This is a genomic window from Pseudoalteromonas sp. UCD-33C, assembly GCF_001306895.1.
Taxonomy (GTDB): Bacteria; Pseudomonadota; Gammaproteobacteria; order Enterobacterales; family Alteromonadaceae; genus Pseudoalteromonas.
The window spans coordinates 1-90668 of sequence record NZ_LJTB01000013.1 but is presented as its reverse complement, the minus strand read 5'-3'; the positions used below and the strand labels follow the sequence as shown (position 1 = coordinate 90668).

Below are 90668 nucleotides of genomic sequence, written 5' to 3'. Positions count from 1 at the left end.
TTCGGGTTGTCATGCCAATGGCACTGCCCGGTAGCTACGTTCGGAACTGATAAGCGCTGAAAGCATCTAAGCGCGAAGCAGGCCTCGAGATGAGTTCTCACTAGACTTTTAAAGTCTCTGAAGGGCCGTTGAAGACTACAACGTTGATAGGCAGGATGTGGAAGTGGTGYGAGCCATTAAGCTAACCTGTACTAATTACCCGTGAGGCTTAACCATACAACGCCAAACGCGTTTTATGACAGCGTAACAGACAGAAGTTAAGACACTAAAGTAGATTTTACTTGATATCAGAATTCCAGATTTATTAATTTGCTCAAAAGAGCGAATTAAACCAAATTTGCTTGGTGACAATAGCGTTTTGGACCCACCTGACCCCATGCCGAACTCAGTAGTGAAACGAAACAGCGCCGATGATAGTGTAGCAGCTGCTATGTGAAAGTAGGTCATCGCCAGGCTCCAAATTAAAGAAAGCCCGATTCGAAAGAGTCGGGCTTTTTTGCGTCTGGAGCTATCAGCTGTCAGCCGTCAGTTGAACTGTGGGGTTGTTTAGTACAGAGTCACCCTCAGCAACAACCCCCGTAGGAGGCACTTCAGTGCCGAATTAAGACCTTTACAAACACATTCATGGCTAAAGCCATTCCTACAGTACACTTTGTCTAGAGCCTAGAGCCTAGAGCCTAGAGCCTAGAGCCTAGAGCCTAGAGCCTAGAGCCTAGAGCCTAGAGCCTAGAACCTAGAACCTAGAACCTCCACCTATCGGCTGATCGCTGACGGCTGAAAGCTGATAGCTCTGTGATGTGTTTGGTTTCGCTTCGCTCTACCCAACCTAAGCCAGCCCTTTAAATCTTCCCCTTGCTAACTAGCAATTCACGACCCAATTTACCCTTTGTTGCAATTTTAATCTTGGTTTAGTACCTGAGCTATGTAAAACTATTTGCGTTTTTAAACCACAATCAGGTGACATGAATGTCTCAAATAAAAGCTTGGAAACTTATTAGCCTGTTTTGTTTGGTAAGCTTGCTTATGGGCTGTGAGTCGAAAGAAGAGCAGCTGAAACAAACAATACAACAATCCATAGAAAAAGCTGAAGTTGAATTAAATCAACTTGGTACAGCGCTTGATAATGGCTCTTTGCGTAATGCGACGATACTTAAACAATACGGCAAGGTGCTTGCTGAGCAGCAACCGCAACTTTCTGAGATCGCCCGTGTAATTAGTCTTGATGCGACTCGTGAAGGGGCTATTTATTCAGGTCTTACACAACGCTTAGCTGATGTTAAGTCTACTTATCTAATACCACCATATGAAGATACTCTTCATCAACTTGATCTTATTCGTGATGCTGCCAAGCCATCTTTATTTCAAGATGCGCTTACCGATCCTATCAATATGCTTGCTGATATGTCGCAGGGGTCATTGGCGCGCGTTGGCGCAGTTAGTGAAGCTGCTGAAGGCGAAAGTGTTGGTAACCAGTTAGTTGGCAACCCTAACTATGGGCAATGGCAAACAAATAGCAGCGGTACCAGCTTTTGGGTATGGTACGGGATGTATCGCATGTTGGGCGATGTATTCGACCGAGTTGAGTATGGTCGCTGGAGCCGTCACAGAAAGTACAGCTATTACAATGACTATGGCCGTTACCGTTATTCGAGCCCAAAGCAGATTAAAGCACAACAAACGGTAGAGACACGTACTCGTCAGTCTTATCAACGCCAAGGTAAACAATTCACTAGTCCGTATGCCAAGAAGCGTAGTGGCGCATCTGGATTAAGCCGAAGCAGCTATACGCCGCCACGCACACGTAGTAGCTATGCTTCTAGCAGTAGTTACAGTAGAAGCTCTGGGTCATTACGCAACAGCTCGAGCAGAACATCACGTGGCATTAGCCGCGGTAAGTAGTGAAAAGAATAACCACCGGAGTTACAACATATGTATGAATTTAATGGAATAACAACTTGGTCGTTGCAAGCTTTAGCAATCGACTTTGCAATCATTATCGCTTTATTTGTCAGCTTAAAATTTATCAAAGGCTGGGTATCTAACTTACACGCTAATGATGAAATAACTGAACGTGACAATTTTGCTTTTGGTATTAGTTTTGCGGCTGGGCTTGTGGCACTTGCTATTGTTCTTAGTGGCGTGAGCAGCGGCGCATTTGCACCGACTTTACAACAAGAAGCATTACAAATGCTAGGTTATGGTGTGATGGCGATTGTGCTTATCAAGCTAGGTCACTTCTTCCAAGACAAGGTAGCGCTTCGTAAAGTGAGCCTGCATGACGAAATCGTAAAAGGTAATGCTACTGCTGCACTCATTGATTTTGGCCATGTGGTGAGTGTGGCGATTGTCATTCGCTCAGCTTTATTTTGGGTGGCAACTGAAGGCTGGCATGGTATTCCAATTGTGATCGCAGCTTTTGCCATTGGCAGCATTGCGATGCTACTGATCAGTCAATATCGAGTGCAGTTATTCAAGCGTACTAATCGCAGTGGTGATTGCTTACAGCAAGCGGTTATTGACGGTAACTTAGCAGTAGGTATTCGTTATGCTGGCTTTTTAGTGGGTAGTGCATTGGCATTAACGGCAGCATCAGGTATTGCTCCTTATGCGGCTGACAACATTGTTGCTAGTTTAGGTTACTGGGCATTAAGTGCAGCAGTGAGTTTAGTTGCTTTCATTTTACTACACTTAGTGACTATCAAAATCATCCTATCTGGTTGTGATATTTCAGATGAAGTGAACCGCCAGAAGAACGTGGGTGTAGCAGCTATCTCTGCAGCAATCTCATTTGCGATTGGTTCGACCATGGCAACCTTGTTAGGTGCCTAATTAAGTGTCTACTAAAACAAGCGCCCCAAGTAGAGCCAATCTACTTGGGCATGATTTCCTATTAATAACTGTTATGGCCGTACTCGCTGGGTGCGGCCTTATTTATGAATACCTGCTATCTCATTATGCTGGTCGTGTCTTAGGCTCGGTCGAGAGTGCCATTTATGCCATGATCGGCACCATGATTGTCGCTATGGGTATCGGTGCATTTTTAGCACGTTGGTTTAAAGATGCATTTACTGCTTTCGCGTGGCTAGAGAGTATTATTGCCTTGGTCGGCATGGGCTGTATTTTAGCGATAGCGAGTGTTATCGCTGTCAGTTATTCATTGCCGCATATCTTCTCCGAAATTTTTAACTTGCCTGCAGATACCGTACTTAATGGCTATGTATTTGAAAAGCTACAAGAGTGGTCACGTTTCTTACCCTATGTGTTTGGTCTGTTACTCGGGCTATTGATCGGTATGGAGATCCCGCTAATTGCGCGTATTCGCCAGCAAGTTTATGGCCGCTTTTTAGAAAATAATGCGGGAACTATTTACGGGGCGGATTATATCGGTGCCGGTGTCGGTGCTGCGATTTGGGTGAGCATTATGCTTGCGATGCCAATTATGCAAGCAGCAGCTTGGACGGCGTTGTTTAATATTATTGCTGGTCTCGTGTTTTTATGGCGCTATCATCAACATGTTCGCTTCGCTAAGCTACTGCTAGTTTGCCATGTGCTGTTGTTGGTGTTTTTTGCGTTTGTGCTTGTGCTTGGCACTAGTTGGATGAAAAACCTAAGCAATGTTTTATACAAAGATAAAGTTATCTACTCGCAAGCAACTAAGTATCAGCACCTAGTTTTAACTGAGCGTTTGAGCCGCAATCAGCCTAATGCAATTACCGATCTTTACCTCAATGGCCGTTTACAATTCTCAAGTGTGGATGAGCAAATTTATCATTCTATGCTTGTCTATCCTGCTATGTTGGCTTCAAATCGCCACGACCGTGTGTTGATCATCGGGGGTGGTGATGGGCTTGCATTGCGTGATGTTTTGAAGTGGCCAGTAGAGCATGTCACCTTGGTTGACTTAGATGGTCAGTTGTTAAACTTATTTGGTAATGATGTCGGCGACTATGATGCGCCAGAGGAAATCAGAACACGTTTAACAGCGCTAAATAAGCACTCTATGAGTGATCCCCGCGCTGATATTCGCATTGCAGATGCCTTTTTAGAGGTCGAAGCTATGCTTGCTAAAGGCGAGCGCTTTGACACTATTTTAATTGACCTACCAGACCCTAATCACCCTGATCTTAATAAGATGTACAGTGATTATTTTTATAATCATGTGCGTCAGTTGTTGGCACCTGATGGGGCTGTGGCCGTGCAATCAACATCGCCTTATCATGCGAAGAAAGCATTTTTAAGTATTGCTAAAACAATGAAAGCTGCTGGCTTTGGTTATGTTGAGCAATACCAACAGAATATTCCTTCGTTTGGTCAATGGGGTTGGACTATCGCGACCACCGCTGGCAAATCAGCAAGTCAGCGAATTCGCGAAACGAACGAATTACCCGTGCCATCTCGTTGGGTAAGCAAAGAATATTTATTGGCTTCTTTTGTGTTTCCGAATCATTTTTTTGAACAAGTAAACACGATTGAAGTCAATAGATTAGGTTCAGGAACCTTATATGATTATTACCGCCAAGCGTGGCAAGTTGAAACCGAATTGTACAAAAATTGATATTTTATAGTTGACATAATATGTCGGCTATGCAAATCTTAACTCAGACATAATATGTCAAAACGTAAAAAGGTGAGACATGGAATTAAATGAACTATCAATCAAACTGGCTTCTTTTGAAACAGAAGGTGTGAGCTTTGAGTCTTTCTTGATTGCCAACGAAGGTGAGCAAGATGTGTTACAAGTTATCGTCGATGGGAATGATGAGTTACCTATCTTTGTTACCCAAACAGAAGAGCAACTACTGTGTATAAGCTACCTGTTTGCTGAAAACGAAGTACAAGCAGATATGCGTAATGAGTTAAACGAAACGTTACTACGTTTAAATGTACCAATTCCATTAAGTGCATTTGCAAAAATTGATGATAAATACGCTATTTTTGGCGCGTTATCGGTTAATTCATCGTTTGATGATATTACCCATGAGTTGGTAACACTGGCAGACAATGCGATTGATGCACTTGAAGCCGTGACCATTTATTTAAACGATTAATTAGCAATTTCTGGAGTTAAGATTATGAGTATTTTAAAGAAACTATTTACAGCTGTACGTGGTGGCGCTCGTGAAGCAGGACAAGCAATTGTTGATGCAAACGGTATCCGTATCTTTGAACAAGAAATTGCTGATGCACAAAATGCCCTACAACGCGCTAAAAAAAGCCTTACCGAAGTAATGGCAAAAGAGATGCAAACGAAGCGTAAAATTAGCGCACTAGATGCATCAATTGCAGAACATGAAGCGTATGCAGGTCAAGCACTTGAAAAAGGCAATGAAGCGCTAGCATTAGAAATCGCAGAAAAAATCGGTGATTTTGAAGCTGAGAAAGCAGAGCACGAAGAAGTGTTAGCTGGTTTTAGTAACCACATTGTGCAACTAAAGCAGCAAGTTAAAGATGCTGAAAAGTCGATTAAAGAAAACCAACGTCAATTAACGATGGTTAAAACGACAGAGAGTGTTCAGCAAGCAACAATGGCTGTTAATAGCACGCTAAATACTAACAGCTCATCAATGACATCAGCACGTGAGTCTCTTGAGCGTATTAAGCAGCGTCAGCAAGACCGCCAAGACCAGTTAGGTGCGGCTAAGCAATTAGAAGCTGATACTAATGGCGATGATTTAAAAGCGAAAATGGCTGAAGCGGGTATTGGTGATACCAATCCGAAAAGCGCGGATATTCTGGCGCGTATTAAAGCAAAACAAAATAGCTAATCAGTTAACGGAAAGACAAAAGGTAACTCACGCACTGGGTTACCTTTTTTGCTTCAACAAGGAGTCAGCCTATGTTTAACTTTTTCAAATCTAAAAAAGCCCCAGAGCGTCAGCTTACTGATCCAAGCCAATTACTTGTTGGTGATATGCTAACAGTGATTGATTCGTTCGCTTACCCAAGCTGGTTAAAAGGACAAACACTGCGTGTTATTGATGTGCAAACGTATCAGTACCAACGTAGTGCAGAGTATGAGTTGGTACTCGAGAGTGAATCTGGCCAAGTGGTGTTTTTGCAAATTGAATCAGATGACGGTGAGCAATGGGCAAACTTGGCGATCAAAATTCAACGCGACGATGTTGATGAGATTTTTACCCTTGATGAGTTCGCTCGTATTTTTGATGAAGACGAATTAACGGCAATTAACGTGCAAAATAGTCCGGAGCGTTTTAGTCACTTTTTAGCATCGAGCTACAAACAATCAGAAGCACCTTATGTGTGTTATTTCCATAATAAGGACTACCGCAATAAACCTTTACCTCGTTATGAAGACGAAGGTGGTGAGCCGTGTGAAATGATCTGTTTAAGCTCAGATGATGAATCGCATAGTTTAAATATTGAGATTTGGGAAGGCGGTGAAACAGAGGTATCACTGACGTTAACCAGACCAATTAGCGATATTGTTGACTTATTTCCTGGGGATGCCAAGTGAGTGATGCAAAAGCCAAATGGCAGCGTCAGGAGCAAGCCGTTAGAGCCACGCAAATGGCGTTTGATTTAAGCTCTGAAGTGCAAAAATCAATTAAGAAGCAAGCCATTGACCAAGAGCTTACGCCATCAGATATGATCCGTAAGATTTTGGAGCTCGACGTTAAGTCGAAAAAAACCAGGCAGCGTTTATCGTTTAACTTAAATGATGAAGAGATTGCTTTATTGGCTGAGCGCTTTGGTGTTGCAGCCGATGATAAGCGTGCTGTGAAGCAGCGCGTGGCTGAATTACTCATTGAACACAGTAAAAAAAGCTAAGGTTTTGCCTTTACTTCTTTAAGCCCTTACACTGAGGCTAGATGTTTTAAAGAAGTGGCATGACTGTGGATATTATTTTACTTGCGTATTTAGTTATTTTTGCATTATTTGGCACTGCAGCAAGTTACTTTGTTCGCTACATTTATGCTTACTGGGTGCATAATACAATGCAGGTTAAGTACATATATAAGGCCGGGATTTGTATCATCAGCGTGGTGATAGTATCCGGCCTTATTGCATTATTTACTTAATCTCGATTGCTTGGCACTGCTGTGAAATACACAGCGATTGTATAGGCAGAACTGGTGAGCAATCGTTAACAGTTAATGCTTGATCAGATGACTTTTCAGCGGCTGTAATTCGCTCTGCAAGTTGCTCTGCTTGCTCTTGTGTATTGTTTAACGTTGAATAAACCACATAGCGACTTGGCCCACCACATGCCCGCTCACCAACTTCTAACACCTTACATTGAAAGCTCGCGGTACAGCTATTATTGCTAACGATATCGTTCAGCTGATCGTTTAAATCACCTAAATCAACGCGCGCAGAACTACCCGACGTTGTTGTTTCGCAACCGCTTAAAGCAATGCTTGCTAACACAGTTGTGGTGATGAAAAGTTTCTTGAAAGTCGATGAACGAACCATTATTGCTTATTCCTTAGTATACACTTGCCGCTGAGCCTTCGATTCTAACACAAGTATTCTCAGAACACTGCGCACCTGGTGCGGTTAGATGCTGACAAATACTCATCATGTCGTTTGCTGCGTTAAATTGCTTTTCAAGGGCGGTGATATCTTTTGCAAGCTTTTCAACCTCAGCAGTGTCAGCTGTTTTGGTTGAATAAACAATAAAGCTACTTGGGCCGCCACAAGCACGACTACCAACAGGTAATACTTTACATTGGGTGCTGTTGTCACAGCTTGGATCATCGATTAATTGTTTAAGTTGCTCATGGGCAGAGCTAATAGTGGCTTTATCTGGGGCTGCTTTGGTCACTTCCTCAGTGTTTTTTATTTCAACGGCTTTTGGTGCCTCGACAAGTTTATTGCTGGTTGCCGTTGATTCGGCTTGCTCATTAGTTGCAGCGTCCGAGCACGCAGTTAATAACACAGGAAATAAAATTGCCAATAGTGGATAGCGCATAACATACCTAAAAATCGTTGAATAAGTACTCACTATCATACACATTGCTCAAAGTGGAGCAATAAAAACGTTAGCTTTCAGTAAGTAGCTCTGTATTCACAGAGCTACAATAAGATAAAAGTTTTACAGCTATCTGCAATAAATAGGTATTACAAACCACCTTGGGTTAGTTTGGCTGGGTTCAATAACTCGCTCAGTTCTTCGCGTGAAATATCCGTATGCTCAGCAGCAACATCAATAATAGGGCGACCTTCTTGATAAGCTAATTTGGCAATTTTTGCGGCTTTGCTATAGCCGATCACCGGATTAAGTGCAGTAACCAGAATTGGGTTTTTAGCGAGCGCTTTATCAACATTGCTTTGGTTTACTTTAAAGCTGGCAATCGCTTTATCTGCCAGTGCTTCACTGCTATTTGCTAAAAGTTCGATACTTTGCAAAATGTTTAGGGCAATCACAGGTAGCATTACATTGAGCTCAAAGTTACCGGCTTGACCAGCCACTGTAATGGTCGCGTCATTGCCAATTACTTGTGCGCTGACCATAGCCGCCGCTTCAGGGATCACAGGGTTTACTTTACCCGGCATAATTGATGAACCTGGCTGTAGAGCTTCAAGTTCAATTTCACCAAGACCTGCAAGTGGGCCAGAGTTCATCCAGCGCAAGTCATTGGCTATTTTCATTTGTGCTACAGCAAGTACCTTTAGCTGGCCTGAGAGCGCAACAATGGCGTCTTGTGAGCCTATGTTATAAAAGAAGTTTTTGCTTGGGCTAAAGCGAATACCTACATTCTCACTCAAGTGTTGGCAAAACTCACCGGCAAATGCTGGATCGGCATTTATGCCGGTACCAACTGCTGTGCCACCTTGTGCAAGTTCACAAACTCGCTCAAGAGCTTGGCGAATGCCTGCCATTGCATGATCCACTTGTAACTGCCATGCAGCCAGTGTTTGTGAAAAACTCACAGGCATTGCATCCATTAAATGTGTGCGACCGGTTTTCACAATATGGCCCACTTCGGCTTGTTTGCTTTGTAGGCTTTGACTGAGTTTATCGAGTTTAGGAAACAGCTCATAAATGATGTTAATAGCGCTACTTACAGCAATCGCAGTGGGGATCACATCATTTGAGCTTTGTCCCATGTTCACATCATCGTTGGGGTGAATGGTTTCCCCTGCAAATTGGCTCGCCAGCGTTGCAATGACTTCATTGGCATTCATATTTGAGCTAGTGCCAGAGCCTGTCTGAAATACATCAACAGGAAACTCTGAAAAATGTTTACCGTCGATGACCTCTTGGCATGCTTGCTCAATAGCTTTAGCTTTACCTTGACTCAAATGGCCTAAAGCAGCATTACTTTGCGCGGCAGCTTGCTTAATGTAGGCGAGGGCGGTGATAAATTGCTTAGGCATGGCTAAGCCACTAATTTGAAAATTGTTGATAGCGCGTTGCGTTTGAGCTTGATACAACGCATTGGCAGGGACTTGTAGTTCACCCATGCTATCTGATTCGGTTCTAAATTGGCTCATAAACACTCCTAAATCGGGTTAAATTCTTGGCTGAGAAGACACGCTTCTCGCTCCAAACTGAAATACTTTTCAATACAGTTATGAGTTTTGTAGTAACGCTTTAGCGCAAGTTGCGGTTTATAAAGCTGAGCCAAACATTGTTTACGAATTGCATTATGCACTAATGAATCACACATCTTTTCAAGTAGTTCATGAAAGGTGCGTCTTAGATACAGCTCTTGCAAAATAAAGTTGTGATGCTTTTCGTAATAGCGTGCGATGTTTAAACCCGCTTCAACATAGTTAGCAACAAGTGCAGGGGCATGTAGCCCAGGTCTTTGGCAAACACATTTCATTTGCCGCTGATAATGGAGCATAGCATTGTGAGAGTGCATAGAAAAACCGATTAACTGTAATGATAATTGTTATCATTACAGTTAATCGGTTTTAGTGCAAGTCTTATATATTGAAGCTAAGACTGAATGGATTAACTGTGTGTGATTAATTGTAGCCGAGAATAAAAATCTGGTCTGTTTCATGTTTTTTCGGCGCCTGTACATTTTCTTTGTTACATTGAGAAAGAAGATCGATCACGGTTGCTCTGTCATCACAACTTGTTAAGGCGGCTTTTTCGCTTTCAGCACGTTCGCTGGCTGCAAGTGCTGCATCTACAGCGGTGTAGGGTGAGATATACATAATATTGCTCCTATTGGTTAACTCACTTAAGAAATAGCATAAGCTGTACCAATATTGATTAATAAATTTAACTTGTTGAAAATAATGGGTTTATATTTTTAACTAATAAATTCACCGCGACTTTATTATTTATTTTTGCTTTACTGTTGTGCACTAATTACCAAACATGGTGCACTAATTTGTATGGATAAACCCTTCTCTCAAGCCTGTGAAAACAACAAATTACCTATTTTAAACGTATTAGAAGCGTTCTTTTCTGATGTGACGGATGTATTAGAAGTCGGCTCAGGTACTGGGCAACATAGTGTGCATTTTGCAACGCATTTAGCACATTTGCAGTGGCATTGCAGTGATCGCGAGGTTAATCACCCAGGGATTTTACAATGGCATCAAGAAGCTGCATTAACTAACTTGCATGCGCCACTGACACTCGACCTTAATGATCCTTGGCCGGTTGAAACTGTGAATGCCATTTTCACCGCGAACACAATACACATTATTAGCTGGCCACTGGTGGAGCGCTTTTTCCAAGGTGTAGCAAAGCACTTAGCGCCAAAAGGTAAGCTGTGTATTTATGGACCATTTAAGTACCAAGGTAAGTTTACCAGTGCTAGTAATGCCGAATTCGATGCTTTTTTAAAACAGCGAGATGCAAATAGTGCGATTCGTGATTTTGAAGCGATTTGCCAACTTGCAGAGCAAGCAGGCTTAACCTTGGTTGAAGATGTGCAAATGCCAGCGAATAACCAATTATTGCTGTTTAAAAGGCAGTAAGCTTTCGCAATGGGCTTTATAGAGCGCCATATGTTGGCGTTCTCTAGTAATAAAATCGCTAATGGCAGCTGCAAAATCACCGTGCTGAATATGATGCAGTGAATAGGTAGATACGGGCTTAAAACCACGACTTATTTTATGCTCACCTTGTGCGCCAGAATGGAACTGTTTAAGTTTGTTGGCAATGCAGTATTCAATGCCTTGGTAATAGCAAAGCTCAAAGTGCAAACTATCGAGCTCATAGTTCGTTCCCCAGTAACGACCATACAAACAGTTCTGATCTTTAAAACTGAGAGTGGCGGCAATCACCTCTCCTTGATATTTAGCGAACATTAGCACCAGTTTGTCGGCCATGCTTTGCTGCAATAACTCGAAAAAGGCGGTATTCAAATAACCATTGTGGCCTGAGCGCTTTAAATAGGTTTGGCGGTAAAAATGACTAAATTGCTGCATGTGCTGTTTGCTGATGTCAGCACCTTCGATCCATTCTACGGCTATCTGCTGTTCAGTTATTTTAGCGCGTTCTTTTTTGAGCGATTTACGCTTTCTTGCGGTGAGTGAAGCTAAAAAATCCTCAAAGCAATTATAGCCTTCATTAAACCACTGAAACTGCACGCCATGACGTTGCATTACGGTATCGCTAGTTAATGCAGTCGCTTGTTGCTGGTAGCAAAAATTTATATGCCAACCTGACCAGCCTAACTGCGCTGCTGTTGCTGTGAGTACATGCTGAGTGTAAGCATAGACTTCAGTGGGGTTATCGTGATTTATACTAATTCTTTGCCCAGCAATAGGTGTGAATGGTACGCCACACAGCCATTTAGGGTAATACTCTAGGCCATGTTGTTGATAGGCTTCAGCCCAAGCCCAGTCAAATACATATTCACCATAAGAGTGGTGTTTTAGATACCCGGGTAGTAAGGCTATGACCTGTTCTTGCTGGTAAATTGCTAGGTGCATAGGTTGCCAACCCGACTCTTCACTCACACAGCCCGTTTGTTCTAAAGCCGCTAAAAAAGCGTGATCAGTAAAGGGCGTATCATCAAAAAATGACTGCCAAAGAGTGGCATCAATCTCACTTATTTGATTAAACCAGCGGTGGCTAAACTCACTCATTGTGCAGCCGATTCAATATCTTTGATGAAACTGTTGATATGCATAGCAAGCTTATCGAAATAAGGGTTAAACGTGAGTCGTGCAAAGGGTTTGTGCGCTTGTAAATTTTCGGCTGTTCGTTCACCCATCACAACGTCTTTTTGGTATTTGCAGGCTGTATAAAGCGTGTCGTCATCTAAGTAGCTTCCGCAATTGCGATACAATGCTGTGCGACCGTAGTAAGGGTTGCTGGGTGTATTAACAATACCAATATGTGACATTCCTTTGATTTTTTTACAGTCATCGGTGTCGCAGTCATCACGAATTATTTGGTAATCAGCTGGAAAGCTGGCGGGAATATTATCGTCATCACCATAGTATACAAGGCGATCAAGCTGGTTATTTTTGCGCGTTTTTGGGTCGTGCAGCTTAGTTAAAATCTTAAAGGTTGCTTGGTTATCTATTGTGGTGTCAACATCACTAAAAGTGCTAAATATCGCTACATTAGGGAGTTGGCGATGACGTAGTTCATCAAGGCTAATACGGCTCATTGCTTCGTGACTAGCTGAGGCTGCACTAAATGGAAACGACTCATACTTGGCAAAATCAAGGTCCGCATCTTTATCAATCCAATTCACAAATGGAATCGCATCAACCCATTTCGCCAGCCAACCGTTTTTATTGTGTGGCTCGCTTGCGGGTGAAAACAACATAGCAGCAGTAATCTTATTATCGACCGGGCCTTGAGTTAAGTAATCAATAACCAGTGCAGCACCCGTTGAGTAGCCCCCTAATATCACCTGATCAAAATCTTTTAATGTGCGCTCAATGGCATACACGCTAGCCTTTTGCCAATCATCGGCATCGATGTCTCTAAGTGCTGCAGGAGCGGTACCATGCCCAGGTAGTAAAATTGTGCGTACCGTATACCCTTGTTGATAATACACTTGTGCAAGGTCGTGATAGGTAAAGGGTGAGTCGGTTAAACCGTGGATCAAGAGCACTGCTTTACGGCTATTGGCCTGTTTAAGTTCAAATGGGCTTATTAAATCGGCAACAGTCGCGTTAGCTGGTCGAGCGCCTTGTGCAACAAGCTGCTGATAGGTGTCTGTGTAAACAGGGCATGGCAAATTAGCGCGCGGGTTTTCGCTACTAATTTGCAGGTAAGCAGCGGTTAAATAGTCACTAAATGCTTGCTCGATATTATAGCTAAAGGTGCTATGGGTGCGTGGTAATGGCTCTCTAAACAGTCCTTCGCGCTTACTTTTCATCATCAGTTCTTGGTCTTCAAGCTGAGTAAGGCAGGTTTGTTGCTGTGCCATTAATGAGCTGCTAAATAGCCCACTGATGGCCGAAGAGATAGCAACTAAGTTGATGAATTTCATATTTTAAGCATCCTTTTAAAGCCTATTTTTAGCTTATCGAGTTATGTTTTATTTGCAAGCAAGGTGCGTCAAGCGAGCGGTAAATGACGCTTAGTGAACGCTTGTTTTAAGACCACTGTCGATTCGATGTTAGCAATACAATCAATACTACCTAATTTATGTTTCACAAAGCTTTCATAGCTTTCTAAATCAGCGGCAACGATCTTCAGCAGGTAATCATAACTGCCTGAAATAACAGAACACTCAAGTACATGGTCAAGCTTCTCAACCTGCTGTTCAAATTGCTCAGCAGCGGTAACAGAGTTCTGGTTTAAGCGAACAAAGGCATACACAGACACATTTAAATCAACGGCTTTAGGATTGATGGCAGCATGGTAACCACTGATCACATTTGCTGATTCGAGCTTTTTAATGCGGCGTAGGCAAGGGGTATCGGACAGGCTAACCGAGTGTGCCAGCTCTGAGACAGAAGTTCTCGCATTATCCTGTAAAGCATTAAGTAATTGTTGGTCTTTTTTATCTAATTTCATTTTTATTTGAGTGATTTTCACTAATCTAGATGGATTCTAGTCTATATTTTGGCGATTAGCACTCATTGAACTCTGTTAACATTATCGCAATATAATTATTTTGGAGTGAGCCTGTGACTGAGAACACTAAGGCATTTGATAGCTGGCTTCGCACCCGTTTTGTTGAGATCAACAGCGAATTAGAAAAACTATATTGGCAACAAGACGATAAAGCGAATGTAGAGGGTGTCGGTGAGCACCTTAAACGTCAATTAGAGCAAGAAGGTAATGAGCATATTCGTGCATTACTGGCAGAGGGCAATACCGATGAAGGCTTTGATAATGCCTTTGACTTATTAGGTAATGTTGGCTTGTATATGGCGGCATGCCGTCGCCATGAGATCACTGAGCCTTCTCGTGAAACAAGTTCACCGCTTGTTGAAGCTTCTGCGTTGGCAATGCACATTGGTGCATCTATTGGCGTAACCCCACGTTTTGCAACGGCACATTTAACCACCCACAATAAAGCGGTTGATGGTTTGTATAAGCGCTTTACTGACCTTGAAGATGAGAAAATCTTTATTGATTACAATACCAAGGGCATTTTAGCGTATAAGCGCGCGGCAGATGCTTTATTAAAAATTCAGCCATTAGGGATATCACACCCTATCGCAGCAGATTTACTCGCAGTGGCAAAACAAGCATTGCTTGATGTGATTGAGTCGAATAATACGTTATACAACAAGCTCGATACAGACCGCTTTTTCTATTGTGTACGCCCTTATTACAAGCCGTATCGAGTAGGTAAAGAGGTATATCGTGGCGCGAATGCCGGTGATTTTGCGGGCATTAATGTTATCGATTTATTGCTTGGTCTTTGTTTTGCTAATGAACCTAGTTACTCGCAAATGCTGGTGGATAAATTCTTGTATATGATGCCTGAAGATCAACAGATCCTGCGTGAAAGCATGCGTATGACAAGCATTATGGATGACTTTTTAGCGGCAGAAGCTGAGCGCGATAGCGAATGGTTACAAACTAACTTAAAGCTGTTCATTCAAGTGTGTAAACTGCATGGTGATACTGCCATTGGCCACCATAATCAGTTGGTCAGTAAATACATAGCGCAGCCTTCACAGCAAATGCAGCAACAACATATGGATAAAGTCACTGCCAGTGGGCCGCCTTTGCATGTGTTACTTAACTCACTAGAGCAGTTACGTGATCGCCGTGCGGCAGCAAAAAGGGACGATATTCGAACTCGGTTTGATGATTTAACTAAGTTAAAACAGTGGATTAAGTAATGAGTAAAGACGATTTTGTAATTCCACAAGGCAGCTATTTGCTTAACCACTCTGTTGGGCGCCCCTTAAAATCTGCTGAGCAGCATTTTCATCAGCAGTTTTTTGCTGCTTGGCAAAATGAAAATAAAGAACCATGGCAACAGTGGTTGCAAGGTGTTGAGGCATTTACGAGTAGTCTCGCTAAATTATTTAACTCGCACAGTGAGTTATTTTGTCCACAAGTTAACTTATCGAGTGGTTTAACCAAGCTGTTGATGTCGCACCCGCGACTTCAACAAGAAAATTGCAAAGTATTGATGGCCGAAAGTGACTTTCCAAGTATGGGTTTTGCGATGCAAAAGGCCCTACCGGAAAGTGCTGAAATCGTGTTTATAGGTAAGCATGAAGACCTAACCGATGCGCAGATTTGGCAGTCATATTTAGCGAAAAATGATATTGATTTAGTCTTTATTAGCCATGTTTATTCAAACACGGGTCAGCAAGCGCCTATTCATGAAATTATAAATATCGCGAAACAACACAACACATTGAGCTTACTAGATGTTGCGCAGTCTGCGGGTATTTTAGAGGTCGACTTAACTAAGCTTGATGCCGATTTTATGTTGGGCTCGAGTGTTAAATGGTTATGTGGTGGGCCTGGTGCTGCTTATTTATGGGTTAGCAGCAAGCAGCTTTCACTTTGTCAGCCACAAGATGTTGGTTGGTTTTCTCATCAAAATCCGTTTGAGTTTGATATTAAGCACTTTGCTTATCATCAAACCGCATTGCGCTTTTGGGGCGGTACCCCTTCAGTTGCACCTTATATTTTGGCTTCGCATAGTATTAATTACTTTGCTGATCTTGGTATTGAGAAAGTACGTGCTCATAACTTAGCAATGCTCGCGCAGTTTCATGATCAATTAGCTGATTATATGCGCTCACCAATACAGGCTGACAAATGCTCTGGTACGGCTATTATGCATTTTGGCGAGCAACAAGCGGCTGTTAAAGCTGCGCTTATTGCAGCGAATATTGCGGTTGATGAACGTCACTTAGGCTTAAGAGTCTCTGCTCATATTTATAATGATCAGCAGGATATAGATACTTTTATCACGACTGTGAAAAGCGCTTTAAATTAAGTGCTTGTCGAGCCTTTGCTTTGACTGAACGCCAATGCGTCATTGGTTTTTCTGGGACCAGCGCTAAAACTTGCTCAAAGTCGATGTCATCAATACTGACTTCGTTGCTGTGGGCAAACATAATCCGTTTTGGTTGTAGCGCTTTTAGCATCAACAAAGAGCTTAAATACAGCTTAGGGTAAAAAACAGGAAAGGGTGGCACAAGCTGCCCTTTTACTTTTACTAGTAAATCAGCAATGTAAATTCGCTCGCTAGGAATATGATAAAGGCTAATATCTCGGTCAGTGTGACCTGGGCTATGTAGTGCTTGCCAATCGTCAAAGCCGGGTAGGGTTGCATCAGTAGCAAGGTAATAATCTGCATCTAGATGGCGGCTGTACCAAAGGTTGTGGCGTTTTTTATTTAACCTACCTGCGACCCACCAAGCCAAAGCGATATCGGTTAAATGCATTAAGAAACCATCAATGCCTCTATACCATTGACCTGGAGCGTTCGACGTAGCTATTTTGCCGCCACTTAACTTTCTTAGTGCATGCGCTCCACCGGCATGATCTGGGTGCATATGGGTGACTACAATCAGTTTTAAGTCAGTGATGGGGCGCTTTAGTTGTTCGGTAATATAGTCAAATACAGTATCAACATCAGCACGGCAACACCCATCAAGCAGCATCAATTTATCTGGATATTCAACTAAATAGATATTTTGAATATAACCTTCGAGCGTGTGAATGTGCAAAACAATTGACCCTTAAACTAAATCAGCAAATGTTGTTATATCATGTCTGACCAGTTTTAGTAAGTTAAGCTAATTGGATTGCGTGCCTCGCTCTTTGAGCTGCTTTTTGTTTTCTTCTAACTGTGCTACCTGTTTTTCGAGGATGCTGATTTGGCTCTTATAGTAAGCGTTAATACGCTCACTTTGTTTGCTGATAGCATCATCAATAGACGCTGCGCCTAACCTATTTGCGGCATCTTGCGTCATATTATTGAGTTTATCGATGCGCTCACTTTGTTGTTTTTGTAGTTCTTTAATTTCTAGCTGAAGGCGCTCTATTTCACGATCGGCTTTTTGAATTTTTAAATAATCTTCAACACTTAAGTCGGCAGGCTTTTGTGGTTTTTGCGGCTGCTCTGTAGCTGGTGTTTGGCTAGTTGCTGGTGGCGGTGCAATTTTCACGATTACTGCATCTTTTCCACAAGGCTGTTCCGTAAAAGTGGCAACCCCGTCAATCATGCACTTATAAATAGTGGCTTGACTGTTGGTGCAGGTAAGTAGGGCAAGAGTAAAAAATGCAAAACGAAACATAGCATCACTTTGTGTAGCAAATAGATACTTAGCATGCATGAAATATAATGAAGTGTGCAAGTTTTCGGGCATAAAAAAACCGCTTAAAAGCGGTTTTTAATAATAAAATGGTGGAGAAGGAGGGATTCGAACCCTCGATAGAGCTACAAACCCTATACTCCCTTAGCAGGGGAGCGCCTTCGGCCACTCGGCCACCTCTCCAGCGCATAATTCTGATTGTAATTTGCTGAAATTAATCAACAAATAAAAATAAGTGGTGGAGAGATAGGGATTTGAACCCTAGAGGGGCTACAAACCCCTGCCGGTTTTCAAGACCGGTGCATTCGACCACTCTGCCATCTCTCCACATCGTGATGCGAGAATAATACTTAGCTGAATCGGCTGTGTAAATAGGAAAAAGTTTGTTTGCTTGTTTTTTGAGCGTAAAGAGGGAGTTTTTTGTAAAAAGGTTTAATTAATTGCTGTTTTTAACTTAAAAGAAAGGGATTGGAGCAGTAAACGGAGGAGCTAAAGAAGGATCTTCGTTAGTGGTTGGGTGTTTACTGCACCGATAAAGTAACCATGGTTGGGGATTACTTGTGTTGTACTGCGCCGCCAAGAGCTAACTTTTTGCCGTAGCGATTAAGTTTTGCCAACATTTTTGCTTTGCGGTTTGTTGGTTTTACGGCAACATGAGTTGCAGCGTTTTGGTTTAATGTATTAATTGGGTTCATTACTTTGCTCCGGGTTGTGTTTGGTTGAAAACGTGAGTATTTTGCAATCAAACTGAACAAAAATAAAACGATAAAAATTGAGTCTGTCGGATAACTTTTTCTAATCCAAAAGCCTTTTATTAACATGGGGTTAAGTTTTTACCTTACTGATATCTTGCATGCTTATGCAGTTTCTTTAACGCTGAAGTGTAGGTAAATAAAGGTTTTTAATTTTTATTATTTTTATTTATGCGTTTTTAGAGTGAGAAAGTGACTAATTATTCAGATTAATATAATTTGAACGAGTGTGGTGTTTTTGCCGTGCAAGAAAAGAAGTAACCGTTGATGTTGATAATAATAAAGCCAAGTGACAAAAAAAATCATAAAAACAGTGTTGATTGGCTACTAAAAGAATGTAAAAAAAGACAGATTGAGCCTGAATTGTATTTAACCACAGGCAAGTTTGAGAATGATTGCGCTGATATAGCGCTTTTGGCTAAAAACCAAACTCAAGTTGTGGTGATTGGTGGTGATGGGACGCTGCATTTAGCTGTTAATGCATTAATGTCGAGTCGCTGTTCTATCGCGTTAATTCCGGCAGGCACAGGAAATGATTTTGCTCGTGGCTTTGCGTGTAAACAACAAGCTTGGTATGACGCTGTTTTTAATAGCCGTACAGAGTTAATCGATGTTGGACAAATCAATCAGCGCTATTTTATTAATGTGGCGGGAATAGGTTTTGACGCTGAAGTCGTGACTCAACTAAATAAAGCCGGAAGTTTTAGCTCGTTTGGCTACACTTGGCAGGGCATCAAGCAGCTATTTTCATTTAAGGCACAGTCACTTCAGGGTGAGTTTAATGGTAAAGCACTCAGCTACAGTAATTTAGCGACGATTTTTGCTAATCATTATTACTTTGGTGGTGGCTTAAAGATTGCCCCTCGGGCAAAGTTAAATGATGGTCAGCTTGATTGCTACTGTATGCCAGCTGGCGGTTTATTGAAAAACCTGATCAGCTTTTTGTATTTACTGCTCGTAAAGCATCATGGTTTGCAAGCGCTAGAATATACCCAGTTAACAACTGCAGAGGTCACCACGAAAGGGTTGGCTATAGAAGCCGATGGTGAGCTTGTTGGTTTTACTCCGGCTAAAGTTAAGATTCACAAACAAGCACTTCGTTTTCATGTGCCATAAAAAAGCGCCGGCAAAATTTGCCAGCGCTTGGTGTTAGAGGCGACATAGTCACTTCTAACTGGGGACGGAGCTTTTTTGCTGCAAGTTACGCGCAGCAAAAAATGCTTTAATTTGTCGAGTAGGAGTCAGCACGATAGCATTACCGAATAACACTAGGCTAAAACCCATAAAGGTATTCGCTTGCCATTCAAATCCTTCAAATAAAGTACTTAACACCACTGCAACCAGTGGGAATAACACGATCACATAGCTTGCGCGCTCAGGGCCGATGTTTTTAAGTAGCGCGAAGTAACAAGCAAATGCGATTACGGTGCCAAACACTGCTAAGTAGAAAAGCGATACCCAATAGCTACTTGGGGCGTTCAACGTGAGCTCAACGTCGCTTACTAAAACATAAGCAGCTAGACCTAAAGCGCTGTATAACATACCCCAGGCATTGCCTTGAAGTACGCCAATATTACGCTGAGAGTTTCGAACGCTGACCATATTTCCCAATGAAGCCACAAAGGTTCCAGATAGCGCAAGTAGTAACCCGACCAACGCACCATTACTCAAGTCGAATTGCTGAATTTGTGGCCAAAATAAGCTGGCAATACCCATTACGCCGAGTAGAGCGCCAAAGTAAATTCGTTTCGCAATTGGCTTTGCGAAGAACAAGCGGGTGTTAATAATGTTCATCAATAGCAACATCGAAAACGCTATTGAGGCCATTGCTGAGGTGAGATAGTTCTGCGCCCAATACAGCACTAAATAATTTAAACCAAAGTTAAATAAGGCTAATAAAGCAAAAAATCCGTGATCACGCAGTGAATAATGCATAGGTAGCTTTTTCATGAGCACAAAGGCCCACATTAAAATGGCTGCAATGGCAAAGCGGTAAAATAAAGAGACCTCAACAGCGACATCACCTAGTTGAAACTCAATAGCTAGCCAAGTCGATCCCCAGATCAGTACTGTAGCAAGGTAGAGAGCGGCGCTTTTCATAGTTAGTACCCAAAAATTGAAAGTATGTTCATTTTAATCCTCTTCTGTATACTTAACATATACAGAAAACTAGAAATGCAACCTATACAGTTTGGTGGGCTATGTCACAAGTTATCAGTCGTAGTAACAGTGAGTTCTTATATCAACAAGTTATTCAGCTAGTTAGAGATCTTTGCTTGCAAGGCTCGTTATTACCGGGTGAAAAGTTACCTTCGCTCAGAAAAATGGCAGACAAGCTCAATATTAGTATTCCTACTGTAAAACAGGCGTATCAATTACTTGAAGGGCAAGGATTGATTGAAGCAAGAGAAAAGTCAGGGTACTTTTTAAAGTCTTCACAGTTAAATCAGTCACGACCAAAGCGAGTTAGGCTCAGTCGAGAGCCTACCACAGTCAATAAGCAAGGCTTGATTGAGCAAGTCTACAGCGCTATCCATAAAGCTAATGTGGTGCCATTTGGTATCGCCAACCCTGTAGCCGCAGCACCAACAGATAAAGCACTGGCACGAACAATGCGCCGAGTAATGACATTAGCGGGCGCATCGGCAATTAATTACGGCCCGATGGATGGCTTTGCACCACTTAAAAAACAACTCATTCATCGCTATCTGGATTTTGGCATTGGGGTTGATAGCGATGAACTAGTGATCACCAATGGTGCTCAAGAAGCGTTGGCGATTGCCCTTAAGTGTGTTGCTAAACCCGGTGATGTTATTGCTATCGAGTCGCCTTGTTATTTTGGCATTATCGAATTAATTGAAAGCTTAGGCTTAAAGGCGCTGGAAATACCGCTGTGCCCCGATGAAGGAATATGGCTAGATGATTTGGCTCAAGCACTCGATGAGCATGATATAAAAGCCTGTGTGTTTTCAACCTCATTAAATAATCCTGTTGGCAGTTTTATGCCTGATGCCAAGCGTGAGCAATTAGTGGCACTTTTAGAGCAGCGTGACGTGGTGCTTATTGAGGATGATGTTTATGGTGACTTACATTTTACAGCTAAGCGTGCCACTCCTGCACAAGCTTATTCAAAAAAGGGCTTAGTGATCACCTGCGCGTCGTTTTCAAAAACAGCTGCTCCCAGTTATCGCATAGGTTGGATCATTGCTGGTAAGTTTGCAGAGCAAGCAAGGCGACACAAACGCGCGCTTAGTTGCTCCGCGCCACTTATAAACCAGTGGACCTTGTATGAGTTTATAGCTAGCGGTGAGTACGACCGTAACATTCGTTTGCTTAGACAGCGCTTAAGTACCAACAAAGAGCGTATGATTTGGTGCCTGCAGCAATATATGCCAAGTTGTGCGCGTATTAGTAATCCGCAGGGTGGCTGTGTTATCTGGGTTGACCTTGGTAGCCAATATGATGCGGTAAAGTTATTCCATTTGGCACTTGAGGCGGGGATCAGTATTACTCCAGGGTTGATATTCTCAGCGGGTAAAAAGTACCGTAGCTGTTTTCGTTTAAGTTATGGCTTGCCTTGGTCTGAGAATTTAGAGCAGGCGATTAAAACGTTATCGCAGCTGACTGTGCTGGCCAAAAAATAAAAAAGCGCAGAGCAAGCTCTGCGCGAAAGGACCAAGTGTTTTGGTTCAGGGATGTTAATTAGTCAATTACTCTGCATTCTGTTTGAAAGTAAATAGTTGATACTCTTTTAGCTCTGGTACTAGAACTACTAGCTCTTGCTCTTTATGAGCGATATCAGCAAAGCTGCCGCATAATGCATCTGCACGCTCTTCAAGTTGAGCTGCCTGTGTTTCTACACGAGCTTCGATTTGTGCGCCCATGTTTTCCATACGTTGCTCAAACTCATCCATGTCGCCACCTGAACCTAAAAGTTCAGAGCCTAGCGCCACTAAAATACTGCCCATCGATTGCATCATGGCTGACTCGACAGCCGATTCGATTTGCTCATCGAATTGGTCTTCAAAGTTTTGGCCAAATTTTTCGAAATTTTGCTGACCCATGGTGAACGCACCTTGCTGATAGAAAGCGTTTTGTACTTCTACGCTGATATCGTCCATTAATTCTGAAATGTCGCTTAGGCCATCAATATTGAAAGCATTTGAGACTTCTTCGATGGCTACACCAGCTATTTTTACACCATCAAGTGCGATATTTGCTACTTCAGGAAGTTGGCTGCGTAAGCTGTCTGAGTAATCTGCAATTGCTTGCTGTTGTGAAGCATCAAGCGACACGCTTTGACCATCGATATATAAAGTGTGCTGATCGATGATTTTCATAGTGCGATTATCGGCTGTGTATACTTCTAACTCGCTTGGTGTGATGCGTACATCATTTATAAATTCAACATCACACTGCTCACCGCTGAATGAAATATTTGTATCATTATCGTTATGAGCCATTGCGCCGGTAGCGATAAATAAAGAACTTACTAACAATAACTTTTTCATTTTTTTCTTTCCTGTTTGAAATGACACAAATACATAATCAAATTGAATGCCAAAATTTATAAGTTCAATTAATTCAATGCCTTGCTGTGTTTCTATGGTTTTTTAAAAATTGCGGGGAATAACTTTTTAACCATTTTTTAGTCAAATTAACTAAAAAATACACATGCATAAATGACTTTTATCGAAACGATAAAAAACTCTCACTTTTCAGAAATCAAATTTAGCGCTATTTATTCACAATATTGACATATGACCTATTTAGCATGGGTGTATGGCTTTATTTTGGTGGTTTTTTAGATACTAAATTACTACTGAGCTTTTTAATCTTTGCCAATTCATCGAGCAAATTTTAATCTCAAGAATTGGTCTCAAACACTTTATGGAGTGGGTTGTGGGTAAGACATTTAGTTATGACGCGCTAGATGACGATTTTGTTGAAGACGAGTACGAAATGGTCGGGCGTAATCAACACGACAAGAAAAAGCAACGCGTAAAGAAGAAGTTGGAAGACTATCTTGAACAAAAACGCTTGCGCAGAAACTTAGGCGACGACGACTTTGACGAGTACTTGAACGACTAAGCATAAATTTAGATAAAGAGGCAATTTGCCTCTTTATTGCTTTTAGGCTTTGTTATTTGCCCAGTGCAGCTGCGATGTCTGACTCGAGCTGTTCAGGTTTTGTCAGTGGCGCATATCGCTTAATGGCCTTGCCATCTTTACCAATTAAAAATTTGGTGAAGTTCCATTTTATTTTGCGGGTGATAAACCCCGGTAATTCTGATTTTAGGTATCTAAAAACAGGGTGAGCATGTTCGCCATTCACATCGACTTTGCTCATCATTAAAAAGCTAACGCCATAGTTAATAAGGCAGCCTTCTTTAATTTCTTTTGCATCACCTGGTTCTTGTTTGCCAAACTGGTTACATGGAAAACCAATTATTACTAAGCCTTGCTCATGATACTTTTCGTGCAGTGCTTGTAAGCCTTCATATTGTGGAGTGAAACCGCATTTACTTGCGGTATTTACAACAAGCACAACCTTGTTTTCAAAATCAGAAAAGTCAACGGTTTGGCCTTGTAGGCTGGTGGCAGAAAGTTGGTGAAATTCGCTCATAATGATAACTTTTTATTATTGTTGCATTGATTCTAACTTGCTTGGCATCTTTCTAAAAGGGTAAATTTTAATCAGCGGTTCTTCTTACTTGGCGTTAAGTATCGTAGCTAACTTAAAATTATAAATAATCCCATACCTGCCAGTGTTGTGTAGTATATGTTATGTGTTTTATAGGCCACGATAACAGACAAAATAGCAGCACTTAGATAAGGATTTTGCCACTCTAGATTTATCCCTTCGTCATTAATAAACACAATGGGCACCCAAATTGCGGTGAGTACGGCTGGGGCGCTAAAACTTAAAAATTGCTGCATTTTCGGACCGACTTTGAATGGTAATGCGCGGTGCAAAAATAAGTAACGTGTGAAGAAGGTAATACACGCCATTAATAAAATGGTGATCATCATAGCGTATGCTCCTCTTTTGCTTGCCAGCGACTAATTAGATAACCAACCGTCATAGCGATAAGAGCCGCGGTGACAAGCCAAAGTTGAAAGCCCTGACTTTTTAATAGTGTTGCTACAACGCCTGCGGTGATCACTGTAGCCAGTGTTGCAAGGTTCTTTACACCCGGAATAACTAAAGCAATAAACGTGGCAGCGATGGCAAAATCAAGACCTAGGTGTGTTAAATCGGGAAGTAAGCTTCCTGCGACAATACCAAGGAGGGTCCAGATATTCCAGGCAATATAAAAACTAAAGCCGGCACTTAGCGCGTAAATAAGGCGCACTTTTGTGCGGTAGGCTTTGTGATGATGCGAAAAAGCAAATAATTCATCTGTTAGTACAAAACTCACTGGCAGTCGCCAACGAAAGGGTTGATCTATTACTTTGTGGCGAATAGCTAAACCATATAAAAAGTGCCGTGAGCTAATAATGAGTGTGGTAAATAAAATAGTTAAAAGCGGCGTGTTTCCTGCCATTAATTCAATCGCAACGAGCTGTGCTGAGCCTGCAAATACCAATAACGACATAGCTTGTGTTTCTAAAGCACTGAAGCCATTTTGAACTGCTAACGAGCCACATAAAATTCCCCAAGGTAACACCGCAAGGCATAAGGGGAGCATGTCGAAAAATCCTTTTAGCAAGGCTCTTATTGTTGATTTATGCATCTTATCGCTCATGTTTGATGTTATGGCTCAGATCAAAACAGCTGAAATAGAGGTGTGTCAAAATAACTGAAGTTTGCAATAATGTATAGCCGAGCCTGTTGCTGAAATCATTAGCGTCTTTTAAAGGGAAAGTTACAATGTCTAAAGTTAAAGTATGGGATGGCTTTATAAGAAGCTTCCATTGGTTATTAGTTGCGGCCATCGCAACCCTCTATTTTAGTGCTGAAGAAGGTATGTTGGAGCTGCACTTTGCTGCAGGCTACTTCACTCTAGCGCTTATTATTACACGTCTTGTTTGGGGCATTATTGGTAGTAAAACGGCAAAGCTGTCTGCGCTGATTCATTCACCAATCGCCGCAATTAAATCGTTTACAAGCAATGAACATAAGGCGGGTCATGGCGCGGCGGGTAGTTATATGGTGATAGCCTTTTTTGCGTTACTTATCGTACAGTTAACCTCTGGCTTAATGACCAGTGACGATATCTTAACGGATGGTCCACTCGTTGAGCATGTATCCTCAGATACCGTAGAGTTTGCCGGTTGGTTACATCATTTAAACTTTGATATTTTGTTGTATGCCATTGTGTTGCATGTAATAGCGATTGTGATTTACCGCATTAAAGGAAAAAACTTAGTGAAACCTATGCTAACGGGCAGTAGCGACCAAGTTGCGGTTACTGAGCCTGTTACAAAATCGCCGTTGATAGCTTTTGTTATTTTTGCAGTGTGCTTAGTGGTGCTATTTACGACTTGGGGTGCAGAGCCACTCAGCTATTTGCTTGGGTAGGTAATTCAAGACATTAAAAAAGGCGCTAATAAGCGCCTTTTTAGTTCAAATTTTTAACTAGTCTTTGAAAGACTTATGGCAATCTTTACAGCCTTTAGCCCATGCGCCAAATGCTTTGCCAATTACTTTTTTATCGCCGCTTTGTGCTGCAACTGCTAGCTCATCTGCATATTGTTGGAAAGCAACTGCTTTTTTCATAAAGGTTTCGTTGTCGCTCCATACAGCTGCAAGTGCAGATGTATCACCCTTGTCAGAACCCGCTACGAAAGCTTCCCAAGGCATTTTAGATAATGCCGCTGCATTGTCGGCACGCTTTTGAAAACGTTCTGCATCAAAAGGTACTTTTCCTTTTAGCATATCGCCCATGTCGCCAATTTGTACGCGGATCATTGAAAATGCTGCCTGACGGTACTCGATTGCATCGCTTGGCTCTTCAAATACAGAATTTGCTGATGCGCCAAATGCCATTGTTGAAAGCATTGCACCCACTACTAATTGTTTTAATTTCATTCCTTTTGCCCCTTAAGATGTCATAAAAGTAAACTAACTGAGTTGTATCTTAGCTCAATATAATATTCAAGTGTATTGCGGTTAATCTTAACTTAAGTTTAATTTAATCATTAATATCAATATCGGCGAAGATCATGCCACGGCGCATGCTTCTGGTGGCTAAGAAAACCTCGCATAACAAAGATAAAAATCCACATATCAAAAGCGCCATAGCAGCCACAAAGCAGCTAGCAATTGTCACGCTCAAGTTGATAGATTGAATATGTGATAAGAATAGACACATAACCACAGCACATACTAATAAGGCACTGAGTACACTTAAACTAAAGGCGATATGAATGCAGCGAGAGCGTTTCAACAGTGCCCTTAGCTCTGTTGTTAATGACTTATTGAAGTCTTCATCAGTACTGACTTTAAGTTTACGTTCTAACTGCCGAGCTCGATCGGTAATACGTGCCAAGCGGTTTGAAAGCACGCCTAACGTTGCTGCAATACCGGTAATTAAAAAGACGGGTGCAACAGCAGTTTGAATTACTTTTGCCATGGTAAGAATGTTGATTACTTCTGAATTCATTTGAAAGTACTCTATTTATTAAAACTCAACACCTAATTTTCATTTACAAACATTTACAACTGCTCTTCACCATGTAAAGTTATTTATAAACAGTGGGTTGTGATTATTTGTGTGTTTCGATCTTAAATATTTGTAATTGTTTTGTAACTGAAATGTTGTTCTTGTTTGTGTTTCCGTTTTATATTAGTTCTGAAACTTTGTTTCAATCACTATTTAGACGATAACATAACATATCCCAGGGGAACCCATGTCTAATAATCTAATAAAAAGAACAGCAGTTGCTTTGGCTGTGACAAGTGCAATGTGCGCTAGTGCACAAGCTAATGACTTTTCTAAATATAATCTTGCCGGTAAAAAATTAATCAAAGCGAGCGCGGTAACTAAGAAAGAACAAAAAGTTCGCAGTGAAGCAACAAGTTGGTTAATTAAGTTAAATGCTCCTGCAAGTATCAATGCAAAAACAATGGGCGCGGATGTAGCGTCAATTCAAGCGCAAGCTAAAATAGCACAAGCAAGCGTAGAGCAAGCAATTAACAGTATGGACTTGCCTCTTCAAGTTGTTGCTAAAACTTCAACGCTAGTAAGTTCTGTTGTGGTAAATGGTAATAAGCAAGACGTCGCTAAGTTACTATCAAATTCTCAAGTAGAAGGCATTTACCCAGTATACGACTATGAGTTGCATGTTGCTGACAGCGCTGACTATATTGAAGCAACTCCGCTAGTATCTAACGGTTTAGCAACAGGTGAAGGTGTTCGCGTTGCTGTTCTTGATACAGGTATTGACTACACTCATACAGCCTTTGGTGGTGCGGGTACTGACGAAGCGTATGCTGCAGCAATTGCTGATCCTGCTTCAGTTGATTGGCCACAAGGTAAAGTATTAGGCGGTTATGACTACATCAATTATGACGATGATCCAATTGATGTGACAACTAACCACGGTACACACGTTTCTCACTCTGTTAATGGCATCGCGCCAAACGTAGATTTATTTGTTTACTCTGTATGTAATAGCGGTTGTCCTGGCCTTGCACAACTACTAGCGCTTGAGAGTGCAATGGACCCTGATGGCAATGGCGACATTAGTGACCGTGTTGATGTTATCAACATGTCTCTCGGTGGTGATTACGGTGATATTGCAAACGATGCAGTTGGCCTGTTCATCAACCAAGCGGTTAAACTTGGCACAAACGTTGTTATCTCTGCAGGTAATGATGGCGCTTACCCATTCATCGTTGGTGGTCCAAGTACAACTGAAAACGCTCTTTCAGTAGGTGCGATGACTCACCCTACCGGTGAAGAATCAATTGGTAGCGGTACAGTTGATGGTGAAGAAGCGATTGTACAGCCGGCCAGCTTTGGTCCACAGATGGCATTTAACTACACTAATGAAAACTTGGAACTTGTGTACCCTGATGCGAATCAAACGGCTTGTGAAGCGTTTGCTGACGACGTAGATTTTACAGGCAAAGGCGTTATCATCGACCGTGGTGCATGTGCATTCACAGTTAAAGTATTAGCAGCACAAGCTAAAGGCGCAGAGTTTGTTATAATTGCAAACAATAATGATGATGGCACGCCAGCACCTATGGGCGGTTCAGATCCGACTGTAACTATCCCTTCTGTAGGTGTAACATTTGCTGCAGGTACAGCACTTAAAGCGGGCGGTACATTTAACCTAACAGTTGAACGTCTAGTTCTTTCTGGTGCTATTGCTGACTTCACATCACGTGGCCCTTCAATGGGCGGTCTGTTAAAACCTGAAATTACAGCACCAGGTGTTAATATCATGACTGCTCACCCTGGTCTTGGTGATGGTCTTACTGGTGCAACAGGTACTTCATTCTCGGGTCCTATTACTGCAGGTGCGGTGAGCTTATTAAAAGAAGCGCTGCCAGAGCGAAACGCGTTTGAAATTAAAGCGACGTTAATGAACACGGCAAACCTAAATGTGACTATGGAGCCGTTAGCGCTTAACCCTGACGCTGAGCTTGCACCAATTAGTTATATCGGTGCGGGTCTTGTTGATGTAAATAAAGCGGCTAACTTACCAGTTGCTGCTTGGGCTGCAGATACTAAACAAGCAGCGCTTTCGTTTGGTTTAGTAAACGCATCTGAAACAGTTGAGCTTACTAAAACAGTTCAAGTTAAGAACTTCTCTAACGAAGACCAAGTGTACACACTTTCTCTTGAACAGCGTTATGCAGATGATGTTGAACGTGGTTCATTCTCTCTTGACTACCCAGAGTCAATTACAGTGCCAGCAGGCCAAACTATGTCATTTGATGTGACAGCGACGATTGATCCTGCAACATTACCTGAGTGGACATTAACGGATGACAATATCGGCTCACAAGATGCTACGGCTGATTTAACTAACCTAGAGCTTGATGGTGCGTTAATCTTCTCTGATGGTAGTGATGAAGCATTCCACCTTGTATACCACGTATTACCAAAAGCAAATGCAGCAATGAGCTTCATGCCAGTAATGACGACAGATAATGGTGTTGCTCATGAGTTAACGAATACAGGTGCTGTAGCACTTGAGCCAATATTTGCTCCTACAGTAATGACTGATGATGTAGATGAAGACCAACGCTTTGATTTAGTTGGTGCATCAATCGAAACATTTGCAGTGTCTACTGATATCTGTGATAGCGGTTATGTAACTTTGACTACCCTTGTGATGAATGAAGGTATTACTCACTCTTACGTGGGTGGCTTCATGGCTGACTTCGACGTAGACCAAGATGGTACATACGATGTAACGGTACAAAATGGTAAGTTAGAATGGTTCTATGATGTTGAGCCAGGTACAGCAATTACCTTTACGCATGGCTACGGTAGCTCTTCAGGTAACCTTGATAATATTTACCAAATCATAGGTAATAACCACCTCACAATGCAAAGCTGTCTAGGTGCATTTGGCCTTACTGCTGATGATATTGGCCGCGCAACTGCAAATGTACGTTTCCGTACAGAAGAAGCAACGTGGACACCAATTGCATCAGGCGAAGGCGATGTTGCAATGGGCACATATACATTCACTGACGCATCAAGTGACGTATATGCAGCTCTAGTTGATGAATCAGGCGAAGTAGTTAGCTCATTAGAGCCAGGCGCTTCTGCAACACTATTGAACGCTGGTGCAGACTTCATGATCTTATCTGACTCAGGCTCAAAAGCATACGCAGCAACACCAAGCGAAGATGCTGATGTTGCCCCAGTTCTTGATGATGCATCATTCTCTGTAGATGAAAATACTGCGGTAGATACAGTGATTGGCACATTAGAAGCAACATATGGTGCTGAGCTTGCTAACCCTATCGCTGAATACATTGTAGTTAATTCTACTTCTTCAGCTGTTTCAGTGACTGCTTCAGGTGATGTTGTTGTTATAAACAGCGACATGCTTGACTACGATGCTGGCATGATGAGCATTGAGCTTGAAGTTGTGGCGGTAGATTCTGCAGGTAATATCTCTGAATCAGCGATGGTGACTGTTGAAGTTATGAACGTTGCTGACGAGCCAGAAGAAGTTAACCCAGTAATCGATGCTGAGCTTGGTGAGTTCTCTGTTCAAGAAAATGCCGCAGAAGGTACTGTAATTGGTACTGTGACTGCAACTGACCCAGATGCTGATCTGACTCCTATCGCAACATATGAAGTGACAGGTAGTGATAGCATTAGCATCAGTGATGCAGGTGAGTTAATGGTTGCGGGTGCTATCGATTATGAGCAAACAACCTCTATCGAAGTATCAGTAACTGCAGTTGACTCTGCAGGCAATATGTCTGAAGCGGTGACGATTACTATTGCAGTAACACAAGACCCGGCAGAAGATGTTGTAGCTGAAGAACCAGAGAAGAAAAAATCTTCTTCAGGCTCACTAGCATGGTTAACATTACTTGCTGCACCGTTCGCATTTATGCGTCGTCGTAAGCAAAAGTAATTACTTGATAAATAAGTGATAAAAGGGAGCTTCGGCTCCCTTTTTACATTGCTTCACAAAGGCTACTTATATATTGCAGTTTTTTTACTTATATTGGAGACAGAATAATAAAACGAAAACAGGAATCCCATGAAAGTTGGCCATTCACTTTGCCTTGCGGCACTCTCTTTAGCTGTTCTATCAGCGTGTAATAAAGTCCCCGATAATAAAGAACAAGCCGTTATTACAGAGCAAATTCAGATTGCAGCACCCGTCGCCAAAAAAATACCTCATGAAATGACCATTCATGGTGACACTCGTATCGATAACTACTATTGGATGCGTGATGATAAGCGCAAAGATGCCGCTGTTATTGCGCATTTGAATGCTGAAAATGCGTATGTTGAAAGCAAGTTAGCGCATACACAAACACTACAAAACACCCTGTTCGAAGAACTTAAAGGGCGTATTGAGAAGGATGACGATACGGTACCGACAAAAAAAGGGGAATATTACTATTTCTCACAAACGCGCGGTGATGACGAATACCCAGTGTATGTGCGCAGCAAAGATAGCCAAGGGGAAGGTAAGCAGGTTATCTTGAATGTGAATGAGCTTGCTAAAAATCATGACTATTTTGCCGTAACAGGTTTAGCTGTCAGCCCAAATGGCAACTTGCTGGCTTATGGTGAAGACACTGTGAGTCGTCGTATTTACACAATTAAAGTAAAAGATTTAACCACAGGTAAAATGCTCACAGAGAGTCTTGAAGGTACAGAAGGTGATGTCGTGTGGGCTAATGACAACAAAACCTTTTACTACATCAAAAAAGACCTACAAACGCTGTTAGGCTACCAAGTATATCGCCATACACTAGGCACCCCTCAAGCCGACGACGAACTCGTTTACGAAGAGAAAAATACCAGTTACTACACCGGTATTTATAAGAGTAAAGACCAACAAGAAATCTATATTAGCCATGGCAGTACCAGTGCATCGGGTGTGTCGGTTATTGATGCCAATGATGTCAAAGCAATGCCAAAGCGTTTTATTGAACGCGAAGCTGGGCTTGAATATGACATCAGTAAATTAGGCGATTGGTACTACATCGTTACTAATTTAAATGCAGTTAACTTTCAACTGATGAAAGTTCACCGCGATAAGGCTCATGATAAAGCTAACTGGCAAACGCTAATTGCTGGTCGTGATAACGTGAAACTTGAAGGCATTGAGTTATTTAATAATCACTTGGTGTATGAAGAGCGAGAAATGGGGCAAACCCGAATTACTATTCGTGACCTTCGTAACCAACAAGAGCAAGTCGTTGCATTTAATGACCCAACTTACATGGTCTTCAGTTATGGCAATCGTGAGTTAGATAACTCTAACTTACGTGTTTACTATTCAAGTATGACGACGCCAAGCAGCAGCTACGATATCAACCTAGAAAGTGGCGAAAAAACACTGCTTAAGCAACGTAAAGTATTAGGTGATTTCAATCCTGACAACTATGCCTCTGAGCGAGTTTATGTGACGGCTAGGGATGGTGTCGATGTTCCTGTGAGCCTTGTTTATCGTAAAGACAAGTTCAAAAAAGACGGCTCGAATCCGCTTATGCAATATGGTTATGGTTCGTATGGTGCGACCATGGATCCGAGCTTTTCTAGCTCTCGATTAAGCTTACTTGATCGTGGTTTTGTGTTTGCGATTGCGCATATCCGTGGCTCACAAATGCTGGGTCGTCCTTGGTACGAAGACGGCAAGTTGCTGAAAAAACAAAACACCTTTAATGACTTTGTTGATGTGACTAAATCATTAGCAGCTCAAAAGTATGGTGATAAGGATAATATTTTTGCCATGGGTGGCAGTGCAGGAGGCTTGCTAATGGGGGCTGTTGTGAATCAAGCACCTGAACTTTATAAAGGGGTGATTGCTGCTGTGCCTTTTGTTGATGTAGTTACGACCATGCTAGATGCCAGCTTGCCACTGACAACGAATGAGTATGACGAGTGGGGTAACCCGAACGATAAAGTCTATTACGATTACATGCTGTCATATTCCCCGTACGACCAAGTTAAGAAGCAGGCTTACCCAAATATGCTAGTCACCACCGGCTTACACGACTCTCAAGTTCAGTATTTTGAGCCTGCAAAATGGGTTGCTAAGCTACGTGAATATAAAACCGATGATAACCTGTTGCTGTTCAAAACCGACATGGAAGCAGGGCACGGCGGTGCTTCTGGGCGCTTTAAAAGCTTGCAAGATACCGCTTTATATTACGCCTTTATGCTCGATTTGGCGGGTATCGAAAAATAATAACAACGCAGGCATCCGTGATTAAGCGGGTGCCTGCATAGCTAAATTAAAGCGAAATTCACTGCCTTTTCCTAAGGTACTTTTTACGTTTATTTCACTATCCATTAGGGTGAGCAGTTGCTTGCAAATAGCAAGTCCCAAGCCAGTTGAGCCTCGTTTTATACTATTACGAGCCTGATAGTGAGGTTCGAAAATCGCATTGAGTTCATCCTCATGAATACCAACCCCGGTATCAGACACTGCTACGTATAACTGATCACTTTGCTGGCTAACCTTAACGGCAATTTCACCGCCATGTGGGGTGTGCCGAATGGCATTTTCGATTAAGTTTGTAAGTACCCGCTCTAATTTTGCAATGTCTGCTGTCACGGTAAAATCGCAGATTTCAGGAATAACTTTGAGTGAAATTCCCGCTGATTGCGCTGTTAGAGCAAGCTTTGCCACACAATCATAAATTAACTCGCCCAAATTAAAGGTCTCGGATTGTATTTTCACTTGGCCGCACTCTAAATTAGCCAGCTCAAAAATTTGTTCAATCAGCTGTTTTAGTTGCTGGCAGTTATCCATTGCAAGGTTGAGATAATGACGTTGCTCAGGCTCGTTTAAGTGGCTATCCGGTTTATTGATCACCTCCAAAAAGCCGTGCAGTGAAGATAGCGGCGTACGTAAATCATGTGATAAGTGAGTGAGTAACTCTCTGCGTTGCTTATCGGCTTGCTGTAATGACTGAAACTGCTCATCAATACGCGCCAGCATGGCATTGACGCCTTTGCTTAAATTGCCAATTTCATCATCAGCACTGTAGCTAGAATCCAATGACATTCTGGTTAGGCTGTAGTTCGCTGCTTCTATTTTATTAAGCTCTTTATTGAGTTTTTTTAACGGTAAAGTGAAAAACCGAAACAACAGCAACATCGCAATAAAGAGCGCAACTAAGGCGGCTACAAACCACATTGCGGCTAGCCAAAGGTTATCATTGGCTTTAATGTTTTTAAGGGTTGTATCGTAAGCTTGCCCGCCAATTATCACGTACAAATAGCCTTGCAGTTGTTGCTGATTATAAACTGGTGCGGTCGAAAAAATTTTTACGCCATCGTTGCTACGTGGATCGTCACCATAAATTGGCGTGGCAGTGGGGTTGTCGAGCAGCTGCTGTATCGGGCTTAAGTTTATTTGTTGCCGCACGACTTGCCCCGGTTTGGCGGAATAAGTCAGTAAATGACCTTCTGGATCTACAAAATAAAATTCAAATGCCGGACCAAGTATCATCAGCGTGTGAAATAAGTTTTCTAGTGCCTTATAGTCATACACACCTTGCTGGATCAGTGGGTTATCATGCACTAAATGTTCGGCTAATTGGAGGTGCAAATTTTGCTGAGCATGGTGTACCGAGCTTTGCTCTAGCTGCTTACTCCAATTTAAAACCAGTGCGCACAACAGGCTAAAAATAAGCACTAATGACCAAGCGAGTTTTTGATAAAGCGTCATTGATTTCATTAGTTTGCACTCAATTGACCGGGGTTTAATTTATAGCCTACACCCCAAACTGTTTCGATAAAATTGGCTGAGTGATGTTGCTCAAACTTACTGCGTAAACGGTTTATATGGGAATTAACCGTATGCTCGTAGCCGCTGTGTTGATAACCCCATACTTGGTCAAGTAACTGTTGGCGGCTAAAAACATGGTTTGGGTGTTTGGCAAAGTAGACCAGTAAATCAAATTCGGTGGCGGTTAAGTTAATTGCTTGGTCAGCTAAAAATGCTTGGTGGCTGGCAAATTCAATGTGCAGTTCACCCAACTGGATTGCCGCTTGAGCGTTATCTTCATGGTGTGATTGAGCTGCTATAAGCTGTGACCTATGCCGTAATTGTGTTTTTATTCGTGCTTGTAATTCTCTGGCGAAGAACGGCTTGCAAATGTAATCATCAGCGCCCATCTCCAGACCAATCACTCTGTCCATATCGCTACTGAGTGCGGTCAGTAAAATAACGGCAATACTTGGGTAGTGCTCTTTAATTTTGCGACATAAGCTCAAGCCATCCATTTGTGGCAGGTTAATATCAAGCAGTACTAAGCCATAACTTGAGCTGGCAAGCTTCTTTATTGCAGCTTCTGCGCTCGAGGCTTCATCAATATGTAAGTTTAGGCAGTGCAATTGTGTGCTGATAAGTTGGCGGATTGCTCTATCATCTTCGACGATTAATAATTTTTCTTGGCGCATGGCTCACTCCAAATCACAGAGGCACATCCTTATGACCTTCTGTGTAAGGAGTGCGATTATTATTGCGTCCGCGTTATCGTGATCCGAGCAACCGGGTTATCAAACTTATGCTGGCTGGTGAGCACTGAGTTTGTCAGGCCATCATCTTGACTAACCACACCTGGGTGCATTGCAACACGGTTAATATCGTCACGCATTTCGTTGTAGCCTTCGCCTGAGTCGGCAGGGCCTGGGATCGTGCCTTGTGCTTCAGAGTTAGCCTCTGTGCCTGCATCATAGGCAAAACTAGTGCGAGACAGTGACTCATTAACCGCTAACGAAGACACGTCTATTGCATTAAGACCGGTAAACGCGTCATTTGTATTCACCAACATGGTCGCTAAGCTGATTTTTAATGAATCAAGCTGCTCAGTACTCAGCATTAAAGTGACTTGCTCACCTGGAGGGAGTGGACTCTCAGCTGAGCTTGAGGCCATAGCAAAATCAGTTGCTAATAATTCACTGTTATCTCCTCCTTCAGCCATTAATTCGAGCGCAGCTGAAGCTGGTTCACCTATTTGCCAAAGCATACCCTCAGAGTGAGCAATGGCTGCAATCGGTGACAATGGTTGGGCATTGGTTAAATTCGTAACTTGTACTGTAAATTCATAGCTCATAACGGGCATTACAGGATCTGTTACTTCCACCTCGTTATTATCTGAATCCCCACAGGCCGCAAGGCTGGCACTCAGTGCGAGGATAATTAAGCTTTTTGAAAAGCGCATAATAACCTCCTATTTAACCGTAACTGTTAGCATCGCAACTGGGTTTAACCATCTGTGTACGGTGTTGTCGAGGTCACTCATACCTGCTTCTAAATCGTCGTCACCTAAATTACCCGGATGAATATGCACCATCATATTGGTTTCGCTACTGGTGACGCCGCTACCATTCATACCTGCATTACCACCCGGTGCGGCAGGAATGCCTGGCGTACCCGGCATACCTGAACCCTCAACAACAAGCTCATCATTGGCTTCGGTGCCCGCATCATAGGCATTAAGATAAATAGTGTAGGTACCAGCTTCTGTTGGGATCATCCAACTATCTAAACCTACAAAGCCATCATTGGTAGGCAGTAGCATGGCTGTTAGAGATAAGTAGTTATTGCCATCCTTGGTGGATAAGCTCGCCACCGTTGAGCTTGCTGGGGCTAATAAACCTTCAGCTGGGTTGGCAACCATGTCGCTGTTTGCGGCTGTGGCTTCAGTCATTAATGGCTCGAGATTGCCACCTTCAGCCATAGTCTGTAGGGCTGTTGAAGCAGGCATAGCAACGCTGAAAAGTTTGCTGTCACTGTTATGGGCAGTAATGAGAATAGGGGTAAAGTGTAAACCTTGCGTGAGGTTAGTTAGTTTTATATCAAGCTCAGCAGCTTGGCTTGCAAGGCTAGTTACTGCGCATGCAGCGAATAAAGTTAAAGGTAAAGCTTTCATGTGAGATTCCTGTTTTTGATGATTCAAAACCAGTATCGAATAGCAATATCCAGAAACCCTCACGAAGTTATCACATTTTTATCACAACGTTGATTACAGCCTTTTTTGCTGGTTGAGAGTTTTAAATTTAACCAATTTAACTAGGGTAAAAAGTCATTACGGTTTATAGTAGAGAAACAAACAGACCCATAACAAGGAATTTAAAATGGATGATAATCAAAAAGTTGAAATAATTGTGGCAGACAAAGAGCAGCGCACATGGGCGATGTTTTGTCACTTAAGTGCCTTAGCAGGCTTGCTTTTCCCGTTTGGTTCGGTGATTGGGCCTTTGATTGTTTGGCTTGTAAAAAAAGAAGAAATGCCACTTGTTGCTGAGCATGGTCGCAAATCATTAAACTTTCAATTAACCATGATGATTGCTTACATTGTGTGCTTTATGCTGATGTTTGTTGTCGTTGGAGTCATCCTGCTGCCATTAGTAGCGCTATTCTCATTGATTATGGTGGTAGTATCGGCGATTAAAGCCAATGATGGTAAAGAAGTTAAATACCCTATGGCGATAGAATTTATAAAGTAAACTAATTGCCATATACTAAAAGCTCAGCCATTTGCTGAGCTTTTTTATGTGATGTTTATGGCCTACTTATCGTTATTTTTCAGCGCGTTTATTTCCGCAACCTTATTACCTAGCTCTTCAGAATTAGTGATGACAGCAATGATAGCCAGTGGTGACTATCTACTTTGGCTGTTATGGCTAAGTGCGACTGTGGGTAATGTGCTCGGGAGCTGTGTGAATTATTGGCTGGGCACGCAGGTTATGCGATTTAAAGACCGTAAATGGTTTCCTGTTTCACAAAAGTCGATAGACAAAGCCGAACAGCAATTTAATAAATACGGTATTTACAGTTTGCTATTTGCTTGGCTGCCTATTGTCGGCGACCCTTTAACGGTTGTTGGCGGAATTTTTAGGGTTAAGTTTTCAATCTTTTTGTTACTCGTGAGCCTAGGCAAAGGCGCACGTTATTTAGCTGTGCTTGCCTTTGCGGTAGGACTAGAAAAGTTATTCTAGCTTTTTTGCCAATCAAGGGTCAGTGATACTGAATCTGCAAAGCGCAGCGCATGAGGTTTATCGACGCGTACTTTGGCATAGTGAACACTTTGATGCTGGTGGCAAATTGCTAAAATTTCAGCAACCAGTTTTTCTAACAGCAAAAAGTGGCCTTCTTCGACAAGGCTGATCACTTCTTTAGTAATGGTCTTGTAGTTTAGCGCTTTATCGACTGCGTCAGTTTCACAAGCTTGATCAGCAGGGTAGTGAATTTCTAAGTTAATCACTACATCTTGTTTTTTCTCACGTTCCTCAGGGTTAAAACCTATAAAGGTTCGTAGCCTGAGATTAGTGACATTAATAATTGCATTGGCCATCATTACCCTCTAACTAGTTGTAAAAACTCGTTACGGGTTTTTGGATCGGCTCTGAAGTTACCTAACATAACCGATGTACGCATGCTTGAGTTTTGCTTTTCAACGCCGCGCATCATCATACACATATGTTTTGCTTCAACGATTACACCAACACCTTTCGCGCCAGTTACTTCTTCAACCGCTTTAGCAATTTGATGGGTTAATTGCTCTTGAATTTGAAAACGACGCGCATACATGTCAACAATTCGCGCAAACTTAGATAAACCAAGCACTTTGCCGTTAGGGATATAAGCGATATGGCAGCGGCCAACAAATGGCAGCAAGTGGTGCTCACACATAGAGTAAAGCTCAATGTCTTGGATCAAGACCATGTCATCGGCATCTGAAGTGAATACCGCATTATTGGTAATTTCATCTAATGTTTGACGATAGCCTTTAGTCAGATACTCCATCGCTTTTGCTGCGCGTTTTGGTGTGTCGAGTAATCCTTCACGAGCAGGATCTTCACCTACTGCGGTAATTATTTGTTGGTAACTATTTTTTAAATCATCGTGCATAGCTTTCTCAGTAATTCGTTATTTTAAATGTCTGCCACCATCAACAGGCATAGAGCGACCTGTGATGTAGTGACTGCTTAGTAATAGTTCTACGCTGTTAATAATCTCGGCGCAGCCGGGCTCAATGCCCATTAGCGATTTCTTTAATGTTTTGGCTTTGTATTCGTCGCTATCGTGTTCGTTAAAAATAATTAACGAAGGGGCGATAGCATTCACTTTAATGGCTGGTGCAAATTTAGCGGCAAACGACTTGGTTAAATTATCAAGCGCTGCTTTGCTTGCTGCATAAGCAAGGTGCTTAGGGCTGCCTTTTTCAACTACGTAATCGGTTAAGTGAATAATATCTGCGGCTTGGCCACTGTTTTGCTGATAATGCAGTAGCAAATCAGAAGCTGCTAAATTAATTAAATAGGGCGCTTTGGCGTGGATACGCATCATGTTATCGAATAGGTCTGCGTAATCGTGGTTATTTGCTTCGCAATCCCAGCTAGACGCATTATGGATAATTGCCTTGAGCTGGTTGGTATGGGTTTTTAATTCTTCGATAAAATGCCCGATAGCTTGGTCACTATTAAAATCAGCATGGATGCAAATAGCGCCTTTACCTGCAAGCACATCAATTGCTTCATGGCGGGTACGGTAAGTGACTATGATTTCTTGCCCTTGCGCTAAAAAGTGCTCGGCCAGAGCGAGTCCAATACGTTGGCCTGCGCCAGTAATTAAAATGGGCGATGACATAAACTAATATAAAACCTTAGATTTTTGATTTGAAATGTAATGTACTTAACTGTAACAACTATAAACCAAATTACAGAACTATTTCATCTTTACTGCAATCATGTTGCTAACTTTTACGTCAAGCATAGCGCTCTAGATCATTTAGCGCGGCCGATAATGAGTGATTGAAGGTTTTGAATATTGCTAAGGGTCTGTACGAGGAAGGAAAAAGGGCAATGATTATTGCCCTTTTAGTGTTTTAACTGTTTTTAAAGCTCGTCGTATACCGTTGGGATCGCTTGGCGCTTATGTTGAGTACGTAAGTAAATTGCTGTTAGCTTTTCTTCTACTTCATTGCTGACTTCTTTACCTTCTAAGAAATCATCAATTTGATCGTAAGTGAGGCCAAGCGCTTCTTCGTCAGTTAGACCTGGGCGATCACATTCTAAGTCGGCCGTTGGGGCTTTATGCACAAGTACAGCTGGCGCTCCCAAGTGCTCAGCAAGCGCACGAACTTGACGCTTTGATAAACCAAATAAAGGTGCTAAGTCACATGCTCCGTCACCAAATTTTGTGTAGAAGCCAGTGATGTTTTCAGCACTGTGATCGGTACCAACAACTAAGCCTTGGCTGAAACCGGCAATTTCATACTGCGCAACCATGCGTTGGCGTGCTTTTACATTACCTTTGATAAAGTCGATTTTAGCTTGCTCTGGTAATTCAGCACCACCACCAACTACAGCTGCCATTGCTTGTTCATGCATGCCATCAACAGCCGCTTTAATGTTAACCGTCATACGCTTACTTGGTTGAATAAAATCTACGGCTAGTTGTGCTTCGTCTTCATCTGCTTGTACGCCGTAAGGTAAGCGCACGGCAATAAATTGATATTCGTTCGTGTTATGTTCTTGGTTTAATTCATCCACCGCTAATTGGCATAAACGGCCACAGGTTGATGAGTCAACACCGCCACTGATCCCTAATACAAGTGAGCGAGAGTGCGCAGCAATAAGTCGGCTTTTAAGAAAGTTAACACGACGGGTGATTTCCGCTTTTACATCAATAGTTGGTTGGACTTTCATTTCCGCCAGAATGTCGGCACGCATGGTAGAGCTCCTATTTTCGTTGTGGTTGTCAGCGTCTTGTACATTATGTTACGGGCGCGGTTTTTATTAAAGACCTAAATGCGCTTTTATTGCGTTAATTTGTTGCTTAAGATCTTCGATTTCGCTTCGTAATTGTTGCACTTCACTACTGTTATCTTGAACAGGCTCTTTAGCAGCCATGTCCTCAGTAATGCTGTCTGGGTCAACAAATAAGTGCATGTAGCGGCTCTCTCGCTTGCCAGGCTCTCGTGCTAAGCGTGCCACATGTTCTTGCTCTATAAGTGCATTTAATGCGGCTTCGACTTCATTTACATTACTGAACTCAGCGAGGCGGTTGCTGCGAGTTCTCAGTTCGCCTGGTGTTTGCGGGCCACGTAACAGTAACAAACAGATAATGGCGCGTTGCTGCTCAGTAAATTGCAAACTGCCAAATTCGGTATTACAAAAGCGGTGAGCATATTTATTTACACGCCCTGACAGCCCTTCATCAACAGTGACTAACCGTGATGCAATAAGCTCATCGAGGGTATCTTGTACTTGCGCTTCAGTGAGAGACAATACTGGCTCACGGTTAGATTTTTGATTACATGCATTAGTCAGTGAGTTTAAAGATAACGGGTAATGTTCGGGTGTTGTACTTTGCTTTTCGAGTAAACAGCCAATAACACGTTGTTGAATTGATGATAATTGCATGGTTTTACTCTCTTTTTATTCTTCAGTGCTTAGCCACACTGTTAACTTTTTATTGAGCGAGTCAAATTTAAGGGGTTTGGTGACATAGTCGTTCATACCTGCGTTTAAACAACGCTCTTTGTCACCTTGCATCGCATTTGCAGTGAGTGCGACGATATTAACCCCCTGATGAGCTGCGCCTGCTTCACCTGCCCGAATGGCTCGCGTTGCTTGGTAACCATCCATTTCTGGCATTTGGCAATCCATTAACACTAATTGGTAGGGGCTTTGCTCTCGGCTTGAAAGTTTTGCAATCGCTTCAAGGCCATTTTCAGCGATATCAAAACTAATGCCTGCTTGCTTTAGCAACGAACCTGCCACCATCTGATTCACTTTATTATCTTCAACCAGCAAGACTTGCGACTCAGTATTATCGCTACTGGTCACGACCTTGGTTATTAAGGCCTCTTTATTAACCTGCTGCTGTTCAATGTATTTGTCGTTCGCCAGTGAATTAAATAAATCAGACTGCGTTAATGGTTTAAAGATAATACTCTCAACTTTTAATGTTTGTCTCGTTTGTTTTTCAGTAAGGCTCATTGGGGCCATTAAAATTCGTTTACAGCTGGTGGCATTAAAGTATTTTAAGAATGCTTGTTGGTGCTCTTTTGTTGCGCTGCTATAAAAAAGATAATCCACTAAAATTGCATCGCAGCCATTATCGGTTGGCATTGCAGCACGATTGAGTAAGCTTGGCATATCAGTATAGGTCTCGACCTCAGCCCCCCATAGTTGTAATTGCTTTTTGGCAATATTGATACTGAGCTTACAATTATCAGCAATTAAAATATGCTTTTTATCTATAATGTGGCTTGGCTCTGGCGCTTGCTTTGTATGATCACGTTTAACTTTTACAGTAAAATTAAAGGTGCTGCCTTCCCCGTATGAACTAACCACACTGACATCACCATCCATTAACTGACACAGCTGTTTTACTATTGCAAGGCCAAGCCCTGTACCGCCGTATTGGCGTGTAGTTGATGCATCAGCTTGCGTGAATGAGTCAAATAGAGCGGCTTGTTTTTCAGGCTTAATACCTACACCCGAATCAATAACAGAGCAGTTCAAGAACAATTCTTCGTTGTTTGTTTCGAGTTTGGCGATAACAATTATCTCACCATCTTTCGTGAATTTAACCGCATTGCTAACTAGGTTATTGATGATTTGCCTAATCCGATTAGGGTCGCTAATGATAAAGCCGTGATTAAGGTGTGTGGTATCTAGCAGCAACTTGGTATTGTTTTGTTCTGCTTTAATGGCAAACGATTCGATAGTATCGCCAAGTAGTTTTGATACATTAAAGCTAACATTTTCAATATCGAGCTTACCGGCCTCAATTTTGGAGAAATCTAAAATATCGTTAATGATATGCAATAGTGATTCAGCCGATGATTGCGCCAAATCTATATGGTGGTTTTGCTGGGTGTCTAGTTTGGTTTGTTTGATGATATTGAGCATCCCGATCACGCCATTCATAGGGGTGCGGATCTCATGACTCATGCTTGCTAAAAATTCACTTTTGGCTTTTACTGCTTGTTCAGCAGCTTCTTTTGCTTGAACGAGTTGTTGTTCGGTCTCTATACGGCGCTGACTTGCGTGTAAACTACCAATGAGTGCCGCAACTGCGATTAAAAAGCTTTCTTCATTTTTACTCCAATGTCTGCGGTTATGACATTTTTCGGCGCACACAACCCCCATTGTTTTGCTACCTGTGGGGATTATCACAGTCAGCATTGAGCGTATATTATACCAATCAAGGTAGTTGCTACGTAGGTCACTAGTCAGTGGATGTTGCTGTGCATCACTGGCATTAATTACAGCATGATTGTTAATGGCATCAAAATAATTTTGAAATTCAAATTGTTGCAGTGAAATCGGCTCGTTAAATTCAGGCTGGCTTTGGTCGTGAATAGCAAAAGTATTGAGCGATTGGCGATCGTCACTAAATAGCCAAATACTCGCGCGATCAATATCAAAAGCGTGACAAATTGCTTGCACAATCACATGTTTAGATAAGTTAAGGTTACCCGTCAGTACAGCATCATTAACGGTAAGAGAGGCTAAAATCTCATTATGTAAGGCTATTTTGTTGTTTTCTAGCTCGCCTCGCTTACGGGTATCAATATTTTGTAGTGAACCAAAAAGCTTTATACAACGGCCATTTTTATGCTCGGCTTCACCATGTAGCAGCACCCAAACTTCATCACCTTCAGCAGTGATGATTTGCACTTGAGTCTCAAAACTCTCACCATACTTGATTGCACGCTCGTTAAGGCGACGAATTTTATCCCGGCTTTCACCAGCCTTAAAATGTGTAAAGTTAGCAGGCCACTCTGGTTGTACATTAAGAGGAAACTTAAAAATTTGCTTGGTCATATCAGACCAATAGACGGTTCTTGTCTCTAGATTAAAAGACCAAGCGCCGACTTTAGCAAGGCTACTCATAGTTTCTAACATACGTTCGCTTTTGTACTGTCTTTCAACCATGCGTAAAAAGAATACAGAGGCGCCAGCAAACAAGATACAGAATAAAATAATGGCCAGTCTTAGCGGCCAAATAGCAGAACTTGGTGGCTGCCATCCAGATTTTGGTGTGGCGTACATCTGCCACTCACCACCAGGAAAGTTAATTCTAAAGCTCAGAGGGTTGGTATTGAGCACGTCCTTAGAGCCGAAGAAAAAATCACCTTTAGCACCAAGGCCATTTCTGCCTTGTAGGGCAACATCATAATGCTGACTCAGTGCGATTAACCCCGAGTTTGTGTAGATTTTATCTATGTCGAGAACAACAGAGAGGAGCCCCCAAAAAGTGAGTTCTGGTGGAGTGAATACGGGCATTCTTGCTATTAATGCTTGACCACCTTGCACCAACTCTAAGGGGCCGGCCATAACAATACGGTTTTCATCTCGTGCTCTAATTGCGTCGTCACGCTGCGCTGGGTTTTCTAAAAAGTTTAGCCCGATAGATTTCTCATTACCCACAAGAGGATAAGTCATCTGAATAACCATATCAGGGGCCGCGCCGATGTTTCTAAGCTCTGAAGACGTTGAAAATAAAGGGCTGGCAATTTGCGTGAAGCGGGCTTGGTCTAAATTGGGTTCGGCTGCAATGGCAACTGCAAGGCCCCTAACAAGTTGAATGTTAGATATTAAGGTGGCTTCGAGCTCTGCACGATAGGCACTTACTTTTGCCAGTTCCTGTGCACGAAAAGTATCTTTCTCGCGGCTGTAATTAATTTGGTCGATTACAAGACCAATCACGATGATACAGGCAAGTGAAAACCAGAAGGCTAGCTTCAGTTTTTGTAGTTTTTTATTATCTGTTTCGGTTGCTAGCGGCATGAGAAATATCAGGTTTTATACTATTTACCTACTATAGACAATTTCTGTGGTAATTAACAATGAACAGCAAATCTATAAACCTAATTTCAATTATTTGTATCGCAACACTATTCTTTCACAAAACTCAGGTTAATATAGTGTTACTTTAGCGCAAGGATAATTGGCATGTTTAAGATAATCAAATGGTTACTAATAGGTTTGTTCGTTGTAATGTTACTCGCAACGGGGCTTGTTTATGGCGTATTAAACTTAAGTTTACCGGCACTTGATGGTCGCGGTAAAAGCGACGCTATTTCGCAATCAATTAAGATTGAGCGAGATACCTTAGGACAGGCTGTTATTCATGCCGAAAACCGATTAGATGCAGCCTATGCTCTTGGTTTTGCTCATGGTCAGGACCGATTCTTTCAAATGGATTTACTGCGCCGTAATGCTGCAGGTGAGCTTAGTGAGTTATTTGGTAAAGCTGCCGTTGGGCTTGATAAAAAAATGCGCTTTCATCAGTTACGTAAACGCAGTCAGATTGCTGTCGCGCAGTTACCTGCTAAAGATAAAGCGCTATTAAAAGCGTACGCGAATGGGGTTAATGAAGGCCATGCGCAAGTGGGTTTCGATAGCTTTGAATATTTACTCACAGGCGCTGAAGCAAAACCTTGGCAAAGCGAAGACAGCTTACTAATCATTTTTAGTATGTATTTAGATTTACAAACGGCCACCTTTGAGCGCGACAAAACACTGATCGAAATCGAAGATTTATATGGTAAGGCGATGGTTGACTTTATTACTCAGCCTAGCCTTTATCAAGCGGCACTCGATAATAGCCAATTAGCGCCTTATAACGGCGGTATTCCTAATCTCAAAGACGCTCAATGGGCTATGACTGACATTGCAGACCGAAAGGAACTTGGCAGTAATAACTGGGCGGTTACTGGACAGTTAACTGAAACAGGTGCTGCAATGCTGTCTGACGATATGCATTTATCGTTTGCTGTGCCAATCATTTGGTACCGAGCCCAGCTCAATTACCCACTCAATGGTGAAATGCAGCAAATCACCGGTGTGTCACTACCTGGGGCTCCTGCCATTGTTGTTGGTACCAATAATAAGATAGCTTGGGGATTCACCAATGGTTATCTAGATACAGCCGACTGGATAGCTCTTGAGAGTAAAGAGAAAACCTGGCAGATAGATGAACCTATCTTACTCAATGACGGCAACAGCGAAAATTACGCTTTAACCATGAGTGAGTATGGCCCAGTTACAGAAATCAACGGCAAACCTTATGCGCTAAGTTGGGTTGCCCACCATGAGTATGCGGTTGATATGGAGTTACTTAAGCTTGAGCAAGCAAACACGGTTGATGATGCACTAGCGCTTGCTGCTGAGGTGGGTATTCCTGTACAAAATCTGATGGTTGTTGATGATAAAGGTAATGCAGCTTGGAAGAATATGGGAGCCGTGCCTGCCCGTAAAGAGCCCCATCAATTAGCTGTGGCTGAGCAAGCGTATCCTGCACAGTGGCACGAAAACGAAACCCAGCGTCCATTTGTTAAAAACCCAGAAAGTGGCCGTTTATGGACGGGCAACTCACGAGTTGTTTCCGCAGAGGATGACCAGCGCTTTGGTAATGGTGCTTATGCCATGGGGGCTCGCTCGGCACAAATTCGCGACCGCTTATTTGAAAAACAACAGTTCAACGAACAAGATTTTTATGACTTACAACATGATAACGAAGCGCGTTTCTTAACGGCTTGGCATAAACAGCTGGTCAAACAGCTTAGCACTGCAGGCGATAAATATGCCCTGTATTTAAAAGAGCTAAATAATTGGCAGGCGTGTGCTTGTAGCGACTCAATTGGCTACACCTTAGTAAAGCGCTACCGCAGTGAAGTGATTAACGGCTTATTTAGCCCGTTAGAGAATAAGCTAAAAGCTCTCGATAGTAGCTTAAAACCAGTAAAACGAGACTTAGAACCTGCTGTTTGGCAACTTATCGAAGCGCAGCCTCAGGCATGGTTAAACCCTGAGTATGCAAACTGGCAACAGCAAATGATAGGAGCTTTTGATCGCGTTATCACTAAACTAACCGAGCAATACGGTAACAACCCGCATAGCTGGGAGTGGGGCAAGGTTAACGAATTAGTGATTGAGCACCCATTTGCCAAGCAAATACCCGCACTGAAAAGCTTATTGAATATGCCTACGGAGCCTGGGTTTGGTGATACTTTTATGCCTTCGGTGCAAGGACGTAGCTTTGGTGCTTCACAGCGCTTTATTGTTCAACCTGGGCACTTAGATGAAGCGATCATGGCTATTCCGGGTGGGCAGTCGGGGCATCCATTGTCAGAATTTTATCGTGCCGGGTTTAACGATTATGTCAGTAATGGTTTAACGCCATTATTACCGCAGGAGATTGCCCACAGTATCACTATAGATGCGGTTAATTAACCGCATCAGCATCTTTGAAAGCAGGGCGATGGCCTTTAGCAATAGTTGTTTGGTTGCGCCCTGCATGCTTACTTTTATACAGCGCTTCATCAGCGTGTTGTAGCATTTTTTCTATTGAAGCGAGCGGTTGCCATTCAATAAGCCCAAAACTCATCGTGACATTGAGATCGGGGAATTCATGATGCGCCTCTAGTTCGGCGATTCTTAAACGTAAGGTTTCAATTTTTGTAAAGGCCTGCTTTGCATCTGTATTAGTTAATAAAATTAAAAATTCTTCACCACCCCAGCGTACCGCTATATCTTCATCATCAATAAATTGGCGAATTAGCCTTGCAACATTAACGAGCACCGTATCACCTTTTTCATGGCCATAATTGTCGTTAATACTTTTAAACTTATCGATGTCAGCCATAACAATACAAAGACTGCTCTCTTGCTCAATACTTTTTTGATGTGCAGCAGTGATTAATTTTTTTGCAAAACGGCGGTTGTAGAGCTTAGTGAGTGGATCGCGGGCTGCCATTTCTGTTAACTCAACCCGTTGCGACAAAGTGATTTCTCTGATTAGACCCATGCCATAGACCATAGGTAAACCGGCAATAATAATATTGATTACATTTACATGTGGTAGTAATTCTGGGTAAGCAAAGCTGTACTGAACATCTGAAAAAAATACATATAGCAGGGCGAATATCGCAATCATCACTAAGCTATATAAAGCTGCACGCTTAAAGGTTAATTGATAATCGATCATTAAAATACAAGACACAGTCCAAAGGTAAAACTGGAACCCTGCGCCTAAGCCAAGGGTGGCACAGACAATTACTGCATGAATAATTACTTCAAGACAAAATACTCTAAGTGCTAGCGAAGTTAGTCCTTGCTTAATTAAAAAGATGCCGCTTGCCCAAGCAAGCACACTCAAAATATTCACTAAAGCAAGCGTATTTGCACCTATGTGAGCAAATACGGGGATCAGCAAGACATGAACAATCAACGCGAAATAGGCGATTTTAGAAATAATCAGAAATTTAACGTGTTCAATCTCTTCTAAGCCAGATTGCTTTGATTGTTTTAATAAGTGTTTGATCAATCCAACCTCAAATACACATGGAGAGTAGCGTAATTATAGATGAAAAGTTGAGCAATGCAGGTTTATAATTGCTCGCTTTTGCTTTGTAAACGCATGTCACTGATGTTTATGAATGAGGCTAAGCGCCTGTTCACATCATGTTTGTTAAGCTTGGGGCTTGGCAGAGTGGGCATTTGATGCCACTCTAGTTAAAGCTAATCTAGAAACATGCTGAGCAATGTTTGCTGTGATTATTCTCTCGCGCCTAAAAAGGAGTAGCTATGCCGGCGGAAAAAACGCATTTAGAGATCTGTAATCTAACCAAAGAACAGTACCCACAAATAAAGACCCTCATGGATCAAGCGTACCCAGGGCTTGGTGGTGCTTGGCCAAGCCATACTATTTTTAGGCTAATAGACCAGTTTCCGGAAGGGCAAATAGGTATTGTTGACGATGGTGTTTTAGTGGGCATTGCCTTGAGTGTACAGGTTGATTACGCGCGCTTTTCTAACCCACATACCTACGAAGACATTGTTGATGGTCATGACCGTGTATTTAGTGATCCTGAAGGTGATGCACTTTATGGTTTAGATGTGGTGATTTCATCAACTCACCGAGGGATGCGACTGGGTCGTCGCTTATACGATGCACGTAAAGAGCTATGTCGTCAGTATAACTTACGCGCTATTTTAGCGGGTGGGCGTATTCCGCGTTATTACAATCACAGTGCAGAGATGTCGCCGATGGAGTACATCGAAAAAGTTGACCACAAAGAGCTGTACGATCCGATTTTAAGCTTTCAGTTATCTAATGATTTCCAAGTTAAACGTTTACTTAAAAAATACCTTCCTGAAGATCAGGAGTCAGTAGGTTATGCCACTTTACTAGAGTGGAATAACATTATGTTTGAGCCGACGGATACGGTACTTGAGTCGACTAAATCAATTGTGCGTGTCGGTGCTGTACAGTGGCAAATGCGCTGTGTTGAGTCTGTTGAAGAGCTGCTCAAGCAAGTGGAATACTTTGTTGATACGGTGTCTGACTATAAGAGTGACTTTATTCTGTTTCCGGAATTTTTCAATGCCCCGTTAATGGGTCTTACCGAACAAAGTAATCAAACGGAAGCTATTCGCTATTTGGCCGAGTACACAGAAACCTTCCGTGATGCAATGTCACGCATGGCGGTTGAATACAATGCCAATATTATCACAGGCTCCATGCCACTCGCAGAAGATGACAAGATTTATAATGTCAGCTATTTGTGCCACCGCAGCGGTAAAATTGATGAGCAGCGCAAAATTCATATTACCCCTCACGAGCAAAATGACTGGGTGATCCAAGGCGGTGACAAAATTGCTGTATTTGAAACGGATGCGGGTCGTATTGGTATTCAAATTTGTTACGATGTAGAGTTCCCTGAGCTGTCACGTATTCTCGCTAAGCAAGGGTTAGATATTTTGTTCGTGCCATTTTGGACGGATACAAAAAATAGTTACTTACGTGTACGCCATTGTGCACAAGCACGCGCAATTGAAAATGAATGTTATGTTGTGATTGCAGGCTCGGTTGGTAACTTACCTGAAGTAGAAAGCTTAGACGTACAGTATTCGCAATCAGCAGTGCTTACCCCTTCTGACTTTTCGTTCCCGCATGATGCAACCTTGAATGAAGCAACACCGAATACCGAAATGCTGTTATTCAGTGATTTAGATATGGATAAACTGAAAATCCTTCACAGTGAAGGTACTGTTAGAAACTTAAAAGACCGCCGTGAAGATCTGTATGACGTGATCTTGAAAAAGCGAGATCACTAATGGCGTGGTTGTATTTAATTGTCGCAGGTCTTTTAGAAATTGGCTGGCCTGTTGGCCTTAAAATGTCTCAACAGGCAGACAGTCGCTGGTTAGGCATTGCGATAGCCGTCGCATTTATGGTCGCTAGTGGTTTTATGCTGTGGTTGGCGCAAAAGGATATTCCGATGGGAACATCTTATGCGGTATGGACAGGCATAGGAGCAGCAGGCACTTTCTTAGTTGGTATTTTATTTTATGGGGATGCCGCCACATTTGGCCGTATTGCCGGAGTATTGCTGATAATTAGCGGTGTAATAACCCTAAAAATTAGTCATTAAAAAAGCGGCATAGCCGCTTTTTTAATGACTAGGAATAAGCCTAATTTGGTAGCATTACCAGGATGGCTGCCAGTGCAATCAACACAAGCCCAGCCGTGTCTTGGCGCTTTAAAGGTTGTTTTAACCAAAGAATCGATACCAAAATGGTAAAGAATACTTCTATCTGCCCCAGTGTTTTTACATAAGCAACATGCTGCAAGCTCATAGCGCTAAACCAACCGATTGAACCTAAACAGCTACAAACACTAACAGCGGTAGTAGTGCCTTTGTGATGCCACATTTTCTTAAATGTATCGCGTTCTTTGAATGCAATATACACGCACAGCATCAAGGTTTGTAAGCTGATAATCAGTAACAACACCCAAGCGGCCGAGTGTGGGAAAGTCAGCCCTGAATTTAAACTTGCCTCACGGATCCATGACGATGAAAGAGCAAAAGAAGTGCCGCAAGCAAGCCCAAGCAGTGCGGTGCCCAAATTAAAGTGTTTAACATTCGCGATGCCACTTAATAGCAATACCGCAATTGCACCAATAAATACGCCAACCCAACCTAGCAGTGAGAGTGCTGAGCCGAAGAACATAACGCCTAAAATGGCCGCCATCAGCGCTTCACTTTTTGCAAGCCCGGCACCGACTGCAAAGTTATTCATTTTAAACAGTTTTACCATCAAACCGGTGGCAACGATTTGGACGATACTGGCGCCAACAATGTAGCCAATAAAAGCCAGATTAAAGTCAGGGAGTGCGGCGTCTTGATACTGATAAAGTACAAATAAATACAGGGCAGCAATCGGGCTGGCAATAATAAAGCGAGCAAGCGTTACCCCTGCAACGCTCACTGTTGCACTCAGTTTACTTTGCAGTGCATTGCGCCACGACTGCATAAATGCCGCAAAAATAGTTAAGAAAATCCAAGTCATATTGAAAATAAATTAATGAGGAGAGGCGCTTAGAGTAACAAAACCAAAGTATGAGAGCATTAGCTTATCGACCAACTTGAGAAAAACTCAGCTGTGACAATATGCCGCAGGGCTTTTATGCCGTCATTAGACTATAGTGACAATGATGCTATTGCTGGCCGCTGCTGTTTTAAGTAGCGGCTTTTTTTTGTTTACGCTAGGGTAGGGTATTACAGTTAAAAGATAAGGAAATATCATGACCACACTGATTATCTGTGCACTCATCGCAGTACTCATACCCTATTTAGCCAAAGCGCCTGTGGCTTTTGCACAAAATAAGTTGGCAGGCTACGACAATAAGCACCCACGCGAGCAACAAGCTAAACTAACCGGCTTTGGTGCTCGTGCGTTGGCAGCACATCAAAATAGCTTTGAATCGCTGATTATTTTTGCTGTCGCTCTGGCAGTCGTTATAGGTAGCAATAATGTCTATCAGGTAACTGAGACCCTAGCGATTGTGCATGTTATTGCCCGTGTGTTGTATTGTATTTTCTACTACATAAACCAGGATATTTTACGTTCATTAGTTTGGCTTGTTGGCTATGATTGCTCTTTGTCTTTAGCTAAGAGCAAATATTCAAAAACCACAAAGCAAGCGGCTTAAATAAGGCGCTTGCTTTAGGGTCTTAAGTGGTTACTTTTACTTAGAGCTAACTTTAATTTTTTCTATTAAATCCTTTGCTTGATAGTTTTCGTCTAAGGCGAAATCGAGTTGTACTAAGGCGTTTTGAAAGCCAGATTCAGACGGCGCATATTGCCATTGTTTTAAGGCTCTTTTCGCTTCTCGATTGAAAACACCTTCAGGCTCTGCACTTACTACACTAACATTGCTGGTGGCGCCGCTTGGTAAAATATCGTATTTCAAAACGACTGAACCGCTAATACCTTGCTCTGCAGCTTGAATTGGGTATATCGGCTCTACACGCATAACCGCTTGATAGTCCTTTGTCTTTTCAACGGACATCGGCTGTTTTGCAATCGCAAAGCTGCTAAGCATGCCCGCTGTAAAAATAACTAACGCTGTTTTTGCAATAAATGAGCTGTTGTCGATCTGCTTTATTTGATTTAGACGTTGTAACATGGTGTTTTTATCTCCGTATTGTGAATAAGCCATTAAGCCTGTTCTGCTAAAGCTTGCACAGTGCACTAATGCCTTACTGTATAGAATTCGTTGTTCAGTTGATTTATTTTTGAGTACTTGCTCATCACATGAAAGCTCTTGAATGCGGCGCAGACTTGCATAACCAAGCCAAGCGACAGGGTTAAACCACAGCAAAATAGTGGCACTTAACGCGATGGCATTAATTAGGTTATCTTTGCGTTTAATGTGCACTGATTCATGTTCTAAAATAAGCGCTAAAGCATGGCTGTTGTAATGGCTTTGATAGTTTGTAGGCATTACTAGCTTGGTGTTTATAACTCCTACAACCATAGGTGAGCTCACTTGGTTGCTTTGGTATATGCGTATACTTTGGTTGTTGTGACGATCAAGCGTAATTGGTACTAATTGCAGTTTTGCTAGAAAACGGTAATGAAAATATACGGCAGTGATCAGCAGTGCGGCACTAATAAAGCCATAAATAGCAAACCAAGTGAGCGTAAACTGCGGCATTATTGCTGTGTTTGGTGTGATAGTCAGCTTACTGATAAAGTCGTTTTGAATTGGTTTTAAGTGTTCTGGTAGGTTCGCTAACAATAAACTAATTGGTAAAAGCGCCCACAGTGTATAAACCAAGCGTGCCGACAGCTGGCTTAGCAACTTTCGCTCTAGCAGCAATAAAAACATTATTGCAGATGAGATCAAAAGTTGTTGATCTAACAGCCAATTAAAAAATGCATCTAACATAACAAGCCTTATTTTTGCTGTTTTTCCCAATCATCAATGACCTTTTTCAGCTCATCAATATCATGTTGCGAGAGTTGCTCTGATTTAGCAAAGCCACTCACCAGTGGCGCAATACGGCCATTAAAAAAGCGTTCAATAAAGCTTTGGCTTTCTTTTAATGTGTATTCTTCACGGGCGATGCAAGGAGTGTAGTTATATTGGCGGCCTTGTTTCTCGAAGCTAAGTGCGCCTTTTTTAACTAAACGGCTTAGTAGCGTTTTGATGGTTTTTTCGTGCCATTCTTTATCGTCACTTAAACGCGCAATTACTTCACTAGCCGTGGCTGGGTAGCCAAGCCATACCGCATCTAATACTTCGAATTCAGCTTTAGAAAGTTCAATCATTTTTATGCCTACAGATGTAATCTTTGATTTAAGATTACACGCGTAATCAATTAATGCAAACTTTTTTGTTAGAGAATGTCACTTTTTTTGATACTGACTATCTGCCCTTCGGGCAAATTCAGCGTGGTGAGTGACAGTTTTGCGATATCAGTGCGGTACAGGTCGATGACTTTGTAGCCACAAAAACGTGCCATTTTACGTATTTGCCGGTTTAAACCTTGTTTTAAGACGATGCAAAACTGTGTTTCGGTGACTTGAGCCACCTCACAAGGAAGGGTTATTTGTTTATCTACAGGCACACCGTTTGCCATTTTTTTACAAAAATCACTATCAAGAGGTTTATCTACGGTGACTAAATAGCGCTTGGGTTGGTGGTAATCAGGGTGGATAAGTTGATTACAAAACTCACCGTCATTGGTCAAAATCAACAAACCTCGGGAGTCTTTGTCGAGCCGGCCAATTGGGTAAACCCGGGTAGTTTTAGGCAGACTATGAATAAGACTGGTTGGGTCGTCAGCATTTAATTTGCAATCTATACCAACGGGTTTGTGATACGCAAAGTAGGTGAGTGGCGCTTTTGCTGAAATTTTTTCGCCAAGTACAATCACATCATCGTGCTCATCAACATGATCTATATGATTTGCGGCACGGCCATTTACTGTTACCTCACCTTGATCTATCAAACGCGATGCTTGCTTTCGAGAGCAAACACCCGCATGGGCAATAAATTTAGCAAGTCGTACTTTTTCTGGCATGAGTGATTTTTGTACAATTAATTTGATCACAGTATACCAAAATCACGTATAGATAGTTCCACCATCAAAGAGGAACGCACATGCCTATCAAGTTATCAGAGCTTGCAGACCATCAGCCACTGCAAAAAGTTATCCTTCATTCGTTGGAAATGGCGCTGTATCAAGTGTCTGTGCTAATAAATAACGTTGAGTATTATGTCACTGATGAGCAAGGTGAGTTTATTCGCGATATTAGCCCGTTGCACATTCAAAAGCGCCTCGATCACTTAAGTTATGGTGATATGGTTTTACGCCACACCAGTGCTTATGATGAAATGTGCGGTCAGCCCGAAAAGCTGGCGAGTAACATGCTCGAAGTACCTTATGGCAAGAACCACTTATACTGATTAACGATATAAGCGTATACTGAGTCATAACATTTTATAGGTATGCTATGTATCAATTAAAAAGTGATGACTCAGCTGATCTAAACAACCAGCTAAGAGAACATATTGTGGCTTTCAACGCCGCGCATTTTAATGCCGAGCGTATTCCTTTAGGCTTTAAGTTCGTTAATAAACAAAACAATGTTGTTGCCGGTATCCATGGTCAAGTATTTGGCAATTGGCTGCTTATTAGTTGGCTTTGGTGTGATGATAAGACACGTGGTAAAGGGCTTGCGACACGATTGTTAGCTGAATTAGAGAGCAAAGCTAAAGCGTTTGGTGCAAATACCGCTCAACTTGATACGCTCGATTTTCAAGCCAAACCCTTTTACGAAAAAAACGGCTACCAAGTCAAATACGAAATGAGTAACTACCCACTCGACGGCTGCCGTTATTTTATGGAAAAACCCCTTTAATTTTTGGTTTTAATCACTTCGCTTTAAGCACGTCTTGCTCGGTAAATGTAACTCCTAAGAAAGGGGTCGCTTCAGGGGCAAGCATAAAGGTGCGAATGTTCATGTGGTCTTGCCCTTCAGGATTGTGTAATACATCATCACGATAAAACGCGCCAAAACAATCGAGGGTATTTTGTTTGCTTAGTTGATTAAGCTTTGCAAAGGCAAAAATTTTACATGAGCCATTATTTTCATTTGCCTCGCTAAGCAAGCCATGATTATTAAAAGCGCTTGGGGTAAAATCATAATTGCTGTCAATTACCGCCATGGTATCGGTAAACTCAATTTGCTGTGGTGTGCTTGCTAATTTCGAAAGAAATTCGTTAAGAGTCATTGCTTGTCCTTAAAAATTGTTCTTTATCAACTCTAACTCATTCACTTGCTGATTGATATTAAACTTAAAATTCTCTAAAAAGTTCATACCTAATAAGCCATAGCCAGCATGATTTTCTATTACCAGCACTTCAAAATTACGAATACGTTGTTGTCCGACTTGAAAGGATTCGAGCTGATACCGCTGTGCTTCAACAATGCCATTAGCTGTGTTTACCTTAAGTGTGCCAAGAAAATTTGCTGGAGTGTTAAGCGAGTTTAATAATGTTTGGTTGATTACAGTAAAGCTAGCGCCTGTGTCGATCATCAACTCGGTTTCAATATCATCGTTGATAATACTGTTTACTAAATAATGTGAACCTCGAGCGGTTAATTTTATAACTTCAACACCTGCTAAGGCTTGTTGAATCAATAGGTGTAATTGCTCGGCCTGTTGTTTATAGTCATGATCTTCAGGCAGTTGATCTAGGGTTATTTGGCTCGCGACGTAATCTTCTAAATGATAGTTAGCTAATGCATAGTTATATAAGTACTGCGCATTGCCAGGCGTGTAATCAAGCCATTGTTGACTAATATTAAGCAGGGCTTGCCATTGTTGCGTCGCAATAAGTTCATCAATATAGGATGTGCTTAGCTCGTCTATTTGTTTGTTAAGTTGTTGTTTATCATTGCTGTCTAACTGGTTGCTAAGAGCCAGTAAATTGATGATTCCTTGTTGGGTATCACCTTGTGCGATTAAACGCTTAGCTTCAAGTTCAAGCATGGTGACATCGTAAGGGTGGCTATTTAAAAAGGCCGTTAAAAATTGCTCACTTAAAGTGAATTTTTTATGGGAAAGCCATGATTCTAGTTGCTGTTGCCAAGCTTGCTTTAGCTGCCTTGCATAGCGAGGTTCATTCACAAGTAATTGAGTGTACTCAGCGACGGCTTTATCAAATAACTGATTGCTAAATAGTGCAACTGCTTGCTGGAAGTGGGCAGGTAAGACCGTGCCTTTTTGTACTTTAGGCGCTGGTGCGACAGTTTCTATTTCTATAGGCTTTGCTGGGTTAAAAAGCTGCCAAATAAAGTAACCATTTAAACTAAGAGAAAGTAGCAATATTAATTTAAGAAAAGCATTCATCCGTTTCGCCCACCAGTTTTAAATCTTCGTTGCCTACTTGCTCAGCATAAAACAAATTTCTCAAAGTCGTTACTTTTTAATCAAATGATTGAGCGCCATGATATTGCTTATTTCAATATCTGCTAATCCTTGATAACGATATTGCGTTGCTTGGTTATTTAGCCAAACGCTTTGGCATCCGGCATTATTGGCACCTTGCACATCAGTATCTAGGCTATCGCCAATGTGCAAAATTTCCTTGTGAGGCACCTTTAAGTGTTTGGCTGCGCTATCAAATAAGGCGCTATGCGGCTTCGCTTTTCCGTGTGGGCCTGCTTGTAAAGCTAACTCAAACACACCATTAAGGTTAAACTTTTCTACTTCGACATTACCATTGGTGATGGCGATGAGGCGGTAGTGTTTACTGAGGTTAGCAAGTAATTCAAGCACTTCATCAGTCACGGTTATTTGACTGCGGGCATCAGCGAATGCCTGATAAGCGTTTTCGGCATGCAACTGAGCTTGCTCTGCTGAAAAACCCAGATCGGTCATGGCATAGTGTAATGCTGCTTGTCGCCAGCGTGTAACGTCATCAATTAAAGTTGCATCATGTTTTAAAGCATTATCGCGGCATGTTAACCAGTAGCTCATGCTATCGTCTGGCCATTGGTCTAATGCTTCTAAGTAATCAGCTTGTGCTTGTAAGGCTGATTTTATGATCGGATGGTTGTTGTAAAGTGTGTCGTCTAAATCAAAACTTAAAACTGAAACTGGCGATAGGGCACGGTTAAATCGGATCATAATGACAAGGGTTTACTCTGATGTTGAGCGCTTTTTAGCGCGTGGATGGGTGTTATCGTACACTTTAGCTAAATGCTGAAAATCTAAATGCGTATAAACTTGCGTTGCAGACAAACTACTGTGTCCTAAGAGTTCTTGTACGGCACGCAGATCCCCTGATGATTCTAAGATATGTGATGCAAACGAGTGGCGTAATTTATGCGGATGCACTTGCGAGCTGATCCCTTGCTTAATTCCCCATTCTTGCATCCGTAAGCGAACTTGGCGTACGGAAATTCGCTTTTTTTGGCTGCTAACAAACACGGCTATTTCATCAGGATGTGCAAATTGAGGGCGAATTTTCAGCCATGCTTTTAATGCACTGAGCGCTTTGCTGCCTACAGGTAATAAGCGTTCTTTGTTACCTTTACCACGGACTAAAATTTCCCCTTCAGTTGGATTTATATCCTGTATGTTAGCACCAACTAACTCGCTAATGCGCAGACCCGAAGAGTACATTAATTCCATCATGGCTTTGTCACGAATAGCTAAAGGCTCATCATCTGGCAGTTCTAAAAGCTTAGCCATTTGATCTACGTCTAAATTTTTGGGTAAAGGCTTGGAAAATTTTGGCCCTTTAATGGCCTCTGCCGGATTGTGATAATGTACCTGACTGGCTATATTTTTGGCTTTTAAGAATTTATATAAACTGCGAATACAGCTTAGTTTTAAACTGATTGTGCGACCACTCAATTGTTTGCTGCGCATTTGCATGCTGTAACGGCGAATATGCTCACCTTGAACAGCAAACCAGTCTTCACATAGTTTACTAAAGTACAAAGCTGCGAAGCCTAGTTGGCTCGTATATTGGTTTACTGTGTGCGCTGAGTATTGTTTTTCATAGCGTAAGTAGTCTGCAAAAAGTTGGATGGGTGTTCGCCAAGCATCACTTAATTCATTAATGTCTGGCGTTGTCACATCGCTCATGCAAGTTCCAATAAGCGCAGTTGCAATGAGCGCACAAACTCAAGGACAAAAAAGCTGTCTTTTGCCGGTTCGAAGTGATTTACGTCATCACTACCAAACGCCAAAATAGCCACAGGGTGTTTCGTGTTACCAATTAGATATAAAGCAGTCGATTGAGTCGTGTCTGAAAACAGTAAGTCTCTTTCTTGTTGGCTTACTCGACCCAAGTAAATGCCGTCGTTTTGCAGGCGATGAGCAATTAATTCATCAAACTTTTTATCGTACTTAACTAAGTGGCATTCGTTAATGGATGGGTTCGTGCAGATAATATTGCGCAAGTTGCTAGCTAGTGTAGTAAAGTCGTAGTTAGTCCATAACTGACGATGACAGTCGCTAAATAAGCGGTAAATTAACTCGTTTTCTTTTGCTTGTTCAACGAGCTGCTCAATTTTATTTTTTAATAGCGTATTGTGTTCACGTAATTGGCGCTGTTGAATATGCACCAAAGACGTTGTTCCAGCCGTTTGCTGTTGTAGTTCAACTTCAGCGAGCACATCAGGGTTTTTAATAAAAAAATCAGGGTGTGCTTTTAAATATTCAGCAATTTGTTGTTCTGTTAGTTTGCTCATAGTGCCACTTGTCCATCAAAAACATGCTCAGCAGGGCCTGTCATTCGTACAGGGTGGCCTTCGCCTTGCCAGCGTACTTGCAAACTGCCGCCGGGTAAGTCAACTTGTACGGTAGTAGCAAGTTTACTCTGAATTTGACCAACCACGACCGCAGCACAGGCACCTGTACCACAGGCCAAGGTTTCACTAACGCCACGTTCCCACACTCTTAGTTTAATGTGATCTTGCGAAATTACCTGCATAAAACCAACATTTGCGCGTTGTGGAAAGCGTTCATGATTTTCAAGCAGTGGGCCTAAGGTGGCGACTTCTGCGCTATGAATGTCATCAACTTCTAAAACGCAGTGCGGGTTACCCATCGATACTGCGCCACTAAATACCGTATGTTCTTCCGTGCGAAGAATATAGGTCAACTCACGCTTGCTGGCTTTTAATGGGATTTTGTTCGGTTCAAAATTGGGGTGGCCCATATTTACCGTTACTTGGCCATCTTTCTCTATATAAAGCGTGAGGTTACCAGATTTTGTTGAAACCGAGATTTTATGCTTATTGGTCAGGCCTTTCATACGTACAAAGCGGGCGAAACAGCGCGCACCGTTGCCGCACTGTTCAACTTCGTTACCATCGGCATTGAAAATTCGATAATGAAAATCGAGATCAGGAGAGTAAGGGGCTTCAACCATAAGCAGTTGATCGAAGCCAATGCCGAAATGGCGATCTGCCAGCTTCTTTATTTGATCACGTGATAAAAAAACATTTTGAGTAATGTTATCAATAACGACAAAGTCATTACCTAGGCCGTGCATTTTTGAAAAATTAACTAACATAACGCTCTAATTCGGGTTTGCTCTGAGCTAATCATGCCACAGAGCAGGGCGGTTATAAAAACGTTTATGGTAAAATTTTCTCACCTTGCCAAAGGCTTTCTAAGGTTTCGCGTTGGCGAATTAAATGGCTTTGTTGGCCATCCACCATAATCTCTGCAACACGCGGGCGTGAGTTGTAGTTTGAGCTCATGGTAAAACCATATGCGCCAGCGCTGCGCTGCGCTAAAAGGTCACCGGCTTGAAGTGCAAGCTCACGGTCTTTACCTAAAAAGTCACCGGTTTCACAGACAGGGCCGACAATGTCGTAGTTGTAAGTAGGCGTATCATCTGCGCGAGGTTCAACTGGTACAATACTTTGCCAAGCTTGATACAGCGATGGACGCAACATATCGTTCATGCCTGCATCAACAATAGCAAAGAACTTATCTTGGTTTTGTTTAATAAACTCAACTTTAGTAACTAAAATACCTGCGTTGGCTGCAATCGCACGACCAGGTTCAAAAATAAGTTCTAAATCTTGGTAGTCTGCTAATCGAGCGGTAATTTTATCAACATACTCGCTTGGATGAGGAGGTGTTTCGCCATTATAAGGCACCCCAAGACCACCACCGATATCTAGGTGAGTTAGCTTGATGCCAACCGCTTTTAACTCTTCGATAAGAGTCAGTACTTTTTCAAGGGCTGCTAAGAAAGGTTTTATTTCCGTTAGCTGCGAACCGATGTGGCAATCTACACCGGTAATTTTTAAACCGGGTAATGATGCTGCATGTTGATACACAGTTACCGCAGTTTGAATATCAATACCAAACTTATTCTCTTTTAAGCCGGTTGAGATATAAGGGTGCGTTTTTGCATCTATATCTGGGTTTACGCGAATCGAAATCGGTGCCACTAAGTTAAGATCCGTTGCCACTTTTGAAATACGCTCAAGCTCAGCCACTGACTCAACGTTAAAACACTTGATCCCCAATTCAAGTGCATAGGCAATTTCGTCAGCGGTTTTTGCAACGCCAGAAAAAACAACCTTACTTGCGTCTCCGCCTGCTTGGATAACGCGCGCAAGCTCACCTTTTGAGACAATATCAAAACCTGACCCAAGTCGCGCTAAAATATTCAGCACGGCAATATTTGAGTTGGCTTTTACGGCATAGCACACCAAGCTCTTATGTGACTTAGCAGCTTCAGCGAATGCTAGATAATGACGTTCAAAGGTTTTGCGAGAATAGATATAACAAGGCGTACCATATTGTTCGGCAAGCTCTTTGACAGCGATGTCTTCAGCGAACAGCTGATTATTATTGTAGTTAAAAAAGTCCATCTATTGGTCCTGTTTTTGCTCTGGTTGTTCGGATGGATCAGCTTGCGGCTGAGACTTTGCAGGCGGCTTAGTATCATCTGGCAGATAAAGAGCACCACTTTGTCCGCAACCTGCTAGGGTTAGTAGAAGGGCGCTTAGAGGTAAAATGGTTTTTAATTTTTGGCTATGAGTCTCTTTCATTAGATTAATACGGTTGCTGGCTTTATAATCGCAGAGTAACAGAATATTTAAAAAATGCAGCTATTCGCGGATGAATTTATTCCTGTTACACTTGATGTACACAATCTGCCCCCAGATCTAGGCTTAAAGCCAGTTAAAGGACACTAAAATGACTGATCATGAATACCACACACTAGCCGATGCATTAATGCTAACTATTGAAGAGCAAATCGATGAATGTGATGCCGATTTAGACTATGAATCAGCGTCAGGTATTTTAGAAATCATCTTTCCTGATCGCAGTAAAATTGTGATCAACAAGCAAGCACCATTACACCAAGTTTGGGTAGCGACTAAATTTAATGGTCACCATTTTGAACTACGCGACGATAAGTGGATTGATAACCGCTCAGGTGCAGAGTTTTGGCAATTTATGTGTGATGCGGCAACTCGCCAAGCAGGTCAAACAATTGAATGGCGTTCTGAACTATGAGTTTAGAGTTTGTTGAGTACTCAGCACAAGGCGACCACAAAGCAACGGTTATCTGGCTACATGGTTTAGGTGATTCGGGTGATGGTTTTGCCCCAGTTGCACCGCAACTGGCTCTACCAAAAGAGCTTGGCGTACGTTTTGTGTTTCCACATGCGCCAGTGCAGCCGGTCACCATAAATGGTGGTATGGCAATGCGTTCTTGGTACGATATTAAATCGATGGATTTAGATAAGCGTGCTGACGAGCAAGGGGTTCGCGAATCCGCTGCAAAAGTGGCTGCAATTATTGATCAAGAAATAGCAAATGGTATCGCCCCAAACAAAATTATTCTTGCCGGTTTTTCGCAAGGGGGTGTGGTATCTCTGCACTTAGCGCCACGTCTAGATTATAAATTAGCGGGTGTAATGGCACTTTCAACCTATATGTGTGTGCCTGCAAAATTTGCCGATGAAGCCAAGCAGCAGGGGTTAAATATTTTTATGGCACATGGTCGATTTGACGATGTGGTACCGCATAGTGCAGGCAGACAAGCATTTGACGTGCTTAGCGCTAACAACATGGAAGTAAGCTGGCAAGACTATCCGATGGCGCACCAAGTTTGTGGTGAAGAGTTAATGGCTATTCGTGAATGGTTAATTGCTCGCTTGAGTTAATTTTTGGTTTTAGAGGCCAACATGACAAAGAAACTTGTAATTACAGCAAATATGAATGCCGTTGAATCGGCAGGTTCAACTCCTACAGCAGTGACTTACCAATGGCATTGGCGACGCATTTTTATGGTTAGCAGTGTTATCTTAGTAGCATTGGCTATTTTAGTGTATAGCTTTACTGGTGCTGTAAATGCTGAACAATCTCCGCAAGATGAACCGCAAGCAGAGTTTACAAATGCTGAATTACAAGCTTCTTTAAATGACGCTGAGCAAGAAGAGCCAAAAGAAGTCGATGCTTCGTTAATGAATGAGCAAACACCGCAGGCTGATAGCACAGAAACTACTAAAGCAGAGGTTGTGAGTTCAAACATTGTAGAACCTGACGTTACAACAGCAGAGACTGAGTTCGACAGTGAAGAGGTTGTTGATGAGCAACAACCTAAAACACTAGCTGTCACCCTTGATGGTGAAGAAGCACCACAAACTGAACAGCAAGTAGAGATTGCTGCTGCTCCTGATGCTCAGCAGCAGTTTTCGCAGTCAGCGCATATTGCCAGTGTCGCAATTGGCGCTAAAATAGACACAGATAAAGTAAGCCGCGCGGTATTAACAACCGATGTTGTTGATCGAGAACCAGTAAACGTTTTAAAAAACGATGTAAAATTAGCGCAAATAAGCAGTAGCCTGAGCTTTTTTAGCGAGCTTAGAAATATGCAGGGGCAAACTGTTCGTCACCAATGGTATTACCAAGGTCAACAGCTTGCTTCGATTGAATTGGCCGTAAGTAGTCCACGTTTTCGTACTTATTCAACGAAAAACATTATGCCAGAACAACTGGGTGATTGGCGTGTTGAAGTTATTGACGCAGATGGCAACTTACTGGCCCAAAAAGAATTTAGAATTTTAGCTGAGTAATATTTAGTATCAGCCTGATAATTAATTGGATTTTTCATGACACAGACAACAAAACTAGTTCGTATCGCTACCCGTAAAAGTGCACTTGCTTTATGGCAGGCTGAATTTGTAAAAGCTCAACTAGAGCACTTCCACGACGATGTAACGGTAGAGTTGGTTCCTATGTCGACGCAAGGCGATATTATCCTTGATACACCACTGGCCAAGATTGGTGGTAAAGGCTTATTCGTAAAAGAGCTTGAGCAAGCCATGCTTGATGGTCGTGCAGATATCGCGGTGCATTCAATGAAAGATGTGCCTGTTGAGTTTCCTGAAGGGTTAGCGTTACACACAATTTGTGAGCGTGAAGACCCGCGCGATGCGTTTGTATCAAACAACTACAAAAGCTTAGATGAGTTACCACAAGGCGCTATTGTTGGTACATCAAGCTTACGCCGCCAATGCCAAATTCGCGAAGCTCGCCCAGATTTAGACATTCGTGATTTACGCGGTAATGTTAATACTCGTTTAGCAAAACTAGATGATGGTCAATATGATGCAATCATCCTAGCTGCAGCGGGTCTAATTCGTTTAGAAATGCCTGAGCGTATTACAGCTTTTATCGAGCCTGAGGTATCATTACCTGCAAATGGTCAAGGTGCTGTGGGTATTGAGTGCCGTATTGATGATGAAGTGACAAAAACACTGTTAGCGCCACTCGAACATAATGAAACACGTATTCGTGTTAATGCTGAGCGTGCTATGAATCGCCGTTTAGAAGGTGGTTGCCAAGTGCCAATTGGTGCATTTGCATTGGTTGATGGTGAGCAAGTGCATTTACGTGGTTTAGTGGGCGCTATTGATGGCAGCCAAATGCTGCGTGATGAAGTGACAGGCCCTGTGGCTGACGCAGAGCAGTTAGGTATTACACTTGCTGAAAAGCTACTTGAGCAAGGTGCTGATAAAATTTTAGCTGAAGTATATAGAGACGCTTAATATGCATATTTTGATAACTCGTCCAGAAGGAAAAGGCACTGAGCTTGCTCTTGAGCTTCAGCAGGCGGGTTATCAAACAACCCTGTGTCCAGTCCTTACCTTAGATTACCTCACCGTAAATAGTAGTGAGCTCGCGCCGCTAGAAAATGCCGATAAAATCATTTTTATCTCGCAAGATGCCGTGCATGCCTTATTAAAACTCACACCAACCATCAACAAAGCAGCGCAACTTTATGCGGTCGGTCAGCAAACGGCTGATGCGGTTTATGAAGCCTTTGGGCGACGAGCCGCAGTGCCCAAACAGCATGATTCAGAAGGTCTGCTTGAATTAAAAACACTACAAGATGTTGAACTAAGTAACATCGTTTTAGTGAAAGGTGAAGGTGGGCGCACGACCATAGCAAAAACCTTAAAACAACGTGGTGCTTTATTAAATCAGTTGGTTGTTTACAAGCGGAGCGCAATTGAGAGCGAACCGGGCAAGTGGATGGACCACTGGCAAACAATTGATGTAGAAGGTATAGTCATTACCAGTAATGCAGCGGTGGATGCCATTTTTAATGGCCTAAATGAGCCCCAGCTTGCATGGTTGAAAGAGCGACAATTTTTCGTTGCCAGTGAGCGTATCGCTGATTATTTAAAGCAACAGAATGTCGCAAGAACACAGATACATATTGCTGCAGGGGCGAGCGACAGCGCTATGTTCACCTGCATTAATCAGCAAGGTAGCAAAATGAGTGAAGCAGAACCAAAACAACCCGCAAAGCCAGTGACTGCAAAGCCAGAGAAAAAAGCGCAAACGGCAAATGTTGGGGCGAAAGCGCCTGCACAAGCTAAAAGAGGCATCAGCAAAACAGGTAGCTTAGCGTTACTTATTTCACTTTTAGTGGCTGGTGCAGTTGGCTATGAGTTTTATCTAAAATTAAATAGCGATCAGCAATCGGCTGTGGCATTGACTGAGCTGACAGATGAAAACCTACGCTTACAGCAGCAAATTGATGCATTAAAAAGTGCCCAACAAACAATGCAGCACTCGCTTTATAACAGTGAACAAAAGGTCACTGATGCACTAAATGAAAGTGCAGAGCAAACACAGCAGCAATTACAAGCGGCTTTAAAGCGCGCCGAGCAGCAAACTTTCACGCTTAATCCGCAAGAAGTCACAAGCCTGCAGCGTATGGCCGAGTTTAAATTGTGGGCAGAGCACGATTACCAAGGGGCTGCTGCTGTGCTATCTCGCTTAGATAGCTTACTTGCAGAACACCCGGGTACAGGCGCTATTCGCCAAGCAATTCACCAAGATTTACAAACCTTGAATGCCATAGAACCTGTGGCTGTTGAAGCAATTTATTTAAAACTGCATGGCATTAATCAAAAAGTTGATGAACTGGTATTTAATGCTATTTCACTCCCTGAAGAGGTCGTCAAAGAAGACCCAAATCAATTAAGTGAAAATGTGAGTGAGTGGCGTCAAAACCTTGCGAAGTCGTGGCAGCAGTTTAAAGACTTCTTTGTAGAAGTACGCACACGTGAAGATATGGTTATCGCACCATTTTTAAGTGAGCAAGAGCGTCACCTAGTAAAACAGCGCTTAAGTTTATACTTAGCTCAAGCACAAGATGCTGTATTAAGTAAACAAAGCAGTGTGTATTTTAGTGCTGTTGATGCTGCTCATAGCTTGGTAAAAGATTACTTTAAACAAGATGATGCGCAAACAAAAGCGGCCTTAAAAAGTCTTGCTGAGCTTTCGAAAGAACAGCTCAATTTTAGTCCAAAAGTGTCATTACAAAGTACTGAGCAGGTGAAGGAGTGGGCACAATGATCCGCTTTTTATTAATCATTATTGCAATAGCAGTCTGCTTAGGGATTGCCCCTTTTTTTATAGATCAAAAGGGTTATGTACTAATTGCCTTTAATAAAACAACCATTGAAGGGACTATTTGGGGCGTTACTGCACTTTTAATATTGGCATTCGCTGCACTGTTTTTACTTTATAAGCTTTGCCGTTACGTAATATCTTTATATAGCCATACACGCCATGGTTTCTTTGCGCGCAGTGAAGAGCGTAAACAAGCGGCTATTGAGCAAGGTGTATGGAGCTTAATAAATAACGATTATACGGAGCTTGAGCTTGCACTTGATAACAACAGTGTTGCACAAAAGTGGAGCGATATACGTTTTGCGCTTCTAGCTAAAGCGGCACTGGCGAATAATGAAAATGAAAAAGCAATTAGCTATCTTGATAAAATAAGCCAAGATAAGCAGCTAAAAGTGGCTAATTTATGGATTGCTAGCGGCGAAACCAGCACTATTTTTGCTGACCTTAAAGCGTTAGCTGAACGCAAAAAAGCCTCTCGTTTAGAGCTTAAAATGTATGCCCATGTTTTAGTGCAAGAGCAAAAGTGGGCGGCACTTAATGACTTTATGCCACGTTTATTACGCAAAAAAGTACTTTCAGAGCAAGAATGGCAACAATTGTTCGACCGTTACTTTGCAGCTCAGTCAAACGGGGATTTAACTGAGCGTTATGAGCAATTAGCCAAAAACTTGAAGCCACACGCAGAGGTAAGCTATTTAACGGCGATGGCGAAGGCAGGTGAGTTAAACAAAATTGAGCTAAGCTTAATTAAAATGATCAAAAAACCGCTACAGCATAAAGATTTAGCACGTATTTTACGTGCTAGTAGCGCTGGCGATGCACTCAAGCTGCAATCAAGTTTGCAGGATGTATTAAAAAAAGACACCGAAAATACAGACTTATTACTAGCCCTAGCATGTTTAGCTAATGCTCACGGTGAATACGACTTAGCCGCGCGAGTGTTTGATAAAGCGCTTAATGCAGATAATCGCCATGCTTATTTGCAGCAAGCGGTGCTAAGCTACAGTAAGAGTGCCCAACCAGAAAAAGCATTGGTACTCTATCAATAATTTTACTCCAGCCAGCAAAGGAGCGATGGCTTGAAGAACTTATTTACACTGACAATAAGCATTGCACTTGCTTACTTTCTTACAGGGTACTTAAGTAATTCATTGCTGGCGATTGATGGCTATGCGGTTGCAGCATGGCCGCCTTCAGGTATTGCGCTTGCCAGTATCTTGCTACTTAGAAATCGTGCCTTGCCAGGGGTTCTGCTAGGGGCATTCTTTGTAAACCTTATTCACCTTGATAAAGCCACTGATATTTTTCACTGGCAAATGATGCTGCAGGCAATTGGCGTAACAACTGCATCTACATTCCAAGCTTGGCTTGCCTATTACATTATCATTCATGTCGTTAAACGCCCGATTGAATTATCATCATTAAAGCAAAGTATGCTTGGTTTAATGATTGGCGGCCCTTTGTGTAGCTTGATTGCTGCATCAATTGGCACCGGCTTACTGGTAATTAACAATATTATTCCGAGTTATGCGGCGCTTAATAATTTTATCGCATGGTGGATTGGCGATAGCATTGGGGTACTGATATTCACGCCATTAATTTTAGCGGCATTTAGTTACCATCATACTCGCCAACGGCTGCAAATCATTGTGCCGTCGCTATTAATTTACGTGGTTATTTGTGTCAGCTTTTATGGTGCAGCCAGTGTAAAAAAAGACAAAGACTTACAGCGCCAGCAAGCTAAAGTCAGTGCTATTCACACGAACCTTGAACACCAAGTTGATGAAATTAAGTCGCACTTAGCCTTACTCGCAACTTTTTTTGCTAGTAGTGACATGGTTGATTTTGACGAATTTAAGCGCTTCACATCAAGGCAACTACAATACAGCGAAGAAATTCTTGCCCTTGAGTGGGCACCTAAGGTTATTCACTCACAACTAAATAATTATCAAAATTTACTGCGTGATGAACTGGGCGCTGACTATTATGTGAAAGAAAAAAATGCTGCAGGGCAGTGGCAGCCGGTGAGTAAGCGAACGGTTTATTTTCCGGTGCAATATATTCATCCTTTAGCAGGGAACGAACCAGCGCAAGGCTTTGATTTAGCCTCAAACGAGTTACGTAAACAAGCGTTAACTGACTCTCGGTTAATTAAGAATGTCACCGTCAGTGAGCCTATTACCCTGATGCAAGGTGATGGTAACGAAAAGGGCGTTTTATTCTTCAACCCAGTTTATTCAGACATTAATCACCAGGTCGGATTTAGAGGTTATGTTGTCGCCGTGGTCAATTTAGAAGTGTTAGCACAAACACTTAATTTTAATCAGAACACTGATATCGATGCCAGCTTCTATGACGTTACTGACGGCAGTAATCCTGTCGAAATTTACAGCCCACACCGTGTAGGTACAACAGCTATTGCGAGCTTCAACTTTATTATTGGTGAGCGCGTTTGGCAGGTAAAATTATGGGAATCAGTTGCACAGTCGTCATGGTTGCCTTATTGGTTGGCGCAAATAGTCGGTATGCTGTTTGTTTGGTTATTGATCACCTTTTTGATTTCTGTAACTGGTACTAATATTCAAATTCGTCAGCAAGTGGCAAAGCAAACTCAAAGCCTTCGCGAAGAAAAATTAAAAGCCGATAAAGCCAGCCAAATTAAAAGTGAGTTCTTGGCGAATATGAGCCATGAAATACGCACGCCTATTAATGGTATTAAGGGTTTGCATTATTTAGCAATGCAAGAGCCTGACTGGCAACAAGCCCGTGGTTATATTGATCAAGCCGATGGTGCACTGAATGTACTATTACGGGTAATCAATGATGTTTTAGATTTTTCTAAAATAGAAGCGGGGCGATTGGAGCTACATCAAGAACCAATAGATGTGAATGCGTTGGTTAGTGAGCTGACTAACTTATTGCAGTTTGAGCTTAACTCTCGCTCTTTAGAATTTAGAGTTGAGCTTGATGCTTCTGAACACCTACTTATCCATACCGACCCAATTCGTTTAAAACAAGTATTGTTGAATTTGTTAAACAATGCGGTGAAGTTCACTCAAGAAGGCACGATTACATTACGTATTTGGCAGCAGGGTGAATTTACTTATTTTAGTGTTATTGATACGGGTATCGGCATCAGTAAAGAGGCCCAGCAGCGACTGTTTAAACCATTCTCACAAGCCGATAGCTCAACCTCTCGTCGCTTTGGTGGCACAGGTTTAGGCTTGAGTATTTGTCAAAAACTCATTGTTATGATGGGAGGCGAGATAAGCCTAACTAGCTCTGAGGGGCAAGGTTCAACGTTTACAATTTCGCTGCCATTTGAGTCCCCTCTTGAAGAGGTGATTCATAGTGATGATGAGTTAGCTGATATCGATGTGACTGCTGTTTCATTTGCCAATGATGCAATTTTATTGGTTGAAGATAACCCATTGAATCAACATGTGGCGAGTTCGATTTTAAAAACTAAAGGCTGCCAACCTGATATCGCTAAAGATGGCCACGAGGCTATTAAGATGATCAGTGAAAAAAGCTATGACCTTGTGCTTATGGATATTCAAATGCCGAATATGGATGGCTTACAAGCGACTAAGGTTATTCGTAATAAGTTGCTGATCACCGATTTACCGATTATTGGCTTATCGGCAAATGCCCATGATGATGACCTTAAGAAAGGTTTAGCCAGTGGTATGAATGGTTATTTAACTAAACCAATTGATGCAGAAAAACTTTTTAAGACTTTGTGGCATTTTTTGCATAATGCTAGCAGCCATTAAAGCAGACATTTGACCTCTAAAAAGTAAATAAAATCATCTAAACTTGAAATATCGCCGTGGGTACGTATGATCCGCGCAAATTTACTGAACCTGAGTGCTAATTATGATCAATAACAAACTCCCTTTGCTTGATATTCACCGTCATCTAGATGGTAATGTTCGCCCACAAACGATCTTAGACCTTGGTCGTCAGTTTAATCTTGAATTACCTGCTGACAACATTGAAGCGCTTATTCCGCACGTACAGGTTATCGACCCTGAACCAAATTTAGTGGCGTTTTTACAAAAGCTAGATTGGGGTGTAAAAGTATTGGGTGATTACGATGCTTGTCGTCGTATTGCTATCGAAAACGTTGAAGATGCGATTGCCCAAAACCTCGATTACGTTGAGCTTCGTTTTAGCCCATATTATATGGCGCAAAGCCAAGGCCTACACCCGCAAGGTGTTGTTGAAGCAGTGGTTGATGGTGTAAAAAGTGCGTGTCATAACGCACCAATTAAAGCTAACTTAATCGGCATCATGTCGCGTACATATGGCACCAAAATCTGTCAGCAAGAGCTTGATGCGCTTCTTGCTTTTAAAAATGATTTAGTCGCGGTTGATTTAGCTGGCGATGAAATAGGTTTCCCGGGTGAGCTATTTGTTGATCACTTTAAACAAGTTCACGATGCATACTTAGCTGCCACGATTCATGCCGGTGAAGCGCGAGGTAGCGAAAGCATTTGGCAAGCAATTAACGAGCTTGGTGCAACGCGTATTGGTCATGGTGTAAAAGCGATTGAAGATGCTGCACTAATGGATTACTTACGTGATAATCGCATTGGTATTGAGTCTTGCTTAACCAGTAACATTCAAACCAGCACTGTTGCTGAGCTTGCAAAACACCCGTTAAAAACCTTCTTAGACCATGGTATTTTGGCATCAATTAATACTGATGATCCAGCAGTTGAAGGTATTGAAATAGCGTATGAGTATCAAGTAGCAGCACCTGCGGCAGGCTTAAGCCAAGCCGATATGGAAAAAGCGCAAGCTAATGCGCTTGAAATTGCTTATTTAAGCGATGCAGATAAAGCTGCTTTAAAACAGTTAGCTGTTAATCGTTAAGCAGCTAACTTACACTTGGTGCTCTTGGCATGAGACATAGTTTTCATACAATGCCTTGAGCACGTCTCCTCGGCTGATCATGCCAACAACCTTACCATCCTCGATAACCGGGTAGTTTTTTGGCTTTCCAGTTTGCATGCCATCTGCCAGTTCTATGATGTTTTGATCGCTACTTACCGTGACAACATCGGTGCGCATTAGCTGTTTTACCTTCACTACACCATCACAGAAATAACTGTTTTGCATGAGCGGTTGCAGCAGCTCTTGTTCAGAAATAAAGCCAACTAGGCTTTTGTTGTCATCGAATACAGGTGCGCCTAGTAATTTAAACTTTTGCAGCTCGCTAATCGCGGTGGTCATTTCAGTTTCAGGCGTAATGTGTGGCAACTTACGTTGCATAAAGTCTTGTACTTTTGTATTTAGCATTTGGGTCTCTCCCCATCGTTATTCTAATCAGAGTATGGTCAAGGAAATGCAGTTTGTGAAATCGTTTAGACGGATTAAGGCGATAGGTAAAACAAATAAAAAAGGCATCCAATTGGATGCCTTAAAAATAACCGGTATGAGTTAGTTATTTAATGAATGCAAATGCATCGGCGTACATGTTCTCACGTACCGCACCATGATTAATAAAATCATCGCGAACCACGCCAATCATGTCGAAGCGGCCTGCCATGTATATATCATATGGTTCTAAAGACACGATATCTTCCATAACAGCCTTGTGGACGTAACCGGTTTTGCCATTCCAGCTTTGCGGCGCATTTTCAACTACTGGAATGTATTGGAAATGTGGGTTGCTGTTTGCCCATGCTTGCATTTCATCATGAGCATAAAGTGCAGCTTCCTCACGTACACCCCAGTAAAATAATACAGGACGCTCACAGCCGATTTCAGCAAGGTGATCAGCCATTGATTTGGCATAAGAAAAACCTGTACCGCCAGCAAGTAGAATAATTGGGCGCTCACCCTCAACTCGCAGCTGTGATACACCTAAGCCTACTTCAACATTAACTTGCTGTTGCTCTGTATGAGCTTGACGTAAATGGTCAAGCGCTTGCATTGCATACGAATCAGCACCCGCGGCACCAATATGTAGTTCAATCTGTTCAGTTTGCGACGGGCGGCTTGCAATAGAAAAGGCACGCTTATCTTTTTCGCCTAATACAAGTTGCATATATTGGCCTGCCTCGAATGACACAGGTTGCTGTGGTTTCAAAATGACCTTATGTACATGGTCTGTAAGCGGGCTGATCGCAACAACGTCAGCGAGTAGTGTTTGCATAGTTTACCTTTATAAGCACAGAAGCAAATTCGGTTATGAATCGCACTCATAACCGTTAAATTTTGAGCAGTTTAACATAGTCACAGCCTAGAGAATATCTAAGCTGTCCCATAATTCATCAACACGTTCTTTGATTTTTGGATCCATGACAATGGGCTCACCCCATTCACGATCTGTTTCGCCAGGCCATTTATTAGTCGCATCCATGCCCATTTTTGAGCCAAGGCCAGAAACTGGCGATGCAAAATCTAAATAATCAATTGGCGTGTTTTCGATCATCGTCGTATCGCGAGCAGGGTCCATACGTGTGGTAATGGCCCAAATTACGTCGTTCCAGTCGCGTGCGTTTACATCATCATCGCAAACAATCACGAACTTGGTATACATGAATTGACGCAAGAAAGACCACACCCCCATCATTACGCGCTTAGCATGACCCGGGTATTGTTTTTTCATGGTGACCACAGCCATACGATAAGAACAGCCTTCAGGTGGCAGATAAAAATCTACAATTTCAGGGAATTGCTTTTGCAGAATTGGTACGAACACTTCGTTCAGAGCAACCCCGAGTACTGCTGGCTCATCTGGTGGACGGCCAGTGTAAGTGCTGTGATAAATTGGGTTTTCACGATGTGTAATGTGAGTGACCGTCATCACCGGAAACTCGTCTACTTCGTTGTAGTAACCGGTGTGATCGCCATAAGGGCCTTCTGGTGCTGTTTCACCCGGCATAATATAACCTTCAAGTACGAACTCTGCGGTAGCAGGCACTTGTAGGTCATTTGAAACCGATTTAACAACTTCAGTCTTACTACCGCGTAGTAAACCAGCAAATGCATATTCGCTTAGGGTGTCTGGTACTGGTGTTACAGCGCCTAGGATTGTCGCAGGATCGGCACCTAATGCGACAGATACAGGGTAAGGTTCGCCTGGGTGCTCTTTACACCATTCACGAAAATCTAATGCGCCACCGCGGTGCGATAGCCAACGCATAATAATTTTGTTTTTACCCAATAGCTGCTGACGGTAAATACCTAAGTTTTGGCGCTTTTTATAAGGCCCTTTGGTAACCGTTAGACCCCATGTGATCAAGGGAGCAGCATCACCTGGCCAGCAATGTTGGATAGGTAACTTAGTTAAATCAACATCATCGCCTTCAAGTATAACTTGCTGACAAGGCGCTTTTTTTACTTCTTTAGCTGGCATATTCAGTACTTGTTTGAATACTGGGATTTGCCCTAGTGCCTCTTTAATGCCTTTTGGTGGCTCAGGCTCTTTTAGAAAAGCTAATAACTTACCCACTTCGCGCAGTTCACTAACATCATCTTGCCCCATGCCCATTGCAACGCGCTTAGGCGTACCAAAAAGGTTGGCAAGAACGGGAATAGTGTGGCCTTTAGGGTTTTCGAATAACAGAGCTGGGCCTTCGGCACGTAAAGTACGGTCGGCAATTTCGGTCATTTCAAGGTAAGGATCAATTTCTTGTTTGATCCGTTTTAATTCACCTTTTTGTTCTAATAACTCGATAAATTCGCGAAGATCTTTGTATTTCATTATAGCCGCTTAAACGCTGAATAAACTGTCGCTATTATACTCAAAACCACTGATTAAGCTAATTTCGCAAGCAAAGCTTTTGCTATTACTGAGTTAAGCTACATTGGTACTTTTTACCTTTTAAAATCAGCATGGCTTCATCGCCTTTAGACCAAAACAGCACATTATCGGCACTGTATTTAACCCCTGAGCCGCTTACTTGGCGATTGAGTAAAAATTCACTCTCCTTAAATGTCAGTCTTGCTTCCTCATCACTGTATTCAACAATACTGGCGCTGAGGGTCTCATCGCACAGATAATTGCTTGGTGCACTTTGCTCAGCACACGCGCACAAGGTAACTAAAGCGAGCCCTGAGAGAAGTGGTTTAATCATAGAAACACCTCTATTTTTGAATGAGCTATAAGCCTAACAAAGAAAAATTAACCGTTGGTGAAAATGGCAGGATAAGTTATGTTGATAGTGTATTTAATGGGCAAGGAACCACCATGGCAGGCACAAATTTACTAACCTTACTTGATGATATTACAACACTTTTAGACGACATTGCGACGATGAGTAAAGTCGCAACAAAAAAAACAGCAGGGGTGTTAGGTGATGATCTGGCTCTTAATGCTCAGCAAGTCACAGGGGTAACTGCCGATAGAGAGTTGCCTGTGGTTTGGGCTGTGGCAAAAGGCTCGTTTATTAACAAAGCCATCTTAGTGCCCGCAGCATTATTGATTAGTGTTTGGTTGCCTTGGTTAATTACTCCGCTGTTAATGGTTGGCGGGCTGTTTTTGTGCTTTGAAGGTGCAGAGAAAATTATCGAAAAGCTGTTTGGTTATGCTCAACAAGAAGATGAAACTCTGGCTGAACAACAAGACTTACAAGAATACGAAAAGCAAAAAGTGAAAGGGGCGATCCGCACTGATTTTATCCTCTCAGCAGAAATTATCGTGATAACGCTAGGCACGGTTGCTGGCGCTACACTGGTGAATCAAGCTTTAGTGCTTAGTGTAATAGCAATTATTATGACCATTGGCGTGTATGGGTTAGTTGCAGGGATTGTTAAACTAGATGATGCTGGTTTGTATTTACTGCAAAAAGCGCAGCAAAGTGGCGGTAAGTTTAAAGAGTTAGTAGGTAAGTTTTTACTTGCTGCAGCGCCTAAGTTAATGCGCTTTTTAGCCTTTGCAGGAACGGTTGCTATGTTTTTAGTTGGCGGAGGCATATTGGTACATGGGATCCCCGTTTTACATCACGCCCAGCAAGGCAGCACAGAGTTTATTACGGGTTTACTTGGTAAAACGGGTGAGCTGGCTACGCCGATTATATTTGATGGTTTATTAGGCGTTATTGCCGGGGTTATCGTTGTGTTAGTGGTTGAACTTTGGCACAAAATTCGTCGCTAAATAGCATCCATTATTGGGTTGTTTTGTTAAATTTTTGTAGCAAATATAGGGTCTTTGCTTTATTATTGCTCAGTTAAAAATAATAATTAAATCGTTAAATGGAGTTAATCATGTCTCGATATCTCACTTTTGTGCTGGGACTAGCGTTATTTACGCTATCATTTACCAGCTTCGCTAAACCTGCAAAATTATCAGTAGAAGACTTTAGTAAAGGTAATGACTTTAGTCGTGTAACTATCTCTCCTGATGGCAACTACGTCGCAGCTATAAAAAAACACGAAGGTAAAAATTCACTCATCATTGTTGATACAACCAAGTTTGCAGTAACCCATGCGGTTGCTTTTCCGGGTAATGCACAGGTTGGCGAATACCATTGGGTTAACAACGAGCGTGTTATTCTTGAAAAAGAGTATTTAAAAGGTTGGCAAGATACCCCTATTTATTATGGTGAGTTATTTGCCGTGAACGTCGATGGTAGCCGTGGCGCATACGTAATTGGTTACCATGGTGAACAGCAAACTGGTACTCGGTTAAAAAAGCAAACACCAGTTCAAGGAACGTCATACCTTTTAGATCCCTTACTTCATGATGATAAAAAAGTTTTGGTTGTCACTTACCCGTGGACTGCAACCAATGAACCAACTACAGTTGTTTATGAAGTCGATGTATATCGCGGTCTGCGCACTTTAATTACGCGATCACCAGCACCTATGGGTGAATTCCTAACGGACCATGATGGTAACGTTCGTATCGCTGAATCAAGTGACGATTACCTCAATGCGACACTTCATGTACGAGAGCCCGAAGGCGGTTTTTGGAAAGAGCTCGATTTAGAAGGTATTAATTACACCGATATTTCATTAAAGGCATTTGATAAATCTGGCGAGTCTGTATATGCCACTGCATCAAAGGGTGGAGAAGCAGAAAGCCTTATTAAGATTAACCTAAAAACCAAAGAAGTGACGAAAATCTTTCAAGATAAGCATGTTTCACCGTCACATATTTGGGTTGATGAAATCTCTAAAGAGTTATTTGCCATAGAAACCGAGGCTGACTACCCAAGCTATGCGTTTGTTGATAGCAATTCGCCTAAATCGCAGCGTCTTAAAGATTTATTGGGCGCACTGCCAGGCAGTCAAGTACAGCTAGTTAGCAGTACAGAAGATGATTCAAAAAATATTATTTTCGCATCGAGCGATATAAACCCTGGGCAATATTATCTATATGACGCGAATACCAATAAATTACGAGCGTTATTCTCTGCGCGTGGCTGGATAAACCAAAAAGATATGGCGCAAACCACACCACTGCGTTTTAAAAGCCGCGATGGTTTAACAATTCTTGCTTATTTAACTGTGCCAAATGGCAAAGCTGAGAAAAACTTACCTTTAGTTGTTATGCCACATGGTGGCCCAATTGCACGTGATAACTGGGGCTACGATCCAGAAGTACAAATGTTAGCCAATAAAGGTATGGCGGTATTAAAGGTTAACTTCCGAGGCTCGAAAGGGTTTGGTATGAACTTCCAAGAAGCTGGCTATCGCCAGTGGGGGCAAAATATTCAACACGACATTATTGATGGTGTGAAACTATTAATTAATGACGGCACAGTTGATAAAGATAATATTTGTATTATGGGAACCAGCTTCGGTGGTTACTCAGCACTACAAAGCGCGATTATCGAGCCGGATATGTTCAAGTGTGCAATTGGCCTGATGGGAGTTTACGACTTGCCTCTTATGTATGAAGAAGGTGACACGCAAGCCCGAAGCTATGGTGTTAATTTCCTAAAAACAGTGATTGGTACAGATGAGGCTGAGTTAAAAGCATTCTCGCCTGCTTATAATGTCGATAAGCTAAAAGCACCTGTGCTTATTGTGCATGGTGGTGAAGATGAACGTGCGCCAATTGAGCAAGCAGAATCATTAGAAGCAGCGTTGAAAAAAGCTAAGCATCCATATGAAATCACTATTCTAGATGATGAAGGCCACGGTTTTTATAAAGAAGAGCACCGCACTCTTTACTATAAAAAAGTATTGGCTTTCTTAGATGATCATTTAAAGCTTTAAAGAAAAGTGCCGGCGAGCAAGCTCGCCGGCAAGGATTTAGCACGGGAACGTAAGCGTGCTAGTGTGCAAGGTCTTCCTTCAAGTTATACAAACTCAAAAGATGATTCTTTCATCAGGCTGCGTAATCTCAAAAGCAGAGCAGGGAGAGTAACTCGGCTTTAAAAGAGTATAAATACTACGTCAGTACAAAAATGTTATAACATAACAAATCCAAAGTAAATAGTGAGAACCATATAATTAGGCTGGTTTCTTATGTGTGATATTTATGGGTAATAGATTATTGAGTATTCAATTTACTACAATCGTAACTCAAGCATAGCTCTGCGAGCTCAATCTTTGCTTTAGGATTCCCTTGTAAGGTAGCTTTGTTGAGCCAGTAAGCTGCTTTTTCGTTATTCACTTCTGTCCCTTGGCCATCACGATACATCTGACCCAAGTTTAATTGCCCCCATGCATAACCATCTTCCGCAGACAGAGTAAAACTTTTCAACGCTTCCTCGTATAAGCCATCTTTGAAGTAAGTAATCCCTTCCTGATTATGTTTATCGAGCTTAACGCCCGTATATAAAGGCTTAGGCCTAGGGGGGTGCATAACAAAACCACCAAATAAACTATAAAGCTCAGGTCGCATAATTTTATAAATGCTGCCTTCATCATAAAGCTGCTGTATTTGTGACTTACTGAAAGTCAGGGTTTTACTAGAAAAGTAATCATCTTGAACTAGCATGCTGGTACGCATGGCAATTTCGATGTCTTTATTGTATTTGTAAGTGTAGTTAGCAACTCTAAAAGTCATGTCCTTGTCATCAAATTCAACGAGCTGAGCTACTTTTAAGTTGTTAATACGTTTTGGTTTGCCAGTAAATTTATCTGAATAGACAAAATAGGTATCAAATAACTTTGGCTCGTTTAAGTAATTTTGCTCATTTTCAGTTTGTTCATTCGCACCGATTAATGCATTTGTTAATAGGTAAACGATAATGAATAGGCCAATAAAGTATTTTATAAACGACGCTAACTCTAAGGCGGGCAGTGAATACCAAGGTGCAGGAGTAACATAGCCACAGTCATCACATTGTCTTTGATAATTAATAGAAAGTGGCATGATGGGCAAAATAGTAAAGCGCAAAACTTTACTGTGATTGCTTAAAGAATAATGTTCACTATGACAGTGAGGGCACGTTTTTTGTTTTTTATAGAAAACATCAGCTGCAGCGGTATTAAATAGAAGCATAGTTTCTTCCTGAAGGTTGCTATCAATAAACTAGAACAAATGCAGAGAGTTAGAAAGCAGCAAACTGTAAGCAAATATGAATTAAATATGCTGAACAGTGTTTTCGTTTAGAGAAACAGCACATTCTCTGCTATGATCCACAGCATCTTCGAGGATGTCCCTCAATTATCAAGTTTGGAATATTACTGTGACTGCTACTGCTTTTTCATCTTTGGCTTTGCCGCGAGAGTTAACCGATAACTTATCAACTTTAGGTTATACGCAAATGACGCCAGTGCAAGCGCAAAGTTTGCCAGTGATCTTGCAAGGCAAAGATATTATTGCCCAAGCCAAAACGGGGTCGGGTAAAACGGCTGCATTTAGTTTAGGTGTGCTGGCTAAGTTAAATGTGAAACGCTTTCGTATTCAGTCTCTCATTTTATGTCCAACCCGAGAGTTAGCAGAGCAGGTAGCTGAAGAAGTTCGTAAGCTTGCCCGTGGTATTCATAACATTAAAGTTTTAACTTTATGTGGTGGTGTCTCTATTGGTCCACAAATTGGCTCATTAGAGCATGGTGCGCATATCATAGTTGGTACTCCTGGTCGTGTTGATGACCATATTCGCAAAGGCACATTGCGTTTAGATGATGTCGAGACCCTAGTGTTAGATGAAGCTGATCAAATGCTAGACATGGGTTTTCAGGATACCCTTGATGCTATTGTTGAGTGCATTCCTACCCAACGCCAAACATTATTGTTTAGTGCGACTTATCCAAAATCAATTGCTGCGATAGCTGAGCGAGTGCTTAGCAACCCAGAAATGATTAAGGTAGAAGAAGAGCAAACAAAAAGCACAATCAAGCAATACTTTTACAAGCTAGATAATAATAAACAGCGCTTTAATACATTGAAGCTGTTGTTGTTGAAGTTCCAACCAGAAAGCTGTGTGGTTTTTTGTAACACCAAGGTTGAAACACAGCAGATTTGTGATGATCTTTATGCTGAAGGGTTTAGTGCTGTTGCCTTACACGGTGATTTAGATCAACGTGAACGTGAGCGTACTTTAATTCGCTTTGCTAATAAAAGCGCCTGTATTCTTGTTGCAACGGATGTTGCCGCGCGTGGCTTAGATATCAACGATATGGACATGGTAGTGAATTACCACCTAGCGCATGACCCACAAACCCATGTACACCGTGTTGGCCGTACTGGTCGAGCAGGTAAAAAGGGTATTGCATGTTCTATTTATGGTGAAGCTGAGCAATTTAAAGTGGCACAAATTGGCGACCACTACGAGCGTGATTTTGACCCTGAACCAATTCCGCCATTTAGCTTGCTAGAAAAGCCCGCTTATAAGCCAACCATGGCAACCATTATGATTGATGCTGGCAAGAAGCAAAAAATTCGTGCCGGTGATATTTTAGGTGCATTAACAGGCAAAGAGGGAGTTGCCGGTCATCAGGTAGGTAAAATTAACGTACTTGATAATGTGGCCTTTATTGCTGTTGAGCGAGCTGCTGCAAAACCTGCGTTACGTAAATTGACTGAAGGTAATATTAAAAAACGCAAGATCCGTGCGCGACGTTTGAGCAGGTAAATTGTTGAGTTATGAGCAGCTTGCTTTAAGTTGCGCATATTCGAGTTGTATTTTCTTAAACTCAGTTGCACAGCCTTGGCGGTCTGGGTGGTGTTTTAATGCCAGTTGTCGCCAACGCTTTTGTAACTGTTTTTCCGAAAAATCAGTAGGTAGCTGCCACGCCTGTTGTAATTCTAATAGCTGCTGCTGAGGTAATGAGTGAATGCCCTTGTTTGGGCTAAATGACGAAAAACGCTGCCAAAAATCACTTAACAACGCATCTATTTCATCGCTCGTTGTATCAAAGTTTTGCCAATCTAAATAGTAATCTCGTAGTGGATCATGACTTTCTAATGCGTTACCCGTTTGCTTACTAACAAGTTCAATGTGAAGTGACGCAATCTGTAGCTGTTGCTCAGGTGCAAGTTGTGCTTGTAGTTGATAAAGACCATTCATAACTAAAAAGTTGCGTTTAAACAGATCTTTTTGTGGGTCATTGTCTAATTGCTCTATTTTTCCTGATTCACTAAGTGCGCTGGCAAGCGTATGAACCTTCCAAATAGGCTGTTCCAAAAGAAGGTAAAAAATCTCATCAATCAGTGGGTTAACCATTGTTCGCAAGCCTATCTTTAGTGTAATCTACAGTGGTATACGCTATCACAGCTGCTTTTTTGAAACTACGCTAATGTTTTTAGATACTAGGGAATGCATTTAGCCGAGCTTAAATAACTTCATTTTCAGGCTAAGTTGATTTTAAGGGATTTCGCCATATGTTCACATCACTGCGTGTAAGCTTGCTCACTGCTTTATTGTTCAGCTGTAGTTTGTTTGTTTCGCAGTCTAGCTTTGCATCCACTTCGCTACTTGAGCAATTTAGCCAATCCAAGCAATGGCAAGAAAAGCAACAGCTTGCCAAAAAGCTGCTTAACCAAAGTACGACAAATCAAGAACTAAGCCTCGATATATACATGCAGCTTGCCGACTTTGCTCTAGATAAAGGTAATTTCTCGGCGGCTGTGAAAAACTACCAATTGGCTGAGCAAGCAACAAGTTTTACAGCAACGCCAAATCGCTATTTTCGTAGTCTAAAAATGCAAGGCGTCACTTATTATTATCAAGGCTTGATGCAACAAGCTGTGCTTGCGTATAGCAAGGCATTAAGCGTTGCAGAAAAACTACCAGAGCCAATTGCCGAAGCAAACTTACTCAGTAATATTGGCCTTGCTTACTTTGACATGTTCAATATGGATCAAGCACTTAAATATTACAAAGAAGCGAAAGAAATATATGAAGAGTATGGTAGCGAGCAAGATAAAGCCGATATTTTACACAATATAGCGGGTATTTATATTCGTTTGTCGAGCTATGATATTGCGCTTGATATGTATAGAGAAACGCTAGAGATTTTCCAAAAATTAGGTGATGAAGATGGCGTCGCTCAGTCGTATGGCAATATGGGAGTGGCTTACTCAGAGCTTGGCCAGTATCAACTTTCTTTACACTACTACCAGCGTGCCTTGCGCTACTACCAAGAAACAAATAACGCTTACTTTCTCTCTTCACGCCACGCTAATATTGCTAATGTGTATCTGCGCACCGGTGATTTAGAGCTTGCCTTAAGTCATGCAGAAAAAGCCGTTGAGTTTGCAAAAAGAATTGATAATAAAACATTAGAGCTAGCTGGCTTATTGTCGCAAGCAAAAATCGAGTTATTACAAGGAAAGCTCACTGAAGCTGAGGCCACTCTGACTACCTCAGTTTTTATGGCTAAACAATATAAAGATGATTTGAGAGTACAAGACGGCGCCGGAATGATGGCCCTGATTAAGTCAGGTAAGGGTGACTATGCAGCAGCCGTCGCTAGTTTTGATGAGTTTGTTCGCGCTTTTAAAAGCGAGCAAAGTCTAAAATTATTAAAGTCTATGGGTGAGCTGCAAAGCCAAATCCAAGCAAGTCAGCTTAATCAAGAAATTGTTGAATTAAAGCAGCTACAGAATGTGCAAGAGCTCGAAATGTCTAAACAACGTCAGTTGGGCATTATGCTATTTATCTTGTTTGTGATGATAGTGGTGACGGGTATTACTATTTATCGTCGTAACATTGAAAAAGGGGCAAAAGAGCAACTTTCGTTAATGGTTGCTAAACGAACCAAAGAGCTTGAAGAAACCGCAGATCAACTACGCAGCGCTAATGAAATTAAAAGTCAGTTTTTAGCAAATATTAGCCATGAAATTCGTACACCTTTAACTGCAATCCTAGGCCAAACCGATAATCTTATGAATGGTTATTATAAACCAGAGCAGTTAAACGATGAGCTGGCTGTTATTCAAAAACAAAGCGATCACTTAAAAGAGCTGATTAATGACGTACTTGATATCAGTAAAATCGAAGCTAACAAGCTAGAGTTAAGCCTAAAGGAAGGTGATTTAGTTCGATTACTTACTGATGTTCATTCTATGCTTAGTGGTCAAGCCAAAGATAAAGGGCTTAACTTTTCATTTCATAATGAGCTTGGCGAACAGTTTTACAGTCAGCTCGACTTTACCCGCATTAAACAGATTCTTATAAATCTATGCGCGAATGCAATTAAATTCACCAATCAAGGTGAAGTAGAGTTAAAAGTCTATAAAGTGGAGCAAGGCGTATGGTTTCGTGTAACTGACACCGGTATTGGTATGAACGCTGAGCAGCTTAAGCAAATCTTTGAATGTTTTAGGCAAGGCGACAATAGCATCAGCCGTCGCTTTGGGGGCACCGGGCTTGGTTTAAGCCTATCGCAACAGCTTGCGATGATGATGGGTGGCTATATCAGTGTTGAAAGTGAGCTAAATAAAGGCAGCATATTTTCGTTTTACTTGCCGTGTAAAGAGCATACACCAAGCACGGAAACAGTTGAGCTTGCAAAGTATGTCCAGCCAGCAACAAAAGGCTTGTCTGGTAAAGTGCTGCTTGCTGAAGATCATCCCGATAACCGCCGTTTAATTTCTCGTTATTTAGAGTCGATGGGCCTTGAGGTGATTGCGGTTGAAAATGGTGAGCAAGCTGTAGAGCATTGTCTCAAGGAATTCCCTGATGTGGTGCTGCTGGATATTCAAATGCCAGTATTGGATGGCTTACAGGCGCTCAAGCTATTACAAGAATGTGGCTTTACCCAGCCTGTGTATGCATTAACGGCTAATGCAATTAGCCACGAAATCGACAGTTACCTTGAAGCTGGTTTTACAGGTTACCTTGCTAAACCGATTGATAAAAAAGTGTTTTACACGCAACTTGCTAAGCATTGCAAAAAAGACAGTGCCACAACTAAGTCCCAGCATGATATGAGTGACTTAGTGGCAAGCTTTATCAATAGCTTTGAGCATGAAAGCGCATTAATACAACAGCACCTTGCAGCTTATGAATTGTTTAATTTACAGCAGGATGCTCACCGTATAGGTGGCGCGGCTAAAATGTTTGAGTTAGATGACGTTGCGATGAGTGCAATGGCACTTGAGTCGGCATTAAAGCAAGATAAGCTTACTGACTTAACAAGCTTAGTTGCTCAGCTACTTGAGCAACTACATAATGCTTCGGTTGATCAAAACAGTTCAATATCACCGTCTTGAATTTTTTCAATTTCTTGATTGGTATCGAAGCGTGAGCGATCGATGCGCTGTTCGTGATCGGTTTCTGGTGGTGTAATATGAAACATCGAAAGCTTATCGTCTAAGGTATGGGCAAGGCGAACCAAGTCTTTACTCGATACAGCTTGTATTTGTGAACTTGAAAGTGCATCGGAATTGAGCTCAACCATTGCATCAATACTGGTTTGTGCTTCATCTGACATTTGGCTTTGCATCGCCACCTGCTCATGAACACTCTCAGAAAACGCATTAATTTCTAGCATCGCTTGTTCAATTTTATTGGTTTCTTTAGTTGATGCCTCAGATAGCTCAACCGTGCGCTCGGTTTCTTTCAGTGCGGTTTGCATTAATTGATATGCTTGCTCTGTACTGTGCTGAATTTTAGCTACCATCTCACGCACTTCTTGTGTTGATTTACTGGTGCGGGCAGCCAGGTTTCTTACTTCATCAGCGACTACCGCAAAGCCACGCCCTTGCTCGCCAGCACGCGCAGCTTCAATAGCAGCATTTAGCGCAAGTAAATTAGTTTGTTCGGCAATACTATTGATAACATCAATAACTGAGCCAATCGCATCACTATCTTGCTTAAGTAAAATAATCTGCTCACTGGTGAGGTTAATATTATCGGCAAGCTTGATAAGACTCGCCTGGCTTTTATCTGTGTCTAAACGGGTTTGTTGTACTGATTTGGTGGCATCAGATACTGAATTAAAAATTTGTTCTAAACTTCTATCTAGCTCTTTCGATACTTCAATGGTGCGGGTAATGGTATCTGCTAAATCAATACCATGAGCATCTTGTATGGTGGCTTTTTGAGTCATCGATGCATAGGTATCACGAAGTGCGTCAGCCATAGGTAATAAGCGGGCAGATGACGAGTATATTTCGCCAAGCATGTGCTCAACCATCGTCAGACTTGCATTTAGGGCATGACAAGCTTGTGGTAATTGACGATCATTTTCGTCAAAACGGAAAGTGAAATCGATGCCTTGCTCAGAAGTAATGTTAGAAACAAAAAAACTTAGGTGATCTTGTTGTTTGTGCTCAGTCGTATAAACGTAGCCAATCAAAGCAAGCCAAGGAACGACAACAATTAGTGCAAATACAACCATTGCTGCTGCAGATAATTCAAATACGGTAAAACTAGCAATACAACTAAGTAAGCTTATTAAGAATAGAGCTACAGCTACTTTAATGCGAGTCATTGAGGAGTCCTTACCTTTAATCCTATAATGTATAGAACAAATTTCTGTTAATTACCAATAAACTTATTCTGTAAAAGTATAACTTTTAAGGTGTTATGTCCTTAGTTTTACGCAAAAAAAATGCCTGTATTAAACAGGCATTTTTTAAAAACTAGGAATAGTTACTGACGTTTCATTGAGTCAAAGAACTCGTCATTGGTTTTGCTCATTGAAAGCTTATCAATTAAGAATTCCATGGCATCAATTTCTGACATCTCATGAACGATCTTACGTAAGATCCACATCTTTTGTAGTTCATCAGGTTTGGTTAGTAATTCTTCGCGACGCGTACCTGAGCGGTTAAAGTCAATCGCTGGGAATACACGCTTTTCAGCAATCTTACGATTTAAGTGTAATTCCATGTTACCTGTACCTTTGAACTCTTCGTAGATAACTTCGTCCATCTTCGAACCAGTATCGATAAGAGCTGTTGCGATAATTGTTAAGCTACCGCCTTCTTCTACGTTACGAGCTGCACCAAAGAAACGTTTTGGTTTGTGTAATGCGTTTGCATCAACACCACCAGTTAATACCTTACCTGATGATGGGATTACGGTATTGTAGGCACGAGCAAGACGTGTGATTGAATCAAGTAAGATAACCACGTCTTTTTTGTGCTCAACCAGGCGCTTCGCTTTTTCAATTACCATCTCAGCAACTTGAACGTGACGGCTTGCAGGCTCATCAAACGTTGAAGCAACTACTTCACCTTTTACAAGGCGCTGCATCTCTGTAACTTCCTCTGGACGTTCGTCGATTAGAAGTACCATTAGCTCACAATCAGGTTGGTTATAGCTGATTGATTGCGCAATGTTTTGCAGTAGCATCGTTTTACCGGCTTTTGGCGGCGCAACGATAAGTGCACGTTGGCCTTTACCAATTGGTGAGGCTAAATCAAGTACACGTGCTGTGATGTCTTCAGTACTACCGTTACCACGCTCCATACGTAAACGTTCGTTTGCGTGCAGTGGGGTAAGGTTTTCAAATAGGATTTTTGTGCGAGAATTTTCAGGTTTGTCGAAGTTTACTTCATTTACTTTTAATAGTGCGAAGTAACGTTCACCGTCTTTAGGTGGACGAATAAGGCCTGAAATTGAGTCACCAGTACGCATGCTGAATCGACGGATTTGACTCGGTGATACATAAATATCATCTGGGCCGGCTAAGTAAGATGCTTCAGATGATCTTAAGAAACCAAAACCATCTTGTAAGATCTCTAGTACACCGCCGCCATAGATATTTTCACCGCTTTTAGCGTGCGCTTTAAGGATGGCGAAAATAATGTCTTGTTTTCTTAAACGGGCTACGTTTTCGAGCCCCATGGACTCAGCTAAGTTTACAAGCTCTTTGATAGACTTGTCTTTTAATTCGCGTAAATGCATATTGGTGGGTTCTTTATTACAATTGTCATACTCAAAATCATCGTTTGATACATGAGTGAGGTTTGTTGGTATAACTAAGGATTAGTTGGCTTTATAAACTAGCAGGTCACTAGCAAGGCGTCCAGTCTTTAAACAAAATAAAGCTAAAAAAAGGGCAAAAAGCCCTTTTTTTATATTTTCATTAGATGTTGTTTTCTAAAAACTCTACTAATTGAGTTTTAGAAAGTGCCCCAACTTTAGTTGCTGCAACTTGACCATCTTTGAAAAGAAGTAATGTAGGGATACCACGGATACCAAACTTTGGTGGTGTGCCTGCATTTTGGTCGATGTTAAGTTTACCAACGGTAACTCGGCCATCAAACTCGCCAGCTACTTCGTCAAGAATAGGGGCGATCATTTTACAAGGTCCGCACCATTCAGCCCAAAAATCAACAAGTACAGGTTTGTCTGATTGTAGTACGTCAGCTTCAAAGCTATCGTCAGTTAATTGAATAATTTTCTCGCTCATTGCGATCTCCGATTAGTTAGGCGAAATATTTAATGCGTATTTAAACACTCTTGTTTCTTATTGCAAGTTTAAACGTTATGCTTAAACGCTATGACTAAGACACATTTGACCGATAAAAAGTTTTCAGACTTTGCTATCGCACCGGAAGTGGTTGCCGGTTTAACCGAAAATGGGTTTGAATATTGCACACCCATTCAAGCGAAATGCCTACCTTTTATTTGTGAAGGCCGCGATATTGCGGGCCAAGCGCAAACAGGTACGGGCAAAACGTTGGCGTTTTTAACTGCCACGTGCCATCGGTTATTACAATCTAGCAAAGCATCTAGTAAACATCCAAGAGCCCTGATCATGGCCCCAACAAGGGAGCTGGCGATTCAGATACACAAAGATGCAAAAATTTTAGCGCCACACTGTAATCTTAACTTAGGATTAGTATATGGTGGCGAAGATTACGAAAAACAACGTGCACAACTAGAAAAAGGCGTTGATATTTTAATTGGCACTACTGGACGCCTAATCGATTTATATAAACAGGGCTGTTATACCCTCAATGAAATCGAGGTTGTAGTGCTTGATGAAGCGGATCGTATGTTCGATTTAGGCTTCATAAAAGATATTCGTTATATGTTTAGACGTATGCCAGAAACGTCTGAGCGTTTAAACCTATTATTCTCTGCAACCTTGTCTTATCGCGTGCAGGAATTAGCGTTTGAACATATGACTAACCCAGAGCATGTACAAGTCGAGCCTGATGTAAAAACAGGTAAGCGTATTCAAGAAGAGCTGTTCCATCCATCACAAGATGACAAAATTAAGTTACTGTTAACTTTAATTGAAGAAGAATGGCCAGATAAAGCGATTGTGTTTGCAAATACGAAACACAGTTGTGAGAATGTTTATGCATGGATGAAAGCCGATGGTCACCGAGTTGGATTATTAACCGGTGATGTAAACCAGAAAAAGCGTCAATCAATTTTGGCTCAATTTACCAAAGGCGATTTAGACTTTTTAGTAGCAACAGACGTTGCAGCTCGTGGTTTACATATCCCAGAAGTAAGTCATGTATTTAATTTTGATTTGCCAGATGATTGTGAAGACTATGTACACCGTATTGGTCGTACCGGACGTGCTGGTGCATCAGGACACGCTATTAGCTTTGCCTGTGAACAGTATGCCTATAATCTCCACGAAATTGAGCAATATATAGAACACAGCATTCCATTATCACATTATGATAAAAGTGCATTGCTTGATGATTTAACTAAGCCTACTATTCAGAAAAAGCGGAACTATTCTACAGGCCCACGTAATCGTAATAACAACGGACGTCGACCAAATAATAGTTACCAGAAATCACGGTCGTAATAAACGGCCGTTGTTGAAGACTTAGTAGTAACTAGAGGTTTTTGAACGGTGGGGCAACTTCAACCGCAAAAAAATGTGTATGCAGTAATCGACTTAGGATCAAATAGCTTTCATATGCTGATCGCTAAATCGATTGCTGGCGGTCTACAAACGATCGGTCGAGTCAAACGTAAAGTAAGGCTTGCTGCAGGGCTTGATGAAAACAACGTCCTTAGCACTGAAGCCATGCAACGAGGTTGGGAATGCCTAGCCTTGTTTGCTGAACGTCTGCAAGACATACCACAGAAAAACATCACAATTGTTGCGACCGCAACTTTACGTCTTGCTAGCAATGCTGATGTATTCAAGCATAAAGCTGAACAGATCCTTGGTCATAAAATCAATGTTATCAGTGGTGAGCTAGAAGCTAAGACAATCTATAAAGGCGTGGCTCATACCTCAGCTTGCAGCGGTAAACAACTGGTTATCGATATTGGTGGAGCCAGTACCGAAGTTGTTATCGGTCAGGGCTTTGATGCACTGCATTATAAAAGCCTGCATATGGGCTGTGTTACCTTCCTAGAACGCTACTTCAAAGATCAAAAGCTCAGTAACGAAAACTTTGCTGCTGCAATTAAAGCTGCAAGTGAAGTGGTTGCAGAAATTGTCGATGAATACCAAGCAACCGGATGGCAAATTGCGAGCGGTGCGTCAGGCACAGTGCAAGCGATTCAAGAAATCATGGTTGCACAAAACCAAGATGAGCTTTTAACGCTTGATAAACTTATCGCTATTAAAGAGCAATCAGTGCAATTTGAAACGATTGCTGATCTTGAGCTTCCAGGCTTGAGTGAAGAGCGTCGTCTAGTGTTTGTTTCTGGCCTCGCTATATTAATTGCTTTGTTTGAATCATTAGATATAAAACAAATGGGTCTTGCTCGCGGTGCATTGCGTGAAGGTGTTTTATATAGCATGGTGCCAGAGCTTCATAACCACGACATACGCAAGCGTACAGTTGATGGTTTAATGAATCGTTATCATGTAGATCAAAAACAGGCTTGTCGGGTTGCGCAACTTGCGGAGCAGTTGGCTAAAAGCGTGATGGGGCAATGGCAATCAATCGATGAAAATGCAATTGCATTACTAAGAACAGTAGCAAAATTGCACGAGATTGGCTTACTAATAGAATACAAGCTTTATCATAAGCACACAGCTTACATTATAGAAAACACTGACATGCCAGGTTTCTCGCAATCTGAGCATAAACTAATTACCGCTGTTGCTTGTGAGCATCGCGCTGATCTTGTTAAAAACAGTTTTGCTCACTTGGGTTGTCATCAACTACTCGCTGAATGCTTAACAAGGGTAGTACGGATCGCTGTGATCTTATCAATGCGTCGCCAAGATGATGTACTACCAACGATTGATCTCAGTGTTAATGAAAACACCCTCACACTGACATTTGATGGTGATTGGTTAAAATATCACCCATTAATGGCCAGTGAACTGCAACTAGAGTCCAAGCTACAAGCAAAAGTAGGTTGGAAGCTCATAGTAAAATAACGTTAAAAGGCCCTTCAGGGCCTTTTTTAGTGCTATTTTTACCCGTTTCGGTCGTATTTTGCACGAACAGTCATTTTTTTCATAAAAACTTCAAAAAACAGTTGATCTCAATTCGGATCTCCCTATAATGCGCATCCACCGACACGGCGGACTGCTTACAAAAAAGCAAAACGACGAGTTGGTTGAGTCAAGTAAGACTGAGTTTTGAAAAAATAAACTTTTCTCAAAATTAAGTGTTGACAAAAATAACGGCTTGCGTAGAATGCACAGCCCTTGAGACGCAAAAGTATCTCAAACGTTCTTTAACAATATAAAGCAATCATCTGTGTGGGCACTCGTACAGATTGAGTTCTAACAGCGAAACTTAGTTTACTAAGTGGAGCAAACAAATTTAGAGTCTCAATTTCTTATGAGTGACTATATAGTCAATTTATACAGAATTCATTGAGCACGAAACTTTGGTTTCAAAAAACTTTTAATTGAAGAGTTTGATCATGGCTCAGATTGAACGCTGGCGGCAGGCCTAACACATGCAAGTCGAGCGGAAACGAAGAGGTGCTTGCACCTCTGGCGTCGAGCGGCGGACGGGTGAGTAATGCTTGGGAATATGCCTTATGGTGGGGGACAACAGTTGGAAACGACTGCTAATACCGCATGATGTCTACGGACCAAAGTGGGGGACCTTCGGGCCTCACGCCATAAGATTAG

At 42.0% G+C, this 90668-nt stretch carries 89 protein-coding genes, 2 tRNA genes and 3 rRNA genes; 42 read left to right on the top strand and 52 right to left on the bottom strand.

Annotated elements, in window-relative coordinates:
• From AOG26_RS17895 to AOG26_RS20995, 10 genes are all read left to right on the top strand, one after another.
• Positions 1-216 (top strand): 23S ribosomal RNA (locus AOG26_RS17895); the annotation flags it as partial.
• Between the two features lie 124 nt (positions 217-340).
• A 5S ribosomal RNA gene (rrf, locus tag AOG26_RS17890) occupies positions 341-455 on the top strand.
• Positions 456-966: 511 nt separating this feature from the next.
• Complete coding sequence (locus AOG26_RS17885; protein WP_054563731.1) at positions 967-1899, top strand: hypothetical protein; 933 nt, start codon at positions 967-969, stop codon at positions 1897-1899.
• A gap of 30 nt (positions 1900-1929) precedes the next feature.
• Positions 1930-2829 (top strand): DUF350 domain-containing protein, encoded by a 900-nt coding sequence (locus tag AOG26_RS17880; protein WP_054563730.1) that lies wholly within the window; start codon positions 1930-1932, stop codon positions 2827-2829.
• A gap of 73 nt (positions 2830-2902) precedes the next feature.
• On the top strand, positions 2903-4555 hold the full coding sequence (locus tag AOG26_RS17875) for a polyamine aminopropyltransferase (protein ID WP_414858337.1): 1653 nt from the start codon (positions 2903-2905) through the stop codon (positions 4553-4555).
• A gap of 79 nt (positions 4556-4634) precedes the next feature.
• On the top strand, positions 4635-5048 hold the full coding sequence (locus AOG26_RS17870) for a YjfI family protein (RefSeq protein ID WP_054563728.1): 414 nt from the start codon (positions 4635-4637) through the stop codon (positions 5046-5048).
• Positions 5049-5072: 24 nt separating this feature from the next.
• A complete protein-coding gene (locus tag AOG26_RS17865) occupies positions 5073-5765 on the top strand; it encodes a PspA/IM30 family protein (protein ID WP_054563727.1) in 693 nt (230 codons plus the stop codon).
• Between the two features lie 71 nt (positions 5766-5836).
• Positions 5837-6475 carry a hypothetical protein gene (locus tag AOG26_RS17860; RefSeq protein WP_054563726.1) on the top strand — a complete coding sequence of 213 codons (639 nt, stop codon included), beginning with the start codon at positions 5837-5839 and terminating at the stop codon, positions 6473-6475.
• The gene (locus AOG26_RS17855; RefSeq protein ID WP_054554605.1) at positions 6472-6789 is read left to right on the top strand and encodes a hypothetical protein; all 318 of its coding nucleotides are present in this window, start codon (positions 6472-6474) and stop codon (positions 6787-6789) included. The genes AOG26_RS17860 and AOG26_RS17855 overlap by 4 nt, the downstream gene beginning before the upstream one ends.
• Before the next feature lie 65 nt (positions 6790-6854).
• On the top strand, positions 6855-7040 hold the full coding sequence (locus AOG26_RS20995) for a hypothetical protein (protein WP_054554683.1): 186 nt from the start codon (positions 6855-6857) through the stop codon (positions 7038-7040).
• On the opposite strand, the gene AOG26_RS17845 is transcribed toward AOG26_RS20995, so the two are convergent.
• The 5 genes from AOG26_RS17845 to AOG26_RS17825 form a co-directional block, all read right to left on the bottom strand.
• Positions 7033-7434 (bottom strand): hypothetical protein, encoded by a 402-nt coding sequence (locus AOG26_RS17845; RefSeq protein WP_054563725.1) that lies wholly within the window; start codon positions 7432-7434, stop codon positions 7033-7035. The genes AOG26_RS20995 and AOG26_RS17845 overlap by 8 nt on opposite strands.
• A gap of 13 nt (positions 7435-7447) precedes the next feature.
• Positions 7448-7933, bottom strand: coding sequence for a hypothetical protein (locus tag AOG26_RS17840; RefSeq protein WP_054563724.1), 486 nt, complete (start codon positions 7931-7933; stop codon positions 7448-7450).
• Between the two features lie 149 nt (positions 7934-8082).
• The gene (locus AOG26_RS17835) at positions 8083-9459 is read right to left on the bottom strand and encodes a class II fumarate hydratase (RefSeq protein ID WP_054563723.1); all 1377 of its coding nucleotides are present in this window, start codon (positions 9457-9459) and stop codon (positions 8083-8085) included.
• Between the two features lie 8 nt (positions 9460-9467).
• Positions 9468-9794 carry a hypothetical protein gene (locus AOG26_RS17830; RefSeq protein WP_058585360.1) on the bottom strand — a complete coding sequence of 109 codons (327 nt, stop codon included), beginning with the start codon at positions 9792-9794 and terminating at the stop codon, positions 9468-9470.
• Positions 9795-9939: 145 nt separating this feature from the next.
• Positions 9940-10134 carry a hypothetical protein gene (locus AOG26_RS17825; RefSeq protein ID WP_054554610.1) on the bottom strand — a complete coding sequence of 65 codons (195 nt, stop codon included), beginning with the start codon at positions 10132-10134 and terminating at the stop codon, positions 9940-9942.
• 183 nt (positions 10135-10317) lie between these two features.
• Between AOG26_RS17825 and AOG26_RS17820 the strand changes: the two genes are divergently transcribed.
• Complete coding sequence (locus AOG26_RS17820; protein ID WP_054563722.1) at positions 10318-10908, top strand: DUF938 domain-containing protein; 591 nt, start codon at positions 10318-10320, stop codon at positions 10906-10908.
• On the opposite strand, the gene AOG26_RS17815 is transcribed toward AOG26_RS17820, so the two are convergent.
• The 3 genes from AOG26_RS17815 to AOG26_RS17805 form a co-directional block, all read right to left on the bottom strand.
• The gene (locus tag AOG26_RS17815) at positions 10885-12024 is read right to left on the bottom strand and encodes a GNAT family N-acetyltransferase (protein WP_054563721.1); all 1140 of its coding nucleotides are present in this window, start codon (positions 12022-12024) and stop codon (positions 10885-10887) included. The two genes, AOG26_RS17820 and AOG26_RS17815, sit on opposite strands and share 24 nt — an antisense overlap.
• Entirely contained in the window at positions 12021-13388 is a 1368-nt protein-coding gene (locus tag AOG26_RS17810; protein ID WP_054563720.1) for an alpha/beta hydrolase, read from the bottom strand. The genes AOG26_RS17815 and AOG26_RS17810 overlap by 4 nt, the downstream gene beginning before the upstream one ends.
• 68 nt (positions 13389-13456) lie before the next feature.
• Entirely contained in the window at positions 13457-13918 is a 462-nt protein-coding gene (locus tag AOG26_RS17805; RefSeq protein ID WP_054563719.1) for an Lrp/AsnC family transcriptional regulator, read from the bottom strand.
• Between the two features lie 113 nt (positions 13919-14031).
• On the opposite strand from AOG26_RS17805, the gene AOG26_RS17800 reads away from it, so the two are divergent.
• Positions 14032-15201, top strand: coding sequence for a PrnB family protein (locus AOG26_RS17800; RefSeq protein WP_054563718.1), 1170 nt, complete (start codon positions 14032-14034; stop codon positions 15199-15201).
• Positions 15201-16319 carry an aminotransferase class V-fold PLP-dependent enzyme gene (locus tag AOG26_RS17795; protein WP_054563717.1) on the top strand — a complete coding sequence of 373 codons (1119 nt, stop codon included), beginning with the start codon at positions 15201-15203 and terminating at the stop codon, positions 16317-16319. The genes AOG26_RS17800 and AOG26_RS17795 overlap by 1 nt, the downstream gene beginning before the upstream one ends.
• Here AOG26_RS17795 and AOG26_RS17790 read toward each other — a convergent pair.
• The 5 genes from AOG26_RS17790 to AOG26_RS20885 all read right to left on the bottom strand — a co-directional run bounded on the left by AOG26_RS17790 (position 16291) and on the right by AOG26_RS20885 (position 18338).
• On the bottom strand, positions 16291-17055 hold the full coding sequence (locus tag AOG26_RS17790; RefSeq protein ID WP_054563716.1) for an MBL fold metallo-hydrolase: 765 nt from the start codon (positions 17053-17055) through the stop codon (positions 16291-16293). The two genes, AOG26_RS17795 and AOG26_RS17790, sit on opposite strands and share 29 nt — an antisense overlap.
• Positions 17056-17124: 69 nt before the next feature.
• Positions 17125-17625, bottom strand: a complete 501-nt coding sequence (locus AOG26_RS17785) for a DUF4124 domain-containing protein (RefSeq protein ID WP_160316773.1) — start codon at positions 17623-17625, stop codon at positions 17125-17127.
• 108 nt (positions 17626-17733) lie between these two features.
• Positions 17734-17826, bottom strand: a tRNA-Ser gene (locus AOG26_RS17780).
• 53 nt (positions 17827-17879) lie between these two features.
• Positions 17880-17970 (bottom strand) — tRNA-Ser (locus tag AOG26_RS17775).
• A 227-nt stretch (positions 17971-18197) separates the two neighbouring features.
• Complete coding sequence (locus AOG26_RS20885) at positions 18198-18338, bottom strand: hypothetical protein (protein WP_166341396.1); 141 nt, start codon at positions 18336-18338, stop codon at positions 18198-18200.
• Positions 18339-18662: 324 nt separating this feature from the next.
• Between AOG26_RS20885 and AOG26_RS17765 the strand changes: the two genes are divergently transcribed.
• Positions 18663-19511, top strand: coding sequence for a diacylglycerol/lipid kinase family protein (locus AOG26_RS17765; RefSeq protein WP_054563713.1), 849 nt, complete (start codon positions 18663-18665; stop codon positions 19509-19511).
• Between the two features lie 54 nt (positions 19512-19565).
• On the opposite strand, the gene AOG26_RS17760 is transcribed toward AOG26_RS17765, so the two are convergent.
• Positions 19566-20495, bottom strand: coding sequence for a DMT family transporter (locus AOG26_RS17760; protein ID WP_054563712.1), 930 nt, complete (start codon positions 20493-20495; stop codon positions 19566-19568).
• 101 nt (positions 20496-20596) lie between these two features.
• Here AOG26_RS17760 and AOG26_RS17755 point away from each other — a divergent pair, with 101 nt between their 5' ends.
• Positions 20597-22039 (top strand): aminotransferase-like domain-containing protein, encoded by a 1443-nt coding sequence (locus AOG26_RS17755; RefSeq protein WP_054563711.1) that lies wholly within the window; start codon positions 20597-20599, stop codon positions 22037-22039.
• Between the two features lie 66 nt (positions 22040-22105).
• On the opposite strand, the gene AOG26_RS17750 is transcribed toward AOG26_RS17755, so the two are convergent.
• On the bottom strand, positions 22106-22906 hold the full coding sequence (locus AOG26_RS17750; RefSeq protein WP_054563710.1) for a YggN family protein: 801 nt from the start codon (positions 22904-22906) through the stop codon (positions 22106-22108).
• Between the two features lie 391 nt (positions 22907-23297).
• Here AOG26_RS17750 and AOG26_RS17745 point away from each other — a divergent pair, with 391 nt between their 5' ends.
• The gene (locus AOG26_RS17745) at positions 23298-23486 is read left to right on the top strand and encodes a PA3496 family putative envelope integrity protein (protein WP_082389337.1); all 189 of its coding nucleotides are present in this window, start codon (positions 23298-23300) and stop codon (positions 23484-23486) included.
• Between the two features lie 52 nt (positions 23487-23538).
• Here the strand turns inward: AOG26_RS17745 and AOG26_RS17740 are convergent, their stop codons facing one another.
• From AOG26_RS17740 to AOG26_RS17730, 3 genes are all read right to left on the bottom strand, one after another.
• Positions 23539-24021, bottom strand: coding sequence for a glutathione peroxidase (locus AOG26_RS17740; RefSeq protein WP_054563709.1), 483 nt, complete (start codon positions 24019-24021; stop codon positions 23539-23541).
• A 107-nt stretch (positions 24022-24128) separates the two neighbouring features.
• Complete coding sequence (locus AOG26_RS17735) at positions 24129-24428, bottom strand: AzlD domain-containing protein (RefSeq protein ID WP_054563708.1); 300 nt, start codon at positions 24426-24428, stop codon at positions 24129-24131.
• The gene (locus tag AOG26_RS17730; RefSeq protein ID WP_054563737.1) at positions 24425-25132 is read right to left on the bottom strand and encodes an AzlC family ABC transporter permease; all 708 of its coding nucleotides are present in this window, start codon (positions 25130-25132) and stop codon (positions 24425-24427) included. The genes AOG26_RS17735 and AOG26_RS17730 overlap by 4 nt, the downstream gene beginning before the upstream one ends.
• A gap of 137 nt (positions 25133-25269) precedes the next feature.
• Between AOG26_RS17730 and AOG26_RS17725 the strand changes: the two genes are divergently transcribed.
• Positions 25270-25920 (top strand): cytochrome b/b6 domain-containing protein, encoded by a 651-nt coding sequence (locus AOG26_RS17725; protein WP_054563707.1) that lies wholly within the window; start codon positions 25270-25272, stop codon positions 25918-25920.
• 57 nt (positions 25921-25977) lie between these two features.
• On the opposite strand, the gene AOG26_RS17720 is transcribed toward AOG26_RS17725, so the two are convergent.
• Together AOG26_RS17720 and AOG26_RS17715 are read right to left on the bottom strand one after the other, a co-directional pair.
• A complete protein-coding gene (locus AOG26_RS17720) occupies positions 25978-26430 on the bottom strand; it encodes a c-type cytochrome (protein WP_054563706.1) in 453 nt (150 codons plus the stop codon).
• Positions 26431-26533: 103 nt separating this feature from the next.
• A complete protein-coding gene (locus AOG26_RS17715) occupies positions 26534-27004 on the bottom strand; it encodes a DUF2721 domain-containing protein (protein ID WP_054554628.1) in 471 nt (156 codons plus the stop codon).
• A gap of 247 nt (positions 27005-27251) precedes the next feature.
• Between AOG26_RS17715 and AOG26_RS17710 the strand changes: the two genes are divergently transcribed.
• Both AOG26_RS17710 and AOG26_RS17705 read left to right on the top strand, forming a co-directional pair.
• Complete coding sequence (locus AOG26_RS17710) at positions 27252-30956, top strand: S8 family serine peptidase (RefSeq protein WP_054563705.1); 3705 nt, start codon at positions 27252-27254, stop codon at positions 30954-30956.
• 129 nt (positions 30957-31085) lie between these two features.
• On the top strand, positions 31086-33251 hold the full coding sequence (locus AOG26_RS17705) for a S9 family peptidase (protein ID WP_054563704.1): 2166 nt from the start codon (positions 31086-31088) through the stop codon (positions 33249-33251).
• A 21-nt stretch (positions 33252-33272) separates the two neighbouring features.
• Here the strand turns inward: AOG26_RS17705 and AOG26_RS17700 are convergent, their stop codons facing one another.
• The 4 genes from AOG26_RS17700 to AOG26_RS17685 are packed head-to-tail and all read right to left on the bottom strand — an operon-like array spanning position 33273 to position 36948.
• Positions 33273-34748 (bottom strand): sensor histidine kinase, encoded by a 1476-nt coding sequence (locus AOG26_RS17700; RefSeq protein WP_054563703.1) that lies wholly within the window; start codon positions 34746-34748, stop codon positions 33273-33275.
• A complete protein-coding gene (locus AOG26_RS17695) occupies positions 34748-35473 on the bottom strand; it encodes a response regulator transcription factor (RefSeq protein WP_054563702.1) in 726 nt (241 codons plus the stop codon). Before AOG26_RS17695 ends, AOG26_RS17700 begins: the two co-directional genes overlap by 1 nt.
• Before the next feature lie 59 nt (positions 35474-35532).
• Positions 35533-36237 (bottom strand): spondin domain-containing protein, encoded by a 705-nt coding sequence (locus tag AOG26_RS17690; protein WP_054563701.1) that lies wholly within the window; start codon positions 36235-36237, stop codon positions 35533-35535.
• A gap of 9 nt (positions 36238-36246) precedes the next feature.
• Positions 36247-36948 carry a spondin domain-containing protein gene (locus AOG26_RS17685; protein WP_054563700.1) on the bottom strand — a complete coding sequence of 234 codons (702 nt, stop codon included), beginning with the start codon at positions 36946-36948 and terminating at the stop codon, positions 36247-36249.
• A gap of 205 nt (positions 36949-37153) precedes the next feature.
• On the opposite strand from AOG26_RS17685, the gene AOG26_RS17680 reads away from it, so the two are divergent.
• Both AOG26_RS17680 and AOG26_RS17675 read left to right on the top strand, forming a co-directional pair.
• A complete protein-coding gene (locus tag AOG26_RS17680; RefSeq protein WP_054563699.1) occupies positions 37154-37525 on the top strand; it encodes a DUF4870 domain-containing protein in 372 nt (123 codons plus the stop codon).
• A 57-nt stretch (positions 37526-37582) separates the two neighbouring features.
• Entirely contained in the window at positions 37583-38017 is a 435-nt protein-coding gene (locus AOG26_RS17675) for a YqaA family protein (RefSeq protein WP_054563736.1), read from the top strand.
• On the opposite strand, the gene folX is transcribed toward AOG26_RS17675, so the two are convergent.
• The 6 genes from folX to AOG26_RS17645 form a co-directional block, all read right to left on the bottom strand.
• Entirely contained in the window at positions 38014-38373 is a 360-nt protein-coding gene (gene folX, locus AOG26_RS17670) for a dihydroneopterin triphosphate 2'-epimerase (protein ID WP_054554637.1), read from the bottom strand. The two genes, AOG26_RS17675 and folX, sit on opposite strands and share 4 nt — an antisense overlap.
• Positions 38374-38375: 2 nt before the next feature.
• Positions 38376-38930 carry a GTP cyclohydrolase I FolE gene (gene folE / locus AOG26_RS17665; RefSeq protein ID WP_054554638.1) on the bottom strand — a complete coding sequence of 185 codons (555 nt, stop codon included), beginning with the start codon at positions 38928-38930 and terminating at the stop codon, positions 38376-38378.
• Positions 38931-38948: 18 nt separating this feature from the next.
• On the bottom strand, positions 38949-39668 hold the full coding sequence (gene folM, locus AOG26_RS17660) for a dihydromonapterin reductase (protein ID WP_054563698.1): 720 nt from the start codon (positions 39666-39668) through the stop codon (positions 38949-38951).
• A 248-nt stretch (positions 39669-39916) separates the two neighbouring features.
• Positions 39917-40753: an ammonia-dependent NAD(+) synthetase gene (nadE, locus tag AOG26_RS17655; RefSeq protein WP_054563697.1), complete on the bottom strand. Its 837-nt coding sequence runs from the start codon at positions 40751-40753 to the stop codon at positions 39917-39919.
• Between the two features lie 66 nt (positions 40754-40819).
• Positions 40820-41446 carry a YceH family protein gene (locus AOG26_RS17650; RefSeq protein ID WP_054563696.1) on the bottom strand — a complete coding sequence of 209 codons (627 nt, stop codon included), beginning with the start codon at positions 41444-41446 and terminating at the stop codon, positions 40820-40822.
• Positions 41447-41461: 15 nt separating this feature from the next.
• A complete protein-coding gene (locus AOG26_RS17645; RefSeq protein WP_054563695.1) occupies positions 41462-44827 on the bottom strand; it encodes an ATP-binding protein in 3366 nt (1121 codons plus the stop codon).
• Between the two features lie 165 nt (positions 44828-44992).
• Between AOG26_RS17645 and AOG26_RS17640 the strand changes: the two genes are divergently transcribed.
• Positions 44993-47275, top strand: coding sequence for a penicillin acylase family protein (locus AOG26_RS17640; RefSeq protein ID WP_054563694.1), 2283 nt, complete (start codon positions 44993-44995; stop codon positions 47273-47275).
• On the opposite strand, the gene AOG26_RS17635 is transcribed toward AOG26_RS17640, so the two are convergent.
• Positions 47268-48368: a GGDEF domain-containing protein gene (locus AOG26_RS17635; RefSeq protein ID WP_235575514.1), complete on the bottom strand. Its 1101-nt coding sequence runs from the start codon at positions 48366-48368 to the stop codon at positions 47268-47270. The two genes, AOG26_RS17640 and AOG26_RS17635, sit on opposite strands and share 8 nt — an antisense overlap.
• Positions 48369-48628: 260 nt before the next feature.
• On the opposite strand from AOG26_RS17635, the gene AOG26_RS17630 reads away from it, so the two are divergent.
• Together AOG26_RS17630 and AOG26_RS17625 are read left to right on the top strand one after the other, a co-directional pair.
• Positions 48629-50161, top strand: a complete 1533-nt coding sequence (locus AOG26_RS17630) for a carbon-nitrogen hydrolase family protein (protein WP_054563693.1) — start codon at positions 48629-48631, stop codon at positions 50159-50161.
• Entirely contained in the window at positions 50161-50478 is a 318-nt protein-coding gene (locus AOG26_RS17625; protein WP_054554646.1) for a DMT family transporter, read from the top strand. The genes AOG26_RS17630 and AOG26_RS17625 overlap by 1 nt, the downstream gene beginning before the upstream one ends.
• A gap of 40 nt (positions 50479-50518) precedes the next feature.
• Here AOG26_RS17625 and AOG26_RS17620 read toward each other — a convergent pair whose 3' ends face one another.
• A complete protein-coding gene (locus AOG26_RS17620; protein WP_082401736.1) occupies positions 50519-51397 on the bottom strand; it encodes a DMT family transporter in 879 nt (292 codons plus the stop codon).
• A gap of 235 nt (positions 51398-51632) precedes the next feature.
• Between AOG26_RS17620 and AOG26_RS17615 the strand changes: the two genes are divergently transcribed.
• Entirely contained in the window at positions 51633-52040 is a 408-nt protein-coding gene (locus AOG26_RS17615) for an MAPEG family protein (protein WP_054563692.1), read from the top strand.
• A gap of 36 nt (positions 52041-52076) precedes the next feature.
• On the opposite strand, the gene AOG26_RS17610 is transcribed toward AOG26_RS17615, so the two are convergent.
• From AOG26_RS17610 to AOG26_RS17600, 3 genes are all read right to left on the bottom strand, one after another.
• Positions 52077-53282 carry a M56 family metallopeptidase gene (locus AOG26_RS17610; protein ID WP_054563691.1) on the bottom strand — a complete coding sequence of 402 codons (1206 nt, stop codon included), beginning with the start codon at positions 53280-53282 and terminating at the stop codon, positions 52077-52079.
• Between the two features lie 8 nt (positions 53283-53290).
• Entirely contained in the window at positions 53291-53665 is a 375-nt protein-coding gene (locus AOG26_RS17605; RefSeq protein ID WP_054554650.1) for a BlaI/MecI/CopY family transcriptional regulator, read from the bottom strand.
• A 68-nt stretch (positions 53666-53733) separates the two neighbouring features.
• On the bottom strand, positions 53734-54420 hold the full coding sequence (locus tag AOG26_RS17600; RefSeq protein WP_054563733.1) for a pseudouridine synthase: 687 nt from the start codon (positions 54418-54420) through the stop codon (positions 53734-53736).
• A gap of 80 nt (positions 54421-54500) precedes the next feature.
• Here AOG26_RS17600 and AOG26_RS17595 point away from each other — a divergent pair, with 80 nt between their 5' ends.
• Together AOG26_RS17595 and AOG26_RS17590 are read left to right on the top strand one after the other, a co-directional pair.
• The gene (locus AOG26_RS17595; RefSeq protein WP_054563690.1) at positions 54501-54806 is read left to right on the top strand and encodes a DUF6482 family protein; all 306 of its coding nucleotides are present in this window, start codon (positions 54501-54503) and stop codon (positions 54804-54806) included.
• 47 nt (positions 54807-54853) lie between these two features.
• Entirely contained in the window at positions 54854-55261 is a 408-nt protein-coding gene (locus AOG26_RS17590) for a GNAT family N-acetyltransferase (RefSeq protein WP_054563689.1), read from the top strand.
• 13 nt (positions 55262-55274) lie between these two features.
• On the opposite strand, the gene AOG26_RS17585 is transcribed toward AOG26_RS17590, so the two are convergent.
• The 8 genes from AOG26_RS17585 to lptM form a co-directional block, all read right to left on the bottom strand.
• Complete coding sequence (locus AOG26_RS17585; protein ID WP_054563688.1) at positions 55275-55634, bottom strand: HopJ type III effector protein; 360 nt, start codon at positions 55632-55634, stop codon at positions 55275-55277.
• Positions 55635-55643: 9 nt separating this feature from the next.
• Positions 55644-56756, bottom strand: a complete 1113-nt coding sequence (locus tag AOG26_RS17580) for a retropepsin-like aspartic protease (protein ID WP_054563687.1) — start codon at positions 56754-56756, stop codon at positions 55644-55646.
• A 69-nt stretch (positions 56757-56825) separates the two neighbouring features.
• The gene (locus tag AOG26_RS17575) at positions 56826-57536 is read right to left on the bottom strand and encodes an HAD-IA family hydrolase (protein ID WP_054563686.1); all 711 of its coding nucleotides are present in this window, start codon (positions 57534-57536) and stop codon (positions 56826-56828) included.
• Between the two features lie 12 nt (positions 57537-57548).
• Positions 57549-58502, bottom strand: a complete 954-nt coding sequence (locus tag AOG26_RS17570) for a tyrosine recombinase XerC (RefSeq protein ID WP_054563685.1) — start codon at positions 58500-58502, stop codon at positions 57549-57551.
• On the bottom strand, positions 58499-59110 hold the full coding sequence (locus AOG26_RS17565; RefSeq protein WP_054563684.1) for a DUF484 family protein: 612 nt from the start codon (positions 59108-59110) through the stop codon (positions 58499-58501). The genes AOG26_RS17570 and AOG26_RS17565 overlap by 4 nt, the downstream gene beginning before the upstream one ends.
• On the bottom strand, positions 59107-59937 hold the full coding sequence (gene dapF / locus AOG26_RS17560; protein ID WP_054563683.1) for a diaminopimelate epimerase: 831 nt from the start codon (positions 59935-59937) through the stop codon (positions 59107-59109). The genes AOG26_RS17565 and dapF overlap by 4 nt, the downstream gene beginning before the upstream one ends.
• Before the next feature lie 64 nt (positions 59938-60001).
• Positions 60002-61255 carry a diaminopimelate decarboxylase gene (gene lysA / locus AOG26_RS17555; RefSeq protein ID WP_054563682.1) on the bottom strand — a complete coding sequence of 418 codons (1254 nt, stop codon included), beginning with the start codon at positions 61253-61255 and terminating at the stop codon, positions 60002-60004.
• The gene (lptM, locus tag AOG26_RS17550) at positions 61256-61435 is read right to left on the bottom strand and encodes an LPS translocon maturation chaperone LptM (RefSeq protein WP_054554660.1); all 180 of its coding nucleotides are present in this window, start codon (positions 61433-61435) and stop codon (positions 61256-61258) included. It abuts the gene before it with no gap.
• 148 nt (positions 61436-61583) lie between these two features.
• Between lptM and cyaY the strand changes: the two genes are divergently transcribed.
• The 8 genes from cyaY (at position 61584) to add (ending at position 71207) form a co-directional block, all read left to right on the top strand.
• Positions 61584-61907, top strand: a complete 324-nt coding sequence (cyaY, locus tag AOG26_RS17545) for an iron donor protein CyaY (protein ID WP_054554661.1) — start codon at positions 61584-61586, stop codon at positions 61905-61907.
• Complete coding sequence (locus AOG26_RS17540; protein ID WP_054563681.1) at positions 61904-62560, top strand: alpha/beta hydrolase; 657 nt, start codon at positions 61904-61906, stop codon at positions 62558-62560. The genes cyaY and AOG26_RS17540 overlap by 4 nt, the downstream gene beginning before the upstream one ends.
• Before the next feature lie 21 nt (positions 62561-62581).
• Entirely contained in the window at positions 62582-63472 is an 891-nt protein-coding gene (locus AOG26_RS17535) for a DUF2914 domain-containing protein (protein WP_054563680.1), read from the top strand.
• A gap of 36 nt (positions 63473-63508) precedes the next feature.
• Positions 63509-64447: a hydroxymethylbilane synthase gene (gene hemC, locus AOG26_RS17530; RefSeq protein WP_054563679.1), complete on the top strand. Its 939-nt coding sequence runs from the start codon at positions 63509-63511 to the stop codon at positions 64445-64447.
• Position 64448: 1 nt separating this feature from the next.
• Positions 64449-66269: a uroporphyrinogen-III synthase gene (locus AOG26_RS17525; protein ID WP_054563678.1), complete on the top strand. Its 1821-nt coding sequence runs from the start codon at positions 64449-64451 to the stop codon at positions 66267-66269.
• On the top strand, positions 66266-67375 hold the full coding sequence (locus AOG26_RS17520) for a heme biosynthesis HemY N-terminal domain-containing protein (protein WP_054563677.1): 1110 nt from the start codon (positions 66266-66268) through the stop codon (positions 67373-67375). The genes AOG26_RS17525 and AOG26_RS17520 overlap by 4 nt, the downstream gene beginning before the upstream one ends.
• A gap of 30 nt (positions 67376-67405) precedes the next feature.
• A complete protein-coding gene (locus AOG26_RS17515) occupies positions 67406-70102 on the top strand; it encodes a CHASE domain-containing protein (protein WP_054563676.1) in 2697 nt (898 codons plus the stop codon).
• Between the two features lie 103 nt (positions 70103-70205).
• Positions 70206-71207, top strand: a complete 1002-nt coding sequence (gene add, locus AOG26_RS17510; RefSeq protein ID WP_054563675.1) for an adenosine deaminase — start codon at positions 70206-70208, stop codon at positions 71205-71207.
• A gap of 9 nt (positions 71208-71216) precedes the next feature.
• Here the strand turns inward: add and AOG26_RS17505 are convergent, their stop codons facing one another.
• From AOG26_RS17505 to AOG26_RS17490, 4 genes are all read right to left on the bottom strand, one after another.
• Positions 71217-71633, bottom strand: coding sequence for a CBS domain-containing protein (locus tag AOG26_RS17505; RefSeq protein ID WP_054563674.1), 417 nt, complete (start codon positions 71631-71633; stop codon positions 71217-71219).
• Positions 71634-71778: 145 nt separating this feature from the next.
• Complete coding sequence (gene fre, locus AOG26_RS17500; RefSeq protein WP_054563673.1) at positions 71779-72492, bottom strand: NAD(P)H-flavin reductase; 714 nt, start codon at positions 72490-72492, stop codon at positions 71779-71781.
• A gap of 87 nt (positions 72493-72579) precedes the next feature.
• Positions 72580-74046 (bottom strand): 4-hydroxy-3-polyprenylbenzoate decarboxylase, encoded by a 1467-nt coding sequence (gene ubiD / locus AOG26_RS17495; RefSeq protein WP_054554671.1) that lies wholly within the window; start codon positions 74044-74046, stop codon positions 72580-72582.
• A gap of 85 nt (positions 74047-74131) precedes the next feature.
• On the bottom strand, positions 74132-74419 hold the full coding sequence (locus tag AOG26_RS17490; protein ID WP_054563672.1) for an MliC family protein: 288 nt from the start codon (positions 74417-74419) through the stop codon (positions 74132-74134).
• A gap of 113 nt (positions 74420-74532) precedes the next feature.
• Between AOG26_RS17490 and AOG26_RS17485 the strand changes: the two genes are divergently transcribed.
• Both AOG26_RS17485 and AOG26_RS17480 read left to right on the top strand, forming a co-directional pair.
• Positions 74533-75438 carry a DUF808 domain-containing protein gene (locus AOG26_RS17485; RefSeq protein WP_054563732.1) on the top strand — a complete coding sequence of 302 codons (906 nt, stop codon included), beginning with the start codon at positions 74533-74535 and terminating at the stop codon, positions 75436-75438.
• 110 nt (positions 75439-75548) lie between these two features.
• A complete protein-coding gene (locus AOG26_RS17480) occupies positions 75549-77507 on the top strand; it encodes an alpha/beta hydrolase family protein (protein WP_054563671.1) in 1959 nt (652 codons plus the stop codon).
• Positions 77508-77784: 277 nt separating this feature from the next.
• On the opposite strand, the gene AOG26_RS17475 is transcribed toward AOG26_RS17480, so the two are convergent.
• Positions 77785-78741: a tetratricopeptide repeat protein gene (locus AOG26_RS17475; protein WP_054563670.1), complete on the bottom strand. Its 957-nt coding sequence runs from the start codon at positions 78739-78741 to the stop codon at positions 77785-77787.
• A gap of 187 nt (positions 78742-78928) precedes the next feature.
• Here AOG26_RS17475 and dbpA point away from each other — a divergent pair, with 187 nt between their 5' ends.
• The gene (gene dbpA / locus AOG26_RS17470) at positions 78929-80317 is read left to right on the top strand and encodes an ATP-dependent RNA helicase DbpA (RefSeq protein ID WP_054563669.1); all 1389 of its coding nucleotides are present in this window, start codon (positions 78929-78931) and stop codon (positions 80315-80317) included.
• Between the two features lie 9 nt (positions 80318-80326).
• On the opposite strand, the gene AOG26_RS17465 is transcribed toward dbpA, so the two are convergent.
• Complete coding sequence (locus tag AOG26_RS17465) at positions 80327-80908, bottom strand: DNA-J related domain-containing protein (protein ID WP_054563668.1); 582 nt, start codon at positions 80906-80908, stop codon at positions 80327-80329.
• A 158-nt stretch (positions 80909-81066) separates the two neighbouring features.
• Between AOG26_RS17465 and AOG26_RS17460 the strand changes: the two genes are divergently transcribed.
• A complete protein-coding gene (locus AOG26_RS17460) occupies positions 81067-83901 on the top strand; it encodes a tetratricopeptide repeat protein (protein ID WP_054563667.1) in 2835 nt (944 codons plus the stop codon).
• Here the strand turns inward: AOG26_RS17460 and AOG26_RS17455 are convergent.
• The 3 genes from AOG26_RS17455 to trxA form a co-directional block, all read right to left on the bottom strand.
• Positions 83874-85124 (bottom strand): methyl-accepting chemotaxis protein, encoded by a 1251-nt coding sequence (locus AOG26_RS17455; protein ID WP_054563666.1) that lies wholly within the window; start codon positions 85122-85124, stop codon positions 83874-83876. The genes AOG26_RS17460 and AOG26_RS17455 overlap by 28 nt on opposite strands.
• A gap of 161 nt (positions 85125-85285) precedes the next feature.
• Positions 85286-86545 (bottom strand): transcription termination factor Rho, encoded by a 1260-nt coding sequence (gene rho, locus AOG26_RS17450; RefSeq protein ID WP_054554678.1) that lies wholly within the window; start codon positions 86543-86545, stop codon positions 85286-85288.
• Between the two features lie 181 nt (positions 86546-86726).
• Entirely contained in the window at positions 86727-87053 is a 327-nt protein-coding gene (gene trxA, locus AOG26_RS17445; protein WP_054554679.1) for a thioredoxin TrxA, read from the bottom strand.
• A gap of 90 nt (positions 87054-87143) precedes the next feature.
• Between trxA and rhlB the strand changes: the two genes are divergently transcribed.
• The 3 genes from rhlB to AOG26_RS17430 all read left to right on the top strand — a co-directional run.
• Positions 87144-88418, top strand: coding sequence for an ATP-dependent RNA helicase RhlB (gene rhlB, locus AOG26_RS17440; protein ID WP_054554680.1), 1275 nt, complete (start codon positions 87144-87146; stop codon positions 88416-88418).
• A 48-nt stretch (positions 88419-88466) separates the two neighbouring features.
• Positions 88467-89960, top strand: coding sequence for a guanosine-5'-triphosphate,3'-diphosphate diphosphatase (gppA, locus tag AOG26_RS17435; protein WP_054563665.1), 1494 nt, complete (start codon positions 88467-88469; stop codon positions 89958-89960).
• Between the two features lie 476 nt (positions 89961-90436).
• Positions 90437-90668 (top strand): 16S ribosomal RNA (locus AOG26_RS17430); the annotation flags it as partial.

Coding starts and splice junctions, on each gene's coding strand:
- AOG26_RS17885 (WP_054563731.1), top strand. CDS start 967: ATGTCTCAAATAAAAGCTTGGAAACTTATTAGCCTGTTTTGTTTGGTA.
- AOG26_RS17880 (WP_054563730.1), top strand. CDS start 1,930: ATGTATGAATTTAATGGAATAACAACTTGGTCGTTGCAAGCTTTAGCA.
- AOG26_RS17875 (WP_414858337.1), top strand. CDS start 2,903: ATGGCCGTACTCGCTGGGTGCGGCCTTATTTATGAATACCTGCTATCT.
- AOG26_RS17870 (WP_054563728.1), top strand. CDS start 4,635: ATGGAATTAAATGAACTATCAATCAAACTGGCTTCTTTTGAAACAGAA.
- AOG26_RS17865 (WP_054563727.1), top strand. CDS start 5,073: ATGAGTATTTTAAAGAAACTATTTACAGCTGTACGTGGTGGCGCTCGT.
- AOG26_RS17860 (WP_054563726.1), top strand. CDS start 5,837: ATGTTTAACTTTTTCAAATCTAAAAAAGCCCCAGAGCGTCAGCTTACT.
- AOG26_RS17845 (WP_054563725.1), bottom strand. CDS start 7,434: ATGGTTCGTTCATCGACTTTCAAGAAACTTTTCATCACCACAACTGTG.
- AOG26_RS17840 (WP_054563724.1), bottom strand. CDS start 7,933: ATGCGCTATCCACTATTGGCAATTTTATTTCCTGTGTTATTAACTGCG.
- AOG26_RS17835 (WP_054563723.1), bottom strand. CDS start 9,459: ATGAGCCAATTTAGAACCGAATCAGATAGCATGGGTGAACTACAAGTC.
- AOG26_RS17830 (WP_058585360.1), bottom strand. CDS start 9,794: ATGAAATGTGTTTGCCAAAGACCTGGGCTACATGCCCCTGCACTTGTT.
- AOG26_RS17825 (WP_054554610.1), bottom strand. CDS start 10,134: ATGTATATCTCACCCTACACCGCTGTAGATGCAGCACTTGCAGCCAGC.
- AOG26_RS17820 (WP_054563722.1), top strand. CDS start 10,318: ATGGATAAACCCTTCTCTCAAGCCTGTGAAAACAACAAATTACCTATT.
- AOG26_RS17815 (WP_054563721.1), bottom strand. CDS start 12,024: ATGAGTGAGTTTAGCCACCGCTGGTTTAATCAAATAAGTGAGATTGAT.
- AOG26_RS17810 (WP_054563720.1), bottom strand. CDS start 13,388: ATGAAATTCATCAACTTAGTTGCTATCTCTTCGGCCATCAGTGGGCTA.
- AOG26_RS17805 (WP_054563719.1), bottom strand. CDS start 13,918: ATGAAATTAGATAAAAAAGACCAACAATTACTTAATGCTTTACAGGAT.
- AOG26_RS17795 (WP_054563717.1), top strand. CDS start 15,201: ATGAGTAAAGACGATTTTGTAATTCCACAAGGCAGCTATTTGCTTAAC.
- AOG26_RS17785 (WP_160316773.1), bottom strand. CDS start 17,625: ATGTTTCGTTTTGCATTTTTTACTCTTGCCCTACTTACCTGCACCAAC.
- AOG26_RS20885 (WP_166341396.1), bottom strand. CDS start 18,338: ATGAACCCAATTAATACATTAAACCAAAACGCTGCAACTCATGTTGCC.
- AOG26_RS17765 (WP_054563713.1), top strand. CDS start 18,663: ATGTTGATAATAATAAAGCCAAGTGACAAAAAAAATCATAAAAACAGT.
- AOG26_RS17760 (WP_054563712.1), bottom strand. CDS start 20,495: ATGAAAAGCGCCGCTCTCTACCTTGCTACAGTACTGATCTGGGGATCG.
- AOG26_RS17755 (WP_054563711.1), top strand. CDS start 20,597: ATGTCACAAGTTATCAGTCGTAGTAACAGTGAGTTCTTATATCAACAA.
- AOG26_RS17750 (WP_054563710.1), bottom strand. CDS start 22,906: ATGAAAAAGTTATTGTTAGTAAGTTCTTTATTTATCGCTACCGGCGCA.
- AOG26_RS17740 (WP_054563709.1), bottom strand. CDS start 24,021: ATGAGCGAATTTCACCAACTTTCTGCCACCAGCCTACAAGGCCAAACC.
- AOG26_RS17735 (WP_054563708.1), bottom strand. CDS start 24,428: ATGATGATCACCATTTTATTAATGGCGTGTATTACCTTCTTCACACGT.
- AOG26_RS17730 (WP_054563737.1), bottom strand. CDS start 25,132: ATGCATAAATCAACAATAAGAGCCTTGCTAAAAGGATTTTTCGACATG.
- AOG26_RS17725 (WP_054563707.1), top strand. CDS start 25,270: ATGTCTAAAGTTAAAGTATGGGATGGCTTTATAAGAAGCTTCCATTGG.
- AOG26_RS17720 (WP_054563706.1), bottom strand. CDS start 26,430: ATGAAATTAAAACAATTAGTAGTGGGTGCAATGCTTTCAACAATGGCA.
- AOG26_RS17715 (WP_054554628.1), bottom strand. CDS start 27,004: ATGAATTCAGAAGTAATCAACATTCTTACCATGGCAAAAGTAATTCAA.
- AOG26_RS17710 (WP_054563705.1), top strand. CDS start 27,252: ATGTCTAATAATCTAATAAAAAGAACAGCAGTTGCTTTGGCTGTGACA.
- AOG26_RS17705 (WP_054563704.1), top strand. CDS start 31,086: ATGAAAGTTGGCCATTCACTTTGCCTTGCGGCACTCTCTTTAGCTGTT.
- AOG26_RS17700 (WP_054563703.1), bottom strand. CDS start 34,748: ATGAAATCAATGACGCTTTATCAAAAACTCGCTTGGTCATTAGTGCTT.
- AOG26_RS17695 (WP_054563702.1), bottom strand. CDS start 35,473: ATGCGCCAAGAAAAATTATTAATCGTCGAAGATGATAGAGCAATCCGC.
- AOG26_RS17690 (WP_054563701.1), bottom strand. CDS start 36,237: ATGCGCTTTTCAAAAAGCTTAATTATCCTCGCACTGAGTGCCAGCCTT.
- AOG26_RS17685 (WP_054563700.1), bottom strand. CDS start 36,948: ATGAAAGCTTTACCTTTAACTTTATTCGCTGCATGCGCAGTAACTAGC.
- AOG26_RS17680 (WP_054563699.1), top strand. CDS start 37,154: ATGGATGATAATCAAAAAGTTGAAATAATTGTGGCAGACAAAGAGCAG.
- AOG26_RS17675 (WP_054563736.1), top strand. CDS start 37,583: ATGGCCTACTTATCGTTATTTTTCAGCGCGTTTATTTCCGCAACCTTA.
- folX (WP_054554637.1), bottom strand. CDS start 38,373: ATGGCCAATGCAATTATTAATGTCACTAATCTCAGGCTACGAACCTTT.
- folE (WP_054554638.1), bottom strand. CDS start 38,930: ATGCACGATGATTTAAAAAATAGTTACCAACAAATAATTACCGCAGTA.
- folM (WP_054563698.1), bottom strand. CDS start 39,668: ATGTCATCGCCCATTTTAATTACTGGCGCAGGCCAACGTATTGGACTC.
- nadE (WP_054563697.1), bottom strand. CDS start 40,753: ATGCGTGCCGACATTCTGGCGGAAATGAAAGTCCAACCAACTATTGAT.
- AOG26_RS17650 (WP_054563696.1), bottom strand. CDS start 41,446: ATGCAATTATCATCAATTCAACAACGTGTTATTGGCTGTTTACTCGAA.
- AOG26_RS17645 (WP_054563695.1), bottom strand. CDS start 44,827: ATGCCGCTAGCAACCGAAACAGATAATAAAAAACTACAAAAACTGAAG.
- AOG26_RS17640 (WP_054563694.1), top strand. CDS start 44,993: ATGTTTAAGATAATCAAATGGTTACTAATAGGTTTGTTCGTTGTAATG.
- AOG26_RS17630 (WP_054563693.1), top strand. CDS start 48,629: ATGCCGGCGGAAAAAACGCATTTAGAGATCTGTAATCTAACCAAAGAA.
- AOG26_RS17625 (WP_054554646.1), top strand. CDS start 50,161: ATGGCGTGGTTGTATTTAATTGTCGCAGGTCTTTTAGAAATTGGCTGG.
- AOG26_RS17620 (WP_082401736.1), bottom strand. CDS start 51,397: ATGACTTGGATTTTCTTAACTATTTTTGCGGCATTTATGCAGTCGTGG.
- AOG26_RS17615 (WP_054563692.1), top strand. CDS start 51,633: ATGACCACACTGATTATCTGTGCACTCATCGCAGTACTCATACCCTAT.
- AOG26_RS17610 (WP_054563691.1), bottom strand. CDS start 53,282: ATGTTAGATGCATTTTTTAATTGGCTGTTAGATCAACAACTTTTGATC.
- AOG26_RS17605 (WP_054554650.1), bottom strand. CDS start 53,665: ATGATTGAACTTTCTAAAGCTGAATTCGAAGTATTAGATGCGGTATGG.
- AOG26_RS17600 (WP_054563733.1), bottom strand. CDS start 54,420: ATGCCAGAAAAAGTACGACTTGCTAAATTTATTGCCCATGCGGGTGTT.
- AOG26_RS17595 (WP_054563690.1), top strand. CDS start 54,501: ATGCCTATCAAGTTATCAGAGCTTGCAGACCATCAGCCACTGCAAAAA.
- AOG26_RS17590 (WP_054563689.1), top strand. CDS start 54,854: ATGTATCAATTAAAAAGTGATGACTCAGCTGATCTAAACAACCAGCTA.
- AOG26_RS17585 (WP_054563688.1), bottom strand. CDS start 55,634: ATGACTCTTAACGAATTTCTTTCGAAATTAGCAAGCACACCACAGCAA.
- AOG26_RS17580 (WP_054563687.1), bottom strand. CDS start 56,756: ATGAATGCTTTTCTTAAATTAATATTGCTACTTTCTCTTAGTTTAAAT.
- AOG26_RS17575 (WP_054563686.1), bottom strand. CDS start 57,536: ATGATCCGATTTAACCGTGCCCTATCGCCAGTTTCAGTTTTAAGTTTT.
- AOG26_RS17570 (WP_054563685.1), bottom strand. CDS start 58,502: ATGAGCGATGTGACAACGCCAGACATTAATGAATTAAGTGATGCTTGG.
- AOG26_RS17565 (WP_054563684.1), bottom strand. CDS start 59,110: ATGAGCAAACTAACAGAACAACAAATTGCTGAATATTTAAAAGCACAC.
- dapF (WP_054563683.1), bottom strand. CDS start 59,937: ATGTTAGTTAATTTTTCAAAAATGCACGGCCTAGGTAATGACTTTGTC.
- lysA (WP_054563682.1), bottom strand. CDS start 61,255: ATGGACTTTTTTAACTACAATAATAATCAGCTGTTCGCTGAAGACATC.
- lptM (WP_054554660.1), bottom strand. CDS start 61,435: ATGAAAGAGACTCATAGCCAAAAATTAAAAACCATTTTACCTCTAAGC.
- cyaY (WP_054554661.1), top strand. CDS start 61,584: ATGACTGATCATGAATACCACACACTAGCCGATGCATTAATGCTAACT.
- AOG26_RS17540 (WP_054563681.1), top strand. CDS start 61,904: ATGAGTTTAGAGTTTGTTGAGTACTCAGCACAAGGCGACCACAAAGCA.
- AOG26_RS17535 (WP_054563680.1), top strand. CDS start 62,582: ATGACAAAGAAACTTGTAATTACAGCAAATATGAATGCCGTTGAATCG.
- hemC (WP_054563679.1), top strand. CDS start 63,509: ATGACACAGACAACAAAACTAGTTCGTATCGCTACCCGTAAAAGTGCA.
- AOG26_RS17525 (WP_054563678.1), top strand. CDS start 64,449: ATGCATATTTTGATAACTCGTCCAGAAGGAAAAGGCACTGAGCTTGCT.
- AOG26_RS17520 (WP_054563677.1), top strand. CDS start 66,266: ATGATCCGCTTTTTATTAATCATTATTGCAATAGCAGTCTGCTTAGGG.
- add (WP_054563675.1), top strand. CDS start 70,206: ATGATCAATAACAAACTCCCTTTGCTTGATATTCACCGTCATCTAGAT.
- AOG26_RS17505 (WP_054563674.1), bottom strand. CDS start 71,633: ATGCTAAATACAAAAGTACAAGACTTTATGCAACGTAAGTTGCCACAC.
- fre (WP_054563673.1), bottom strand. CDS start 72,492: ATGCAAACACTACTCGCTGACGTTGTTGCGATCAGCCCGCTTACAGAC.
- ubiD (WP_054554671.1), bottom strand. CDS start 74,046: ATGAAATACAAAGATCTTCGCGAATTTATCGAGTTATTAGAACAAAAA.
- AOG26_RS17490 (WP_054563672.1), bottom strand. CDS start 74,419: ATGATTAAACCACTTCTCTCAGGGCTCGCTTTAGTTACCTTGTGCGCG.
- AOG26_RS17485 (WP_054563732.1), top strand. CDS start 74,533: ATGGCAGGCACAAATTTACTAACCTTACTTGATGATATTACAACACTT.
- AOG26_RS17480 (WP_054563671.1), top strand. CDS start 75,549: ATGTCTCGATATCTCACTTTTGTGCTGGGACTAGCGTTATTTACGCTA.
- AOG26_RS17475 (WP_054563670.1), bottom strand. CDS start 78,741: ATGCTTCTATTTAATACCGCTGCAGCTGATGTTTTCTATAAAAAACAA.
- AOG26_RS17465 (WP_054563668.1), bottom strand. CDS start 80,908: ATGGTTAACCCACTGATTGATGAGATTTTTTACCTTCTTTTGGAACAG.
- AOG26_RS17460 (WP_054563667.1), top strand. CDS start 81,067: ATGTTCACATCACTGCGTGTAAGCTTGCTCACTGCTTTATTGTTCAGC.
- AOG26_RS17455 (WP_054563666.1), bottom strand. CDS start 85,124: ATGACTCGCATTAAAGTAGCTGTAGCTCTATTCTTAATAAGCTTACTT.
- rho (WP_054554678.1), bottom strand. CDS start 86,545: ATGCATTTACGCGAATTAAAAGACAAGTCTATCAAAGAGCTTGTAAAC.
- trxA (WP_054554679.1), bottom strand. CDS start 87,053: ATGAGCGAGAAAATTATTCAATTAACTGACGATAGCTTTGAAGCTGAC.
- rhlB (WP_054554680.1), top strand. CDS start 87,144: ATGACTAAGACACATTTGACCGATAAAAAGTTTTCAGACTTTGCTATC.